At 36.4% G+C, this 115,343-nt stretch carries 109 protein-coding genes, 1 tRNA gene and 1 pseudogene; 40 read left to right on the top strand and 71 right to left on the bottom strand.

The features are described from left to right. Positions 1-58: 58 nt before the first annotated feature. The 5 genes from deoC to ASG31_RS14795 form a co-directional block, all read right to left on the bottom strand. Positions 59-802 carry a deoxyribose-phosphate aldolase gene (gene deoC / locus ASG31_RS14815; protein WP_056034377.1) on the bottom strand — a complete coding sequence of 248 codons (744 nt, stop codon included), beginning with the start codon at positions 800-802 and terminating at the stop codon, positions 59-61. Positions 803-805: 3 nt separating this feature from the next. After that, complete coding sequence (locus ASG31_RS14810) at positions 806-1,276, bottom strand: Lrp/AsnC family transcriptional regulator (RefSeq protein ID WP_056034374.1); 471 nt, start codon at positions 1,274-1,276, stop codon at positions 806-808. 31 nt (positions 1,277-1,307) lie between these two features. Next, the gene (locus ASG31_RS14805) at positions 1,308-2,252 is read right to left on the bottom strand and encodes an endonuclease/exonuclease/phosphatase family protein (RefSeq protein WP_056034371.1); all 945 of its coding nucleotides are present in this window, start codon (positions 2,250-2,252) and stop codon (positions 1,308-1,310) included. Positions 2,253-2,457: 205 nt separating this feature from the next. After that, positions 2,458-3,144 (bottom strand): tRNA (guanosine(37)-N1)-methyltransferase TrmD, encoded by a 687-nt coding sequence (gene trmD, locus ASG31_RS14800; RefSeq protein ID WP_056034369.1) that lies wholly within the window; start codon positions 3,142-3,144, stop codon positions 2,458-2,460. Beyond that, entirely contained in the window at positions 3,141-4,403 is a 1,263-nt protein-coding gene (locus ASG31_RS14795; protein WP_056034367.1) for an NAD(P)/FAD-dependent oxidoreductase, read from the bottom strand. The genes trmD and ASG31_RS14795 overlap by 4 nt, the downstream gene beginning before the upstream one ends. A 60-nt stretch (positions 4,404-4,463) precedes the next feature. On the opposite strand from ASG31_RS14795, the gene ASG31_RS14790 reads away from it, so the two are divergent. Continuing rightward, positions 4,464-5,327 carry a glycoside hydrolase family 25 protein gene (locus ASG31_RS14790; RefSeq protein WP_056034364.1) on the top strand — a complete coding sequence of 288 codons (864 nt, stop codon included), beginning with the start codon at positions 4,464-4,466 and terminating at the stop codon, positions 5,325-5,327. A 127-nt stretch (positions 5,328-5,454) separates the two neighbouring features. Here the strand turns inward: ASG31_RS14790 and ASG31_RS14785 are convergent, their stop codons facing one another. After that, positions 5,455-6,588: a hypothetical protein gene (locus ASG31_RS14785; protein ID WP_056034360.1), complete on the bottom strand. Its 1,134-nt coding sequence runs from the start codon at positions 6,586-6,588 to the stop codon at positions 5,455-5,457. A gap of 41 nt (positions 6,589-6,629) precedes the next feature. Then, positions 6,630-7,148, bottom strand: a complete 519-nt coding sequence (locus ASG31_RS14780; protein WP_056034356.1) for a DUF1761 domain-containing protein — start codon at positions 7,146-7,148, stop codon at positions 6,630-6,632. A 129-nt stretch (positions 7,149-7,277) separates the two neighbouring features. Between ASG31_RS14780 and ASG31_RS14775 the strand changes: the two genes are divergently transcribed. Further along, complete coding sequence (locus ASG31_RS14775; RefSeq protein ID WP_056034352.1) at positions 7,278-9,197, top strand: ABC-F family ATP-binding cassette domain-containing protein; 1,920 nt, start codon at positions 7,278-7,280, stop codon at positions 9,195-9,197. Positions 9,198-9,270: 73 nt separating this feature from the next. Here ASG31_RS14775 and ASG31_RS18610 read toward each other — a convergent pair whose 3' ends face one another. Together ASG31_RS18610 and ASG31_RS14770 are read right to left on the bottom strand one after the other, a co-directional pair. Beyond that, positions 9,271-9,429, bottom strand: coding sequence for a hypothetical protein (locus ASG31_RS18610; protein WP_157844476.1), 159 nt, complete (start codon positions 9,427-9,429; stop codon positions 9,271-9,273). 20 nt (positions 9,430-9,449) lie between these two features. Further along, the gene (locus tag ASG31_RS14770) at positions 9,450-10,508 is read right to left on the bottom strand and encodes a Gfo/Idh/MocA family oxidoreductase (RefSeq protein WP_056034350.1); all 1,059 of its coding nucleotides are present in this window, start codon (positions 10,506-10,508) and stop codon (positions 9,450-9,452) included. 153 nt (positions 10,509-10,661) lie between these two features. Between ASG31_RS14770 and ASG31_RS14765 the strand changes: the two genes are divergently transcribed. From ASG31_RS14765 to ASG31_RS14755, 3 genes are all read left to right on the top strand, one after another. After that, positions 10,662-12,920, top strand: coding sequence for a TonB-dependent siderophore receptor (locus ASG31_RS14765; protein WP_056034347.1), 2,259 nt, complete (start codon positions 10,662-10,664; stop codon positions 12,918-12,920). A gap of 94 nt (positions 12,921-13,014) precedes the next feature. After that, the gene (locus ASG31_RS14760; RefSeq protein WP_056034344.1) at positions 13,015-13,530 is read left to right on the top strand and encodes a hypothetical protein; all 516 of its coding nucleotides are present in this window, start codon (positions 13,015-13,017) and stop codon (positions 13,528-13,530) included. Positions 13,531-13,608: 78 nt separating this feature from the next. Continuing rightward, positions 13,609-14,202, top strand: a complete 594-nt coding sequence (locus ASG31_RS14755; RefSeq protein ID WP_056034342.1) for a hypothetical protein — start codon at positions 13,609-13,611, stop codon at positions 14,200-14,202. Positions 14,203-14,295: 93 nt separating this feature from the next. Here ASG31_RS14755 and ASG31_RS14750 read toward each other — a convergent pair whose 3' ends face one another. Next, the gene (locus ASG31_RS14750) at positions 14,296-14,931 is read right to left on the bottom strand and encodes a peroxiredoxin (RefSeq protein WP_056034338.1); all 636 of its coding nucleotides are present in this window, start codon (positions 14,929-14,931) and stop codon (positions 14,296-14,298) included. 99 nt (positions 14,932-15,030) lie between these two features. On the opposite strand from ASG31_RS14750, the gene ASG31_RS14745 reads away from it, so the two are divergent. Both ASG31_RS14745 and ASG31_RS14740 read left to right on the top strand, forming a co-directional pair. After that, positions 15,031-15,918 (top strand): mechanosensitive ion channel family protein, encoded by an 888-nt coding sequence (locus ASG31_RS14745; RefSeq protein ID WP_056034334.1) that lies wholly within the window; start codon positions 15,031-15,033, stop codon positions 15,916-15,918. Positions 15,919-15,989: 71 nt separating this feature from the next. Next, complete coding sequence (locus ASG31_RS14740; RefSeq protein ID WP_056034331.1) at positions 15,990-16,238, top strand: hypothetical protein; 249 nt, start codon at positions 15,990-15,992, stop codon at positions 16,236-16,238. 238 nt (positions 16,239-16,476) lie between these two features. Here ASG31_RS14740 and dusB read toward each other — a convergent pair whose 3' ends face one another. Then, entirely contained in the window at positions 16,477-17,478 is a 1,002-nt protein-coding gene (gene dusB / locus ASG31_RS14735) for a tRNA dihydrouridine synthase DusB (RefSeq protein ID WP_056034328.1), read from the bottom strand. Positions 17,479-17,615: 137 nt separating this feature from the next. Further along, a complete protein-coding gene (locus tag ASG31_RS14730) occupies positions 17,616-20,837 on the bottom strand; it encodes a hypothetical protein (protein ID WP_056034325.1) in 3,222 nt (1,073 codons plus the stop codon). A gap of 195 nt (positions 20,838-21,032) precedes the next feature. On the opposite strand from ASG31_RS14730, the gene ASG31_RS14725 reads away from it, so the two are divergent. Then, positions 21,033-21,773, top strand: a complete 741-nt coding sequence (locus ASG31_RS14725; RefSeq protein WP_056034322.1) for a T9SS type A sorting domain-containing protein — start codon at positions 21,033-21,035, stop codon at positions 21,771-21,773. Between the two features lie 69 nt (positions 21,774-21,842). Here ASG31_RS14725 and ASG31_RS14720 read toward each other — a convergent pair whose 3' ends face one another. From ASG31_RS14720 to ASG31_RS18645, 3 genes are all read right to left on the bottom strand, one after another. Continuing rightward, entirely contained in the window at positions 21,843-24,659 is a 2,817-nt protein-coding gene (locus ASG31_RS14720; protein ID WP_231433763.1) for an aminopeptidase, read from the bottom strand. Between the two features lie 323 nt (positions 24,660-24,982). Next, positions 24,983-26,341: an orotidine-5'-phosphate decarboxylase gene (gene pyrF, locus ASG31_RS14715; RefSeq protein ID WP_056034316.1), complete on the bottom strand. Its 1,359-nt coding sequence runs from the start codon at positions 26,339-26,341 to the stop codon at positions 24,983-24,985. A 328-nt stretch (positions 26,342-26,669) separates the two neighbouring features. After that, a complete protein-coding gene (locus tag ASG31_RS18645; RefSeq protein ID WP_117585858.1) occupies positions 26,670-26,774 on the bottom strand; it encodes a helix-turn-helix domain-containing protein in 105 nt (34 codons plus the stop codon). 378 nt (positions 26,775-27,152) lie between these two features. On the opposite strand from ASG31_RS18645, the gene ASG31_RS14710 reads away from it, so the two are divergent. Further along, the gene (locus tag ASG31_RS14710; protein ID WP_131725562.1) at positions 27,153-28,586 is read left to right on the top strand and encodes a hypothetical protein; all 1,434 of its coding nucleotides are present in this window, start codon (positions 27,153-27,155) and stop codon (positions 28,584-28,586) included. A 42-nt stretch (positions 28,587-28,628) separates the two neighbouring features. Here ASG31_RS14710 and ASG31_RS14705 read toward each other — a convergent pair whose 3' ends face one another. The 6 genes from ASG31_RS14705 to ASG31_RS14680 form a co-directional block, all read right to left on the bottom strand. After that, the gene (locus ASG31_RS14705; protein WP_056034310.1) at positions 28,629-28,970 is read right to left on the bottom strand and encodes a YkvA family protein; all 342 of its coding nucleotides are present in this window, start codon (positions 28,968-28,970) and stop codon (positions 28,629-28,631) included. Positions 28,971-29,113: 143 nt separating this feature from the next. Continuing rightward, positions 29,114-29,653 carry a TlpA family protein disulfide reductase gene (locus ASG31_RS14700; protein ID WP_056034306.1) on the bottom strand — a complete coding sequence of 180 codons (540 nt, stop codon included), beginning with the start codon at positions 29,651-29,653 and terminating at the stop codon, positions 29,114-29,116. Between the two features lie 18 nt (positions 29,654-29,671). Further along, positions 29,672-30,235: a thioredoxin family protein gene (locus ASG31_RS14695; protein WP_056034303.1), complete on the bottom strand. Its 564-nt coding sequence runs from the start codon at positions 30,233-30,235 to the stop codon at positions 29,672-29,674. Positions 30,236-30,247: 12 nt separating this feature from the next. Continuing rightward, positions 30,248-31,318 carry a chorismate synthase gene (gene aroC / locus ASG31_RS14690; protein ID WP_056034298.1) on the bottom strand — a complete coding sequence of 357 codons (1,071 nt, stop codon included), beginning with the start codon at positions 31,316-31,318 and terminating at the stop codon, positions 30,248-30,250. 43 nt (positions 31,319-31,361) lie between these two features. After that, complete coding sequence (locus ASG31_RS14685) at positions 31,362-33,005, bottom strand: LIC_10190 family membrane protein (RefSeq protein WP_131725561.1); 1,644 nt, start codon at positions 33,003-33,005, stop codon at positions 31,362-31,364. Between the two features lie 67 nt (positions 33,006-33,072). Beyond that, on the bottom strand, positions 33,073-33,618 hold the full coding sequence (locus ASG31_RS14680) for a YMGG-like glycine zipper-containing protein (protein ID WP_056034291.1): 546 nt from the start codon (positions 33,616-33,618) through the stop codon (positions 33,073-33,075). 276 nt (positions 33,619-33,894) lie between these two features. Between ASG31_RS14680 and ASG31_RS14675 the strand changes: the two genes are divergently transcribed. Both ASG31_RS14675 and ribB read left to right on the top strand, forming a co-directional pair. Next, the gene (locus ASG31_RS14675) at positions 33,895-34,896 is read left to right on the top strand and encodes an LLM class flavin-dependent oxidoreductase (RefSeq protein ID WP_056034288.1); all 1,002 of its coding nucleotides are present in this window, start codon (positions 33,895-33,897) and stop codon (positions 34,894-34,896) included. 345 nt (positions 34,897-35,241) lie between these two features. Further along, the gene (gene ribB / locus ASG31_RS14670; RefSeq protein ID WP_056034286.1) at positions 35,242-36,363 is read left to right on the top strand and encodes a 3,4-dihydroxy-2-butanone-4-phosphate synthase; all 1,122 of its coding nucleotides are present in this window, start codon (positions 35,242-35,244) and stop codon (positions 36,361-36,363) included. 48 nt (positions 36,364-36,411) lie between these two features. On the opposite strand, the gene fmt is transcribed toward ribB, so the two are convergent. The 5 genes from fmt to folK form a co-directional block, all read right to left on the bottom strand. After that, complete coding sequence (gene fmt, locus ASG31_RS14665; protein ID WP_056034283.1) at positions 36,412-37,359, bottom strand: methionyl-tRNA formyltransferase; 948 nt, start codon at positions 37,357-37,359, stop codon at positions 36,412-36,414. 90 nt (positions 37,360-37,449) lie between these two features. Then, the gene (locus ASG31_RS14660; protein ID WP_056034280.1) at positions 37,450-39,351 is read right to left on the bottom strand and encodes an ATP-dependent DNA helicase RecQ; all 1,902 of its coding nucleotides are present in this window, start codon (positions 39,349-39,351) and stop codon (positions 37,450-37,452) included. Between the two features lie 77 nt (positions 39,352-39,428). Continuing rightward, positions 39,429-40,889 (bottom strand): OmpA family protein, encoded by a 1,461-nt coding sequence (locus ASG31_RS14655; RefSeq protein WP_056034277.1) that lies wholly within the window; start codon positions 40,887-40,889, stop codon positions 39,429-39,431. Between the two features lie 64 nt (positions 40,890-40,953). After that, on the bottom strand, positions 40,954-42,051 hold the full coding sequence (locus tag ASG31_RS14650) for an outer membrane beta-barrel protein (RefSeq protein ID WP_056034275.1): 1,098 nt from the start codon (positions 42,049-42,051) through the stop codon (positions 40,954-40,956). A 22-nt stretch (positions 42,052-42,073) separates the two neighbouring features. After that, on the bottom strand, positions 42,074-42,490 hold the full coding sequence (folK, locus tag ASG31_RS14645; RefSeq protein ID WP_056034272.1) for a 2-amino-4-hydroxy-6-hydroxymethyldihydropteridine diphosphokinase: 417 nt from the start codon (positions 42,488-42,490) through the stop codon (positions 42,074-42,076). 19 nt (positions 42,491-42,509) lie between these two features. On the opposite strand from folK, the gene sppA reads away from it, so the two are divergent. Further along, positions 42,510-44,264 carry a signal peptide peptidase SppA gene (gene sppA, locus ASG31_RS14640; protein ID WP_056034269.1) on the top strand — a complete coding sequence of 585 codons (1,755 nt, stop codon included), beginning with the start codon at positions 42,510-42,512 and terminating at the stop codon, positions 44,262-44,264. A 79-nt stretch (positions 44,265-44,343) separates the two neighbouring features. Here the strand turns inward: sppA and ASG31_RS14635 are convergent, their stop codons facing one another. The 10 genes from ASG31_RS14635 to lnt all read right to left on the bottom strand — a co-directional run bounded on the left by ASG31_RS14635 (position 44,344) and on the right by lnt (position 51,671). Further along, a complete protein-coding gene (locus ASG31_RS14635) occupies positions 44,344-44,604 on the bottom strand; it encodes a GlsB/YeaQ/YmgE family stress response membrane protein (protein ID WP_056034265.1) in 261 nt (86 codons plus the stop codon). A 50-nt stretch (positions 44,605-44,654) separates the two neighbouring features. Continuing rightward, positions 44,655-45,608, bottom strand: coding sequence for a signal recognition particle-docking protein FtsY (gene ftsY, locus ASG31_RS14630; RefSeq protein ID WP_056034260.1), 954 nt, complete (start codon positions 45,606-45,608; stop codon positions 44,655-44,657). A gap of 169 nt (positions 45,609-45,777) precedes the next feature. Beyond that, positions 45,778-45,930: a DUF4295 domain-containing protein gene (locus ASG31_RS18255; protein WP_065399141.1), complete on the bottom strand. Its 153-nt coding sequence runs from the start codon at positions 45,928-45,930 to the stop codon at positions 45,778-45,780. A gap of 19 nt (positions 45,931-45,949) precedes the next feature. Next, positions 45,950-46,132 (bottom strand): 50S ribosomal protein L33, encoded by a 183-nt coding sequence (gene rpmG / locus ASG31_RS14625; protein WP_027373683.1) that lies wholly within the window; start codon positions 46,130-46,132, stop codon positions 45,950-45,952. Between the two features lie 3 nt (positions 46,133-46,135). After that, entirely contained in the window at positions 46,136-46,378 is a 243-nt protein-coding gene (rpmB, locus tag ASG31_RS14620) for a 50S ribosomal protein L28 (RefSeq protein ID WP_034760742.1), read from the bottom strand. Between the two features lie 78 nt (positions 46,379-46,456). Continuing rightward, positions 46,457-47,185, bottom strand: coding sequence for a T9SS type A sorting domain-containing protein (locus tag ASG31_RS14615; RefSeq protein ID WP_082504597.1), 729 nt, complete (start codon positions 47,183-47,185; stop codon positions 46,457-46,459). Between the two features lie 2 nt (positions 47,186-47,187). Further along, complete coding sequence (locus ASG31_RS14610; protein ID WP_056034255.1) at positions 47,188-48,441, bottom strand: hypothetical protein; 1,254 nt, start codon at positions 48,439-48,441, stop codon at positions 47,188-47,190. A 12-nt stretch (positions 48,442-48,453) separates the two neighbouring features. Then, on the bottom strand, positions 48,454-49,557 hold the full coding sequence (locus tag ASG31_RS14605) for a S8 family peptidase (RefSeq protein WP_056034253.1): 1,104 nt from the start codon (positions 49,555-49,557) through the stop codon (positions 48,454-48,456). Positions 49,558-49,563: 6 nt separating this feature from the next. Then, complete coding sequence (locus tag ASG31_RS14600; RefSeq protein WP_056034248.1) at positions 49,564-49,977, bottom strand: hypothetical protein; 414 nt, start codon at positions 49,975-49,977, stop codon at positions 49,564-49,566. A gap of 68 nt (positions 49,978-50,045) precedes the next feature. Further along, positions 50,046-51,671 carry an apolipoprotein N-acyltransferase gene (lnt, locus tag ASG31_RS14595; protein ID WP_056034246.1) on the bottom strand — a complete coding sequence of 542 codons (1,626 nt, stop codon included), beginning with the start codon at positions 51,669-51,671 and terminating at the stop codon, positions 50,046-50,048. A gap of 55 nt (positions 51,672-51,726) precedes the next feature. Between lnt and ASG31_RS14590 the strand changes: the two genes are divergently transcribed. Next, on the top strand, positions 51,727-52,140 hold the full coding sequence (locus ASG31_RS14590) for a VanZ family protein (RefSeq protein WP_056034244.1): 414 nt from the start codon (positions 51,727-51,729) through the stop codon (positions 52,138-52,140). On the opposite strand, the gene proC is transcribed toward ASG31_RS14590, so the two are convergent. The 5 genes from proC to ASG31_RS14565 all read right to left on the bottom strand — a co-directional run bounded on the left by proC (position 52,129) and on the right by ASG31_RS14565 (position 56,000). Further along, a complete protein-coding gene (gene proC / locus ASG31_RS14585) occupies positions 52,129-52,932 on the bottom strand; it encodes a pyrroline-5-carboxylate reductase (RefSeq protein WP_056034242.1) in 804 nt (267 codons plus the stop codon). The two genes, ASG31_RS14590 and proC, sit on opposite strands and share 12 nt — an antisense overlap. 127 nt (positions 52,933-53,059) lie before the next feature. After that, positions 53,060-54,367 (bottom strand): UDP-N-acetylglucosamine 1-carboxyvinyltransferase, encoded by a 1,308-nt coding sequence (gene murA / locus ASG31_RS14580; protein WP_056034239.1) that lies wholly within the window; start codon positions 54,365-54,367, stop codon positions 53,060-53,062. Beyond that, positions 54,367-55,041 carry a DUF4290 domain-containing protein gene (locus tag ASG31_RS14575; RefSeq protein WP_056034236.1) on the bottom strand — a complete coding sequence of 225 codons (675 nt, stop codon included), beginning with the start codon at positions 55,039-55,041 and terminating at the stop codon, positions 54,367-54,369. Before ASG31_RS14575 ends, murA begins: the two co-directional genes overlap by 1 nt. A gap of 80 nt (positions 55,042-55,121) precedes the next feature. Further along, positions 55,122-55,535 (bottom strand): thiol-disulfide oxidoreductase DCC family protein, encoded by a 414-nt coding sequence (locus tag ASG31_RS14570; protein ID WP_056034232.1) that lies wholly within the window; start codon positions 55,533-55,535, stop codon positions 55,122-55,124. A 3-nt stretch (positions 55,536-55,538) separates the two neighbouring features. After that, a complete protein-coding gene (locus ASG31_RS14565; protein WP_056034229.1) occupies positions 55,539-56,000 on the bottom strand; it encodes a heme-binding domain-containing protein in 462 nt (153 codons plus the stop codon). 293 nt (positions 56,001-56,293) lie between these two features. Between ASG31_RS14565 and katG the strand changes: the two genes are divergently transcribed. Further along, a complete protein-coding gene (gene katG / locus ASG31_RS14560) occupies positions 56,294-58,567 on the top strand; it encodes a catalase/peroxidase HPI (protein ID WP_056034225.1) in 2,274 nt (757 codons plus the stop codon). A gap of 120 nt (positions 58,568-58,687) precedes the next feature. Beyond that, positions 58,688-59,176 carry a hypothetical protein gene (locus tag ASG31_RS14555; protein WP_056034221.1) on the top strand — a complete coding sequence of 163 codons (489 nt, stop codon included), beginning with the start codon at positions 58,688-58,690 and terminating at the stop codon, positions 59,174-59,176. 2 nt (positions 59,177-59,178) lie between these two features. Here the strand turns inward: ASG31_RS14555 and map are convergent, their stop codons facing one another. Further along, the gene (gene map, locus ASG31_RS14550) at positions 59,179-59,943 is read right to left on the bottom strand and encodes a type I methionyl aminopeptidase (RefSeq protein ID WP_056034218.1); all 765 of its coding nucleotides are present in this window, start codon (positions 59,941-59,943) and stop codon (positions 59,179-59,181) included. A gap of 113 nt (positions 59,944-60,056) precedes the next feature. Further along, positions 60,057-60,127 (bottom strand) — tRNA-Gln (locus tag ASG31_RS14545). Positions 60,128-60,409: 282 nt separating this feature from the next. Between ASG31_RS14545 and der the strand changes: the two genes are divergently transcribed. Both der and upp read left to right on the top strand, forming a co-directional pair. Beyond that, on the top strand, positions 60,410-61,720 hold the full coding sequence (gene der, locus ASG31_RS14540) for a ribosome biogenesis GTPase Der (RefSeq protein WP_056034215.1): 1,311 nt from the start codon (positions 60,410-60,412) through the stop codon (positions 61,718-61,720). A gap of 107 nt (positions 61,721-61,827) precedes the next feature. Continuing rightward, positions 61,828-62,478 (top strand): uracil phosphoribosyltransferase, encoded by a 651-nt coding sequence (gene upp / locus ASG31_RS14535; RefSeq protein WP_056034736.1) that lies wholly within the window; start codon positions 61,828-61,830, stop codon positions 62,476-62,478. 34 nt (positions 62,479-62,512) lie between these two features. Here the strand turns inward: upp and ASG31_RS14530 are convergent, their stop codons facing one another. Then, positions 62,513-63,166, bottom strand: a complete 654-nt coding sequence (locus tag ASG31_RS14530) for a ComF family protein (protein WP_056034211.1) — start codon at positions 63,164-63,166, stop codon at positions 62,513-62,515. A gap of 97 nt (positions 63,167-63,263) precedes the next feature. Between ASG31_RS14530 and ASG31_RS14525 the strand changes: the two genes are divergently transcribed. The 5 genes from ASG31_RS14525 to ASG31_RS14505 all read left to right on the top strand — a co-directional run bounded on the left by ASG31_RS14525 (position 63,264) and on the right by ASG31_RS14505 (position 66,851). After that, positions 63,264-63,647, top strand: coding sequence for an acyl-CoA thioesterase (locus tag ASG31_RS14525; RefSeq protein WP_056034209.1), 384 nt, complete (start codon positions 63,264-63,266; stop codon positions 63,645-63,647). Positions 63,648-63,727: 80 nt separating this feature from the next. Beyond that, positions 63,728-64,174: a 6-carboxytetrahydropterin synthase QueD gene (queD, locus tag ASG31_RS14520; protein WP_056034206.1), complete on the top strand. Its 447-nt coding sequence runs from the start codon at positions 63,728-63,730 to the stop codon at positions 64,172-64,174. 27 nt (positions 64,175-64,201) lie between these two features. Beyond that, positions 64,202-64,972 carry a UDP-2,3-diacylglucosamine diphosphatase gene (locus ASG31_RS14515; protein WP_056034203.1) on the top strand — a complete coding sequence of 257 codons (771 nt, stop codon included), beginning with the start codon at positions 64,202-64,204 and terminating at the stop codon, positions 64,970-64,972. 206 nt (positions 64,973-65,178) lie between these two features. Continuing rightward, complete coding sequence (locus tag ASG31_RS14510; RefSeq protein ID WP_056034200.1) at positions 65,179-66,159, top strand: acyltransferase; 981 nt, start codon at positions 65,179-65,181, stop codon at positions 66,157-66,159. A gap of 143 nt (positions 66,160-66,302) precedes the next feature. Beyond that, positions 66,303-66,851 carry a hypothetical protein gene (locus tag ASG31_RS14505; RefSeq protein ID WP_056034197.1) on the top strand — a complete coding sequence of 183 codons (549 nt, stop codon included), beginning with the start codon at positions 66,303-66,305 and terminating at the stop codon, positions 66,849-66,851. A 55-nt stretch (positions 66,852-66,906) separates the two neighbouring features. On the opposite strand, the gene aqpZ is transcribed toward ASG31_RS14505, so the two are convergent. Continuing rightward, positions 66,907-67,620, bottom strand: a complete 714-nt coding sequence (gene aqpZ, locus ASG31_RS14500; protein WP_056034193.1) for an aquaporin Z — start codon at positions 67,618-67,620, stop codon at positions 66,907-66,909. A gap of 356 nt (positions 67,621-67,976) precedes the next feature. On the opposite strand from aqpZ, the gene ASG31_RS14495 reads away from it, so the two are divergent. The 10 genes from ASG31_RS14495 to ASG31_RS14440 all read left to right on the top strand — a co-directional run bounded on the left by ASG31_RS14495 (position 67,977) and on the right by ASG31_RS14440 (position 79,444). Then, the gene (locus ASG31_RS14495; RefSeq protein WP_056034190.1) at positions 67,977-68,597 is read left to right on the top strand and encodes a DUF5715 family protein; all 621 of its coding nucleotides are present in this window, start codon (positions 67,977-67,979) and stop codon (positions 68,595-68,597) included. Positions 68,598-68,682: 85 nt separating this feature from the next. Further along, complete coding sequence (locus ASG31_RS14490) at positions 68,683-69,417, top strand: hypothetical protein (RefSeq protein ID WP_056034187.1); 735 nt, start codon at positions 68,683-68,685, stop codon at positions 69,415-69,417. A 12-nt stretch (positions 69,418-69,429) separates the two neighbouring features. Then, complete coding sequence (locus ASG31_RS14485; protein WP_056034183.1) at positions 69,430-70,053, top strand: hypothetical protein; 624 nt, start codon at positions 69,430-69,432, stop codon at positions 70,051-70,053. 35 nt (positions 70,054-70,088) lie between these two features. Beyond that, a complete protein-coding gene (locus tag ASG31_RS14480; protein ID WP_056034180.1) occupies positions 70,089-70,805 on the top strand; it encodes a sensor histidine kinase in 717 nt (238 codons plus the stop codon). Beyond that, positions 70,798-71,478: a response regulator transcription factor gene (locus ASG31_RS14475; protein ID WP_056034176.1), complete on the top strand. Its 681-nt coding sequence runs from the start codon at positions 70,798-70,800 to the stop codon at positions 71,476-71,478. The genes ASG31_RS14480 and ASG31_RS14475 overlap by 8 nt, the downstream gene beginning before the upstream one ends. 223 nt (positions 71,479-71,701) lie before the next feature. After that, positions 71,702-73,627 (top strand): ABC-F family ATP-binding cassette domain-containing protein, encoded by a 1,926-nt coding sequence (locus tag ASG31_RS14470; protein WP_056034173.1) that lies wholly within the window; start codon positions 71,702-71,704, stop codon positions 73,625-73,627. 306 nt (positions 73,628-73,933) lie between these two features. Further along, positions 73,934-74,242, top strand: a complete 309-nt coding sequence (locus tag ASG31_RS14460; RefSeq protein ID WP_231433762.1) for a hypothetical protein — start codon at positions 73,934-73,936, stop codon at positions 74,240-74,242. Positions 74,243-74,812: 570 nt separating this feature from the next. Further along, positions 74,813-77,194, top strand: a complete 2,382-nt coding sequence (locus tag ASG31_RS14450; RefSeq protein ID WP_056034159.1) for a TonB-dependent receptor — start codon at positions 74,813-74,815, stop codon at positions 77,192-77,194. Positions 77,195-77,411: 217 nt separating this feature from the next. Next, positions 77,412-77,969 carry a hypothetical protein gene (locus ASG31_RS14445; protein WP_131725560.1) on the top strand — a complete coding sequence of 186 codons (558 nt, stop codon included), beginning with the start codon at positions 77,412-77,414 and terminating at the stop codon, positions 77,967-77,969. Between the two features lie 140 nt (positions 77,970-78,109). Continuing rightward, positions 78,110-79,444, top strand: coding sequence for a trigger factor (locus tag ASG31_RS14440; protein ID WP_056034153.1), 1,335 nt, complete (start codon positions 78,110-78,112; stop codon positions 79,442-79,444). Positions 79,445-79,729: 285 nt separating this feature from the next. Here ASG31_RS14440 and ASG31_RS14435 read toward each other — a convergent pair whose 3' ends face one another. Continuing rightward, positions 79,730-80,095 carry an NTF2 fold immunity protein gene (locus tag ASG31_RS14435; RefSeq protein WP_157844475.1) on the bottom strand — a complete coding sequence of 122 codons (366 nt, stop codon included), beginning with the start codon at positions 80,093-80,095 and terminating at the stop codon, positions 79,730-79,732. 316 nt (positions 80,096-80,411) lie between these two features. On the opposite strand from ASG31_RS14435, the gene ASG31_RS14430 reads away from it, so the two are divergent. Continuing rightward, the gene (locus ASG31_RS14430) at positions 80,412-81,374 is read left to right on the top strand and encodes a T9SS type A sorting domain-containing protein (protein WP_082504595.1); all 963 of its coding nucleotides are present in this window, start codon (positions 80,412-80,414) and stop codon (positions 81,372-81,374) included. 295 nt (positions 81,375-81,669) lie between these two features. On the opposite strand, the gene ASG31_RS14425 is transcribed toward ASG31_RS14430, so the two are convergent. Together ASG31_RS14425 and ASG31_RS14420 are read right to left on the bottom strand one after the other, a co-directional pair. Beyond that, entirely contained in the window at positions 81,670-82,317 is a 648-nt protein-coding gene (locus tag ASG31_RS14425; RefSeq protein WP_056034146.1) for a hypothetical protein, read from the bottom strand. 236 nt (positions 82,318-82,553) lie between these two features. Beyond that, positions 82,554-83,060: a hypothetical protein gene (locus ASG31_RS14420; protein ID WP_131725559.1), complete on the bottom strand. Its 507-nt coding sequence runs from the start codon at positions 83,058-83,060 to the stop codon at positions 82,554-82,556. 188 nt (positions 83,061-83,248) lie between these two features. On the opposite strand from ASG31_RS14420, the gene ASG31_RS14415 reads away from it, so the two are divergent. Next, positions 83,249-83,941, top strand: coding sequence for a hypothetical protein (locus ASG31_RS14415; RefSeq protein ID WP_056034142.1), 693 nt, complete (start codon positions 83,249-83,251; stop codon positions 83,939-83,941). A 181-nt stretch (positions 83,942-84,122) separates the two neighbouring features. After that, complete coding sequence (locus ASG31_RS14410) at positions 84,123-86,975, top strand: M16 family metallopeptidase (RefSeq protein ID WP_056034733.1); 2,853 nt, start codon at positions 84,123-84,125, stop codon at positions 86,973-86,975. Between the two features lie 352 nt (positions 86,976-87,327). Here ASG31_RS14410 and ASG31_RS14405 read toward each other — a convergent pair whose 3' ends face one another. Next, entirely contained in the window at positions 87,328-87,912 is a 585-nt protein-coding gene (locus ASG31_RS14405) for a DUF3109 family protein (RefSeq protein WP_056034139.1), read from the bottom strand. Positions 87,913-87,923: 11 nt separating this feature from the next. Then, positions 87,924-88,829, bottom strand: a complete 906-nt coding sequence (locus ASG31_RS14400) for a DUF6427 family protein (RefSeq protein WP_056034136.1) — start codon at positions 88,827-88,829, stop codon at positions 87,924-87,926. A gap of 42 nt (positions 88,830-88,871) precedes the next feature. Here ASG31_RS14400 and ASG31_RS14395 point away from each other — a divergent pair, with 42 nt between their 5' ends. Next, positions 88,872-89,105 carry a DUF6341 family protein gene (locus ASG31_RS14395; protein WP_056034133.1) on the top strand — a complete coding sequence of 78 codons (234 nt, stop codon included), beginning with the start codon at positions 88,872-88,874 and terminating at the stop codon, positions 89,103-89,105. Between the two features lie 65 nt (positions 89,106-89,170). Here the strand turns inward: ASG31_RS14395 and ASG31_RS14390 are convergent, their stop codons facing one another. From ASG31_RS14390 to ASG31_RS14370, 5 genes are all read right to left on the bottom strand, one after another. Then, positions 89,171-89,608 carry a universal stress protein gene (locus ASG31_RS14390; protein WP_056034131.1) on the bottom strand — a complete coding sequence of 146 codons (438 nt, stop codon included), beginning with the start codon at positions 89,606-89,608 and terminating at the stop codon, positions 89,171-89,173. Between the two features lie 63 nt (positions 89,609-89,671). Further along, positions 89,672-90,277 (bottom strand): fumarylacetoacetate hydrolase family protein, encoded by a 606-nt coding sequence (locus tag ASG31_RS14385; protein ID WP_056034127.1) that lies wholly within the window; start codon positions 90,275-90,277, stop codon positions 89,672-89,674. 438 nt (positions 90,278-90,715) lie between these two features. Continuing rightward, positions 90,716-91,114 carry a DUF2007 domain-containing protein gene (locus ASG31_RS14380; RefSeq protein WP_056034123.1) on the bottom strand — a complete coding sequence of 133 codons (399 nt, stop codon included), beginning with the start codon at positions 91,112-91,114 and terminating at the stop codon, positions 90,716-90,718. Positions 91,115-91,525: 411 nt separating this feature from the next. Beyond that, the gene (locus ASG31_RS14375; protein ID WP_056034120.1) at positions 91,526-92,290 is read right to left on the bottom strand and encodes a 3'-5' exonuclease; all 765 of its coding nucleotides are present in this window, start codon (positions 92,288-92,290) and stop codon (positions 91,526-91,528) included. 53 nt (positions 92,291-92,343) lie between these two features. Next, complete coding sequence (locus ASG31_RS14370; protein ID WP_056034118.1) at positions 92,344-93,096, bottom strand: CDP-alcohol phosphatidyltransferase family protein; 753 nt, start codon at positions 93,094-93,096, stop codon at positions 92,344-92,346. A 159-nt stretch (positions 93,097-93,255) separates the two neighbouring features. Here ASG31_RS14370 and ASG31_RS14365 point away from each other — a divergent pair, with 159 nt between their 5' ends. Next, positions 93,256-95,184 carry an LTA synthase family protein gene (locus tag ASG31_RS14365; protein WP_056034115.1) on the top strand — a complete coding sequence of 643 codons (1,929 nt, stop codon included), beginning with the start codon at positions 93,256-93,258 and terminating at the stop codon, positions 95,182-95,184. A 145-nt stretch (positions 95,185-95,329) separates the two neighbouring features. Next, positions 95,330-95,746 carry a DUF2147 domain-containing protein gene (locus ASG31_RS14360; RefSeq protein ID WP_056034112.1) on the top strand — a complete coding sequence of 139 codons (417 nt, stop codon included), beginning with the start codon at positions 95,330-95,332 and terminating at the stop codon, positions 95,744-95,746. Between the two features lie 66 nt (positions 95,747-95,812). On the opposite strand, the gene ASG31_RS14355 is transcribed toward ASG31_RS14360, so the two are convergent. The 16 genes and pseudogenes from ASG31_RS14355 to ASG31_RS14280 all read right to left on the bottom strand — a co-directional run bounded on the left by ASG31_RS14355 (position 95,813) and on the right by ASG31_RS14280 (position 111,678). Next, entirely contained in the window at positions 95,813-96,757 is a 945-nt protein-coding gene (locus ASG31_RS14355; RefSeq protein WP_056034111.1) for a transketolase family protein, read from the bottom strand. Positions 96,758-96,844: 87 nt separating this feature from the next. After that, complete coding sequence (locus ASG31_RS14350; protein WP_056034107.1) at positions 96,845-97,696, bottom strand: transketolase; 852 nt, start codon at positions 97,694-97,696, stop codon at positions 96,845-96,847. Positions 97,697-97,803: 107 nt separating this feature from the next. Next, positions 97,804-98,139, bottom strand: coding sequence for a hypothetical protein (locus ASG31_RS14345; RefSeq protein WP_056034104.1), 336 nt, complete (start codon positions 98,137-98,139; stop codon positions 97,804-97,806). Between the two features lie 2 nt (positions 98,140-98,141). Continuing rightward, complete coding sequence (locus ASG31_RS14340) at positions 98,142-99,716, bottom strand: sodium:solute symporter (protein WP_056034101.1); 1,575 nt, start codon at positions 99,714-99,716, stop codon at positions 98,142-98,144. Positions 99,717-100,076: 360 nt separating this feature from the next. After that, positions 100,077-100,358 (bottom strand): GNAT family N-acetyltransferase, encoded by a 282-nt coding sequence (locus ASG31_RS14335; protein WP_185113220.1) that lies wholly within the window; start codon positions 100,356-100,358, stop codon positions 100,077-100,079. Position 100,359: 1 nt separating this feature from the next. Beyond that, positions 100,360-100,758 (bottom strand): OsmC family protein, encoded by a 399-nt coding sequence (locus ASG31_RS14330; protein ID WP_056034100.1) that lies wholly within the window; start codon positions 100,756-100,758, stop codon positions 100,360-100,362. A gap of 257 nt (positions 100,759-101,015) precedes the next feature. Then, positions 101,016-101,546, bottom strand: a complete 531-nt coding sequence (locus ASG31_RS14325; protein ID WP_056034097.1) for an NADPH-dependent FMN reductase — start codon at positions 101,544-101,546, stop codon at positions 101,016-101,018. Positions 101,547-101,635: 89 nt separating this feature from the next. Next, positions 101,636-102,535 carry a pirin family protein gene (locus tag ASG31_RS14320; RefSeq protein ID WP_056034728.1) on the bottom strand — a complete coding sequence of 300 codons (900 nt, stop codon included), beginning with the start codon at positions 102,533-102,535 and terminating at the stop codon, positions 101,636-101,638. 100 nt (positions 102,536-102,635) lie between these two features. Continuing rightward, complete coding sequence (locus ASG31_RS14315) at positions 102,636-102,953, bottom strand: GNAT family N-acetyltransferase (RefSeq protein ID WP_056034094.1); 318 nt, start codon at positions 102,951-102,953, stop codon at positions 102,636-102,638. 84 nt (positions 102,954-103,037) lie between these two features. Then, complete coding sequence (locus tag ASG31_RS14310; RefSeq protein ID WP_056034091.1) at positions 103,038-104,441, bottom strand: MFS transporter; 1,404 nt, start codon at positions 104,439-104,441, stop codon at positions 103,038-103,040. An 89-nt stretch (positions 104,442-104,530) separates the two neighbouring features. Further along, the gene (locus tag ASG31_RS14305; protein ID WP_056034088.1) at positions 104,531-105,346 is read right to left on the bottom strand and encodes a hypothetical protein; all 816 of its coding nucleotides are present in this window, start codon (positions 105,344-105,346) and stop codon (positions 104,531-104,533) included. Positions 105,347-105,513: 167 nt separating this feature from the next. After that, positions 105,514-106,623, bottom strand: a complete 1,110-nt coding sequence (locus ASG31_RS14300; RefSeq protein ID WP_056034084.1) for an agmatine/peptidylarginine deiminase — start codon at positions 106,621-106,623, stop codon at positions 105,514-105,516. After that, positions 106,616-106,975 (bottom strand): annotated as a pseudogene (locus ASG31_RS14295) (four helix bundle protein). The gene ASG31_RS14300 and the pseudogene ASG31_RS14295 overlap by 8 nt, the downstream one beginning before the upstream one ends. 71 nt (positions 106,976-107,046) lie before the next feature. Beyond that, positions 107,047-107,922 carry a carbon-nitrogen hydrolase gene (locus ASG31_RS14290; protein ID WP_056034081.1) on the bottom strand — a complete coding sequence of 292 codons (876 nt, stop codon included), beginning with the start codon at positions 107,920-107,922 and terminating at the stop codon, positions 107,047-107,049. A 96-nt stretch (positions 107,923-108,018) separates the two neighbouring features. Next, positions 108,019-109,689 (bottom strand): asparagine synthase B, encoded by a 1,671-nt coding sequence (asnB, locus tag ASG31_RS14285; RefSeq protein ID WP_056034076.1) that lies wholly within the window; start codon positions 109,687-109,689, stop codon positions 108,019-108,021. Positions 109,690-110,013: 324 nt separating this feature from the next. Continuing rightward, positions 110,014-111,678 (bottom strand): GLPGLI family protein, encoded by a 1,665-nt coding sequence (locus tag ASG31_RS14280; RefSeq protein ID WP_056034072.1) that lies wholly within the window; start codon positions 111,676-111,678, stop codon positions 110,014-110,016. A gap of 319 nt (positions 111,679-111,997) precedes the next feature. On the opposite strand from ASG31_RS14280, the gene ASG31_RS14270 reads away from it, so the two are divergent. Beyond that, positions 111,998-112,744 carry a hypothetical protein gene (locus ASG31_RS14270; protein WP_056034066.1) on the top strand — a complete coding sequence of 249 codons (747 nt, stop codon included), beginning with the start codon at positions 111,998-112,000 and terminating at the stop codon, positions 112,742-112,744. A gap of 64 nt (positions 112,745-112,808) precedes the next feature. Further along, positions 112,809-115,178 carry an outer membrane beta-barrel family protein gene (locus tag ASG31_RS14265; protein ID WP_056034062.1) on the top strand — a complete coding sequence of 790 codons (2,370 nt, stop codon included), beginning with the start codon at positions 112,809-112,811 and terminating at the stop codon, positions 115,176-115,178. The last annotated feature ends 165 nt before the right edge of the window (positions 115,179-115,343 follow it).

The following is a 115,343-nucleotide window of genomic DNA, read 5'->3' as shown; positions in this document are numbered from 1 at the left end:
TTTCAAAAAAAAGCTCCGAAGAAAGAAAACTCCGGAGCTTTTTTGTTATAGGTAAAGTTTAATAACTCTCTGAGGAAGTCCCATCTGTAAGCAAACTTAAAGCCGATGAAGTCCCGATTCTTTTTACGCCGAGATGAATCATATTTTTGGCGTCTTCAGGATTTCTTACGCCACCAGCGGCTTTTACAGGAAGTTCTCCGGCATTGTCCAGCATGATTTTTATTCCTTCAAAGGTGGCACCGTTGGGTTTTCCGTCCCGGGTTTCATAAAATCCTGTGGATGATTTTACGAAGATATGCTGCAGATCATTTTCGGGGAAATTTTCTTCCGCCCAGGTTGATATTTTATCAGTTAAATCGGCAATCTGATCATCAGTCAACGCAGCAATCTCAATAATCCATTTGCATATCTTCTGATGATCCAGACAAATCTTGGTACATTTTAAAAACTCATCTTTTACAAGAGCATTATTGCCTTTTAAATATTCTGAATAATTAATCACAAAATCAAGTTCATCTGCGCCATCTTCGATTGCTTTATCAGCTTCGGCAATTTTTTCTTCAGTCAGATATGTTCCTTCATGAAAACCAATTACGGTTCCGACCCTTACAGCCGAATCTGTTTCTGAAAGATATTTTTTAATTTCAGAAACGTATTGAGGTCTTATCATTACGGCAAAAATTCCGTTATCTACAGCTTCTTTCGCAAGTTCGAAAACTTTATCAAGTGTCTGCGCATCAGAAAAACCAGACTGTTCCGGTGTTTTCAGATAAGTGGAATCTAAATAATCTGCGATATTCATCGATTATACCTTTAGCTGTCTTGCGATACTTTGCTCAAGAGAAATAAAAGTTTCTGTGCGCGTCACTCCCTTTAATTTCTGAAGTTTACTGAGGATCTGCATCAGATGATCATTGTCTTTGCAGAGAACTTTCAGCAGAAGAGAATAATTACCTGTAGTATAATGTGCCTCTACCACTTCGTTTACTTCTTTCAGAGCTTTTACCACATCTGTATAATGGCTTGGCTGATCAAGGAAAATTCCGATAAAGGAAACTACTTTAAACCCGATTTTTTTAGGATTTAAAAAAGAAATAGTGCTTTCTATCACACCGGCGTGCTCCAGTTTTTTTATTCTCTGATGAACTGCGGTAGTGGAAATTCCCACTTTGGACGAGATGTGGGCAAGTGACGTTTTGGAGTTGTCCATCAGCATGTAGATAATCTGCTTATCGATGGCGTCCAGGTAGTAGTCTGTATTGGTAGTGTTCTTCATTTTTGATTTAGTTTAGTGTTTAAAAATAATGTTAATGTATATGTTTAGTTTTTAGTTTAATGAGAACAGGGAAGTGATCACTGTAACCTCCCAGATATCGTGTTCCGGCAAAGGTTCTGAAGGGTCTTCCGGAAAGAAGTTTAGATTTTACAGTGAGTTGCTGATGATTAAAAACCTCTGCCGCTTCAAACTGTAAAAGGTCTTCCGGTTTGTAAAAATTTTGTGACAGTAAAATTTGATCAAATAATAAACCGCTTTTATAATGATATGTAGAATACTGTCTGTTAAAGAATAAGTCTGAAAAAGGATTTTCCAGCGCTTTGTTGTGGGCAGTCTTGTCTGAAAGAATTTCAAGCACTTCGTCATCAGGGTTTTCATTAAAATCTCCGCACACAATTACCTTTTCATCAGAAATTTCCTGAATTTCTGTAATTCTGTTTCGCAATTCCTGAAGGATGTAAGCTCTTTTGGGTTTGTTGACGTCTTTTTCTCTTTTAGAAGGAAGGTGTAGCACAAAGACATTAATTATTTCGTCTTCATATTTCACTTTTGCAAAAAGCACATCACGTGTTGTATCGTAATATTTTTCGTCAAGACCAGATTCTTCAAAGAAAAAAGTGATAGGCTCAGATTCTAAAACTTTAATTTTAGAATGGTCGTAAAGTAAAGCTACATCTACATTTCTTTCGTCTAAAGATTTGTAATGTAAAATGCCGTACCTGCCCTGCAGAGGTTCGCTCTGTATTAAATCTTTCAGAACGTGTTCCCCGGAAACTTCTGCAAGACCTATCATAAAAGGCAACTGCTGATGTTGCTCTTCGATCAGCCGAAAAGCATGTGAAATTTTATTGAGTTTATACTGATACTTCCTGAAATCCCAGTTGAAAAGACCGCTGTTGGTTTTTTCTGATTTATGATTGGGCTTAGAATCCGGTAAAAACAAATTTTCAACGTTGTAGAATGCAAAAATCTCCATTGATTTGTTTGCAAAAAATTAATATTTTATCTAGCCTTTCAAAAATTTGTGTGGTTAAAAATACAAATAGTTTTTTGATGAATCGGTATTTTAATTGATATTTTAGCGTCAACTTCTTTAATCATAATGATATTTCATTGATTTACAAAAAATTACAGTTTAAAATACAGCATAAATTAACTTCGGGATAAAAATGTCTTAAAATTTAGAATTCTGTATCCCGCAGTAAGTCAGGTCTTTTCTCATGAGTGATGCGCACAGCCTCTTCATAGCGCCAGTCTTCAATCTTTTTAGAATTGCCGCTCAAAAGAATTTTGGGTACTTCAAGGCTCTTATACACTTCGGGTCTTGTGTAGATGGGAGGAGAAAGTAAATTATCCTGAAAGCTGTCTGTTAATGCACTCTGCTCGTCATTCAAAACACCGGGAAGCAGTCTGATTACAGAATCTGCCAAAACACAGGCCGCAAGCTCACCACCCGTTAAAACATAATCACCAATGGAAATTTCTTTGGTAATATGAAGCTCTCTTACACGCTGATCGATGCCTTTGTAATGGCCGCACAGAAAAATTAGATTTTCTTTTATAGAAAGTGTGTTAGCTATTTTCTGATTTAAAGTAACGCCGTCCGGAGTGAGATAAATTACTTCATCGTAATCCCGCTGAGCTTTCAGTTCAGAAATACATTTGTCGATAGGCTCAATCATCATGACCATTCCGGCGCCTCCGCCATAAGGTTCGTCATCAATTTGTCGGTGTTTGTTGACTGACCAGTCTCTTAGTTGATGAAAATAAACTTCAGCAAGACCTTTATCCATCGCTCTTTTCAGGATAGATGTTTGAAATGGACTTTCCATGAGCTCAGGAAGTACGCTTATAATGTCAATTCTCATTGTAATGTTCCGTTTTTCTTGTTGGATAAAATGATCAGTCTTAGAGACGAATCTTTATTAAAATAACTCCACATCCAGTTAAAAAAGACGGCAAGTTTATTCCTAACGCTCAAAATTAACATTAAGTGAAGGAACATCCAAAAATACCATGCAAGAAAACCCTGAAATTTTATAAACGGAAGATCTACAACAGCTCTGTGTTTACCGATGGTGGCGAGAGAACCTTTGTCATCATACTCATATTCAGTCCATTCTGATTCGTTTTTCTTCAAAAGATTTTTACCTAAATTTTTTGCCTGATTAATCGCAACATTTGCCACCTGAGGATGCCCCTGCGGATATTTCGGTGTTTCCATGTAAGCAATGTCACCAATGGCATAGATATTTTCAAAACCTTTTATTTTATTGTATCTGTCTGTGATATATCTGTTTTTCACAATATTTTCCTGCTGAAATCCATCAATGATATTTCCGGTAACTCCAGCGGCCCAGATGACGTTGTTTGAGGCGATTTGCATCCCGCTTTTCATATAAACCCTGTCGCCATCGTAGTCGGTGACATATTCTCCGCTTAAAAAATGTACGCCCAGATCTTTCAGATACTTTTCAGATTGGGTCTGTGCTTCTTCGCTCATTACCGCCAATGGTTTTTCGGTAGAACTTACAAGGATGATTTTAAGATTGTCAAAATTCATATAAGGATAATCTCTTGGCAGAATTTCTTTTTTCATTTCAGAGAAAGCTCCTGCGAGTTCAACTCCTGTGGGGCCGCTTCCGACGATAACGATATTCCAGTTTCCGTCGTCGCTGCGGCTTTTTTCGAGAATCAGTCTTTCGAAAGTCATCAAAACATGATTTCTGATGCTGATGGCTTCCTGCGTATTTTTCATCCCGAAAGCTCTGGATTCCATTTCTTTGTTGCCGAAAAAATTGGTTTTACATCCTGTGGCGATAATCAGTTTATCATAACTGAATTCTGCTCCTTCTGCAATAACTTTGTTTTGAGAAGGAATAATTTCTTTTACTTCAGTGAGCCTGAACTGTGTATTTCTCGACTGCTGAAAAATTTTACGGAACGGGAAAGAGATGTTGGAAGGTTCTATCCTCCCACACGCCACCTGATAGAAAAGCGGCTGAAACATGTGATGGTTTACGCGGTCGAGAACGATGACCTTTTTGTTTTTGTTATTCAGTGTTTTCGCCAGTTGCAACCCAGCAAAACCTCCTCCAATGATGATGATTTTCTCCCTTGTTTCCATACTAACAAATTTACAGATTTATTATGTAAATTAACCTCAAAAACTTAGTTTTGTACTCTGATGAAAAGAAAAAACTACACCAGAAAAGTTGCCGCAAAACGCCATAAAAACACCCGCAAAAGAGCCAATCTCCGCAGGATTATTGTGCTGGCTGTGCTTGCGTTGACGCTTTTGGGAACCGGTTTTTTTCTAAAACAGAAAATCTCTTATTATTATGCTCTGTATTTTAATAAAACCTCACACAAAAAACTAAAAAACTCTGAGCGTGAAGCTGCGAGAATTCAGAAAATCATCAGCGAAAATTTAGATAAAACTTACGGACTTGATATTTCGCACTACCAGAATAAAGAAGATATCACTTGGGACAGTTTAAGCATCGGCAATAAAACCATTCCGCTGGAGTTTGTGGTGATGAGAGCAACGATGGGCAACCGCAATGCTGATAAACATTTCAATGATTTTTGGGAAAAAGCAAAAAAACATGAGATGATTCGTGGGGCTTACCATTTTTACCGTGCTGATGAAGATCCTGTAAGGCAAGCCAATAACTTTCTTGAAAATGTGAAACTTGAATCAGGCGATCTTCCACCAATTCTGGATATTGAAAAAATTCCGAGGAAAAAATCCAAAGAAAAATTGGTTGAAGATTTGAAAGTCTGGTGTAAAATTGTGGAGGAAACGTATGGCAAAAAGCCCATTATTTACACCTATTATCATTATTACAAAGATTTTCTGAAAGGTGAATTTGATGATTATCCTCTTTGGTTAGCAAATTACAATGATGTTCCCACGCCATCTCCCGATGATCACTTTGACTTTTGGCAATTTACCGAAAACGGAATTGTGCACGGCATCAACACCAAAGTTGATCTGGATCTGTACAATGGAAGTCTGTGGTCGTTGAAAAGTTTAACTTTGGATTGAGGCTAAGGCTGAGGTTGAGCGCAAGAAAATTAACTTATTTTTACTATACTTTTTGAACTACGGATATTTGCAATTCACAACTCTCTTTATTTAAATCTTTTGTGACTTTTTGGTTAATTTATATTGTTTAATCCTTAAACGGTTTCCTCTGAACCCAATCTGTTTTTGGGGAAATTGAAGGGAAGATTCTTTCCATGAAGGGATTTATCATGAAATTATTGTGTTTTATCAATCCGAAAATTTCAAAAGGTGCAGCGCCGATGGTGGATTTTATTTCTAAAGCTGTCCTGCCAAAAATAATTCTTGAAAATTTCTCATCGATCCCGAATTTTACCATATCCAAAAGCATATTCAGGTAGATTTGCTTTTCTTTTTGAATCTCTTTATCATAACCTAAAAAATAGGTATCAATGTCATCATTATTTAGAATTAAAGTATAAAAGCCAATCATTTCTTCATTAAGAAAATATCCAAAAATTCTGAAATTGTCCTGCATCGATTCTTTGAGTCTGTAGAAATGATTTTCAGGAAGAAAAAATGTATTGAAAGGTGCATTATCAGCTACATTTTGATATAGGAAATTGATTCTTTCGCTGTGTTTTTTAATCTCAACTAAATCTAATTCTCTCTTTTCTGTTTCTTTTGATTTTTTTCTCGCCGTATTGGCTCTGCTGCGGTATTTTGTTGAAAAATCATTTAAATAATCTTCAAAAGTTCCCCATGAATCTTTAATTTTTAAGATCATATTCGGTTGTACAGAAAACCTGAAATATTTGTCGTGATTTTTACTCTGAAAAAGTTCGATAAACTTACTCTGGAAATCTTTATAAATAATCAAAGACGACTTTCTGTAAGTCTTCTGCATATATTCTGTCGCTTCGCCCAATAAAACAGATGCCTGTTTTGTAGTGATTTTTTCGCTGTCGAAATAAAAACCATTCTGTCCGGTAAGCATATTATTCCCAACAAATAAGACGTCTTTGCTGAATTTTTTAGCTAAATAATTTTTAACATCACAGTAGATTTCGCCTTTCTGAAAAGTCTGGTGATGCGTAAAACTTAAGTATTGGAATAACGCTCCACCAATCAGAATTTCGCCAAAGAAAAATGCAGCAAAAAAACACTCCATATTTTCCGGTTTTGCATCTTCAAGCACTTCAAAATAAGGTCTTGAAAGAAGTGTATTGTGTTGAGCAATAGAGTTTTCCCAATCCAGGGGAAGCTCTTTTGCTGACGGGTAGATTTTAAAAGTGTAATCCATAAAAAAAGGCTACAAAAGTAACCTTTTATTTTAATTGTAAATTATTTTGGAGAGGTAAGGTTAAATCCGTCAACAGCATACCAACCGCAAATAATTCCACCCATGATTGTAATTGTAACCGTCCAGTAACCTGCGTTCAGCAAAACATATTTCCAGGATTTTCTTTCAAATGCAGCATTGATTCCGAAAAGTGGAAAAACAAAGAAAATCCCTGTCATAAAAGAATGCAAAGCACCATGACCAAATGATCTGTACGCCATTCTGTAATCATTCATAAATGTTGTGTAAGACGTTTTAGCAAGAGTTTCATCACCACCAATCATTCCTAAAGCTCCAAACTGATGGATCGTTACAAACTGCAGAAAAAAACCGATAAGAATTGACAGAAATATCGACAGAATAAAGATCAAACCCATATTTGATTTCTTCATTTTATCTTCACTGATACCTGCAATCCTCATCCAGGCCGTCCCGAAAACCTTCGGATGATACCAAATAAAGCCCGTGATAAGAGGAATAAGTGATGCGGCAAGAATTGCGAAAAAATTAGTTTGTAGCATAGTTTTGTGTTTTAAAAAATTGTAGCATAAATCTACATTAAAAAATAATACAAGCCCACAAATGCGGGCAAATACTTTTGAATTTGTATTTTCGCAGTCAATTATCAATATTACATATCATTTATCATAATGAATTACGTTTCAGCAGAAAATCTTACCAAGTCTTACGGTATAAAAACGCTTTTTAAAGACATCAATTTCAACATCAACGAAGGTGACAAAATAGCCATCGTTGCCAAAAACGGAAGCGGGAAATCTACTTTGCTCAAGATTTTAATGGGAAAAGAGATTGCAGACAGCGGAAATGTTGTGATCAACAAAGATATTCAGGTGGTTCTGTTTGATCAGGAAATTGATTTTGAATCTGATCTCTCGATTGAGGAATTCATGATGACTTTAGATTCTGCGCCTATTTTAGCTTTAAAAAAATACCACCACGCCTTGCTTTCAGGAGATCCGGATGAAATGGAAACAGCATTGGCTGAAATGGAAATTCATAAAGCATGGGATCTTGAAAATGAAATGAGCCAGATTCTTTCTCAGCTTAAAATCACAGATCTGACCGCGAAAATGGGAATGCTTTCTGGTGGACAGATCAAACGTGTTGCACTGGCAAAACTGTTGACTGAAACAAGAGCCGAGCACCGCCATACCCTATTAATTATGGATGAGCCTACCAACCACCTTGATGTGGAAATGGTAGAATGGCTTGAAAGTTATTTGAATAAAGCAAAAATTACACTTCTTCTTGTAACTCACGACCGTTATTTCCTTGATGCAGTCTGCGGAATTATCTGGGAAATGGAAGACCAGAATCTTTATTTTCACAATGGTGCGTATGCAACTTATCTGGAGAATAAAATGATTCGTGAGGATAATATGAACTCTACGATCGACAAGGCTCAAAACCTTTACAGAAAGGAGCTGGAGTGGATGAGAAGACAGCCGAAAGCAAGAACTACAAAATCAAAATCCAGACAGGACGATTTCTATGAAACCGAAAAGGTTGCTAAAACCGATACCCGAAAAGAAAAACTGGAGCTTGATTTTGAAATGAAAAGATTAGGCAATAAAATTCTGGAACTTAAAGCTATTTCTAAAAGTTATGGAGATAAATTGTTGCTTAAAGATTTCAGTTATTCATTCCAGCGCGGCGAAAAAGTAGGAATTGTAGGAAAAAACGGAGCAGGAAAATCTACTTTGTTAAATATCATCCAGGGTTTTGAACCGAAAGATTCCGGAGAGATTGAAACCGGCGAAACAATTAAATTTGGATACTTTTCTCAGAAAGGTTTAAAATATAAAGAGGAAGAACGAGTTATCGATTTTATCAAAGATATTTCTGAAAACTTCCCTTTGGCAAATGGACGAACCATCACGGCATCGCAGTTTTTGAGATTATTCTTATTTGATGATCAGACACAGTATTCGCCGATTTCGAAGCTTTCGGGTGGTGAAAAAAGAAGACTGCATTTGATGTATATTTTATATCAAAATCCTAATTTCTTGATTTTTGATGAGCCTACCAATGATCTTGATCTTCCTACACTGACGGTTTTGGAGAATTTTCTTTTAAATTTTCAGGGAAGTTTAATTATCGTTTCTCACGACAGGTATTTTATGGACAGAATTGTAGACCACGTTTTGGCATTTGAAGGAGAAGGGAAAATCAAAGATTTCATTGGAAACTTTTCAGAATACAGAGAAAATAAGAAGCTGGAAGATGGAAGTAAGAAGCAGGAAGACGGAAGAGGGAAGCAGGAAGCCGCTGTTCAGAAACAGGAACCTGCTAAGAAAGTTGAGACAATTCTTCCAGCCCCCAGCTCCCAGCTTCCCGCTAAAAAGAAACTGTCTTTTAAAGAGCAACGTGAACTGGAAACAATCGAAAAAGAAATTCCTGAACTGGAATCTAAGAGAGCGGCCATTTTAGATGAGCTGAGCAACGAATCTGATTACGATAAGATTTCAAAACTTTCAGCCAATCTGGAACATGTTTCTCAAAAACTGGAGAATCATGAAATGAGATGGCTTGAGCTTCAGGAAGAATAATCAGAATTTATTTCAATTTAAACATAAAAAAAAACGAGCTGTTCATCATTTGACAGCTCGTTTTTAGTTTTGATTATTTCTTTTTAACCATTGTAAAAATGCTGTATGAAAGAAATGCAATTCCAAGAACCAGAAATCCATATTTTAAATAAATATTATCCTCCATCAGCGTAATTCCTATAATGACAAACAGCAATCCGAGCACTGTAAAACTTGAACTTCTTTTCTGCATAATTTAGTTTTGTTTTAAATTTAAACCAATTCAATCACTTTTCCCTGTTTGGAACTTTCAATAACTGCGTCGATAATTTTCATGTTGACTACAACTTCTTCTGCTGGTGATGGCAGGTAATATCCGAAAACAATGTGCTCGTAAATGTTCTGATAGTAATTCATGTAATTTCCCGGTTCGCTTAATGTGAGCGATCTTTCAGTTTCAGAATTTTCATTAAAAATATTTAAAATTCCGTCTGCAGAACCGAGTGGTGCAGTCCATTCTTTCCCGTATTCAGGAACTGCTCCTGCAACAAGCTGGTTTTCCTGATCATCTGATCTTTGCTGCAGAAAACAGCCTTGGTCACCGAAAATTTTGTAGGCGTAATGATCTTCTTTGGTGAAAACTGAAGATTTTAAACGAACCCGTAATTCATTTTCGTAATAAAAAAGAATTTCAAAATAATCATTGGCAAAATCATTTCCCTTCATCGAAAATACATCAGCAAAAACTTTTTCAGGCTTGCCAAAAAGCTGAACCGCCTGATCGATGAGGTGTGCACCAAGATCGTGTACCGAGCCTGAACCTGAAAGATTAGGATCTTCCTTGTGAAGTTTTGCACTCGCCTCAGTTCTGAACCTGTCAAAACGAATTTCAACTTCTTTTATATTTCCTAAAACTTTGTCGTTCAAAATCTTCTGTACCTGAAGATAATCTCTGTCGAATCTCCTGTTTTGATAAACACTAACAAAAAGATTTTTTTCTGCAGCCAGTTTTGCAAGGTCTTCTGCTTCTTTTGCATTAATGGTAAAAGGTTTTTCTACAATTACATTTTTTCCGGCTTCTAAAGCAAGTTTTGTATATTCAAAATGAGTCTGAACCGGAGTATTGACTACTACCAGATCAATATCTGCATTCTGCAGCATTTCTTCTACTGAGCGATAGATGACAGCGTCAGAATATTTCTCTTTAGATTCTTCTTTGGATCTTTCAACGATCGCATTTAGAAAAAAACCGGGATGCTCTTTCAGAAATGGGGCATGGAAAACTTTTCCACTCATTCCGAACGCACAGATACCTGTTTTTATAAGTTGCATAGATTTATTTTTAGACAAATATATCTAAATTTTAGGAGAAGCTTTTCAAAACCAAATACCACGCACAATATGACAAAAGTCAGAAAATTGTTTTTAATTATTCTAAACAAGAATCATACATTTGCCATTATTTAAAATAACTCTAAATAACGAATGGAAAGGCAAATCATCACCATAGGACTCATCGTAATTTCTGCAACGGTGCAAGCGCAGCTTAGGAACACGGAAAATGACACATTAAGAATTACAACTATTGAAGATGTGAATCTACATAAGACCGGAAACCCCAATAAGGCGACTTCCATGACTACAAAGTCTAACCTCACAGTGCTGGAAACTCCGCAGCCCATCGCCATTGTTACTCATGAGATTATTGAGCAGCAGCAATCGAGACAGTTGAGTGATGTTTTGCAGAATGTAAACGGAATGTATGTAACATCGTCCAGAGGGAATTCTCAGGACAGTTTCGGGGGTCGTGGTTTTATTCTTGGTAACGATAATATGTTTAAAAACGGATCCCGAATCAGCAGCGGTATCTTCCCTGAAGTAAGCGGTCTGGAGAGAGTGGAAGTGCTGAAAGGTGCCAATGCAATGCTTTATGGGAACACGGCTGCAGGCGGTGTAATTAATATGATTACAAAAAAGCCTAGATTTAATTTTGGAGGAACTGTAGGCTTAAACGCCGGAAGCTGGAATTCTTACAAACCTACAGTTGATATCTATGGGCCGTTGAGTAAAAATATTGCATTCCGTGTAAATGGTGCTTATGAATATGCAGAGAGTTTCAGAGATGTTGTACAGTCTGAAAAGCATTATTTCAATCCTTCTTTTGTATTTAATGTAAGTCCGAAATCCCAGTTAATTGTAGAAGCTGATTATCTTAAAAACAGTTTCACGCCAGATTTCGGAATTGGATCTGTGGAAAACAGAGATAAGAGCTACTCTCTAAATACGGGATTGGGCAGAAACGTCTTCCTGGGAACAGACTGGCAGTTTCAGGATGTTGAGCAGGTTTCTGCCAATGCTACATTCAATCATCAGTTTAATGACAATTGGGCTTTAAATTCTACAGTGTCTTATCAGAATTACACTAAAGATTATTTTTCTACGGAAAGAGTACTGTGGTCTTACGCCTCAAAAACGGCAACAGCACTTACATGGAACAGGCCTCTGAACAGAACATATAACGAACAGAACTATACATCAGCACAGGTAAATCTGAATGGTGAATTGAATACCGGAAGCATTAACCACAAAATTTTGGTAGGTGCAGACGCAGATTATGGCGTGAGCGATGCTTATACTTATTTTAATCCTACCAATAATAAAAACTATGGTACAAGCTATTTTTACGGAACAAACGGAGGTTCAGGTCTTTTGTCTTTAGACAATCCTGCAACCTGGACAGGTGGAGCAATGCCCGAATCTGAGCGATTAGAGAAAACGCGGGTGAATACCAGAAGGATTGGGGTTTATGCTCAGGATTTTGTCAGTCTTACCAAAGAATTTAAAGTAATAGCTGGTATACGGTGGTCTTATATCGAAAATATGCCGACATTAAATACAAAGTTTAAAACCAATCTGAAAAGTGAAGTCAATAATTCTGCAACTTCTGACCAGGCGCTTTCTCCCAAAGTAGGCTTGGTGTACAACCCCAACGAAAATCTCTCTGTATTTGCTACTTACACCAATTCTTTTGTTGCCAATACAGGGCTGGATGTATCTACACTTCAATCTCTCAAGCCTTCACCGGTAGATCAGTATGAAGTGGGAGCAAAGAAAAATTTTTGGAATAATGCTGTAGCTTTTAATCTTTCGCTGTATCAGATTTCTTACCGCGATTTTTATCAGGCATTTGTAGATCCCGCAACCAATTTGGCATCAACAGACCCACGGAATTTAAAAGAATTTGTAGGAAAAATGAGAAGCCGGGGTGTAGAACTGGATATTACAGGAAATCCTTCAAAAAATCTTTCAATTATTGGAGGAGTTTCTTACAACAATTCTGTGTATCTGGATACACCGGATAAAACAGGCTACGTAGAAAATCAAAGACTGGTAAGAACGCCTGCTACAACTGCAAACTTATCATTATTTTACACTTTTACACAGGGAGTCAAAGGTTTGAAAATCGGTGCATCGGCGTATTACATCGGAGACAGACTGGCAGGGTGGAATGATACGAAAACCGGATCAAACAGTTTAGCAGCCAGAAATGGCGTAAGCAGAGTATTCGAACTTACAGACTATACAACGGTTTCACTGTCTGCAGGATATGAGTGGAAAAAGTTTATGATCCAGGCAAAAGTGGGGAATTTATTTGATGCGGAGAACTATACAGTTCATGAAAACTATTCGGTGAATCCCATCACCCCGAGAAATTACTATTTTACATTAACCTACAGGCTTTAAGTCCCCGGGTTTAGATTATAGTTTAGTAAAAAGTGGAAGTTGCAGCCATCAGCTTCTGCTTTTTGAAGTTTACAGCGATAAAAAATAAATAAATATGGATAAGATTAAAGACACCAGAAGTTTTATGCGGATTACGCACCGTTATCTGGGATACTTTATGGCAGGAATTATGGCAGTTTACGCGGTGAGTGGTGTTCTGCTTATTTACAGAGACACAGATTTTCTGAAAAAAGAGGTTAAAATTGATAAAAAAATTGAAGCCGGTTTATCCGAAAAAAGACTAGGTAAAGAACTGAAGATTAAAAATTTTGAGGTTGAAAAAACAGAAGGTGATGTTTTGAAATTCAAACAGGGAACCTACAATTCTGCTACAGGACAGGTAAAATATACAAAAAAAGAGCTTCCTTTTGTACTGGATAAAATGACAAAGCTTCACAAATCGCAGTCTAAGGAAACACTTTCACCGCTCAACGCTTTCTTTGGATTCTCGCTTTTTTTCTTTGTGATTTCCAGCTTCTGGATGTTTAATCCTAAGTCTAAAGCATTTAAAAAAGGGATAAAATTTGCCATAGCAGGCCTCATCATTGCGATTATTCTTACTATGATATAAAACATATCCGGTTATCATGGCATATTTATTGGAATAGTGGAAATATAAATTCAAAAATTAACTATTAAAATAAATATTATGAAAAAACTGATTTTTACAGGATTGGTGGCAGTTGCAGGTTTAACTTCTACAGCAAACGCGCAAATTCAGGAGGGTAACTGGATGGTTGGTAGCAGTTTATTGTCAAGCAGATTCGGTTTGAATACTAACGCAGGTTATGATATTTCAATTCAGCCAAGAGCGGCATACTTCGTAAAAGATAATGTAGCACTTGGAGGTTATGTGACATTGGGAACATCAAAGGTTACAAAAGATTCAGGTACTAAATTTACTTACGGTGTTGGCGGTTTGGGACGTTACTATCTTTCTCCGGGAGAGCAGGGAGTTGATAACTTACTGAATCACGGAAGATGGTTTTTTGAAGGTAACGTAGGTATCGGAGGACAGAATACAAAAGGAGGTACTAATACCACAGGTTTAGACTTCGGTGTAGGCCCTGGTTATTCTTACTTCATTACGCCAAACATTGGTGTTGAAGGATTGGTAAAATATGCCGGAATCACAGGATTTGGTAATGAAGGTCTTACTTCAAACATTACTTTCAACGTAGGTTTCAGTATTTTCCTTCCAACTTCAAAAGGTAAAGAGGTCATCAATGACGTGAGCAAATAATTTGTCATATCAGAAAAAAATAAAAGCGGTCTGAAATTACTTTCAGGCCGCTTTTGCAATTAAACTAAACTATAATAAATAAAAAATCCAGGATTAGATGTTGGGTTGAGGTGTAAAACGCAGATAAGGTTTCACCTCTCTTACCCCTTTGGGATATAATTCTTTGGCATCTTCGGTAGAAATTGTGGGCGGAACGATTACTTCATCACCATTTTTCCAGTTGGCCGGCGTGGTCACTTTGTAATTGTCTACAAGCCGAAGTGAATCCAAAACTCTTAAAACCTCATCAAAATTTCTGCCCGTAGAAGCTGGATAAGTAATAATAAGACGAACTTTTTTTTCAGGATCAATGATGAGTAAAGATCTCACAGTAGCCGTTGCAGAAGCATTGGGATGAATAAAATCATACAGTTCTGAAACTTTTTTATCCTGATCAGCAATAATCGGGAATTGTACATCTGTATTTTGAGTTTCGTTAATATCTGAAATCCATTTTTTGTGATCTTCTACATTGTCAACGCTCAAAGCGATTACTTTTGTATCTCTTTTTTCAAATTCTGATTTCAGTTTTGAGGTAAAACCTAATTCTGTTGTGCAAACCGGAGTAAAATCTGCTGGATGAGAAAATAAAATTCCCCATGAGTCTCCCAGAAAGTCGTAAAATTTAATTTCTCCTGAAGATGAATCTGCGGTAAAATCCGGTGCGGTGTCTCCCAGTTTTATTGACATAATATTTTGTTTTATTAGTCTACAAATTTAATAGACTTTAACCAACTGGCAAAATTTTTGTTGAAAAAAAATGTTTAAATTTAAATTAAAAACATTCTTATGGAATTTAATCCTCACGGGTACATTGATACAATCACCAAAGTGCTTGAAAACTGGTATGTTGCCTTTGCACAGCTTACCCCGAAGTTGATTGTGGGTGCAATCGTGTTTTCATTTTTTCTTCTGACGAGTAAATATTTAAGTAAACTCGCCGTTAAACTTTTTCATAAATTTTTCCCAAAAAGCACAGCGGAAGCATCTATCACCACTACAATAAGTGTTTTCAGATTTGTAATTCTTATTATCGGAACTTTTATCACTCTTGAAATTATAGGTTTCAGCAGTTTTCTGTGGAAGTTCATCGGGAGTTTAGGGGTTGCAGGGGTTATTGCCGGTGTGGCTCTCAAAGATTTGGTATCGAGTATTTTTTCGGGTATGCTCATCGGTGTTGATAAAGCTTTCAAAGTTGGAGATTACATCACTATTGGAAATCACTCCGGAACCGTTATGGATATTGGGCTTTTAACTACCAAAATGATCACTGATGACGGTAAAAAAGTATTTATACCCAACCAGGTTATATTCAATGCCCCGTTTTACAATATCACTGCATCACCGCAGCGCAGAATTATTTTCAACTTTGAAATCCCCGCAGACGAAGACATCAGTAAAGCCAAAAAAGGAATTTTAGAGATCATCAGCAATACAGAGGAGCTGGACCGTCCGGAAAATGTAGATGTGGTCTACACAGATCTCAAACAGGGAGTTTTCAATCTTCAGGTAAGGTTTTGGATGAAGGTGGGATCAAATATGCTTCTGGTAAAAAATGATGTTCTCACAAAAATAAAAGACCGTTTTGATGCAGATGGTGTACATCTCGTAACGCCCACCAGCATTCAGATTTCAGGGGCAAATTCAGAATTACCACAGTTGTCTAACGAGTCCTGATCTGTTTTTTAATAAAAATGGCTTGAAAAATGCATTGCCATTAGTCAGTAAATTTTAAAATTTTTTAAACGATGAAAAAATTAGTTTCAATATTCGCAGTTTGTGCTATTACATTTTCTGCAAGTGCACAGGAAAAAGAGTCTGTAAAACAGGCAGTAAAAAAAGACGCTCAGACGGTTGGAAATGCCGCTAAAAAAGGAGCCAATGCTACCAAAAAAGGTGTGCAGCAAGGCGCAAAATGGACAGAGAAAACAGCAAAGAAAGGAGCTAAAGCTGTAGAAAAAACTTATCAGGACGTAAAAACTGATATCAAAAAGTAATTTTTAAATAATTAAAAAATGAATAAACCCATCAAAATCTGATGGGTTTGCTTTTATCTCTTAAACCTTCAAGACCTCAAGACGCTGGTAGGGTAGTTTTAATATTTAACAGCCAAATAAAAAGATTTCAGTTCAAATAATCTTTTAGCCGAAACTCAGTTTATTTTCAAACTTCTTGATTCACTTTTACTTAAATTTTAACCTTAACCTTAACCTTAACCTTAACCTTAACTTTAACCTAAACCTTAGCCTCAGCCTGAAACTCCTCGTAAAACTCCTGAGTTTCTTTAATCACTTCATCCATTTCAACCAAAGAATACACTTCCAGAAACTTTCTTCTGAAATCTTTAAAGTGAGGAACTCCTCTGAAATAATTGCTGTAATGCTGTCTCATTTCAATCAGTCCCAGTTTTTCACCTTTCCATTCGGCACTCCACTCAGCGTGCTGTCGAACTGCCAAAAGGCGGTCTGCAATTTTCGGTGCATCCAGATTTTCTCCGGTGGCAAAGAAATGTTTGATTTCATTAAAAATCCAGGGATAACCGATGGCGGCACGGCCAATCATGATTCCATCACAAGCGTATTTATTTTTATATTCCAGTGCTTTTTCAGGAGAATCGATGTCACCGTTCCCGAAAATAGGAATTTCAATATTGGGATTCTGTTTGATTCTTGAGATGTGATTCCAGTCGGCTTCACCTTTATACATCTGTCCACGCGTTCTTGCATGAATCGTCAAAGCTTTAATTCCTGTTTCCTGAAGACGTTCAGCCACCTCATCGATGTTGATTGAGTTGCTGTCCCATCCCAAACGGGTTTTCACGGTTACAGGAAGGCTTGTAGAACTTACGACTGCTTTCGTTAGACGAACCATCATGTCAACATCTTTCAAAACTCCGGCGCCGGCGCCTTTGCAAACCACTTTTTTTACTGGGCAACCAAAATTAATGTCTACCAAATCGGGGTTTACAGTCTCTACAATTCTTGCAGACATCGCCATTGCTTCTTCATCACCACCAAAAATCTGGATTCCTACAGGTCTTTCATAATCGAAGATATCCAGCTTTTTACGGCTTTTCATCGCGTCACGGATCAACCCTTCAGAAGAGATAAATTCTGAGTACATCATATCTGCACCGTGCATTTTGCACAGTCTTCTGTACGGCGGGTCGCTCACATCCTCCATAGGTGCAAGCAAAAGCGGAAATTCCGGCAGTTCTATGTTGCCAATTTTTATCATGGTGCAAATTTACAAAATTCTAAACTTTCAGCATTTTGAAATTTTCTATTGCTGTTATCGGTAAGAATAAGCGGAAATCAGCCTAGAAATTTTCAGAATATTGCAGTTCTGCCAAAGTTAAAAAAACAGAATCAAATCTAAAAACTCGCTTTCACCTGCATACTTCCAATGTGAATGGTGCGCTCACCGGAATTTCTGCCCTCGTAGTTGAGATTCAACTGTATAAAAGAATTGAGCGACTGCTGAATGAATACGCTCCAAACCTGGTTTTTCCCAGGTTTTAACCCGTCCAGCATTTGATTTCCTACAATACTGAAGCTGTTTCCAGTAAAATCATTGTTGATGAATGAGAAATTGGCTCTTATCGAAGTTTTCTTGCGTTCCCATTGCACGGTTCCGGTGATGTCAAATGCTTTCAGAAGTTCTTCACCATCCGTACGTTTTTTCTCACGGAAAGCGGAAGAAAATTCTGCCTGTACAGAATCTGTAAACTTATACGTTGCTTTGGGTTTGGTTTCAAAATTATTTAAAATATAATCTCTCGTCGCAAAAAGCTGGGAAGAATTTTTAAGCTCATGCACAGAGTTTTCCCAGTCGATTCTGAATTCTTTATTAAACCAATAGCCAAGATTCACAAAATGAGATTTCTGTTTTCTTTCTTCGTTACTGAAGTTGGCATTGATGAGGTTGTTGTTTGAAATAAAACGGTAATTCCCATTCCAGCCAGATTTTTCTGTAGGATTAAACTGTACCGAGGTTAAAATATTCTGATTCTTTAAAATCTGATCGTCACTTTTCTCAAAAGGATTGAGTACCAAAACTTTTTCTCTCTTCAGATATGAGTTTTGAGAGTTCAGTGAAATATTAAAATTCCAGCGCTTCAAAAATTTGTTTTCAGAATCAAAAACTATGGAAGGGTTAACAAACAGAGCCAGCTGAAGTTTATTTTTGTTGGAAGGCAAATACCTCACAGAATTGGTGTAAATCCTGATGTACTGAGCCAGATCTGAGTATTCGGCAATCTCAAATTCATCGAGCTGCTGCACGCCGTCGCCGTTGTAATCAGTCCATTTATAAACGCCCTGTCCGTCGGTAACTTTAATGTACTGGAATTCCCGCTGAGCTTCCTGTCCGTTTCCTAATTCATAAAAAGCCTGCAATCTCGCACCGTTTCTGAAAAGCTGCTGATTGTATAGAATGTTTCCGACTACAAAATCGTTGTTTCTACTTAAATCTGCAAGCCCAGTCTGATTAAAAAACTTTCTGTAGTGAACCAATGCCGTCAAAGTGGTTTTCTCATTTTTAATCAACTGACTTTCCGCCATAAAACCTAAAATTCTGTTGATGTTCTGAAGGCTGTTGTCCCGCACAGAATCGTTATCTCTTAAATACGCTTTCGTCAAAAGTCTGGTTCTCGCAGAGTCACCAATTTTTTTCTGAACAAAAACCTCTCTCCAGCTGAAACTTGTGACGTCCATCAGCTGCGTGTTGTTGTAGTATTTTTCGTTGTGCTCCATGCTTCCGCCTACCGTCCAGCTGCCTTTTTTCCCGGTGTATTCTGAAGAGGCGCCACCACGGATGAATTTGGTGTCCTGAAGCGTTGCATTGGTATTTAAATAAGATAAACTTCCTTTGGTGAAGAATTTATTTCTAATCCATCCGAAATCAAGATCATTTTTGATTCCTTTGTAAGAATCACGCTCATCGAGGTAATTGAGTCTGTAGTTTAAAACAGATTTATTATTCCACCTGTTTAAAAAGCTGAAGATAAAACGGTTTTGCGTTCTGTTGCTGAACTCCTGCGCAAGGTTGAAATCTCTTGAAAATTCTACATCATTGATTCGGTCTAATATTCTGAACTGCCTGTCGATGTATTGATATTCAAAACTCGGGGTTCCTTTCCAGTTCTTTTTACCAAATGTTTTGTTCCCGAAAACTCTACCCGCATATCCAATATTTTTGTCTGAATCTTTCGATGAAAAAAGATTGATATCATAATTGCTTAGAGAAAAGTCAGCCCCAATTTTTCCGTCTTTTAAAAGGAACTCAGAATTCATGGTATAGACCTGAGATTTTTCCGGAGCAGGCAGTTTTCGTACAGCTCTGTAATCTCCTAAATTCGGGCCTACATATTCAAAAACTCTTCCGTTATTGGTAGTTTGCGCTACTTTGTAATCTCCCAGATTGGCTCCGAAATAGGTAAATGAAAGCGTAAATAAGACCTCATTTACATCGGTAGAAAACTGGTAGAAGTTTCCATTTGGATCCTGCACCAGACGGTAGAGGATTTTATTGACGTCATATTCTGTTTGTACAGCTGAAGGTGCATACATCAGGTTAGGATCATTTCCCGCGTCGGCAAGAATCTTTTCGTCTTCTTTGGATAAATTTAAAGCTAAAGGAGCATTTTTATTATCATTTTCCATGAACCAGTTAAGCCCGATTCTCATTTTTTCCCTTTTGTGTTCCACCTTTCCTGTGAAGAGGTAGCGGGAGTAATTTCGGTTAGTATAGTTATAGGAAATGGTTATGAAATTCTGCTGGAAGATCGGTCTGAAACTGGTAAACGTCACCTCGCCGGTATTATAATTAATGACGTAATCCTGATTTTCTCCTCTTTTCATTAAAATTCCATCGATGAAAACCTGCTCCGAACCGGAAATCAAGGTGATAAACTGTTCACCGTTTTTTCCGGTAAGCCGGTAAGGTCCCTGATTCCCTTCCACACCCTGAAAACGGATACGGTGAAATTCACTTCGGGCAACGCCCATCGAGATGTCTGTGAAGGTTTTATTTTCCTTCCCGAATTCAGTCTGAAACTGAAGTCCCATGCTTCGCCGCTGGTATTTGGCGAAATAATTTTTGTTGTCTACCAAATCCAGATGCCCTGCCCTCAGGATAGATTTATCCTTTATATTTAGCTGCATGTAGATTTTGTCGAACTCTTCAAGCGTTTGCGTGTAACCGTCTGCCTGAATAGGAAGATTGTGATCTGAAATACTCGCCAGAATGGTAACGTCTTTTGAAAGCTTCCCCGAAATCTGGAGATCCATTGAGCTCTGCACAGACTGCCCCTGATTATTTCCAAAAGTAATACCACGGATAATAGAACCTTTGGAATTTAATTCTCCTAAAAATCGTGACTTGTCATTCTTTGCCAAAACAGCTTCATCGATGATAATTCTGTTTTTGGTTTTCACAAAATCCATTGTGTCTTTAGTGAAAAGATCGCGGCTAAGCCTTGTAAAAATTACGCTGTCTGTTTTTGCGGCAAGTGCGCTGTCAGATTTTATTGAATCTTTGGGGAGGTTGGGATTTTTCCATGTGAATATTTGAGCATTACCTGTAAATAACCCCATAATAACCAACACAAAAGTGATATAATAGCTGCGCAACCGCTTTCAGAAATAAGATGTAAAAATAGCTAAAAAAACGGTACAAATGATTTTTAGCACTATTAACAATAATTTAATCTCTTTATTGTGTAATCAGGAATTTTAGCATTAATTTTGCTTCGTAAATTATTAATAATTAAAATTTTAAATAATTAAGTCATGAAAAAAATCTATTCTTTATTTGCTGCTGTTATTATATCTGCAGCTTTCAACGCTCAGACTACAGTAAATTTTGTATGGGCAAATCAGGGTTTTGCTAACGCTGCTCTTGTTACAACTGGAAATATTGATGCTAATTTGAGCTATGTTGCGGCTCAAAATTCATCTGCCACAGCTCCAGCATATTATAATAGTGGTAGTACTTTCAGAATGTATTCTGACGCTACCGGAGGCGATGGTAACAGTCTTACTATTACTCCTTCAACGGGTAATACAATCACATCTTTAACTATAAATGCTGTTGCAACCTACACACCTCCTGTCCAGTACAGTATTAATGGGGGAGCTTATCAAGCTGCCACATTATCAGGCAATACCTATACAATTTCAGGTATAACTGCTGGTACATCAATTGCTATCAGAAACAATGTTGTAGGATCTAATACTCAGTTGCGTATGACATCATTAGATGTAACTTATACTTCGGGTAGTTTAGCTGTTGCAGACTTCAAAAAATTAACTCCAAATTTTATAAAAAACACTTTAGTAAAAAACAACGAAATCGTTTTCGGTTCTGATGTGAGAGATATCAAAGTGTATACTTTATCAGGAGCGATCGTTAAAACGGGTGATGTGAAAAACGGATCTGCATTAAACGTTGCTGAATTGGCTAAAGGAAACTATATCGTAACAGGTATCGTAAACAACGAGCCGATTTCTCAGAAAATTTTGAAAGACTAAGTTTCAGTTTCAGATATAAATACAAAACAGCTGCGGAAATGCAGCTGTTTTTTTATGATTTATATTCTTTTAATACCAGCCTCTCCTCGCTGCATTAATTATCGTTCCCAAATTTAAAATTAATGTATACCTTATTCTTTTGCCGTAATCTTTAAACCCAGGCTCAAATCCTAAACTCGACTGTACGGGAAGATACACTTCAAGAAAATCAGGGATTACACGTACTTTCAGACCCGAATCCCAGATGAATTTTGGATCAAAATTTTTGTTTTTATAAACTCCTGCATCGGCATAGACGTGAATCATTTTCCAAACACTCGTGTCGAGATTGAAGGAAGTAATCCATTGGTTCACAGATCCGGGAATGAATGATTTAAAACCTCCGTCTGCCAAAACATACTGCTGGGAAAGCAATCCTTCCGTGGCGCTTTGACCTAAGAGATTATAAGAAAAAGAATAATCTGACACTCTTGAAATTCCGTAATTAAACGTGTTGTTTCTGGTTTTGTTTCTTGCAAAATATCCTGCAAACAGTCTCAGGCTTAATTTCTGTTTTGGTGCAAATTCCCATCGGTAGAAGGCTTCAGCGGTAATTTTGTTGTAATCTTCCATCCCCTGAGTGCTGATGCTCACACTTTTCTCATGAATCATCTGGTTGTCGGTATATCCGTAGCCCACACTCCACAGATTGTACTTAGAATAATCCAGGTTGGCAATCATCTTTGCACTCAGATCTCGCTGATAATAATTGTATGAAATCGCAACGCCACGGCTCACTGTACTTCTCGGGTTCTTTTGAAAACTGATTCCCGCCGATGCCGAAGCCCGGGAATAAGCCAGCTCATAGTCATAATGAAACTGAGCCGCAGAAACACCTAAGGTTAAAGCTCTGATAAAACTTTCAGCTGGAAGAATAGAGTAGGATACCCCGCCTGTTCCCACCATTTTTCCTGTTCCTGTACTGTAATACGGCGTAAGAGAATAGGCAAATTTCTGGTCAAAAAGCGATTCATTTCTAAAGTTCATTCCCAGCAGAAACTTGTCATAAGCATTGCTGAAGCGGATTCTGGGGTTGAGGTATATTTCATTAAACTCAGGATTCGGAATATCTTTGATGAGTTTAAATTTGATCTTTTTTGAATTGGAGAAAATACCTTTTGTGTAAAGATAATTGTCTCTGTAGTTAGGCTCCGGAAAGATGTATCCGTTGTTCAATGTAATTTTATAAATATCTTCTGCAGGAATTTCAAAGGTTTTGAGCCTTTCATCTTTCTCTGTTTCCACCCAGTAAGAGGTTGTAGAACCTGCACGGTTTTGCGTTTCAAGCTTTACAGGGATGGCCTCCGAAGTATTTTTCACAATCCGTACTTCAATAGAGTCATTTTTAGATTTAAAATTTTTAAGCCTGAAATTATCGCGGTTTTTCTGTTTTAGAAAGTCACTGAAATAGGCTGATGATTTCTCATTTTCCTCAAGAATTTTCAGAAAATCTTCCGGATCAATCTGCGCGTCTGTATTCTCAGAAATATAATTTTTAAGCAAAGAATTAAATTGAGATTCACCCATTTTATCGGCAGTGTAGCTGAAAAGACTCCCTGTTTCAAAATTGGAAATCGCCATATCATTAAAATTGCTCAGCTCAGAAAACTTTTCCCCGATTTTCTGATCGAGATTCTGCGTCATGATGTATTGATACGCCAATCCGTAGCGGTCCAGCAGCTTTACTTTTGACGCGTGAAAAAACTTTACAGGTTTTATTCCTAAAACTTTTGTCTCCGTGATGTTTCCCAGTAATTTGGCATCGCGGTAGAATTTCTTCAGATATTGAATTTCGAGATAAGATTTCAATCCGTTTTTAAACCAGTGGTGATTCTGTTTATCAGCAATAATTTTTTCGTCTAAAACTTTTTTAGAAATAATCCCGAAATAATCCTGATCCACTTTCTCCGCATCCGTAAAAAGTTTGAAATTAAATTTCCAGAAACTGATGTCGTTATTACCAAAAAAGTCTTCTTTAGCTCTGAATTTTTCAGAAATAAAAAGCCTTTCCGGGATATTCCCGATGCGGTCTTCGATAAATTTCATCTGCAGTGGAAGGAAGAATTCAAGATTCTGTTTTTCCTGTTCGCTGATGTTGTAGCCTAATTTTATTTCTGTTTTAAAACTCTCGGCACTGATATTTAAAACAGGAAATTTATCTTTCGATATAATAAATTCGGGATCAGAATCAAGATAGCCTTCAAAAGAATTACCAGCAGTCTGATTAAGGTTTCCCTGAGCGTAAAATTCCGGAGGTAAACTCAGATCAATTTTCCAGAATGTGTTAAAATTCACAGTTTCTTCAATGTCGAGATAATTCCTGCTCAGATTATTTGCACTGTCGAAATGATCGGGGACGATGAAGAAATATTTTAGCGAAGTACTGGTATCTGAAGTTCCGTAACCCGTAAATTTCTTATCGGGAAGCTGAAGTTTATATTTTAAATTTAAAACGACAGATTCTCCTGATTTTAAAGGATTTTGAAGTGGTAAGTAAAGATTTTCGGTGTCTTTTTTTTCCAAAATAAAATTCTGTCCATCTTGGGTGATCGTAATCTCCTTCAATTTGCCCAGTTCCTCCTTTTTTGCAAAATGAAGTTTATTATTTCTATCCTCCAGTTTTCGGTAGACCAGAGCAGTTTTGCGGTTGTTGTAAGCAGAAATCCAGTTAAGAAGTTTCAGGCTTTCCAGATCTTTATGAGAGTGGTTGTGGTAAACAATTCTCTGCTCAATATCCAGAAATTTCCGGTCATCAGAAAATTGAGCACTGATAAAAATACTGTCTTTCTGTGCAGAAATCTGTACAAACCCTAAAAACGAAATAATAACGATGCTGAACTTTTTCAAAATGCCTGATAAAGCATCAAATATAGCGTATTTTAGATTTAAAATTAATCATATTATAAATTTATTTTAAGTCTGAAAAGAACGGTTATAAATTCACAAAATCCTTTCTTCAGGTCGAAAAGTTTCATCTTAATAAATGCAATTTTGATGTCGTCCCTTTAGGGTTTTCTGCAAATGACTGATACGGTAGACACAGGGCTTAACCTTATGCTAATGATGTCACTCCTTCAGGGCTTTTTGAGAATTACTGATAAGAAAAACACAGGGCTTTACCCTGTGCCGTTGATTTCGCTCCTGCGGAGCTTATGATATGTAATGGACTTCTATAAAGAATCCTGATACGCTTTCCAGCCTTCGTTCTTATACGTTAGAGCTGCTTCTTCAGGGTTTTCGGACTTATAAATTCCCCTTCCTACAATGATGAAATCTGTGTGAAGCGTTTTAAATACGTGCTCCGGAGTATTGTACTGCTGTCCTTTTCCGTCACCAGAATCCGCTAAATTAACTCCAGGCGTGAAAAGCAACATCTCGTCCGGCAACTGATTCTGAGAAACTCCACCAATCACGTTGGGATGCGAAGCCGCCACTTTCAAAGCTTCTTCACGGTATGTACTTGTGGTCAAAGTTCCTTTTGAAGACATTCCAACGATCGCAACAACGCCAACATTTTTGAAGCAATCCAAAGATTCATAACCGCCGATGACTTGAGAAGTGACAAAGTCCGCCCAGTCTGTAATTTTGAAAATGCCACTTGTAAACTGAAGTTCCTGCGTGTTTCCGATGTCAGCAAATTTGCGGTCTTCCATCAAAAGAAAACGGTGTTTTTGCGCCAAAGCTTTTAATGGAACGATGGTTTTTTCGTAATCGAAATCTGAAATAATGTCGATGTGTGTTTTTAAAGCGATCACGTGTGGTCCCACTTTTTCAGCCAAAGCCAAAAGTTCGTCAGTAGTTGTCACATCAGCTGATGCGATAAGATTTGATTCTTTTGCCAAAGCTGTTTCCAGCAATTTTTTGGAAACAGAATGCTGTGCGTTTTCAAATTTTTCCTGATAAGAAAGTCTCTTTTTCTCATCAAACTGAATGTGATTTCCTTTCAAAAAGTCCTGAATTCTTTTCACTTCTTCATCAGAGAGTTCGCCTTCTTCCTGAAGAATAGTACAGACTTCCGAGATATTGAAAAGGGTATGAACTTTAAATCCTTTACTTTCCAAAAGCTGTTTTCCGCCCTGTTCACGGTCTAAAACCACAACAATATCAGCCACTTTCAGATCTTCGTTTTCTACTTCGGCAATAGTTTCGATTAAAGATTTTCCGGATGTGATTACGTCTTCCACCAAAAGACAGTTTTGTCCTTTTTGGTAAATTCCTTCGATCAGTTTTTTGGTTCCGTAATTTTTCGCCTCTTTTCTTTTAATAATTAATGGAATATAACTTTCAAGAGACATCGCTGTTGCCATTGGAAGTGCAGCATAAGGAACACCACAAATCAAATCAAAATTATCCAGCGGAAGCATTTCCAAAAGATAATTGGCGAGGTTTTTAAGGATTTTCGGGTCTGATGCCAATGGTCTTAAATCTACATAAAACGGACTTTCGATACCGCTTTTCAAAGTAAATCTTCCAAATTTGATGATTCCCAGCTTGTAGCATTCTAAAAAGAATTCTTTCTTACTTTCCATTAATTTTTTATTAGATTCTGCAAATTTAAGGATTTTGATGTGAATAATAACTTGGCATCACAACAAAGGTTTTTTTAATCTTCAAAATCAATTTATTAATGAATCATTTACCCATTCTCAGAAATGATATTTCCTCTTTTTGAGTTTTTATTATCTCTTTCAGCGTGATGATGTGTTCTTTTAATTCTATAATTAATAATTCTGAAATACTATCTCTTTGGGAAAGGTTCACATTTGTCTCTACATTGTCATCCAGAATGTTCTTAATTTCTGTGTCGAAAAAGTCTGCTATTTTCTGCCATTCTTCTTGGGTGAATTTTGAAAGGTTTCATTCTTTCCTGTAGTACTGAGGTTGTGAGATGTTGAGTAATGATGCCATCGCATCCTGAGAAACATTTCTGCTTTCTCTGAGTTTTCGTAATTTAATATTCATATTTTTTGTGTGGTAGCAAATGTATAAAAATTATTCATTTATTATTCATTAGTGAATGATTTTTTTTCCTGTGTGTGATATATTTTTGTAATCAACAAAAGCATAGTGCTTTTAAAACAATCATTAATAAAAAATTTATGAAAAAAATTCTATTTTGCAGCAGTATTATTTGCCGGAACAACCTTGGGGTTTGCAAAAGACAATGTGAAAAAAACTGAGGTTGAGGTTACAAAGATCGAAGTTGTAAAAGAAGGTCAACAAACTAAGTGACAGATGAAAATGTTGATCTACAGAAAAAATTGAGATTTTGTTTTGATAATTGGATCTGGACAACTACAGAACGAGATTATGATATGGCAGGCAATGTAATAGGCGAGTATGAAGTTACCCATATGGCTACATTTACTTATTTATGCGGAGAGAATGACCCTCGAAATACAACCATTTGCGTCTGATCCTTTTTATTATGATATTGCCGATAAAGTAAGTAAAAGCAATTTTACCAATTCATTATTATGGTATAAGCCTTTTGAAAATTCAGAACTTATTATGGCATTTAATCATCAAAGGAACAATTTTTCAGGAAATCTCAATATACTATCCAACGAAAAATTATTTTTTACAGATAGTGAGATTCTTTTGCAGGATTATATTATTACTTCAGATAAATATACATTTAACTTTTATTATAAAAACAGAAATAAAATTGTTAATTATGATTTTCAGTCGGGTTTCTCATACAAAAATGACGAGTCTGAACTGAAGGAGTTGATATCTCAGGAGAGAGAAGATCTTTTTTTGAAAATGTATCATTATACCAACAGTTTCAGTTTGCATAAACAAATTGGCAAATTCAATCTGTCTGGCGCATTGAGTTCACATTTTTTGTCAGTAAATACAGCAGAAAAACATTTTTTTGAAAAAAATATTAAAATCCGGTTTACTCCCAAAACTGTTGTTAGCATGGAATATGGTCTGGAGTATTCCAACAGATATAATCTCCCAAGTTTATATCTTCTTCAGGAGAATCCTGTTTATGCCAAAGATTTATCTTTTTCGAGAAACAATAACCTCAATTTTGATACCCTCAACAATACAGAAAGTTATAAGGTTAATTGGAATAGATTTAATATTGAAAAAGGAAATCTAATGTTTGTAATTTTTACTTATGAAAAAAGCAAAAATTATTTTACTACAAATGTTACCAATTATGGTTTGTTTTCAGAGTTGGGGAACATCGTAGGAAATTTTAGAGAGAGAAGTCTTTTTCTGCTTTCAAATGATAGAAGAATTCTCAAAAACTTAACTTTGAAATCAAAGTTTACCTGGTTGAATAACAAGTCGGATAATTTCATTAATAGTCAACCAAATGTTTCAACTATACAAAACATAGAAATTTCACAAAGACTATCTTCAAACTTTAAAAAATCATGGTTACAATTTGATGCGGGTTATACAATTACCAAATCTAAATTTCGACAGAGCTTATACAGCACTTCATCCGATCAGGAAAATATTAAACTTTCTTTAGGATTTCGAGCTATTATCAGAAAAGAATGGCAGGCTAATGTTCTTGGCGATTATTTTATCCAAAAAACAGATTTTGCAAAACTAGAAAATATTTTAATCGGAGGACAAGTATCGTATAGAAAAGAGAAATCTAATTTTGAGTATAATCTCTATTTCAATAACATTTTAAACTTAAATTCTTTTCAGTACATCAACAGTTTCTCCAGTCAGTTAGGTATTGATGAACAATCTGTATCTGCCCTAAGAGGATATGTTCTTGCCGGACTTAGATTTAATTTTTAATAACAAAATAAATCCATCACATGTTTGTGATGGATTTGCTAGTTATTTTACGATCTCAGCGTCGATAATTTTAGTTTCGCCCAATCTCCTTTCGGTTTCCCAGAGAAGAAATTTATCTACTTCCCGAATGAGTTTAGGAATTGCGAGCGACAAAATCGCCAAATCATCCATTACGCCCACCACTGGAAAGATAAAATCAGGAATTAAATCTATCGGAGAAATCACGTAAAGTAAACCCAGCATGGGTAAAATTATATCAATTGATCTCATGGGATACATTCCCTTTTTCCAGAATTTTACCATTCGGAAGATGTCCGGAATCTTTTTGATAAAGCCTTTGTGGCGAATTGCTTCTTTAGCAAGATGAAGTTTTGAATATTTCATATTGTGTTTGTTTTCTTTTTAAACCTATTTATAATTCGCAAATTCTGTACCAGCAAATAATAAAATATGTTAAGATAAATTTGGTGTCTAAAATACACATTATTAGAGACTAAAAAAGTTTTTTAATGAAAAATTCATCAGAATCATTTTATGATGTTGTCTATAAACTGATGTATGCTCTCTGCATCCCAGTCTGTGGCGGCATCTTCTTTAATAATGATTCTTCCGGTTTTATCCAGAAGGAAAGTAGTGGGAAACACCTTTGGCAGTAACTTTTCAGAAATCGGACTTTGGGCAATGTAAACAGGAACGGTATAGTTGTTTTCTTTCAGAAATTTTCTCACAGCATCTTCCTGATCATTCATTGCAATCAAAACAAAATCCACATGACCTTTTCTGCCATCATACAGTTTCTGGATTGAAGGCCATTCTTTACGGCACGGCGGGCACCATGTTCCCCAAAAATTCAGAAACATCGGTTTGTCTTTGAAATTTTTCAGATTGGTACTTGCTACGTTTATTCCTTTCAGTTCAATATCATAATCTTCCGGAGCAATATGTACAGCCTTTTCTATCGCAGCCACCGGAAAAAATGCTTCTTTCAGTTTCAGCTGAAGACCGGGAATAAAAAATATACAACCTAAAACCGCTAAAATAATAAGGTAACCAAGATTTTTTTTCATGCTGAAAATTTCAATAATTTAAAGTAATTCAAGGATTTCTGCAACGGCATCTTTGCCTCTGTTTTTGGCGTAATAAAGTTGCAGATCATTGTAAAAAGTCTCCCTTGGATATGCTTCAGGATCAGCTTTAAATTTAAGTAAAAGCTCATGTCCGAATTTTGGACGCGGTCCCCAGGAATTTTTCACACTAAAGTCTTCATTTAAAATTAAAACTTTAGGAATCGATTCTGTGCCATTGGTCAGAAACTGATTGATAAGGCTTTTATCGATGTCTCTCAGGAATATTTTTACCTCATTTTTTCCTTCAAAAAACTTCACCAAAGCTGGGACAGTTGCGCTTGCGTCGCCACACCAGGTTTCCGAAATAATTAAAATTTTTCCTTCGAAATTTTTTGACTGAAGGATTTGAAGCTGTACTTCATCGGGTGAGTATTTCTTCAATGTTCTTTCCATTCTTTGAAGTCCCAGTTCGTAGTATTGTTTATATTCTTTTTCCTGTTCTGTGGCAGGGTTTTCCAGTCTATCTATTGCAGTCTGCACATATTCTTCAAAAGAAATGGCTTTGTCCCAGTAATCTTTCATTACTAAATATATTTAAAAATTATTGATGTTTCTTGTTTTATGAATGAGGTAAAGATCGGCAAGTACGAAGGCTGCAAGGGCTTCCACCACAGGAACTGCTCTTGGAAGAACGCAGGCATCATGTCTCCCTTTTCCTTCTACGGTTACTTTTTCACCATTTTTATTTACGCTTTCCTGAGGCTGTAAAATTGTGGCAACAGGTTTAAAAGCAACTCTGAAATAAATATCCATTCCGTTGGAAATTCCTCCTTGAATTCCACCTGAAAGATTGGATTTAGTTGAAAAATCTTCGTTAAAAAGATCGTTGTGCTCTTTACCCGTCATTTTCGCACCACAAAAACCGCTTCCATATTCAAAACCTTTGCAGGCATTGATGTTGAGCATTGCTTTTGCCAGTTCAGCCTGTAATTTTGAGAAAACGGGCTCACCAATTCCGACGGGAACATTTTTGATAACGCAGGTGATGGTTCCGCCAATCGTGTTGCCTTCTTTTTTGATCTCTTTAATTCTGGCGATCATTTTTTCGGCAGTACCAGCATCCGGACAACGGACCTCATTGCTTTCGGTTTTAGAAAAATCCAATGCCTGATACGGTTTTTCGCAGAAAATTTCTCCTACAGAAGAAACGTAGGCATTGATTTCAAATTCCGGTAAAAACTGTTTTGCCAAAGCTCCTGCTACCACCCAGTTGATGGTTTCGCGGGCTGAAGATTTTCCACCACCACGGTAATCTCTGATCCCAAATTTTTGGTCGTACGTGAAATCTGCATGGCTTGGGCGGTAAGAATCTGCGATATGATCGTAATCTTTCGACTTCTGATTTTCGTTTTCGATGATGAATCCAATAGGAGTTCCTGTAGATTTTCCCTTAAAAATTCCTGATAAAAATTTTACAGTATCGCTTTCTTTTCGCTGTGTTACAATTGCAGACTGGCCAGGTTTTCTGCGGTCAAGTTCTTCCTGAATTTTTTCAAAATTAATCTCTATACCTGCCGGAAAATTATTGATAATTCCACCGTATGCTGCGCCATGACTTTCCCCGAAGGATGTGAGGCTGAGAAGATTTCCTAAGCTGTTAAACATAGTACAAATTTACCGAAATAAATTCGGATAAGAAAAAAGTGTATCAGGGTTGTTGATAGTTGTTTTTAATCACTTTTATAGCATTATCCAATTCAGTCTTTCGCTTACTGTCCAGCTTTTTCCAGACAAATCCACTTTTAATCCGGTCAGGATTTTTTAACTGCGGAAATATCCCAAGACGTTGATAATCAAACATAAAACCTTCAGAGATTGCCGGTGTAGGTGTTTCGTAATTAAAAGGATATTTTTTTGAAACATGAAATTTCAAATTACCTACTTTAAAGCTGTTGAATTCTGTGGGAAAGTACTCTTTAGGCTGGTACAGCTGCGATATTTCAAATTTTCCCATCGTGCCTCCAGGCCTGAAACTTGGGATGAGATATTTTAAAATCTCAGGGTTTATAAAGAAACTCACGGCAGCAAAACTTCCGGCAGAAAAAATTGTGACATATATTTTTTTCAGATTATAAGTGTAGAAAACAGCAATGAAAATAACGGGAAATATTTCTAAAAAAAATCTGTACTGTGCTGAAAAAGAAAGGATAAGAACCGTTTTTAGAAACAGTGAACCCAATAAAATATAATGCGTTTTCTGTTTTACTGCAAAGGTAAAAATGATGTAAAAAAATAAGAACAGAATCAAACCTGTATTGAAAAATGATTTAATTCCCGAAATGAAAAGCCAGTTTACTACTTTTTCTTTTGTAGTGAAACTTTTAATCTGTTCTAAAGAATACTGTGCATCGTAGGTTTTCAAAACGGCGTACTGAGAGCTTTCATTCATCAGTTCCGGATTGGGTTTCCACGGCAAATTAAGATCAAATAAGGTAAGCGGAAAAACTGGATAGCCGAAAACCCAAAAATTTTTGAAAACGAAAATGCTTAATACAATTAAGCCTGGAATAAGAACTTTAAAGGATATTTCTTTTCTCAGAATCATATTTAAAACAACAAAGACAGGAAGCCAGATCATAGTCGGTTTTATGCTGAAAATAAAAATACTGAATGCCAGCAAACCGGAATCAATCTTTGTTTTAATAAAAACTTCGTGAACGATTATGAGCGAAAAGATGTAAACGGGTAAATCCGGGCTTGGCGATTGAAGGAAAAAGAAAAGTGCAGGAAAAAACGCCAGATGAATCCAGCTTTTATTCTCGAAAATGTATACGAGATAAGCTATGGCAATAAGTACATTAATCCTTAAAAAGGGATCTGCCAGATGAGAAAATCCTGCCTGAAAAAGGTGCCACACAGACATTTGCCCTAAGGTAAGATCCAGATTTGAAATCCCCCTGATTAATCCAAATTCAGAAATCCATTTGATAGTGGGAACATAATACCCGAAATGATCCAGTATAAATGGGTAAAAGCTGGCGCAGATAATGCAGACCATCGCTGTTGAAAGAAATCCAAATCCGGAATTTTTTAAAAAACTGTAAAGATTGAGATAAAACTTTTCTCTGAAGAAAAATAGTATTCCGATACCTAAAATTATTCCTTCGGCATAAACCGTTATTCCGGAGAAGAAAGCAATAATGGTTAGGAAAACACTTACTGAAAATGTTCCACAAAAAATTTTCCCGGAAATCCCGTGAAAGATTTTGAAACGGAAAACCTGTTCAGCTAAAAAACCCCAACCAATAAGTGCAGGGAGGAGTATAATAAGCATCAAAATAGTGATAATCATAACAAAAGATTGCATAAAAATAAGCAATCTTTTGTTAAATGATATATAAAAGTGTTTGGTAGGCTAATTATCTTGGCTGTACACGTCCATCTTTTCTGTCTCCCGATCTACCGATAGTATAACCTGTAGCACCACCTACTACACCTCCGATCACGGCACCAAGACCTCTGTTTTTCTTACTGATAATTGCACCTGCCGCAGCACCACCAACGGTACCGATAATCGTTCCTTTAGCCGCCTTACTCATCCCTTTTTTCTGCGTGGTTCCCTGTGAAGAAGTACCCGAGCCGTTGCTGGCTACTGCTCCTGAAGAAGAACCTGATGATGGGCTGTTTCTGTAAATGGTACGCGTTTCTCTAATAACCTGTGGTTTTGCTGCTGCCGCTGCAACCGCTGCCGCTTTTTCAACGTCTGCGATGCTGTCGCTACGCTTTTGTGCATCATAGGCCATACGTTCTTTTTCTATGGCAAGTTTTTGCTTCTCTATCTCTAATTGGCGAGCCTGGAACTCAAGTTTTTGCTGTTCGAGAGTCTGCTCGGCAATTTTATCGTCTTTTTTACAGGCTGTGAACAAAAATACTGACAACAAACCTGAAATTATAATCTTTTTCATAACTCAAAATTTAATTATTATAAATTCAAATGTTTTACAATGACGTAGTTTCAATTATGAAGCCAAAATAAAGTTAAAAAATGTTAAATAAGATTTTAAAATGCTGAATGTACTGTTAATAAAGGATTTTGCGGCCTGATTATTTTTGGGTGAGTTTTGAATAGTAGTTTCAAATCTCAATAGTTTTTCCCACAACACGACCATCAATTTCATCAATTACAAAAAGTAACTAATGAATTTTATTAGATTTAAATTTGCTGATTCAAATTAATAGATATGAAAAATTTTGATATATCTGTGCTTGATCTGGCTCCCGTGAAACAGGGGAAAACAATCAACAACACATTTCACGACAGTTTATCGCTGGCAAACCATGCTGAGAATTTAGATTATAAAAGATTCTGGCTGGCCGAGCATCACAATATGGAAAGCATCGCCAGTTCGGCAACTTCAGTTTTAATAGGTTTTATTGCCAATGGGACAAAAAAAATAAGAGTAGGATCAGGCGGAATCATGCTTCCTAATCACAGCTCACTGGTTATAGCCGAGCAATTTGGTACATTAGAATCCCTTTTTCCGGGGAGAATTGATCTTGGATTGGGTAGAGCTCCGGGAACGGATGGACTGACGGCTCAGGCGCTGGGCAGAAATCCCGCAGCCATCAACGAACAGTTTCCGAGACAGATTTTAGAATTGCAGAGATATTTCTCCAGCGAAAATTCAAATGCTTTGGTCCGGGCAATTCCCGGAGAAGGTTTAGATATTCCGATGTATATTCTCGGTTCGAGTACAGACAGCGCGTGGTTGGCCGCAGAATTGGGTCTCCCGTACGCCTTCGCAGGACATTTTGCTCCCGAACAGATGGATATGGCTTTTAAAATTTACAGAGAACATTTTGAACCTTCGAAATATTTGGATAAACCTTATATTCTGGCTTGTGTAAATGGGGTTGCCGCTGAAACTTCTGAGGAAGCGCATTTCCTTTCCACTACATTATTTCAGGCATTTATCAATATTATCAGAAATGACAGAAAACCTTTCCCGGCGCCGGTGGAAGATATGGATGCAATCTGGTCTGCTATGGAAAAATCGATGGTTTTGCAAAAATTAAAATTCAGTTTCATTGGAAATCTGGATGAGATTGCGGAACAGGTTAAAAATTTCCAGGAAAAATATCAGGTGGATGAACTGATGATTAATTCTCATATTTATGACCATCAGAAAAGACTAGAATCTTACGAGATCATAAGTAAAGCGAAAGATTCTTTGGTTGGATAACACATGAGTCACCAGGAGTTTGTCTCAGCTTTGAAAATATTTTAGAGCACTTTAGAAAAAAAAACAAAGATTTTTGGGTGGGAGTGTTTAAAGTCGGTTTGTTGGATTACAAAATTAAAATAATTCCTCCTTTAAAAAAAAAGGGACCAGCCTGTTTCATTTGTCATTACTGAAATTCTTCGATTTTCCAATCTTATGTGCTCTAAAATGTTTTCAATATTTACGACTAAAACTGATGTGGCTCATTTGTTCAAGCCTTACTGTAAATTAAAGAAATTATAAAGCGCAGTTAATAATTGTTGATGCTTATTTTATTGAGTATCTTTGCGAAAATTCAAAGTAAAAATGTCAGATATTAAACTAAATACTATTCCAGAGGCGATTGAAGACCTTAAAAATGGTAAAATAATCATAGTCGTAGATGATGAAGACAGAGAGAATGAAGGCGATTTTCTATGTGCCGCAGAACTTGCAACACCCGAGCTGATCAACTTTATGGCGGTGCACGGCAGAGGTTTGATCTGTATGCCGCTACCGGAAAAAAGATGTGACGAGCTTGGCCTTGAGGTGATGGTGAGCCGAAGCAGCGATCCTAAAGAAACGGCTTTCACAGTTTCTGTGGACCTTTTGGGAGACGGAACTTCTACGGGAATTTCTGCATCAGACAGAGCGAAAACAATTTTAGCTCTTATGGATGAGAAATCTAAACCGACAGATTTCATGCGTCCTGGTCACATTTTCCCACTCCGTGCGAGAAAAGGTGGCGTTTTAAAGAGAGCCGGTCACACAGAGGCTGCGATCGATTTGACCTGTTTGGCAGGTTTAAAAGAGGGTGGGGTCATTTGCGAAATTATGAATGAAGACGGTTCTATGTCCCGTTTGCCGGATTTACAGATTTTTGCTCAGAAACACGAGATGAAAATTGTTTCCATTGAAGATTTGATTCATTATCAGCTTAAGAAAGGAAATTTAATTGAAAGAATTGAAGAAAGAGATGTGAAAACAGCTTATGGAGATTTCCATTTCTGCGCTTTCAGAGAAACATCTAACGACCAAATTCACTTTGCTTTAACAAAAGGAACTTGGACGGTTGATGAGCCTGTTTTGGTGAGGGTGCAGTCTTCAGATTCTTATTTTGATGTTTTGACAAGACTGAATAACGGTGAAAAACCTCAGTTGGAAAAAGTAACTTCGATGATTAATGAAGCCGGAAAAGGAGCGATTATTTTCATTAATAATGTTTCGAATTCTGAAAATACATTGAGAAAACTTCAGCAGTTCTTAAATTATCAGGATGGTCAGCAAAAACATCCTACTGCTGCATTCAATTACAGAGATTACGGTATCGGAACTCAGATTTTAAAGAACTTAGGAATCAATAAATTCAGAGTAATCACTCAAAATCCTGACGTAAAGCCACAAGTGGGAGGTTATGACGTTGAGGTGACGGAGATGGTTCAGCTTTAATAATATACTAAACCTTCAAGGTTTCAAAAACCTTGAAGGTTTTAATTTTCAGGACAATTTTATTTCGTCGAAATTCCTAAATCCGTTGAGGAAATCTTTGATATTCATTCTTTTTTTGCCTTCTAACTGAAGTTCTGACGGATAATAAATTCCGTCTTTTGTAAAGATTTTAAATTCATTTTTAGAAATTTTTAAACTTCCTACAGGTTTTTCTCCATTGGAAATTTCAAATTTTCCTGCATAAATTTTCAGTCCTTTTTCATCTTCTCCAATTTTCAAAGTGGTAAAAGCAGCTGGATAAGGAGACATTCCCAAAATAAACTGATGAACTTCTTTTGAAGATTTCGTCCAGTCGATTTTAGTATCATCTTTATAGATTTTGTATGCGTTTTTTGGATGTCCAACTTCTGGTTGAGGCTTTTCTGTTATTGAGTTTTCTGCTAATCCGTTCAGGGTTTTTACGACTAATTTTGAGCCCATTTCCATCAATCTGTCATGCAATTGTCCTGCATTTTCATCTTCCAATACAGGGATTTCTTCCTGCATTAAAATATTTCCCTCATCAATTTTTTCATTAATGAAAAATGTGGTTGCGCCCGTTTTTTCTTCACCATTAATCACTGCGTAATTAATTGGAGCGGCACCTCTGTAATCTGGGAGCAGGGAAGCATGTAGGTTGAAAGTTCCCATTTTAGGCATTTCAAAAAGAACTTTAGGCATCATTCTGAAAGCTACGACTACAAAAATATCGGCATCTAGTTTTTTTAAATCTTCTAAAAATTCAGGATTTCTTAATTTTTCGGGCTGAAAAACGGGTATATTATTTTCAACTGCATAAACTTTTACAGGAGACTGATTGATTTTCTGACCGCGGCCAATTGCTTTATCGGCAACAGTTACTACGCCCACCACTTTGTGATGCGATTGATGAATAGCTTCCAGACAAGTCTTAGCAAACTCGGGAGTTCCTAAAAAAACAACTTTCAATGATTTCATGATGCAAAGATAAAACTCTTAGATTATAAGTTGAAAATAAGAATTATGAATTATCCTATTACACATTACTTATTACCCATTTCTCATTACTCATGTCAAAGCGTATGTTCTGAAATTCAGCATTTTTACTTTCCCGGAATCCAGTAAAAATATCAGATTTTCCAAAATATTTTCTTTGCTCTGAAACTGTAACTGAATTGAAATTTCTTCGATTGTAGCAGCCTTTTTATTTAAAATCTTCACAATTTCGTCAGAAACATTTTTACCGAAAACCGATTGTTTGTTTTTTTCACAGACTGTGCACTGTCCGCAGTTTTTAGGATTTTTCTCACCGAAATAGGAGAGTATGAGTTTCATTTTACAATAAGAATCGTCTTCAATGAAAAATTTCATTTCTTCCCATTTCAGGATTTTATTTTTTTGGATATGCTCGAAGAGTTTCCAGTATACGCTTGTCATTACGCGCTCATCTCTTGGTTTGAGAAACTTAATACTTGCTAAAGATCCGTCAATATATTCAACATAGTTTTTTTGCTGAAGTTCTTTTATTCTTTCTTTTATTAAATGAACACTCACGCCAATTTTGTCGCTCACTTTCATTTCACTGAACATCACTTTGTGAGAGGTAATTCCTGAAATTGATCTTAAAAGAAGTTCTATAAAATAGGCATCTTTGGCTGGAAGCTGGTCTAATTCATCAGGCTTTATTAAAAGCTGCAGCGTTGACAGACTTTTATTGGGATTGTAATACACGATTTCCTGATTGTGCAGAAACTGCAGGACGTTTTTAATTTTAGCAGCAGAAGATTTTGTGAAATTCTGAATTCCGTTGATATTAATCTGAAACTGATTTTCCGGTATTTCAAATTCTGCAACCTGAAATTTTGAGTAGATAAAACTCGTAATTTTAAGAAATTCTGTTTTATTTGGAATCTGATTTTTCAGTATATCATCAAAATTTGAAAGTTCCTGTTTATTCCAAAGCATAAAAGCATAACTTTTTCTGCCGTCACGTCCGGCACGCCCGATTTCCTGATAATAATTTTCAATCGATTGTGAAGGGGAGAAGTGAATAACAAAACGCACGTTGTCTTTGTCTATTCCCATCCCAAAGGCATTGGTTGAAATCAGTACATTTTCGTTACTGTTGTTCCAGAAGTTCTGTCGGTCATTTTTTTCTTTAGGTGACAGTCCTGCGTGGAAATAATCAACATTGGTGATGTTTTTTCTGTGAAGAAATTCCGTGAGAAGCTCTGCATCCTTTCTGGTTCGTACATAGATTATTCCTGATTCTTTAGCATATTTTAGAATGTTGAAAACTTTTTGATATTTATCTGAAATTTCTTCAGTGAAAATCTTAATATTTTCTCTTTTAAAACTCTTCTGAAATATTTGAGGATTTTTAAGTTCCAGTTTAATTTTTATCTCATCTAAAACTTTTGAAGTTGCCGTAGCAGTTAAAGCGAGACACGGTATTTCAGGATTATTTTTTCTGAATTCTTTAATATTCTGATAACTCGGTCTGAAATCCTGACCCCATTCTGAAATACAGTGAGCCTCATCCACCGCAATGAAAGAAAGCTGAATCTCTTCTATCTGCTGTACAAAATTTTTGTTTGTAAGGCGTTCGGGAGAAACATATAATAATTTAGTTAAACCGTCTTTACAACGGTTATAAATTACCTCTGCATCAAATTCGTCTAATTCAGAGCTCAGATATTCTGCTTCAATTCCTCTGAATTTTAACTGATTAACCTGATCTTTCATCAATGCCAACAATGGAGAAATCACAAGACAGGTGCCTTCCTGCAACAGAGACGGAAGCTGATAACACAAAGATTTTCCCGCGCCGGTGGGAAGCAAAACTAAGGTGTCTTTCCGGTTCATTACAGAATCTATAATCTGCTCTTGCCCTTCTCTAAAATGATCGTGACCCCAGAAATGTTTTAGGGTTTTACTTTTCAGTTCTGTAAAATCTTGTGGAGACATCATAAAGTAAATGTAAGAAAAGTATTGAAACAAAAAAAGTCACGCATTGCGTGACTTTTAATTTATAATAAGAAAAATTATTATTTAGCTTCGAAGTAAACTCTTCTGTTTGCTCTGTTTTTCCATTCAGGGCATTTTTCAGCAGGGTCACACTCAGGATATTTAAGATCTTTTTCTCCTCTACCAACAGAGTTAAGCTTAGAAGCTTCAACACCGTTTTTGATTAGGTAGCTCTTTACACTGTTTGCTCTTCTTTCAGAAAGTTTCTGGTTATAAGCATCAGAAGCTCTTGTATCAGTAGCTCCAATTACAGTATATGTACCGTTTGAAGAATTGATGTAGCTTACAGCGTTGTTAAGAATTGGAGTAGTAGATGGTAAAATTCTGTCAGAATTCAAATCAAACTCGATTCCTTCTAAAATTTTCTCATTTTCAATAACAGGACCAACTGGAGTTGTAGGCGTTGTAGGGCAACCGTTGTTTTCTACAGGACCAGGAACAGTAACACACTGATCGTAAAGATCAATTACGCCATCTAAGTCTGTATCTAAAGCTACACCAGCTCCGTCTACTCTTGCACCAGCAGGAGTGTTTAATTCTCTGTCCCAGTCGTCACAAACACCATCGTTGTCTAAATCTCCTTTTTTACAAACTTCAACTTCCTGGTTTTTCTCAGCCAAAACGTCAAGTTTCCAATAGATTTCCTGCAATGGGTCATGCCACATTAGGTGAGACTCGTGTTTTCCTAATTTCAAAGATAGACCAAGAGTTGCGTTGATGAAGTTATCAGAAATCTGATCTTCTCTTTTGTTGATATAGCTGTATTGTTCACCACCTCCATCGAATTCATCATCGCCAGTGTAAACATACATTAATCTACCTTCGATATCTAATCTTCTGTTGATTTTATATTTCAGACCAGCACCAGCCTGTCCGAAGAAAGATTGATTTTTGAACAATTCCTGCTCAGTCATTAATCTTTGATTTATCTCGTCTTTCTGGTAAGCTCTATAACCCAGAATTCCAACACCAGCGTAACCATGTAAAGCCCATTTGTAAGGAGATTTATTATCAACTCTTCTCAAAAGATTTGAGAAATTGATGTCTCCTATTAAAGAGATTGCGTCATATTGAGTTCTTGCGCCAACTCTCTGGTAAACAGAAGCGTCAGATGGTGCAGCATCTTTTGTATTGAACCAACCTTGTCTTGTTTCTCCTCTGTCATACTGTAGCTTAAGTCCGAAAGCGTGTGTAATCGCTTTGTCAACACTGACATACATCGAGTAACCGAAAAGGTTTTTACCGTTACCATTTTTTATTGAGGTAAGATCTCCTGCTTGAACCAAAGGAACTCCAGCTCCAGCTGATATTGACCAGTCGTTGAATCTTTTAGATTCCTGTGTGAATTTTGAAACATTTGCAGATCCGGAAGAAAATGTATTCGGATACTGCTGTTCATTAGAAACTGCCGTAGAATCCTGTGCAAAGCTCAGGGCCGGGACCGCTAAAGCAAATGCAACAATTGCTAAACTTAATTTCATAGTGTATTTTTTATTTTGTTATTACTTGATTTAATCATTTTAAAATTACTTTTAAATGATACTATTATTTAGGACAACCGTTGTTTTCCTGAGGTCCTGCTACAGTCACACATTTGTCATAAAGATCAATAACACCGTCAAGATCCATATCTAATGCTACACCTGCGCCATCAACTCTTGCTCCGGCAGGAGTGTCAAGCTGTCTGTCCCAGTCATCACAAACGCCGTCATTGTCATTATCTCCTTTCTCGCACACCACAAGTTCTGTAGATGTGTTTTCAAGATCATACATTCTTCCGTACACTTCCTGTAATGGGTCATGCCAAGCTAAATGTGTGTTGTGTTTACCTAATTTAAATGAAAGACCTAAAGTAAAGCTCATCGCTCCGTCTGAGTAGCTATCATTAATCAGGTTGTAATTAATTCTGTCACCGGCAGGAGTATCAAGAGATCTTCCTTCACCACCACCATCAAATTCCTCATCCATACTGTTGATGTAGATTACTCTTGCTTCCACATCGATAAGTTTCGAAACATTATATTTCATACCAACAGCAGCCTGCCAGAAGAAAGATGAAATTTCGAATTTCTGATCATTTTTAATAGGAATTCTAGGAGGATTGGTGCTCCATCTTGAAGCGTCATTGTCAATAAGCTCTGTTTGAAAAGCCATGATCCCTGCTCCCAGATAACCATGAAGTGCCCATCTATATGGTGATTTGTTATCAACTCTTCTCAATAAATTTGAAAAGTTAATGTCTCCCAATAGTGAAACCTGCTTGTATTTTGTCCATGCGTTACCAATTCCGGCAGCCGGATTGTTTGGCAATTTAGCCTGCTGTTCTGTTTCGCCCATTTGGTATTGCAAATCCAAACCAAAAGTGTGACTGATCTGTTTGTCGATACTTGCATACGCATTCCAGCCCCACTTTACTTTATCTCCATAAAATGAAGTTACATCTGCAAATGTCATAAATGCAGGTCCTCCACCAATTGAAACCGACCAATCGTTAAATTTGCGGCTCGCATTGTTAAAAGTCTGCACATTAGCAGATCCCGAAGAAAAAGTGTTAGGATATTCGTGTGAATGACTAATCGCAATACTGTCCTGTGCGTAAGTAGCTATAGGAAGTGCAGCCAACAATAATAAACCTAATTTCATACAATATGTTTTATGTTCTGTTTTAATTTAAATCTTCTAATAATAGTCTGGAAAATTCTCTTTCGTAAAGATGTCTGTAGTGAGGGATCTCTAAGCTTCTACAAAAGAAAACTATATTATTATAACTTACGATATCAATATCAATCACCCGGTCTGAATAGTTTCTGCTATTGCCTGAATCTACCAGCCTTCCCATGCTTTTCTCGATTTCTTTTAAAGCATTAAGAAGCTGAATTGGTGATAAATCTGTCTCAATTCGTAGTGCAATATTACAAAAATTATTGGAACTGACAAATTCCACGGGCTCTGAATACAAAAATTTACTTTCAGATAATATTACAATGTTTTGGTTTCTTATCCTTTTAAAAGCAGTTTCGAGGTTTTTTTTTTGATCTCCAATGTTACTTCCCAGTAACAAAACGGCAGTATGATGCGACATATTGAAAAAGTTATTATTTATGAAGAGTTTTTTTAAAAATGTCCTGGCAAATATAGTTGCAATTGCTATTCTTTGCTGCCTGTTTTTTGTTTTTTTTATTATTATGATTGCAGTAGGATCGGCAAGCGAGAGCTCGTCTGTGGAAGTAAAGAAAAACTCTGTACTTACTATTAATCTCAAGACGCAAATCATAGACAGCCCCACAGAAGTTCAGAAAGATGTTTTTGCTTTCAACAGTAAAACCAAAGAAATTCTGATTTATGATGCAGTGGAAGCGATTAGAAGAGCAAAAGATGACAGCAATATTAAAGGAATCAGCATTGAAGCTGACGATGTAAGTGCTGGTATCACTCAGATTGATGATCTCAGAGCAGCGATTGCAGATTTTAAAAAGAGCGGAAAATTTGTGTACGCTTACGGAAATACGGTTTCGCAGTCTTCATATTATTTAGGTTCTGTAGCAGATCAGTATTATCTTAATCCATCAGGTGGTATTGAATTGAAAGGTTTGTCTACCGAAGTTACTTTCTTTAAAGAATTTGCCGAAAAATACGGAATCGGAATTGAAGTGATCCGTCACGGTAAATTTAAATCTGCCGTTGAACCATTTATCGCAAATGAAATTTCTCCTGAAAATAGAGAACAGCTCAGTACTTTATTAAATGACATTTGGGACAGCACTTCTTCAAAAATTGCAGCTTCAAGAAAAATTGAATTACCGCAGTTCAAAACTGTTGTAGACAGCTTGTACGGGATGATTCCTGAAGAAAGTGTAAAGTTTAAACTGGCGGACAAACTTATTCAGAAGACAGAATATGATCAGATCTTAAAGTCTAAATTAAATCTGAAAGAAAAAGATAAACTTTCAAAAATTTCTTTAAACAAATATGTAAGTTCATTTAAAAATGAAGAAAAATCCGGCGACAGAGTAGCGGTGCTGTATGCTTCAGGATCTATCAACAGTGGTGATGAATATAATGACATTCACTCAGAGAAATATTTGGAATATATTAAGGATCTCCAGAATGATAAAAAGGTAAAAGCGGTTGTGCTGAGAATAAATTCCCCTGGCGGAAGTGCTAATGCGTCTGATGAGATTTTATTTGAACTTCAGCAGCTGAAAAAGAAGAAACCGCTGATTGTTTCTTTTGGGGACTATGCTGCATCAGGCGGTTATTACATTGCGATGGCTGCAGATAAAATTTATTCCCAACCGAATACTTTAACAGGGTCTATCGGTGTTTTCGGAGTACTTCCTTATTTTAAAGAGATTGCCAATAAAAACGGAGTACGTTCTGATATTGTTGCTACCAATGCCAATTCGGCCTACTATTCTTCACTGAACGGATTGAGTCCGCACGGTGTGGCGATGATTACCAAAAGTGTAGAAGGTACTTATAAAAGATTTGTGCATTTCGTTACTCAAAACAGAAAAAAATCTTTCGAACAGATTGATGCAGTAGGAGGAGGAAGAGTCTGGAGTGGCGCAAGAGCGAAAGAAATAGGTTTGGTAGATGAATTGGGAACTCTGAATGATGCCGTGAAATTTGCTGCAGGTAGAGCAAATCTGAAAGAGTATAAGGTGAAAACCTATCCTGAGGAAAAAACAGCTTTCGAACAGTTTTTTGAAGGGATGAATGAAGATGATATTTCAGCCAAAGTTCTGAAGAATAAAATAGGAAAATCAAACTATGAAATCCTGATGCAGCTTACAGACAAAAAACTGAAATCTGAGGTTAAAATGGAAATGCCTTACCTGATAAAAATTGATTAACTGAATTATATTGTTTCATAAAAAATCCGGCAGCTGAATTTCAGTTGCCGGATTTTATTTTAAGTTACAGAAGCTGTAATTATCTTTTTCTCGTAAGCATTTCGTAAAGCCAGATTACAATTACTGCACCTCCAATAGCTAGGAACCAACTGCGGAAGTTCCAGAAAGAATCTACATCTCCCCAATGCAAAACATAAACTCCGATTAAACCACCAATAAAGGCACCCACGATACCTAAAATAATTGTGATTAACCATCCACCGCCCTGTTTACCAGGCATGATCATTTTAGCGATTGCTCCGGCCAATAGTCCGAAAATAATCCAAGTAATAAATCCCATAGAAAAATTTTTTAATTAGTTAATAATAGTTTATTAATAAAAAAGGTCAATTACCTCTTCTTAAAAAATGAATCTACAAACTCTGTACCATTAAAAAGCTGCAGATCCTGCATCTTTTCTCCTACGCCAATATATTTCACGGGAATCTGAAACTGATCAGAAATTCCTATTACCACACCTCCTTTTGCCGTTCCGTCTAATTTAGTGACCGCCAAAGCATTTACCTCTGTGGCTGCCGTAAACTGTTTTGCCTGCTCAAAAGCATTCTGCCCTGTAGAGCCATCCAAAATCAATAAAATCTCGTGTGGCGCATCCGGAATCACCTTCTGCATCACTCTTTTGATTTTAGAAAGTTCATTCATTAAATTAATTTTATTATGAAGCCTACCTGCCGTATCAATAATCACCACATCAGCTTCCTGAGCAACGGCACTCTGAACTGTATCAAAAGCCACTGAAGCGGGATCTGATCCCATTTCCTGTTTCACAATCGGTACGCCCACTCTCTCGCTCCAGATCACCAACTGATCAACTGCTGCGGCGCGAAAGGTATCAGCAGCTCCAAGAACTACTTTTTTGCCTTCAGATTTAAACTGATGAGCCAGTTTTCCAATAGTAGTGGTTTTACCAACGCCGTTTACGCCAACTACCATAATGACGTAAGGTTTTTTTGAGGTATCAATATTTCCTGTTCTTCTGTGTGGGTTTTCCAGTAAAAGATTAGAGATTTCCTCGCGGAGAATGTTGTCCAGCTCACTTACACTTACATATTTGTCTCTTGCTGCACGTTCTTCAATTCTTCCGATGATTTTAATGGTGGTAGAGGCGCCAACATCTGATGCGATAAGAATTTCCTCAAGATTATCGAGAACTTCATCATCAACTTTACTTTTACCAACGACGGCTTTCGTCATTTTTTCGAAAAAGCCCTGACTGGATTTTTCCAAACCCTTGTCCAGAGTTTCTTTCTCTTCTTTCTTAAAAATATTTTTAAACCAACTCATTTTTATGAATTTTTAATGCGGGATGTTGGGTGCAGGATGTTGGATGTTTAAAGAAGGCAAATATCCGGTATCCCGCATCTTACATCCCGCACCCATCTTAGAAAAGCAAATATAACAAAAAAACTACCCGAAAACCGGATAGTTTTTGTATTTCGATAGACCGAAGCGATTATTTTTTTAAAAAACCGTCTACTTCGTCTGCGTTCATTACTTTTTCTTCGAAAACGTAAGCTCCTGATTTAGAAGACTTCACCATTTTCACCACTTTAGTCATTTTTTTAGACTGTCCGCTTTGTAGGGTTGCTACTACTTTCTTTGCCATGGTAAATTATATTTATAAATTACTTGATTTCTTTGTGAAGGGTAGATCTCTTAAGAACAGGATTGTATTTTTTCAATTCCAATCTTTCTGTAGTGTTCTTTTTATTTTTTGTAGAAATGTATCTGGACATTCCTGGCATACCACTTTCTTTGTGCTCTGTGCATTCAAGAATTACTTGAACTCTGTTTCCTTTTTTTGCCATGATTTAATTCTTTTTAATCAATCCTTCTCTGATGCCTCTTTCGATAGCCTCCTCGATTCCAATCTTGTTAATGATTCTCAATCCATGAGCTGAAACTTTCAGCGTAACGTGCTTGTCTTGCTCTGGAAGGTAAAATTTCTTTTCCAATAAGTTAATTTCAAAACGACGCTTCGTTTTGTTATTAGCGTGGGAAACGTTGTTACCAACCATTGCACGCTTTCCTGTTATCTGGCAAATTCTTGACATATCTCGATGTTCTTATTTGTATAATATTTGAGGTTGCAAAATAACGAATAAATTTTTTAATAGACAAATTGTTTTGCTTTATTTTTTAATAAATTTAAAAGAGGTTTTATTACCAATTGCTTTTTGATTTTTAATTACAACAATATAATTACCGATAGGAAGTGCCTGAACATCAACGTCGATATAGTTTTGTTTTCTATTGTTTAGATTTTCTATTAAAACTACTTTACCTGTATAATCAATAATCTGTAATTCAGAATTGTTTTGTAAATTTCTAATATGAAGAATATCTGTCACGGGATTTGGAGAAATCGCTATTGTCTTTGGATTTAATTTATTTTCATCCACCGATAAATAGGAATTGTTGTAAACAGCCTGATGACCGTTGTTGCTGCTTATGGTTAATTTTTGAATGCCTCCGCTGGTTGTGATGCTGTAATTTTTTGGAGCAGCGTTATTGTATGGGCCAAAAAACCAAAAATAATCATTTTGAAAGGTGCTGTTGCTGGGGATTTGGCAACCTTGAGCGTTTGGATTGTAATAAAAATCTGTTAAATTTAACGTCGTGTTATCAATAATTGCCTGTCCTAAATTATATCCTTGAAAAGTTGTAAGCGCTGTTGATAGAAAAGAAGTAGCAGTAAAATTGGCGGTGATGATGCTTAATTCGCTGTTGCTTGGAGCGTTTGTTGTTACACCATTAATAGTTATGCTTTCTAAATACCAAGAATTACTTGTCAAAACTGATTGTTGTGCTCTAGTTAGAAAACTTGACATTATTATTAACAAAAATGCTATATTTTTCATAATTAGTTTTTAATAAGATTCTTACTGTTAATTAATTGTCCATTCACAAAAAGTGATACAATATATTGCCCACTAGGATAGTTTTGCAACGAAATTGTTTTTTGACTTGTATTTATATCTAAAATATAATTATGTGGTGTATTATTGAATAAACTCTTTACAGAAATATAAGCTGATGTAGCATTTTCAATATCATATTTTACAAGAACTTCATTGATAGCAGGGTTAGGAGCAAGACTTTTAAAAGTATATGGATTAACAATTACTTCTACCTCAGAGTAATCTTTAAAACCATCATTGGCAACAATTTCTAATTTGTATTTTTTCGTTATATCGTTCGACACCGTCATGTTTTTTCCTGAATAAATCAAATCTCCTGTTTCGTCATACCAATTATAGGTTACAGATTCAGAAATATTATTTGCACTTAAGGTTGTAGCTTCATATTTTTCTACAGTTATATTATTTCCGGCATTTGCTTCAAAAAAAGGTCTTTGGTCTTTTCTAATTTCATAAAGTTCTCCACCTAGCAATTCGTTTGTAGCTGATGTTTTTTGAGTTACGAAGTAATTGTATTTTTCTTTGCCGGTCATTTCTTCGGTTAAAAAATTATAAGTCAACGTTAGAGTTCCTGTACTCTCAGGATCCATTCTCAAGTTTTGCAAAGATGCATTGTTTCCAGTAACAACTTTAATATGATCATCACGTGTATCTTCCACATTTGTTGCTAAACTGCCACCATCTTTCCATGCTTTAAGTAAAATATCATCAAGAACTATTCTTACTTCTGCTTCTTCAAAGATTGGTTTTCCGATTTCCGTATTCTCAACGAAAAAGTCAAGGTTATAATTTTCTGCATTTGGTTTTGGATTATGAACTGCAATCGCTCCACCAACTTTGACAGTCCCTCCGCCTGTAGAAACGTCAACAACAGTTAGATTTTTCCAAGCCAAATTATTATTATTTCTAACCATCTCATTAGGATTTACTGTAATTGGATATGACAGCAAATCATCATTTGAATTAACTTTTGCAAGCAAACAAAAATGCCATGGATCACTGTTTATTGTAGTGAAATTTTGTGGATTAGGAACACTCCAAGGGATTTCAACTAAAGCTTCCTGACCAGGGTGTAGCACAGGAATGTTTCCTGAACCAACCAACCCACCAAAAGCGATACCGTTTTGAATTATTGATCCATCCCAATAATCTGGGTAATTTAACGAGGTTGCAGCTTTTGCCCAATTAACGCTCACGGTATCATTTCCTTAACTTGTTTGACAACCAGTATTAGTTACTCTAACATAAATATAGTTAGGATTTATTCCATCATATGTTGGATTTTGGTGGACAGGGATAAGTTTTCCATCGTTCTGATTTCTAACAAAAATATCTGTGCTTGTCCACATATATTGCGTGATGTTATTTGGTTCTGCGCCTGTGTCTTCTTTAGAATCCTTTATCATAAAATTTACGACATGATTAGCTTCGCTGACACACTTCGTTTCCCGTACTGCTCGATATAGGTTTAAGCGGCCAGTCCCCAATTTTCCAAGATACGGCTGATTGTATGGAATCCAATAAATATCATCAGCGGTAGTTTTTAAAATGCTTTTTACTTGATTGGGTGTTAAAGAGGGGTCTATTGATAGTATCAACGCGGCAGCAGCGGCAACCTGAGGAGAGGCACAAGAGGTTCCCCAACATTTATCATATTGGTTGTTTCCAACAATTGCACCAGGTATTGCATATCCGGGGGCAACTATATCAACTTTATCATTGTGCTGGTGAGTATTACTTTCTGGGTTTGCTAAATCAATGCCATTTTGATGAACATCATTCCATTCAATTTGATATTGATTCCCATTAGCATCTGTATAAATTGTACCAATAGGAAAAGAGGTGCCAACTGAAGAAACTGCTATGGTGTGATTGCTATATGCTGCAGGATATACATAATTATTAGGACCGCCACAAGTGCCACCATTTCCTGCTGCTGAGACGGTTATTACACCAAAGTCTTCCCATATCTCTCTATATACTTCCTGCTCTACGATTCCTGGAGTACATCCGCTTAACCATGAGGTATTAATAACTCTAACACCAGGTATTTGTGCAATTTGGTGAGCCATTGTTGTAAAACCTTCCCCGGTTATTAACTTTGTATTGTAGCCAATTGATGCGACTCCTATATTATTATTGGTTGTTGCTCCAGCAAATCCTGATACTAATGTTCCATGTGCGCCATTTGGTGAAGACGTGCCGAAATGTTGAACAATTTTACCAAATAAATCTTGATGATTTGGATTAAATCCTGTGTCTGGAATTCCGATGTAAATATTAGGATTTCCAGTTGTTATATTCCATGCCATAGGAGCTCATACTAATTCTAATGCTCGGTCATTTCCAATATTTGGTATATCAATGTCGTTAGGGTATGACAATGGTATAGCTTCTGGAATAATTTCAACAAAATCAATTTCGGTAAAGTTTGAAAATTGGTTTAAGTCTATAATTTCGTTTTCTATTGTCAGAATGAAAGTTCGTATAAGTAATTCTGACTGTGTGCCATTAAATGCTTTTTCAAATTTGTAAATTTTTTTATTAGCAAAAAATGTTTGTAAATCGCTACTTGTAAATGATAAATTTACGCTTCCATCATTATTAGTAGAGATTAATGTTGGTGTTATATCGCTGCCTGTGTTTTGTACCACATAGAAGCTTTTAGTGGTAGTTTGTGAATAATTTAAAATATAGCAAAATAATGCTATAATTAATAATTTTGTTTTCATATTATTTTTTTATGTTCTAATCAAATATAAATAAAAAAATTCAAAATTATAGATATGTTGTTAATTTATTATAATTTGGTTTTAATCCCATTAAAAATCAAATAAAACAGTAAAAACCCAAAAGCAAACATGCAGATTCTTGATATAAAATCCCCGGTTCTGGTGTAAAATGTTTCTCCGTCATACAGCTTAATTTTTGCAAACAGCGCTGTTTTGTCTCCATACAAAGTATCTTCTTCAATTTCTCCTAATGCATTGATGTGCGCAGAGATCCCACTGTTGGCGGCGCGTGCAATTTCTCTCCGGGTTTCAATAGAGCGAAGTCTTGCGTAGGAAAGAAGCTGTCTATGACCTTCAGTTACGCCCCACCAGGAATCATTGGTCATGATGGCGAAAAAGTTGGCGCCTTTTTTTACATAATCTGTTACAAATTCTCCGTAGATACTTTCATAACAAATGATCGGAGCCATTTTTCCTTTGTTGAAAGGGTTGGAGAAAGCCTTACGTTCTTTGTCGATACCCAGAGAAGCAACTGTTCCTCCAAGATTAATCATCGCATCGCCCAAAATCGGCTTTAAATAAGACATATAAGGGAAAATTTCAACGCCGGGAACCAGTTTCCCTTTGTGATAAACCTCTACTTTCTGATTGGGGATAATCTGTACTGCTGAATTATAACTTTCAGCCCACATTCCGGAGTTGGTCTGATAGGCTTCTTTCGGCAGATTTTCTGAATTTAAATAATATCTGTGCGAAGAAATTCCTGAAGCGAAAACAGATTTTGGGTGTGTGGTTAAAAAAGATTTCACATTATTCAAAAGCTCGCTCTTCTCAAAAGCAGTTTCAGAAATAGAGCCTCTTCCTGGAATAGCCGTTTCCGGTGCGATGTAGTAATCAATTTTAGTAGTGGAAAATTCTTCGGCAAGGCCTAAAAGATCGTTCTGAATGGTCATGCTGTCCTTCTGATACTTTTCGTTGTAGGGATCCAGCTCGGGCTGCAGCATCAGAACATTTACTTCACCTATTGGTTTTTCATTAAAATTATTGTATTTCGCAATGGAAATGATCATCGGAACACCGATCAGCAAAACAATTACAGAAGAATTAATGATTAAACTCTTTCTTTTTCTGCCTGCCTGCCAGATTCTGATGGTGTAGAAAATAAAAATATTAATGATTAAAATCCAGAAACTTCCGCCTGTTGCTCCCAAAGTATCGTACCACTGAATTAACTTCGGGTATTCCGAGAATGAATTTCCAAGATTCAGCCATGGCCATGTGAGTTCCCAATTGAGGTGAAATTTCTCAAAACACATCCAGATGCTGACAAAAAATGCTAATCCCCAATAAGTTCCCTGAGAGTTTTTGTACCAGTGATAGCACTGAAAAATGAATGAATATAACAGGGAATTTATTAAAACCGGAAAAAGAACCGCCATCATCGAGTGGCTTCCGTCGGGGTTTTTTGAGCCGTACAGCCAGCCTGTGGTCACAACATTCCATATCACAAAACAAAGATAGGAAAGCCCGAAAACCACCCAGCTTTTTCTGCTGTATTTTGAAAATTTAGAAATATCATGTTCCATAACCAAAAGCGGAACCAGTGCAGTAAAAATGAAAAAAGGAACGCCGTAAGTAGGCCATGAAACCGAGAGCAGCATCGCCGCAATAAGCGTGAGAAGGATATGTTTCATTAAAAATCTTTAATACGCAAATTTAGTGTTTTTGAAATGAATATCTTTGCCGTTGATGTTAAAGAAGTTTTATCAAATTACTATTTTTCCTTATACTTTATTTCTGCTTTATCTGATGTTTCTGGGCATGGGGAGATTTCAGTTTGAGGTAAACGTCATCAGAATAGAACCTGTATTTTCCACAGTGAAATTTATTGAAAATACAATCCGCTGGTGGGATATTGTGAGAATTGTTTTGGGGAATGTTCTGATGTTTATTCCTTTCGGTTTTTTAGGCTGGGTTTTCCCGAAACTGCAGGATCTTAAATGTCTGATGTACACTTTTATTTCATCCATCGTTATCATCGAAGGGATGCAGTATTTTACCCGCCTCGGAATTTTCGAGATTGATGATATACTTTTAAACAGTTTTGGGGTTTTTATAGGATATCAGATTCATAAAGTGATAGAAAATAAACTATCCGTTTAGTTCTTTAGCCCGTTTTTCCGCATTGAGAATTCCTTGTTTCAGACTTCCTTTTAAATCTTTTTCATCGAATGTTTTTAAAGCTGCTTCAGTTGTTCCACCTTTTGAGGCGACGTCTCTGATGAGCTCTTCAAGATTTTTATCTGAATTATTAATCAGATGATAAGCGCCTAGCATCGTCTGTTTCACGAAAAGTTTAGACAGATTTTCATCAATTCCCATTTCTGTTCCAGCTTTGATCATGGCATCAACGATGTAGTAAAAATACGCCGGACCGCTTCCTGAAAGGGCTGTGACGCCATCCAAAAGCTCCTCGTTTTCCAGATAAACAGATCTTCCGGTGGAATTGAGTAACCTTTCAATATTAATCAATTGGCTGAAAGAAATCCCGTCTGCAGCGGTGTAACCTGTAATTCCCATTCCCAAAAGAGTGGGAGAGTTGGGCATTGCTCTTACTACCATTTTATGATTAAGCAGATTTTGAATTTTCTCAATTTTAATTCCTGCCATAATCGACAGCACCATTTGGGTTTCTTTTAATTTGAATTTAAAATTTCCTGCAACGTGTGAAAAATCCTGAGGTTTTACGGCAATGATAATTAAATCTGCATCCAGATTTTCCACATTTTCAAAGATTGAGATTTGAGATTTTGGAAATTCTTCAGCAATCTTTTTTATTTTGTTTTCGTTTCTGGTAATCAGGTGCAGATCCTGATGTTTAATCAGTTCATATTTTAGGAATGATTTAGAAAAAGACAAGCCCATATTTCCGGCTCCGATAATGGCGATTTTCATATTTTTTTGTGTTTTTAAAGTTAAAAATCAAAACGCTCAGATTGTCCGAGCGTTTTTTTATAAGTAATGAGTAATGGTTAGTGTGGAATTAGGTTTTTAAACTTCCGACCTCCATCTTCCCATTTCATTAAATTCTTTCAATGTCAGCACCAATGGCCTTCAGTCTGCCGTCGATGTTTTCATAGCCTCTGTCGATTTGCTCGATGTTGTGAATGATCGATTTTCCTTCCGCAGATAATGCTGCGATCAAAAGTGCGTTTCCGGCTCTGATGTCGGGAGAAACCATCGTGGTTCCACGAAGCGGAGATTCCTGATTTAAACCGATAACTGTTGCTCTGTGTGGATCACATAAGATGATCTGAGCTCCCATATCGATCAGTTTATCCACGAAAAATAATCTTGATTCAAACATCTTCTGATGAACCAGAAGACTTCCTTTTGCCTGAGTGGCCACCACTAAAATAATAGAAAGTAAATCCGGCGTAAAGCCTGGCCACGGCGCATCTGAAACGGTAAGAATAGATCCGTCGATAAATTTCTGAATTTTATAATTTTCCTGAGAAGGAATGTAAATATCGTCACCGCTCTGCTCCAATTGAATTCCCAGTTTTCTGAACGTATTTGGGATCACGCCCAGCTGATTCCAGTTGACGTTTTTGATGGTGATTTCAGATTTTGTCATGGCTGCAAGGCCAATCCAAGAGCCGATTTCTACCATATCCGGAAGCATCGTGTGCTCGGTTCCGTGAAGATGTGTCACGCCTTCAATCGTCAGTAGATTGGAACCGATTCCTGAAATATTGGCCCCCATTCTGTTCAGCATTTTACAGAGTTGCTGAAGATAAGGCTCGCAGGCTGCGTTATAAATTCTTGTTTTCCCTTTGGCTAAAGTTGCCGCCATCACAATGTTGGCAGTTCCTGTAACAGAAGCTTCCTCCAGAAGGATAAATTTTCCGTTCAGTTCTTTAGCTTTCAGTGAATAGAAATATTCTTCTTCATCATAATGAAATTCTGCACCCAGTTCCACCAGCCCCTGAAAGTGGGTATCTAATCTTCTTCTTCCGATTTTATCGCCGCCCGGAGTGGGCATATACGCTTCTCCGTAACGGGCAAGCATTGGTCCCATCAGCATGATAGAGCCTCTCAGTTTGGCGCCGTCTTTTTTAAATTCGTTGGATTTTATATAATCAAAATTAACTTTATCTGCTTTGAAAGTGAAATCTCCATGAGCGTTTTTGGTTACTTTTACTCCAAAATCACCTAGGATCTCGATCAGTCTGTTGACGTCATGAATGTCGGGAATATTATTAATTCTTACTTCTTCATCTGTTAATAAAACTGCACATAAAATTTGGAGCGCTTCATTTTTTGCACCCTGTGGGGTAATTTCCCCCTGTAGTCTTTTTCCTCCACGTATTTGAAACGTCCCGCTCATTACCTTCTGTTCTTGTTGTTATTATTGTTAGTAAATCTTCTTTTATTGATGTTATTGTTAGAATTCCCCTGATTTCTGTTGTTATTGCTGTTATTCTTATTGGTATTGTTTCTGTTGGCCGTAGCGTAATAGATTTTGCTTTTGTCCAGTGCTTCAATATTAGTTAAGTCAAGTCTGTTGGCAGACAGTTCTTTCAGGTGACGGAAAATTACATCATCTGTAACGTGTTCTTTATTATAAACATTGTAAGACTTCTTCATATTGTTCGCAATCACCTCGATCAGAGCTTCTTTTTCGTCGCCGGGCTCCAGTTCAATCGCTTTTTCAATCAGCTGAAGAATGCTCTTTCCGTAGAATTTAAAATCTCCCTGAAGTTTCGGGTATTCCATTCTTTTGGGCTTCTCTGCAAGCTCTTCTTTGGTAGGAAAAGGGTAGGGAGAATCTACATCAAGGTCATATTCTGCCAGGATAAAAAGATGATCCCAAAGTTTATGTTTATAATTTTCTTCGTCTCTTAAATGCGGATTTCTCTGCCCCATAAAATCAATGATTGCCATCGCCATCTCGCTTCTTTCTTCTCTAGTAGGAAGCTCTTTGCAACGCTCAACCAGCTGTTGTATGATTCTGCCATATTCCGGCAAATGAAGCTGAGTTTTTTGGGTATTGTATTCCATAGTTTGCAAATATATGGATTAATAAAAAAAATGTTCAGAAAATCTTTAAAGTTTAAAAATATTTAATAAATTCTGACCCTTCAGACCTCAATAAATTTCTTACGTTCTTCAGGAGTAGGCAAAAAACATTTTTGATTGCTGATCTTCATTCTGTTTCGGGAAATCACATTATAGAGCTGATCGCTGAAACCGGTAGGGAAAATCTGTGCTGCAAAACCCGCAGCTTTGTATAATCCTCCAAGCAAGTGTAAGACTTTTAAAATCGCTTTAGATTTAATTAAGTAATAAGAACCTGCCTTCCAGAGATACAGCGTATTAAACTGTTTTCGGTCTAATTGTCTTTCTCCTAAAAATTTCTGCCCAAAATCTGACTGGAGTGAAGCAAACATAAACTCATTTTTTCTGTCACGCTGCAGTATCCATTGTACCCAAAAGTTGCAGACACCGCAATCGCCGTCAAAAAAGATAATATGTTTGTCTTCCCAATTTTCCACAGTTTAGTAGTTTTTAATTTTTGTTTCTTTAATCTGGAATCTAAAATAATCTGCCATTTTTTTTCTGTCTTCATCCGAAAGTTTGGCTTCCTGATGCCCGATAAAATAAGAATCTAAAGGCATCTTTTTCTTTTCAACCATTTCTGCAGCCTCCTCCATTTTATGAATTTGTCTTGAGGGCTCGTAGGTGGCGAATGTGGAAAAATTCAGCTCTTTTCTGCCCTCGTCAATATGATTTTTTACAAACCATGAGGATGGTGCAATGCTGGAATACCAGGGGTATTTTGTTTCGTTAGAGTGGCAGTCGTAGCATGCAGTTCTGATTAATGATGCTATGTCAGGCGAGGTATCTTTTATTTTTATAAAATCCATCCCTGAATCAACCGGTGGATTTGTTTTGTCAATAGGAAAAAACTGAATAATAATAAAGCCTACCAAAAGCACGACGAGTATTTTTTTAAACATAATTTTCTTGGTTTTTAAGTTAAATAATACTGCAATGTTCTTACCGTTTTAATTGAAAGGTTTAAATTAATCATTTCTTCACTTAGAATGAGTATAAATTAATCTGAAAAGAAGAATTTTTAATTTTATTTTTCATTTTAGCAGATACCATATTAATTTAATTTGATAATTTTAAGGAAAGTAATATAATCTCACTATTATAGTTTTTGTAAATCATAAAAATATTATCAATAGATTAAATGTATCACTTAAACTTTCTAAATTTACATAATATAAACGTTAAAACAAAAAATATGGAAAATCAAAACGGAGACATCAGCCAGTGTCCTTATCTAAACAGTAAACTCAATGAACCTGTCGCAGGGGGAGGAACAGATAACCGAGACTGGTGGCCTAAGCAATTAAGAGTGGATATTTTAAGACAGCACTCAAAACTGTCTGATCCTATGGACGAAAATTTTAGTTATGCCGAAGCTTTTAATGCTCTGGATTATAAAGGTCTCAAAAAAGATCTTCACGCTTTAATGACCGATTCTCAGGATTGGTGGCCGGCCGATTTTGGTCATTACGGGCCGCTTTTCGTGAGAATGGCGTGGCATAGTGCAGGAACGTACAGAGTTTTTGACGGCCGTGGTGGCGGAGCGAGAGGTCAGCAGAGATTTGCGCCGCTCAACAGCTGGCCGGATAATGTGAGTTTAGACAAAGCAAGAAGGCTTCTGTGGCCGATTAAACAGAAATATGGAAATAAAATTTCTTGGGCAGATCTGATGATTCTTACCGGAAACGTGGCTTTGGAATCTATGGGTTTCAAAACCTTTGGTTTTGCTGGGGGAAGAGAAGATGTCTGGGAAGCAGATCAGGACGTTTACTGGGGTTCTGAGCACACCTGGCTGGGGAATGAAGAGCGTTATTCTGACGGAAAAACCGGTGTAGCGGCTCATGGTACCGTATCATCAGACGAAAATGCAGGAGGAGGAACCCACAGCAGAGATCTGGAAAAGCCTTTGGCAGCAGCTCACATGGGTTTGATCTATGTGAATCCGGAAGGTCCGGACGGAAACCCGGATCCTATTGCAGCAGCAAAAGATATTCGTGACACTTTCGGTAGAATGGCGATGAATGATGAAGAAACTGTGGCTTTGATTGCAGGTGGTCATACTTTCGGGAAAACACATGGTGCCGCTTCTTCTGATCATGTGGGAAAAGAACCTGAAGCTTCAGATTTGTCTTCACAGGGTTTCGGATGGGAAAATTCTTTCAGTACAGGAAAAGGAAAAGACACCATCACCAGCGGATTGGAAGTAACATGGACGGAAACGCCAACACAATGGAGCAATCACTTCTTCAAAAATTTATTTGAAAACGAATGGGAGTTAACCAAAAGCCCAGCCGGAGCACATCAATGGGTGGCGAAAAATGGGGACCACATCATCCCTGACGCATTTGATCCTAATAAAAAACACAGACCAACGATGCTGACCACGGATTTATCTCTTAGATTAGATCCGGTCTACGAGAAAATTTCAAGACGTTTCTATGAAAATCCTGATGAGTTTGCAGATGCTTTTGCAAGAGCATGGTTTAAACTCACTCACAGAGATATGGGTCCGAAGGCAAGATATTTGGGTTCGGAAGTTCCGGCAGAAGAGTTGATCTGGCAGGATCCTCTTCCGGAAGTTGATCATGAATTAATTGATGAAAATGATATTCAAAACCTGAAATCTGATGTTTTAAATTCAGGTTTAAGCATTTCTGAGCTTGTTTCTACAGCGTGGGCCTCTGCGTCAACCTTCAGGGGAAGCGATAAAAGGGGAGGTGCGAATGGTGCGAGAATCCGTCTGGCTCCGCAGAAATACTGGGCAGTTAATAATCCTTCACAACTTCAAAAAGTTTTGGATATTTTAGAAAATATTCAGAAAAAATTCAATGAATCTCAATCTGGAAATAAAAAAGTTTCTCTGGCAGATTTGATTGTTCTCGCAGGAAATACAGCAGTTGAGAAAGCGGCTTCAAAAGGCGGTTTTGAGGTTTCTGTTAAATTCAATGCAGGGCGTACAGATGCTTCACAGGAGCAGACGGATGTAGAGTCTGCAGGATACCTCGAGCCTTTAGCAGATGGTTTCAGAAATTACAGAAAAGGAAACCGTAATGTTTCTACAGAATCTCTTTTAATAGATAAAGCACAGCTTTTAACCCTTACTGCACCTGAAATGACTGTCCTTATGGGAGGAATGCGGGTTTTAAATACCAATTTTGACGGGTCAAAAAATGGAGTTTTCACTCAAAATTCAGAAACGTTAAATAATGACTTCTTTGTTAATCTTTTGGATATGAATACACAATGGAAAGCAGCTTCGCAGGACAGAGAGCTGTATGAAGGAACAGACAGAAAATCTGGCGAAAAAAGATGGACGGCAACCCGTGCTGATCTTGTTTTCGGTTCTAATGCTGAGCTCAGGGCTGTGGCTGAAATTTACGCAGCTTCAGATTCAAAGGAGAAATTTATTAAAGATTTCGTGAAAGCCTGGGAAAAAGTAATGGAACTGGACAGGTTTGACTTAAAATAAAAACTTTTAAACTGTATATCAAAGCCACTGAAATTCTATTTTGGTGGCTTTGCTTTTCAGAAAATCAAAAACTTTCAAAACAAAACTCAAAATAATCCGTTTAATTCTTAAATTTGGCTAATGCAAAAGAATATTTTTCTCACCGTTTTGTTGTTTTTTCTTGTAAGTTGCTACACTTATCAGGTCAAGAAGCCTGCTGAAGTACTCGCAGACCAAAATCAGCCTGCGAAAAAAAGTGCAGACAATTCTAAGGCAGCTGCTTATCAAATTTCACCTGAAGAAGCGGAAATGCAGGCACAGAAAACAGCAGCCGCAGTTGCTGCAATAGCCGCTCCAGTTGATATTAAGGAAAAATTAGCCCCCACAAAAAATTACAGAATAAAGGCAGACGGCAAAACATATAAAATCGTTGTTGATAAATGGGAAAAAGACAGCTTGGTTGCGCATCCTGTGAGCAGACCAAATGATATTCTGAAATTCCATAAAAATCAGATTGACAGTGAGAATATTGCTGAAAAACGTTTTTCACAGCCCATCGCAGATATTATTACCGTTTTAGCGTATGTGGGAATAGGTGTTGGAATTTATGCTTTGATAAAGGGGATGTAGATTTAGTTCCAAATCCCATTCATTTCCGTTAAAATCACAGGTTTTCCATCGGTAATTAAAATGGTGTGTTCGTGCTGAGCCATGTAGCCACCACGGTTTCCCACCATTGTCCATCCATCTTTTAATTCAACAGCAATACTTGAATCGGTTGAAATAAAAGTTTCAATCGCTACGACAGAATTTTTTTTAAATCTTCTGTTGTCGAATCGGTTTTTGTAGTTCAATAATTCGTCCGGTTCCTCGTGAAGGCTTCTTCCAACACCATGACCGCCAAGATTTTTAATGACTTTAAATCCTCTTTTCTTAGCTTCAGTTTCCATCAAATGGCCGATGTCTGCAATCTTTTTTCCTCCGCTGATGTTGCTGATGGTTTTTTCTAAAATAACTTTTGAAGCATCAACAAGTTTTTGTTGTTGATTAATATCTTTTCCAATAATAAACGAACTTCCGTTATCGGCCCAAAATCCAGCGAGCTCGGCTGAAACATCAATATTGATGAGGTCGCCTTCTTTCAGTATTCTGTTTTCTGAAGGAATTCCGTGGCAAAATTCATTGTCAACACTAATGCAGGTCCATCCAGGAAAACCGTAAGTGAGATAGGGAGCTGATTTTGCGCCGTACTCAGCGAGGATTTTTCCACCGTACTCGTCCAGTTCTTTTGTGGTCATGCCTGGCGCTGCGTAGTCAACCATTTTTTTTAAAGTTAAGGCAACTGTTTTGCTGATGTTTTGCATTCCCTGAAGTTCCTGCTCGTTTGTTATAGACATTCTGATTTTATTTTGGAATTATAAAGATAAGAATTAAATAGAAAAGATGATGAAATCTGCCTGACTAAGAAGACTAATGAAAAAAACCATCCTAAAAAAAGGATGGTTTTCTGTAGACCCACAGGGACTCGAACCCCGAATGACGGTACCAAAAACCGGAGTGTTACCATTACACCATAGGTCTTTAACTGAGCGCGAAATTATATAATTTATTTTAAAAATGAAAATTTAGAAACAAAATTTTCACCTGAAATATCTTTAAATATTGAAAAACAGAGAATTAATTTTCATCTCAACGGTAATGCTTCTCTGTGAATTTCTTTTATGCGATTGGTCACAAAGTTTTAAAAATCTAAGTTTTACATAAAATAAACTATCTTTGCAAAAAAATTGGGCTTCAAAAGTTGAAGTAACCCATTGATAATCTTGTCCTATCGCGTTGCCGAAGGATTATTAAACATTTTTTATGTCAAATATTGTTGCTATTGTTGGGCGTCCCAACGTAGGAAAATCCACGTTATTTAATCGTTTTTTAGAAAGGAGAGAAGCTATTGTAGATTCTACTGCCGGAGTAACCAGAGACCGCCATTACGGGAAATCTGACTGGAATGGTGTAGATTTCACCGTCATCGATACTGGTGGTTATGATGTGAATAACGATGATGTATTTCAGGGAGAAATTTCTAAGCAGGTGCAGCTGGCGATTGATGAAGCTACATCAATTATTTTTATGCTGAATGTGGAAGAAGGTCTTACAGATACAGATTACGAAATCCACGAAATGCTGAGAAGATCAAACAAACCTACTTATATTGTTATTAATAAGGTAGATTCTGCAAAAGAGGAAATTGCCGCTACAGAATTTTATCAGCTGGGGATAGACAAATATTACACTTTATCTTCTGCAACAGGTTCAGGAACGGGCGAGATTTTAGATGATATCGTAAGAGATTTCCCAACTACTGAATACAAAGATCCTTTCGAAGGATTGCCGAAAATCACCATCGCAGGCCGTCCGAATGTAGGTAAATCTACCATGACAAATGCTTTGCTTGATGCAGAAAGAAACATCGTGACTGATGTTGCAGGTACTACCAGAGACAGTATTCAGACGCTTTATAATAAGTTTGGGCACGAGTTTGTGTTGGTGGATACTGCAGGAATGAGAAGAAAATCTAAAGTGAATGAAGATTTGGAGTTCTATTCTGTGATGCGTTCTATCCGTTCTATAGAATATTCTGATGTGGTGATTATCATGGTAGATGCCACTTTAGGGTGGGAATCTCAGGATATGAATATTTTCGGTCTGGCTCAGAAAAACAGAAAAGGGATCGTAATCGTTGTTAATAAATGGGATTTGGTTGAAGATAAAACAACAAATACTGTTAGAGATTTTGAAAATTCCATTAAAGAGAAAATAGGTCAGTTCAGCGATATTCCAATTTTGTTTGTTTCAGCATTAACGAAGCAGAGAATATTGAAAACAGTGGAAATGGCAATGACTGTTTATGAAGAACGTAAAAAGAAGATCAAAACTTCTAAACTGAACGAAATCATGCTTCCCATTTTCGAAAGAACACCGCCACCTGCAAATAAAGGGAAGTTTATTAAAATCAAATACTGTGTACAGCTTCCAACGCCGTCACCGCAATTCGTATTCTTCTGCAACCTGCCCCAGTACGTAAAAGAACCCTACAAAAGATTTGCTGAAAACCAGCTGAGAAAAGAATTCGGTTTTACCGGAGTTCCAATTGAGGTGTATTTCAGACAGAAATAAATTAATTTGAAAATTTGGAAATGAGTTAATTGAAAATAATTCATTATTTTGCATCAAGTGATATTCATTATCTCATTTTCAAATTTTTTAATTTTCAAATTGAAACTATGACAATAATCCTTTCACAACAGTTTTCTTTAGTCAATTCATGGATCAACGAACTTCGGAATGTGGAAACTCAAAATGACAGAATGAGATTCCGCAGAAATATGGAGAGAATCGGGGAGATTGCTGCTTTTGAAATTTCTAAAGATTTAGAAATAAAAGAAGTTGAAATTCAGACTCCTTTAGATAAGCTTAAAGTGAAAGAAATTGCCATACAGCCTGTAATCACTACGATCTTAAGAGCTGGAGTTCCTTTATTTGAAGGTGTTCTGAACTATCTTGATAAAGCAGACTGCGGTTTTGTAGCCGCATACCGAAAACACGATGCCAACGATTATTTTTCAATCAAACAGGATTATTTAACCTGCCCGAATATTGACGGAAGACCACTCATCGTCGCAGATCCAATGCTTGCAACAGGAGCATCACTTATCGAAGCCATCAAAGATTTATTAACAAACGGAACGCCCACGCAGCTTCATATTGTTACCGCAATTGCTTCAAGACAAGGTGTTGAAACCATCGAGAAAGCCTATCCAAATGCAAAATTGTGGGTGGGAGCTATTGATGAAAATCTGACTTCAAAAGGGTACATCACACCAGGCTTAGGCGACGCAGGAGATTTAAGCTACGGAGAAAAACTGCAGCGATAGAAATTACTCATTACCGATTACTTATTACGCATATTTATTCATCCATCGCCATTACCAAAACGCTCACTTTATTGTTTCCTGCTTTCAAAATTTCCCATGCAACGGTTGCTAAAGTGTTTCCGGTGGTAAAAACATCATCAATCAGCAAAATATGTTGATTTGAAATTTCTCCTGTAATCGAAAAAGTATTTACAGTTTCCAGACGGTGCTGCTTGTCTTTCAAAGCTTGGGCCTTTGAATAATGATTTCTTTTAATCAAATCATGACTGAATGGAATTCCATAAAATTCAGACAACGTCTCGGTGTATAAATGAAGCTGATTGTATCCTCTCTCTTTCAGTTTTTTCGGATGTAAAGGAACTGTAATCAATACATCAGGTTTTTGATTTTTGAAATCCAGCCGTTCGGATGTCCATTCTGCCAAAACTTTTCCGGCATTTTCCCTGCTTTTATATTTCAGTTCGTGGATGATTTTCCGGCTTAAATTGTCCTCCTCAAACTGCATCAGGGCGAAAGCATTTTCTACCGGAAACAACAGTTTGCACCGTTCTTTAAGATTATTGGCAGAAAAATAATGGTAATGGGTGAAGTGGATATGCTCAAAACAAAGCTCGCAAACAAGCTCGTTATTATCAATTATACGGTTGCAGTGAATGCAGCGGTTCGGGAAGAGTACGTTCAGTATCATTTGTGTGTTTTATAAAACTAAAATAACAAATTTCTCCGAAAGATGAAAAAATGATTTATGATTTTTAATTAAAAAAATAAACTTTATATCTTTGAATATGAGTTTGATTTTTGAGAAGCAAATAAAAGTAAGCGAAGAATATATTGATGCCAATAATCACGTCAACAACGTTCAGTACGTAAAGTGGGTTGAGGAAATCGCCAGCGAACACTGGGATACGGTGAAAGAAAAATTAGGTTTTCCCCACGATATCTGGATGCTGCTTGATCATCACATTCAGTACAGAAAACAGGTTTATCTTGGAAATTATCTTACCATTAAAACTTATCCAAAACCACCTGAAGGAATCCGTCAGCCCAGGAAAGTGGAATTCTACTGCAATGATGTGCTGGTGGCTGAATCTTTAACGCTATGGGTTTTTATAGATCATGAAACTCAGAAAATTAAAAAACTGGATGAAAATTGGCTCAGTCATCTTTAGTTGTCAGTTTAAATATTTACTGAAACTAAATCCGCAGCGAGGTCATTCATTTACCTCTTGAATTTACTTATCTTTGTAGCATGATAAGGATTACAAAAATTTTCACCTTCGAAACAGCTCATGTGCTGTACAATTACGACGGGAAATGTAAAAATATGCACGGGCATTCTTACAAACTTTTCGTTACTGTGAAAGGGAAGCCAATCAATGATTTAGAAAATCCAAAAAATGGAATGGTGGTAGATTTTGGCGATATTAAAACAATCGTAAAGGAAGAAATTGTGGATGTCTGGGATCATTCTGTGCTGATAAATGGTGTTTCGCCGCACAGGGAAATGGGGGAGGAGCTTGAAAATAAAGGTCAGAAAGTCATTTACTGCAACTTTCAGCCCACCTGTGAAAATATGTTATACGCCATTGCCGCAAAAATAAAAACCAAACTTCCTGAGGGAATTTCTCTGGCTTACCTTAAACTTCATGAGACCGAAAATTCTTATGGAGAATGGTTTGCAGAAGACAATCAATAATATTTTGCTGAATTAAAATTCTGAAAAGTGCTTAAAACAACCATCAGTTTAGAACCGGGAAAAAAGGTTTATTTTGCGTCAGATCAGCATTTCGGGGCGCCGAATCCTAAGGAAAGTAAAGGTCGCGAGCAGAAATTTATCCGCTGGATGAATGAAATTAAGGAAGATGCGCAGGTTTTGTTTCTGATGGGTGATCTCTTCGATTTTTGGCATGAATGGAATCACGTAATCCCAAAAGGTTACGTTCGGGTTTTGGGTAAAATTGCAGAATTAAAAGACCACGGTGTTCAGGTTTACTTTTTTGTGGGAAACCACGATCTGTGGATGAAAGATTATCTGGAAGAGGAAATAGGCTGTACCGTTTTCTACAAAAAACAGTATTTTGAAATGGGCGGAAAGCAGTTTCTGCTCGCTCACGGGGACGGTCTGGGGCCGGGTGATAAGGGATATAAAAGAATGAAAAAAGTTTTTACCAATCCTCTCGCTCAATGGTTTTTCAAATGGCTCCATCCGGATATCGCGATGAAAATTGCTTTGTACATGTCTCAGAAAAACAAAATGATTTCGGGTGATGAAGACAAAGAGTTTTTGGGTGAAGACAAAGAGTTTTTAATCATCTATTCCAAAAAGAAGCTTGAAAGCGAAAAAATCGACTATTTTATTTACGGTCACAGACATTTACCCATGGTTTTAAATTTGAATGAAAATTCAAAATATGTAAATCTTGGCGACTGGATTTCCTACTTCACATACGGAGTTTTTGAGCATGATTTTGAATTGAAATCTTTCGAAAAATAAGAACAAAAAAAAATTACCCCGTAAAGAGGTAATTTCCGGATAATGAGTTGTTAAACCCATATTCCTAATCCATATTCCGGACTTTGCTTTGCAAATTCCTGACCAAAAAAAGACTTTTTAGATAAATAAATTGTGAATTATACAGCTTAAAATCAAAAATGATTTGTGGTGAATCATTAAGCTTTAAAAACTGATTTGAAAATACATTGAAAAATATTTTTGACATAAAGACCGAAGAAGATTTTTTGACAGCCTGTCTCGAAACTTTCAGATTTCAGTATGAAAATATTGAGATTTACAGAAAGTTTGTAGACTATCTGAAAATCAATCCAGAAAATGTAGATGAGGTTGCGAAAATCCCCTTTTTGCCGATTGAAATGTTTAAAAATCATCAGATTTTAGATAAAAATGTTTCCACAGATCTCTTTTTTCAAAGTTCGGGAACAACGCAGATGAATTTGTCTAAACATTTTATCGCTGACGAAAATCTATATCAGGAAAGCATTTACAAAAGCTTCGGACAGTTCATCGGAAAGCCTGAAGATTTTATTTTTTTAGGTCTGTTGCCAAGTTATTTAGAGAAACAAAATTCGTCGCTGATTTACATGGTTGATTTTTTAATGAAGAAATCAAACAAGCCTGAAAACGGATATTTTCTGTACAACCACGAAGATTTGTTTCAGTTATTAAACAATTTAAATGATAGAAAAGTTATTCTTTTCGGCGTCTCATTCGCCCTTTTAGACTTTTTGGATTACTGTAATTCTAACACTAAACAACTAAACCATTCTTCCACTTTAATTCTTATAGAAACCGGCGGTATGAAGGGCAGAAAAGAAGAAATGACCAAAGATGAACTCCTGAAAATTCTGCAGGAAGGTTTTAAAACTGATAAAATTTATTCAGAATATTCTATGACAGAACTGCTTTCGCAGGCATATTCTTTAGGAGAAAATATCTATCAATGTCCAAACTGGATGCGGGTTTTGGTTCGGAATGTGGAAGATCCTCTGAATTATGAAAGGGAGGGCAGAACCGGAGCGATTAATATTGTTGACTTAGCAAATGTTCATTCCTGTGCATTTATAGCCACTCAGGATTTAGGTAAAATTGTTGAAGATAAATTTCAGGTTTTGGGAAGAATCGATCATTCTGATATTCGCGGATGCAGTCTGCTTGTTTCTTGATTCAAGATTCAAGATTTAAAATTTAAGATTCAAGATTCAAAATATTTCAGTACCATAAATTTTATCATCATTAGAATAGCTATTTGTCAAAAAAACTTAGTGAACTTTGTGTTCGAAAAGTCTGTTTAATAATTGAAATTCCCATGAAATTAAAGATAGAAGAACTCGTTCATGCCTACATTCATTCTCAATGCGATTTTGAGAAAGAAATTGTGCTGACCAACCATTTTCAGGCAGATTGGGAAGCTGATATTTTGATTATAAATGCTGAAGGTTTCAGTCACGAAATCGAAATAAAACTTTCTAAAAGTGATTTTAAGAATGATTTTAAAAAATCTTACGTCAACAGTTCGACAGGCGAAAAATTTCTGAAACATGATAAAATCTGCTGTGGCGATTACATTTGCAATGAATTCAGTTTTTTACTGCCAATGGGAATGATCGAGCATTCAACGATTCCTGAGCATTGCGGAATTATCGAATTTTATCACAATGTAGATTCCTGGGAAACTGAATTTTATCTCATTCGCCAACCAAAAAAAGTACACGACGATAATTACTGGAAACTGGCAGATAAAGATCTGTTCATCAGAAAGATGGCTTTAAATCTGTTGTACAGAAAAATGGAGATCAAAGGAAAACATGAAGAATTAATTTTTAAAAATCCTTTCGACATCAAAAAAATAAAATAAAAAATCCTGCTTTAAAAATTTGTAGCAGGATTTGATTTTTTAAAACTGAAGAATCTTAAGCTCTTTCAGGTCTTTCAATAAGTAAATTATAAGTAAACGCTGCGGCAATACCTCCTAAAACCGGAGCTGCAACGAACAGCCATAACTGAGAAAGTGCCGCCCCCTGAGCGAAAATTGCAGGCCCTATACTTCTTGCAGGATTCACTGAAACTCCGGTAATTTTTATTCCAACAATGTGAATTAAAACCAAAGCCAATCCTATTGCCAATCCGGCAAAGCCGCCGTTGATGTTTTTTGTGGAAGTTGATCCTAAAATCACCATCAAAAAGATGAAGGTGAAAATAAATTCAGCTACAAAAGCCGCAGTCATATTGTAAGCGTCAAGATATCCTTCTCCCCAACCGTTAGACCCTAAAGCCCATTCTTTCATCTCTGCTCCGGGATGATTGGTGAAAATAAGGTAAAGAATTCCGGCTCCTAGAATGGCTCCGACAATTTGCGCAACAATGTAAATTGCCGCTTCGTTCATTTTCATTCTACCTGCTGCCACCATCGCAACAGAAATTGCGGGATTAATGTGACATCCGGAGATGTGGCCAATTGCGTAGGCCATCGCCACGACGCTGAGACCGAATGCAAAAGAAATTCCTAAAAGTCCCACGCCTGTGGTGCCGTCTGCACCGGCTATTACTGCGCTTCCGCAACCCATTAGAACAAGAACCATGGTGCCGAACATTTCGGCAACAAATTTTGAAGTGTTTGAAATCATCGAGTGTTGTATTTTTAAGTTATGGCAGCGAATGTACAAAAATTAATTATTCGTTAAATGATTGATAATGTTATTGTTTAATGGGTATTTATTGCTTATTTAATACAAATAATCAGATTGATAGGGTATATTTGATATAGATAATTAATTATCTTTAAGGTAAATTCATATTTTTTAGTTTTATAATGATTTTAAGATTTTTTTAATGGTAGTATCAAATCTTATTTTGATTAAATTTTTAGTTCTTAAATTAAAAAAATGAGATTCTGCTTCTGAGTTTTCTGAAAAAACCTGTTTTACGGCAATGATAAAGAAAAACATTATTTTTGCGGTACACCGAGATAAAACCCAAAGAAATGGCGAAATTGCTTTTTATATTTTTTTTGAGCTTTACTGTAATGTATTTCAGCCAGGCAAAGAAAAAAGACAATGTACCCTGTTATGACCTTAACGAAATTCTGAAAGTAGAGCCTACCACACTCTACAAACCACATTTAGATGCTTCGAAAGGTTTTAATATTAAAATTTTAAAAAATGCTTCTACAGTTCAGAAGTATGTGAGCAATGGGAAATTTCATAAAGTAAAAAAAACGGGAAAAGGTTTCAGGGTTCAAAAATTAGATTACAGCAGAGCCTGGCTGGTATCGAAGGCATATAAAAGTTTGGAAAAAATAGCTTCCAGATTCAGCAAAAATACGGGTGGTTCCTATTTTACGGTAACTTCTGTTACAAGAACACTGGAAGATCAGTGCAAATTGAGAAAAGTAAATACCAATGCCAGTTTAGGAATCAGCTCGCACAATTACGGCAATTCTTTTGATATTTCATACGTGCGGTTTAATGGTGTTCAGAGGAGTAATGCGAAACTTGAGGAAGCCCTGGAAAAAGTTTTGAAATACTATTACAATGCCGGCCAGATTTATTATATCAAAGAAAGGCAGCAAAGCTGTTTCCATGTGACAGTAAAAAATTATTAAATTCTTCTTTTTTACATCTGCTGGTTGTATACCTTGATGAGATTAGGTATTTTTACTGAATAATACCAAAACAAAAACTTTTATCATGGGAATACTCTCACCGCAGCAATTCTCGGATGCTGCCCAAAGATGGTCCGCATGTCGCAGTGACATGGTGATCATCAAAAAACTCTTCCAGCAGAATTCCGTTTTTAATCTTTACAAAACACAGATTGACAGCATTAAAAATCATAACAATAATGATGATTTCTGTGTGCAGATTGGCGTTACAGTAAATGATGAATTAATTATGGTACCCGTCCCGCTTAACGACAGAGGTTATCCTGTCAGTCTGAATGAGTATCAATTTTCTCCCTTTCAGACCTTAAGCAACGATCTTTGCCTTACTGAGAAGTTAACGTATACCGTAATTAAAAAATCTGTGCTGTCTGCTGATATGAAAAAAAAAGACAGTGATTCAGATGTGTTTCTGCCACTTTTTAATAAGCCGGTGCTGCAGCAAGAAAAGGCTTTGGACGCGATAGAATCTTGGCAGAACAATGCTTTTGACTGGTTTTATTCAGAGCAGAAAAACCAGGGAGCGGAGATTTTTACAAAATTTTATGTTCCCAAAGAAAAAATATTTCAGGTGGAGGAAGGGGTCATGTTTTTTTCCGTATTTGGTTTGAAATTTTCAGAAATTTACCAGAAAGCTCTGCCAGCATTGATTTTTATTTCGGCGCCAGAAAATCTCAGCAATCACAGTACGGCAGTAGAGTCAAACACAGTTGATTTTGCAAAACCCTGTCCTCCCAACGGTCAAATATTCGATTTAGGATAAACTGAAGATAAAATGTATTCCCTTTACGAAGTTCTTTTATATCTCAACTATTTTTTACTTTTTATTAATTCAGTTTTAGGATTTGTAAAATACAGCTATTTCATAAAAAGCGAAAAGTTCTATGTTTTTTATATTTTTTTCCTTTTCTGCATAGAAATGACCGTATGGTGGCTGAGTTCGGGTCTAGGCTTTACCGATACCTTATTCATGTACCCAATTTATATTGCCGGAGATTTTTTTCTGCTCACCAGTTTATTTTACAGTAAATTAAAACTGAATAAAATTTTTGTTGCTGCATCAGCTTTTTTATCTTTCGCTTTTTTGATTGCCGTTTTTGGTTTCAAAATCGAGTTTAATCATGATATCGCAAAAGTGATTTCAAATATCATCATCATCTGTCTGGCGGGAATATTTTTGATTATGCAGATCAGAAATGGGAAGAAAGCGGAAAGATTTTTCTTTGCAGATTTGGGGGTATTTTTTTATTATTCTGTTTCTGTATTCAATTTTGTAATACAGCAGCAGCTTCAGAATCTGTCTAAGGAAGATTATGCTTTGATCGGTATTTTCAATACTTTTTTTGCGGCGGTTTTATATGGTTTAATTACTTATACATTTTTAAAATTAAAGAAATAACATTAAATATAAAGCTCTTCTTTTTAATAATTGTGATGATCGCAGTTATTCTCATCTTTATTTTGGTAGCCTATAAAACCTTTGTAGACCGCATCATTAAAGAAAAAGACGCTCAGAATCTTGCAGATATTCAGCATCAGAAAGACCTGGCTCTCGAAAATGTAAAAGCTCAGGAAGAAGAACGGAAAAGAATTGCAGTTGCTGTTCACGACGATCTTGGCAACCGCTTAAACATTCTTTCTCTTTGGTTGCAGAATATTGAAATTGAAGATGAAAAAGCTTCTGAAGTGATTAATGGTCAGATTAAAGAACTGGTAGATTCGGCAAGAAAGATTTCGCACAATTTGTATCCTGTAAATCTGGAAAAACTTGGGTTTATTCTTTATGTAGAAGAATTAATTGCCAACCTTTCCAAAAAAATAGAAATTTCACTTTTTGAACTGAAACCTTATCAGCCTAAAAATATTTTTACAGAAGTTCAGATCTACCGGATTATACAGGAGTTTACAACGAATGTGATCAAACATTCGGAAGCTGAAAACGTGAAAATTTTATTGAGAGATTCAGAAAAAATTCTTTTTGTCATCATTTCAGATAACGGAAAAGGTTTTGATTATGATTTGGTGAAAAAAGGAATGGGAATTAAAAATATCGAATCAAGATTACAGTCACTCAACGCCGTTTTCAAATGGAAAAGCGTACTTGGAAAAGGAATCAGACTGATTATTAAAACACCTGTGAAAAATGAATGACATCATCAAAATTGTAATGGTAGATGACGAGCAGCTGATCTTGGAAGGGGTACAAATGCTCCTTTCAAGTGATAAGCAGATCAAAGTGAACTTTACAGCAAACGACGGCGAAAGTTTTCTAAAAATGCTCGAAGAATCTTCACCTGAAGATTTTCCGGATATTGTTTTGTCTGATATTCAGATGTTGCCGATGGACGGTTTTCAACTGGTGGAAATCCTCAAAAATAAATATCCTGACTTAAAGATTATTATTCTTTCATCACATTATAAAACTTCAGTTTTCGGGCACATGATCAAGCTCGGTGTTTCTGCTTTTCTTCCCAAAAATTCAGACAGGAAAACATTTCTGGAAGCCATCAAAAATGTTCATACCAAAGGAGTTTACCTTTCTGAAGAAGATTTGAAAATGCTTGCAACATTTAAAAACAATGTGGTAAAGCAGAAATCACTCTTCGCCATCGAAGACGAACTTTCAGATCGTGAGAAAGACGTTGTACAGCTGATTTGTCAGGAATTTACCAATAAAGAAATTGCTGAGAAACTGTTTATCAGTCCGAGAACCGTTGAAAGTCACCGTCAACGGATTATAGAAAAACTGGGTGTGAAAAACTCAATCGGAATTGTGATTTATGCTATTATTCATGATATTTTTACCGTAGATATCAGATTGTAATTCCGTAGAAAATGCGGAACTTTTTGTTGAAAAAAAACATCATTTTCTGGTGGATTTTTTTCTTGTTTAAAAAATGAAATGCTTTTGATTTTTACTGAATCTTTCAAAAACATCCTTCAATTTCTCCGTGCAGACTTCTTTTATTTTAAATCTTAAATTTTTCCGTACTTTTGCACCCGAAAAAGATTCATCTTTCATATTCACTTTATAATACTCATTTCAAATGCTTTCGGTTCAGGGTTTAGGCTTACATCATTCAGGAAATTATTTATTTCAAAACGTCAATTTTACCATCAAAAAAGATGATAAAATAGGTTTGGTCGGTAAGAACGGAGCCGGAAAATCCACACTTCTGAAAATGCTTTCCGGAGAAATTACGTTTTACGAAGGAAATGTTGTTCCTGAAGGAAATATTACCATCGGATTTCTGAAGCAGGATCTTGATTTTGTGAAAGGAAGAACAGTTTGGGCTGAAACTATGCAGGCTTTTGAGCAAATCAATGCCTGGAAGGAAGAATTAGAAGAAATCAATCATCAATTAACGGTAAGAACTGATTACGAAAGCGATGGTTACACAGATCTGATCAACCGAATGACTGATCTGAATGACCTTTTGATGCACCACGACGCCTACAATCTTGAAGGTGATATCGAAAAAGTATTATTTGGTCTTGGTTTTAAAGCAGATGATTTTCAAAAAATTACAGACGAATTTTCCGGAGGATGGAGAATGAGAATCGAACTGGCAAAATTGCTTCTTCAAAAGAACGATTTGATGCTTCTTGATGAGCCCACCAATCACCTCGATATGGAATCCATCATCTGGCTCGAAAACTTTTTGAAAGATTATCCCGGAGGAATTCTTTTGGTAAGTCACGATAAGCAGTTTATGACAGCAGTTTGTAACAGAACTTTTGATGTCAACAACAGAAAAGTAGACGATTATAAAGCCAATTATTCCAAATATTTGGTGATGCGTGAAGACCGTCGTGAAAAACTGGTTCAGGCCAAGAAAAATCAGGATGCGGAGATCAAGCAGATGGAAGATAACATCAATAAATTCCGTGCGAGTGCTACCAAAGCTTCTTTTGCCCAGTCTTTGATTAAAAAATTAGATAAAATCGAGCGTATTGAAATTGATAACGAAGACGTTTCAAAATTCAATATCCGTTTCGTGCAGTCGCAGGTTCCCGGAAAAGTTATTTTCGAAGCTGAAAATCTTGGGAAAGCTTACGGACAGAAACAGATTTTCGATGATGTGGATTTCATCGTACAGCGTGGCGACAGAATTGCCCTTCTCGGACAAAACGGTCAGGGGAAAACGACTTTAGCTAAAATTCTTGCCGGTGATATTAAAGATTATTCCGGAGACTGGAACTTAGGTCACAATGTGAATATCGGCTATTTCGCTCAGAATCAGGAAGAAGTTTTAACGCCGAACAAAACCGTTCAGGAAGAAGCTGAAGATTCTGCGACCGAAGAAACCAGACCAAGAGTTAGAGATTTGCTTGGATCTTTCCTTTTTCAGGGAGAAGCGGTGAATAAAAAAACAAAAGTACTTTCCGGAGGAGAAAGAAACCGTCTGGCTCTTTGTAAATTGTTGTTACGCCCTTTCAACACGTTGATTATGGATGAGCCTACCAATCACCTGGATATTCAGTCTAAGGAGATTATCAAACTGGCTTTACAGAAGTTTGAAGGTACATTAATCGTAATTTCTCACGACAGAGAATTCTTACAGGGACTTTGCGATAAAATCTATGAGTTCCGTGACGGTAAAATGAAAGAATTCTTAGGCGACATTAACGAATATCTTGAATTCAGACAGAAAGAATCAATCAGGGAAATTTCCGCGGAGAAAGCAAAACTTCATGGTGATGAGGCTAAGGCTGAGGTTAAGGTTAAGTCTGAGCCAAAGATTGAAGTTCAGTCTAACGTAATTGTAACTAAAGAACAGAAAAGCATTCAGAATAAACTGAAAAAAGTAGAAGAGAAAATTTCTGAGCTGGAAACAGCAATCGAAAACTACGAAGTTTCTTTTACAAAAGACAATCCATCAGAAGAAACTTTAGAAAAATACAACAAAACCAAAGAAGAACTTGATCTTGCACTGCAGGAATGGGAGCATTTGGGAACGCAGTTGGATTAAATTCAATAAAAAAATATAAAAGATGAGCTTCGGTTCATCTTTTTTTGTGAATAAAAGTTTGCTCCAGAGGAGCAAAACCTTTGTAGTAAGGAAGAGTGATGAAATTACAGCTCCATAGGAGCGACAACTTTGAGATTATATATCTTGAACTTACAATAACGTGAAATTTGCTCAAATTTAATTTTCCCGCAACATCCCAAACCTCATTTAACATAATATTGTAATTTAATTCTAAAATATTATCCTTATTTTTGTACGATGATTTTTAAGGAAAGCAGACAACTCAAGAGCTTTATCTCCAAACTGATGTTTGGGATATACTTTTTTGCACTGTTTTCTTCTAGCTTTCACAGTCATGACTCTTCAGATGTTTTTGCAGGTTTCCACTTCAAAAAGTCAGAAAATTCTATTTCCAAAACTGAAGCCAAAGAAAAAGCTGGCGACTGTTTGGCCTGTCACTTTTTAGCCACTGGAAATACCGTTTTACCGCAGGAATTTAGTTTCAATTTGATCAAACATACGCATGAAGCGGAGCAGATTTTAGCTGTACAGGAAAAAATCTGGTCACAAACTAAATTTACATTCCAACTTCGGGGACCTCCCGCAATTTCATAATTCTATTTTTCTCACTATTCATAAGAGTTTTGAGGAATCTTTCCTGAATTAATTAAATTCATTTTTTGTAACACAAAAGTTTCGAAATCGTAGAATTGTAATGTCAAAATTGCAGATCAGATTTAGAAATTCTGATGTCAGCATTTAGCGAAATCAACATCAGAAAAGAAGCGAAGATTTGAAATCTTGTTAGGAATTAGTGCCCATAATCGACTCTCCGATGAGGTGCGAAGCACTAAGATATTGTTAGAAAAAGAGTTCGGGTTCCTTTTCAAAGAGGTGCGAAAGCTCCGAAATATCTGTATGATAATGATTATTTGGGCAGCTTTTGACTTCGTTGAATAGCAAATTCAGATTTTTTATGGCAGCTATTTCCGCCTTCCACTCCCGCTTTTTTGTTATTGCGAACAACGTGGTAAAATTGTTTAGCTGTTGCAGCATCGCAATAACAAAAAGAGCTCCGTTCAAGTCGGGCTGCGTGCAATTCGCTGTTACAAAACATGCTTTAATTTAATTCAAATTTCAACAAAGTACACTGTACTTTTTACATTATACATTTTACAAAAAGTAATGAAAAACATTATAAATCTGATGTTGGTCTTTTTTGGACTGACGTTGGTATCTGCGCAGAAATATACAGTGCAGGGAACGGTTCAGGATTTTCATGACAAAACTATGCTCGAAAATGCTGAGGTCAAGATTGGAGACTTTACCACTAAAACCGATAAAAAGGGAAAATTTTCTTTCCCAAATGTTCCTGCCGGAAATTATCAGCTCGTAGCCAGACATCCGCTCTGCGATGATTATACTGAAAATGTGGGAGTCGACAGAGATTTGCATCTGGCAATAACATTAGAGCATCACGTGGGAGAAATCCAGACCGTGACCATTCACGGAAGTCACAAAACGAAAGGTTCCGTAATTATGACAACTTTGGATAAGTCTGAAATTGAAAGAAATTCCACAGAAAATCTGGGAAATCTTTTGTCCAGAATTTCCGGAGTTTCCTCTTTGAAAACGGGAAATAATATCACAAAACCCGTTATCCGCGGACTTTACGGAAGCCGTATTTCCATCATCAACAACGGTGTAAAAATGGCCGAGCAGGAATGGGGAGTAGAGCACGCTCCAAACATTGATGTGAACGATTTCGAGCACATCGATGTTATCAAAGGTGCATCAGCACTGAAGTATGGAAATGAAGGAGTAGGTGGCGTAGTCGTTCTGGAACCTGCAGTTTTGCCAAAAAAAGATACCATAATGGGAAGCCTGAGACTTTCAGGAATTTCCAATGGTAGAGGAGGCGAGATTGGTGCCAATGTCGCAAAAGCATGGAAGAACCAATGGTTTGTAAAAACGGGCGGTTCGTACAGAAAAACGGGCGATCTGTACATGCCGCATTACACTTTGCAGAATACCGGACAGGAATTTAATTCTTTTAATTTCTCATTCGGGAAACACAGTTTTCTGCAGGGATTTGATGTGTCGTACAGCGGTATCAATCAGGAGTTCGGGATTTACACGGGTGCGCATTTGGCAAGCCCTGAAGATTTCTACAATGCCGTAAATTTCGGACAGTCTTATTATTTAGACAACTTCACTTATGATATCGACAATCCGAAGCAGGAAGTGGCGCATCATATTGCAAAACTTTCAGCATACAGAAGATTTGCGGATTTCGGGAAGCTGACTTTCCAGTACAGTTTTCAGCTGAATAGAAGAAAAGAATATGACATCAGAAGAGGCGAACTGAGCAATCTTCCATCGATGGATTTAAGATTAATTACGCATTCTGCAAGTCTTGTTCATCTTTTGGAAAGAGGAAACTGGAGTCTGGAAAGTGGGATTTCAGGAGCTTTTCAGGATAATTATCCGAATCCTGCAACTAAAGCGAGACGTTTGATTCCTGATTATTACCGTTATGATGCAGGTGCTTTTTCGGTTTTTAAATACAGATTTAATTCAAAATTAAATGCCGAAGCAGCTGTGAGATACGATTTCAGCAGATACGATGCCTACAAATATTATGATTCAGATAAATGGGAAGATAATTATGAGAACACTTTCCCGCAGTTTGTCGTAAGCGAGTCTGGAAGCAGAACTTTAACGAGACCGATTCTTGATTATCATAATTTCTCGGCAAATCTGGGTTTAAATTATAAGCCTCTTGAAAATTTAGAACTAAAACTGAATCTTTCAAGAGCAGAAAGAACGCCCAATCCGGCAGAGCTTTTCTCAGATGGACTGCATCATTCGGCGGCGATTATGGAAGAAGGAAATTTAAACATTCAGAAAGAGACTGTTTACAATGTTAATCTTTCATTAGCTGGGCAGTTTAATGTTTTAAAAGGACTTCATATTGAAGCCAGCCCATATCTGATGGTGTCTGATAATTTTGTCAATCAAATCCCGACAGGCATTTTGAATACCAACCGAGGTGTCTTTCCTGTCTGGTCTTATCAGCAGATCAAAGCGAGAATTTTCGGTTTGGATGCCGATGCGGAATTGGCAATTACGGATCAGTTAAAATGGAAATCAGGATTCAGTATTCTGAAAGGTGACGATCTTTCAAATAACGAACCTCTGATTTTGATGACGCCTGCGAAACTGAGAAATTCAATTCAGATCAATTTAAACCAACCTAAAAATTTCTATGTCAGTCTGGAAAACGAAAACACTTTTAAGCAAAACCGTTATCCAATCAGAAATCTTCCGGTGACGTTTATAAAAGATGGTGTGGAAAGAAATGAAATCGTGGATTTCAGCTCTACGCCGGCAGCTTTCAGTCTTTTTCATGCTTCGGTAGGAGCGGACGTTGTTAAAAATCTGAATCTAAACTTCAGAATCAACAATATTTTCAACACAGATTACCGCGAGTATCTCAACCGCCTCAGATATTATATGTTTGAATCGGGAAGGAATTTTGTGGTTACTCTTAAATACAGTTTCTAATTATCTGAGATTATTAAAAAGAATTCGTATCAAATTTTCAAATCATTTTTCTTGACCCCGAGCCCTAAAGGGAGGAAAAATGCCTTGAAAATTTCATCAAAATTACACCCTTTAGGGACGGGGTAAATAATTTTGATGAAATTCGGGCAAGCTCGTCGAAGCGTTGTCCGTAATTAAAATTAAAAACAAATTATTAAAACTTAAAATTAAATTTAAAATGAAAAAAATATTCAACATTACATTAGTACTTTTCGCAGCATTATTCATCTTCTCTTGTAGAAACGACGACGCAGTTCCTGAAGATGTTCACGAGCACGACGAGATTGGTAAAGTGGTTTTGAAACTGACCGATAAAGCTAATCCATCAGATGTGCAGACGGTGAATGTGATTTCTGGGGTGGCAGATGCTCATTTGCATTTAGAACAGGGTAAAACCTACATCACAGAGCTCGATTTTCAAATCAAACATGAAGATCATTATGATTCTTCAGAGGAAATTGAAGAAGAAAAAGACCAGCATTTCATTACATACAGTCCTGCCAATGCAGATATTACGGTAATCAGGGGTTCCAATGATATTGTGAGAACTGATAATCAGAAGCTTGGTTTGAGAACAGAATGGACAGTCAATTCTACACAGGCAACTGGGAAAATGAACATCAAATTAATTCACCTTCCGGTTTCAGTTAATCAGAATTATCCTTCCGTAACCAATCAGCTCGGGCAGACCCAGGGAGGCGAAACCGACGTTGATATTACGGTTGACGCTCACTAAAATCTGATTCACATCTATTTTATTATCATAAAAAGACATTATTTTGATAGTGTCTTTTTTATTTTAACGTATTATAACAAAAGGAATCGCTTGTTTTAATAAAAAATTCATATTTTTGCAACCTAAAATTTTAATCGATAATGAACGTTACAGCTCAAAATCATGATGATGTAAGTGCATTGCTTACTGTTACATTAGAAAAATCTGACTACAAAGATAAAGTAGAAAAGCAGTTGATGAACTATGCTAAAAATGCGCAGGTTCCTGGATTCAGAAAAGGAAAAGTGCCTTTGAGCATGGTGAAAAGACAATATGAAGCAGGAATTGCTTTTGAAGAAATCAACAAGCAGGTTTCTGATGCTCTTAATAACTACGTAAACGAAAACAAACTGAGATTGGTAGGTCAGCCAGTTCCTCAGCCGGTAAACGAATTCAACCACAATGCAGAGAAAATCGAGGTGGCTTTTGAAGTTGGTTTCGAGCCTGAATTTTCTATCGATCTTGCTAAATATGAAGCGCCTCACTACAAAGTAGAAGCTTCAGAAAAAGAAATCAGCAAAAGCATCGAAAATATGCAGAAGCGTTTCGCAGAGCAGGAGCCTCAGGAAAAAATCACCAAAGATTCTTATGTAGCTCTTGAGATCTCTCAGGTAGTGGAAGAGGGTGCTGAAGGTGAGCATAACCACGCTCCAAAAAGTGCTTTGATCAGTGCAGAAAACAAAGAAGCTTTCAAACTGGTGAAGTCTTTGAAAATGGACGAATCTGTGAAAGTATCTAAAGAAACTTTAACTTCAAATGAAGATCTTGCGAAAGAATTAGGTTTCTCAAAAGAGGAAGCTGAGCACTTACACCACGCAGAAGTAGAGGTAAAAGTTAAGGATTTCTACAGTTTAAAATTAGCTGAACTGAACCAGGATCTTTTTGATAAAGTTTACGGTGCAGACGCAATTAAATCTGAAGAAGAGCTTAAAGAAAAAGTAAAAACAGAATTAGACGAATATTTCCAGCAGAATGCAGACGTACACTTCGTAAACAAAGTGTTGGAGCAGGTTACAGAAAAAGAAGAAGTAAAACTTCCTGAAGCTTTCCTTACGAAATGGTTGGTATTCTCTAATCAGAATGTACAAACTGAAGAGCAGGCAAAAGAAATCCTTGAAGCAGAAAAAAGTCAGTTAAAATATCAGATCATCGAAGGCAAATTAATGTCTGAAAATGATGTGAAAATTGATTACACAGATGTTTTGGGTCAGGCTGAGCAGTTGGTAAGAAATCAGTTGGCAATCTACGGAATCCACCACTTAGGTGACGAGGAAATCCAGAAATATGCTGCTGAAATGTTGAAAGACCAGGAGCAGGTAAGACAGCTATCTTCTGAAGTTGCTATGGCTAAGTTGAAAGACGTAATCCTTGAAAAAGCGACTAAAAAAGAAACTGCGATCTCTCACGACGAGTTTTTGGAAGAATTGAAAAAGTAATTTTTCTATTTTTAAATATATCAAAACCCACCGATTTGGTGGGTTTTGTTGTTTGTTTGTATCCGTTATTGCGAGATGTTGTTTTAAGGCGTCATTGCGAGGCTCAGCCTGTCCCGATTCTTCTGGGAAGTAATCTCTTTCGATAGCGCGGATTTGCGATCCGTGCTTATTTCTAACTTACACTGGTGACTATAATATTTTAATAACGTTCATTGTGTAAAGTCACGGATTGCAAATCCGCGACATCGGGTTAGCACCAGTAGTTTTCGTTTAGCTTGATAGTTTTTATTTTCCGTGAGTTATTTTAATAATTTTATTATCAAACGCATTTATAATTATTAAGAATGTACCGCCTAAATATCCTTTTGGAAGTGTTCCACTTATTACCCAATGATTGTCTATTAAATAAGTTTCGTAAGGTCGTTGTTTAGTTATGTTATCTTTTCCATAAATGCTGAAAAGAATTGCTTCGGCTGTATTAATTGCGGTTAAACTGTCTTTAATAATTACAGATTTATTGTCAATAACATTATGTTGCTCTTTGTCAGTTAGTGCAGATTTTAATTCTTGTTGAGCGTATGATTTTCCAAGAATAAGGCGTTCACTTTTATTTTGCCCACAAGCAGTTGAGGAAATTGTCAGTAGTGCCAAAAAGAATACAGATTTTAAGTTTATCATTCGTATGATTGTTTGTATCGTTTTACTATTGTTGCTAACATTTAGCTTCACGTATTCCGTTAATCCAAACTATATTTTCAATAAAAATACTCAAATATACAATTACAGCAAATTTAATTCATATTGAGGGTCTTCATAATTGTTTTTTATGATTTTGCCCACAGTCATGAGACTTTGCAGCGGCGAAACATCATTTACATCGAGATTTGAAGCTATAGTGTTTTTAATAAAATACACGCTTAGTTTTCAAAATAAAATTGTATCTTTCTGATAATTAAAAAATTAAAGTATGAAAATAAGTTTACTCTTTATTCAAAACCTATCTGTAATTTCAGGTTTTTTGCATTTACAAGGCAGGTTCAAAACTTTGGTAACTGTAGTGTTGATAGCAATGATGGGGTTGATTTCCAATGTTTATGCGCAGACCTCACAAACTGTCCCAGACAGTAATGTTAGCGGTACATTTTTAGGGCCGTTGGCAAATGCAGCAAGAACATATCAGATGCTGATTGATGATTCTCAAGTTGCGAGTCTATCCGGCAAATATCTTACTTCTATTTCTTTCAGATTAAGCGCTTCTGCCAGTGCATCATGGCCTCCGGTGGATGCAACTTACGGGAGCTATGAAATTTATTTAAGTAACGGTGTAGATCCCGCTAACAGGCAGCTTAATTTTTCTGCGAATATCGTGGGAACGCAAACGATGGTAAAATCAGGAAGTCTGGTGATACCGGCAGGATCTTTAACGGCTGGTTCTGATCCCAACGCTTTCAGCTATGCATTAATGTTTGATACCCCTTATCTTTATAATGGAGGAAATCTGATCATTGAAATCCGCCATTTGGGCAGTAATACCACTTCCACATCCACACATTCTGTAACAAGTACAAATACTGGAGCTGGTTATGGAACTCTGTTCTCCGCCTGTTGGCAGGGAACGGGTAACGTAACCAATGGTAATTTTTCCTATGTAAAAATTAATTCTGCTGATACGCTTGGAGTGAAATCTGTAACGTTAGATGATGGTTTATCTGTTTACCCAAACCCGGTAACAGATAATCTGTATGTAAAATCTGCCACAGAGATCACGGAATTAAATATTTATAATTTTGCGGGCCAGAAGTTGATGACGCAAAAAAACAGCGTACCCACACCTCAGCTAAATGTTACCTCTTTGCCCAAAGGGGTTTATATTTTGCAGATGCTGGATAAAAAAGGAAATATCACTTCTACGAGATTTGTAAAACAATAAAAAAGTAATCTCTCAAGGAGATTTTTGGAAGAATTGAAGAAGTAATTTTCTCTTTTTTAATATATCAAAACCCACCGCCTTGGTGGGTTTTGTTGTTTGTATTCGTTATTGCGAGATGTTGTTTTACGGCGTCATTGCGAGGAACAACCTGTCCCGATTCTTCTGGGAAGCAATCTCTTTCGATAGCGCGGATTTGCAATCCGTGCTTATTTCTAACTTACACTGGTGACTCTTATATTTTAATAACATTCATTGTGTAAAGTCACGGATTGTAAATCTACATCATCGCTTTTTTTTAGGATTCAAAAAAGATAGTATAGATTAAGTAAATGTGTATTAATACTGCGATAATTACAGGTAATGTAAGAGATTTTGCTCGATACTCAGTTGAATCCTTAAATAAATTCTCTTTAATAGCTATTAATCCAAGCGCTCCAACTCCAGAAAGAAATATTCTAAGTGAATATCTACCGTATTTTACGTCACCAATATAGTTCATTATAATTACTTGAGAGGTTGAATATACAATTCCAAATACTAAAGTTACGATAGCGGCTTTAGTTCTCTTTAATTTGATGAAGTTATAAACTTGTAAAAATGAACCTAAAATTACCCCTACAAGTAAACAATAAATCCAAATTACTCTATTCGTATATAGTTCTACTGCATTTTCATCTTCCGAGTAATTTTTATCCCAACCATTATTTTTAATTTCTTCATATTTTGATTCACTATCTTTTTTGTTTTCAATTAAATTTTGAATTTGTTCATTTTCTATTTCAGTAAATGTTCTTCCTCTAGATTTTAATATTTCATAGGCAATTTCAATTGCATCAGCAACAAATCTACTTTCGGTTTTTATATACTTTTCAAGTTCAATATTACTTAATTTTTCTAGTACTTTTCTTTTAACCATATTCTTGGAAAAACTTTCTGCTAACATTCAGCTTCACGCATTGCGTCAACTATAATTTCAATAAAAATATTCAAATAAACAATTACAGCAAATTTAAATTTACATCAGGAACAGAAAACCTATCCCGCCAAGTATCCCAAAACCAATCTACAAATCCAAAACTTCGATAGTGCAAATTTAATATCTTTGCTTAGTACATACAGTCGCAGTTCAAATCCGCGTTGTAGGGTTTTGCTGTTTTTTAGTAAACCACAATGTTACGCTTAATTTTCATCCACTTTTACCAGCTCACTGAGTACAGGAATCTCGTTCTGTAGATAATCTGATTCTTTTGCTACAATGGTATACACAATTTTTTCCTTTATATATTTGTAATCAACTGTAAGAGCCGAAAACTGACGGGTAAATTTGATTTCTTTATCGATATCCCCAATCTTATCTTTTGCAATTTTCAGATAAAAGAAATTCAACGTTTCAATCTTTTTTTCAGGCTCGTAATAATCATTCTTTCTTTCTCTAAAGCTAAATACAATTAAGGGAAACTGAGCCCCAACGATATAATGATTTCTTCCGGAAAGTTCAATTTCATTGGTGGTGATGTTTCGTTTAAGGTTTATTTTTTCAAAATAATTGCCACCGTTCCTGAAATGTAAAACTTCAATTTTGTCTGCAGGGATGTCTTTATCAAACTTTACTTTGAATTTAAAATCTGTACTTCCGGAAGCCTGAGCATGAATGAAGACAGATACTAAAAGTGTTATGAGTATCAAAAAGTTTTTAGATTTCAGCATTTTATTTCAGTTTAATGATGATCAAATATAGAGATAAGATGATTTAAAAGAAATGAACAATGGGTGTAGCGAGGATTTGACTTGCTGAATAATTGTATTTAGAGTTATAAAGCGCGTCTTTTCGGAAATTCAAATTCCCTATCTTTACCCACAAAATTTAATTTAAAATGAAAAAAATCATTCTTCCATTTATATTGATTCTCACGCTTTCCGAACCATTTTCAGCACAGAAGATAAATTCCACATCAGGAGCATCATCTGCAAGCTCTCAAATGACCGCTAAAAAAGTTATAGATAATTATCTTACAGCATTGGGTGGCAGAGCTAAACTTGAATCTTTGAAGACGATCATTATTGAGAATACCATGTCTGCACCAAATGCGGAGGTAAAGATGACAACAAAAAAAATGGGAAATAAATTCAACTCAGTTCAGGATATCATGGGAACTAAAGTGAGCCAGGTTTTTGATGGTAAAAGGGGGATTTTGGAACAGAAAGGAATGAAAACGGAAATTCCAGCCATGACGATATCCGATCTTAAAACTAAAAGAATGCTGGATGCTCTCAATTATGAAGCGTCTACCTTTACAGGAGTTACATCAGAACAGATAGATGGTAAAAACTACCATGTTCTTACTTCAGCCAAAGGCAGGTATTTTTTTGATGCCGCCACCGGTCTTCTTTATAAATCCGAAATCAACGGAGGCAGTAATTCTACAGTTAAAAGTTACATGACTGTTGAGGGAATCAAATTTCCGGAATTAGTGGAAGCAGACAGGAAAGGACAAACAATTTCTATCAAAACCACAAAAATTATTCTGAATTCCGGTGTTTCTGATGCGGATTTTAAAACAGACTAAGTTTACTTATGATGTTTAAACCTTCATATTAATATCGTAAAGAACTCACTATGATCCGGAAACTCTTCCGGTTTTTTATTTAACTATATTTTAACTCACCGCCGTGTTTAATTTTCTTTTTGACGTGAATAATTTTTTTAATTTTATCACGTTAACTAAAACGTATCAAAAAAAATCAAACATGAAAAAAATTTTATCGTCCGTAGCGGCAGTAGTTTTAATGTCGTCTATGGCTTTTGCTCAGGATATCCCAATGGATCCTTCTGTAAAAACAGGTACTCTTCCGAACGGGATGAAGTATTACATCAAAAAAAACACTTTACCGGAGAAAAAAGTAGACTTCAGACTGGCAATCAACGCCGGATCTATTCTTGAAGACGAAAACCAGAGAGGTCTTGCTCACTTTATGGAGCACATGAACTTCAACGGAACCAAAAACTTCCCTGATAATAAGCTGGTGGATTTTCTACAGTCTATCGGTGTGAAATTCGGACAGCACTTAAATGCTTACACAAGTTTTGACGAAACGGTCTACATGCTTCCTGTACCATTAGACAAGCCGGGAAATCTGGATTCCGGTCTGAAAGTAATGGAAGACTGGGCTTTCAATGCAACCCTTACTGATGAGCAGATCAACAAAGAAAGAGGTGTGGTTTTGGAAGAATTGAGGTTGGGCTTGGGTGCAGACAAAAGAATGTCTGACAAGTATCTTCCTAAGATGCTCTACAAATCACAGTACGCCAACAGACTTCCTATCGGGACAAAAGAGGTTCTTCAAAACTTTAAGCCGGATGTCATCAGACAGTTTCACAAAGACTGGTACAGACCGGATCTGATGGCGATTGTTGTAGTGGGAGACATTAACGTTGATGAGGTTGAAAAGAAGATTAAAGATAATTTCGGTAAATACAAAAACCCTTCTAAACCGAGAGAAAGAAAAGTATTTGATCTTCCAAGTCACAAAGAAACTTTGGTAGCGATAGAAACTGATCCTGATGCAACCAATTCTATGGTTCAGTTTATTATGAAAGATTCAGATGCTTATCAGCCGGATGTAACGGTTCAGCAGTACAATGAAAGTTTAGTGAAAAATCTGGCTTCAACGATGCTGAATAACAGATTACGTGAATTAATTAATTCTAATAATCCTCCATTTACTTTCGGATCTGTTTATCACGGAGGAACTTACGCAAGAACCAAAGAAGCTTTCCAGGGGTTTGCAATGGTAAAAGAAGGAACTCAGATTAATGCTTTGAAAGTGCTTTTGGAAGAAAGTGAAAGAGCCAGAAAGTTCGGGTTTACTCAGGGTGAATTAGACAGAGCAAAAGCTCAGATCATGTCTAACGTGGAAAGAACGTACAACAACCGCGACAAAACTGAAAGCGATGTTTTGGTTGACGAATACGTAAGAAATTTCTTAGAAAAAGAGCCAATGCCGGGAATCGCATGGGAATATGAAGATACAGAAACATTTTTACCCTCTGTAACATTGGCCCAGACTAACGATATCATCAAAAAAATGGTTACGGACGACAGCAGAGTAATTGTAATCACAGGTCCCAAAAAAGACAATGTTACAATGCCTACGGAAGCTGCTGTTCTGAAGGCTTTTGACGATGTGAAACTGGCTGATCTGAAACCTTACGAAGAAAAAGCTGCAGTTAAAAATTTGGTAAAACCATTCAAATCTGACGCTAAAATTGCCAAAACTGAAACCGATGCAAAACTGGGAACTACAACCTGGACTCTAAGCAACGGAGCGAAAGTTACTTTCAAAAAAACTGATTTTAAAGATGATGAAATTGTTTTCACAGCAAGAAGTCTGGGTGGAAGTTCTTTGATTAATGATGCAGATTTTAATAAGACACAGTTTGCATATTCTGCTTTGGCTGAAGCTGGTGTAAATGGTCTGTCTAAAGGAGATCTTACCAATTATCTTGCAGGAAAGCAAGTGAGTGTAAATCCATTTATTGGTAATTTAACAGAAGGAATCAACGGAAGAACGACACAGAAAGACCTTCCTGCTGCCATGGAAATGGTGTATGCTTATTTCACAGGTTTAAATTACAGTCCGGAAGCTTTTGGTGCTTTCAAAACCAAGCAGTCTGCTATGCTGGATAACATGTTGTCTAATCCGCAATTCTATTTTTCAAGCGAGCATGCTAAATTTATGAATCAGAAGAACCCAAGATTCGTGGGAATTATTCCTATGGAAAAAGAATGGGCAGCGACAGATTATAAGAAAGCTTATGATATTTACAAAGAAAAATTCGGCAACGCAGGAAATTTCCATTTCTATTTCGTAGGAAATGTGGATGAGGCTAAATTGAAAACTGAAGTTCTTCAGTATATTGGAAGTCTGCCTTCTACAGGTAAATCAACCACTTTTAAAGATACCGGCTACAGACAGACCACCGGAGACTTCACGAAAACCTACAAAAAAGGTAAAGATCCTAAAAGTATGGTAACGATTTCGTACGCTGGAGAAACTCCTTACAATGAAAAAGAAGCTATTGCATTAGAAGCATTAGGCGAAGTGGCTACCATTAAAGTAATAGAAAAATTAAGAGAAGACGAGAGTGGAATCTACGGCGGCGGTGCAAGAGGAAGTATGAGCAAAGTGCCTTACAATATGTACAGTTTCAGTTTGAGTTTCCCGTGCGGTCCTGAAAATGCAGAGAAACTTACGAAAAGTGCAATCACAGAACTTCAGAAATTGATTGATAAAGGCCCGGAACAGAAAGATCTTGATAAATACAAAGAAGGCGAGTATAACGACGACAAAACCAATATGAAAGACAATGGATATTGGATGAACAATCTGGCTAAAAACCAACTTGACGGCAGCGACAGATATGAAATCCTGAATTATCAGGAAAAAGTAAAAGCACTTACGGTGAAAGACCTTCAGGATGTAGCAAAAAAATATCTTACTAAAAACAGAATTGTTGCAATGCTAATGCCTGAAGACGGCTGGCAGAATGCTCCAAAAGCAGAATCCCCAGCAGCTGTAAAAGCCACTGTAGCGAAATAGTTTTTGTACGGTTACAAATGAAAAACCCCCGCAGATAATTCTGTGGTGGTTTTGTTTTTTATTAAATTTTCTATTGATTATTATTGGTAATTGTATCGGTAGTTGTATTGGTAATGGTATCGATAAATGATAATAGGATTGCATCCTATTCTTTATTAAATCGTCCCTTTGGGACTTTCATGTGCTGAGATTTTTGAATCTTTCTTCTCCACCACAAAAATTTCTATAAGGTCGTTAATACTGTAATTTACCACTAAACCACTAAACCACTAAACCACTAAACCACTAAACTATTAAAACACTCAAACTCTTTAACCCTAAGACTCTCCAACCCTCAAACTCTCCCACACAATCACGCTCCATACTCCTTCTTCCACTCCTCGGCAACGTCGCTCAAGGTCGTGTAAAAATCTTCGCCATACTTTCTCGTCAGTGGAGTTTTAAGGAATTTATATACGGGAACCTGCAGTTCTTTTCCCAAAGCACAGGCATCGCTGCAGACCTTCCACTCGTGGTAATTAAGAGCAGAAAATGTAGAATATTCTGTAATTCTGATAGGGTAGAGGTGGCACGAAATAGGTTTCTGCCAATCCACGGCGCCGTCTTCATAGGCTTTTTCGATTCCGCATTTTGTGATGCCTCTTTCGTCAAAAGTTACATAGGCGCATTCGCGGTTTTCCACCATAGGAGTTACGTACATTCCGTCTGATGGATCGGTAGTCCAGGTTCCCTGCTCGTCTAAAGCTTTGATGCCTTCAGCGGTGAGATAAGGTTTTACTTTATCGTAAATTCGGTCTAAAATCTCAAGCTCATTTTGATCTAAAGGTGCTCCCACGTCTCCTTCCACGCAACATGCACCTTTGCATTTTGAAAGGTTACAGACAAACTCTTCAGAAAAAATATCTTCAGAAATTAATTTATCATCTATTTGAATCATACTTTTTTAAATTAAATTAATTGAAGTTCCAGCACCGCTCTGTAGCTAATAAGACTTATTATAATAAGCCAGAAACTTACCTCTTTCATCCAGTATTTGGGCATAAATCTCAGCATTCTGCTTACTATTATGGTAGACGGAAAGGCAAGCAGCATCAGGTACTCATAATTTTTATTCATGTATAAAATTATAGTTACAAGCTGAGCCAATGAAAAAACAAGCAGAAAGGTATATTTGTAACGGCTTACAGGGCTTTTTTGATTGTAATATTTAAAATGGTCATACAGCGCATAAATCAGCATCAGCGCAATAGGTGTGAGGGGGAGAAGGGTCTGGTAATCTTCATTGAGCCACATTTTGCCGAAGGGAAAGTAGATGGCATTCCACTCTCTCATATCCAAAAAATATGCGACTGAAAAGTAACTGAGCATAATTAAAATTACTCCCAGCAGAAATCTGAAAATATTCAGCCCCACACGCTCTGAAGTTGCAATAACGTGGATGAGTACAAAAACTGCCATAGGCCACGTTGTAGGAAGGAAAATAAAATTCAGCGATATGATAGCTCCCACCAAAACATAAGATTTTTTTCTCAGATCCTCATTGGTGCTTGTAAGTAGAAGCAGAAGGAAAGAATTGGTAAGCAAAGCTACTGCAACACCCAGGTCAACATGACCGGGATAAAGACCGAAAATGAAAAACGTATAGAGTAGAAGTGGCAGATGTGTATGGTAATTCAGCGCAATGCTGTTGAAACAGAAATAAGCAAGGGCAACACCTAAAAAAGTAATTGCCGTTGTGACAGCACCTAAAGTACTGAAATCAAGAATATTGAATATGATTACGATTAAAAGAAGAAAGCCAATGTAAACAGGAATTGAAAAAATATTGCTTTCTTTTGAAAGTAATCTAAACATTTTTTATAAATTTGTGCAAAGTTAATTTAAAAAAGGAAAATAATGACGTCTTTCTTTCTATTCTTAAGTAAAGTTTTCAGAGCATCTTTCGGTTTTTACGACACCTTCGGAAATGTTTTAAACTGGGTTCTATTCTTCGTTTGCTGTGTGCTTTTTACATATTGGTGCTACGTTTTAGTAGTAACATTGGGTGGCGATAAAGACAAAGAATATTATTCTCCTACAGAAGGAAAGCATCCTTACTACGATCCTACGATCTACAAAAAAGAAGGTTAATTAATTGGTTATATAGAAAAAGACCGGTCAAATTTTATTTGATCGGTCTTTTTACGTTTATACTTTTATTCATGTATCGGCAATACCAGCACAGGAATTTTAGAATCTCTCGTAATCCCTTTGGTTAAACTGCCTACGAAAACATCATAGATTCCACTTCTGCCATGGGAGCCCATTACAATATAATCTGCTTTTTTATCGTCAGCGTATTCCAGAATGATGTCCTTCGCAACACCCTGTTTCAATAAATGTTCACATTCCACCCCTTGTGAAAGAATTCTCTGATTTATTTTGTTCAGCAGTACCAGCTCTTCTCTTATTTCGTTTTCTTCAATCTCAGGAAAATACTGGTAACCCATGTCGCCGATTGCAAAACCAATTTCCATAGGTGCAACGTGTATAAGATTGATTTTTGCTCCCATCTGTTTGGCAAATTTTATGGCTCCTTCTACCAGATGTTCTGTTTTATCTCCGAAATCTACGGGCAATACAATGTTAATCATAACTTTAAATTTTGAGGTTTTGGTTATTCTAAAGATACAAAAAATAATGCCGAAAAAGAAATTTTAAAGGATTCTCAAATCCAAAACTTTCTCATCTTCCAGAAAAGCTTCCAAAATATCGTTCTCAGAAACTTTCCCAACGCCAGCCGGAGTTCCTGTAAAAATCAAGTCTCCGACTCTCAGTGTAAAATATTGAGAGACGAAAGCAATAATGTCGTCAACCGTAAAAATCATATCTTTTGAATTTCCATCCTGAACTTTCTCTCTGTTCTTTAAAAGTGAAAAATTCAAAGATTCAAGATTGTAGTTTTCCTTTTTAAAGAAACTTCCCACAACTGCAGAACCGTCAAACCCTTTCGCCAGTTCCCAAGGAAGACCTTTGGATTTCAGGTCGCTTTGCAAATCCCTCGCAGTAAAATCAATTCCTAAACCGATTTCATCATAATGTTTATGAGCCGCTTCTTTCTGAATGTATTTTCCGCCTTTTGAGATTTTTACTACTACTTCAAGCTCGTAATGCACATCATTCGAAAACTCAGGAATATAAAAATCATTTCCTTTCAAAACCGCTGTATCGGGTTTCATAAAAATCACCGGTTTATCGGGAATTGCATTTCCCAGTTCTTTAGCGTGCTCGCTGTAATTTCTTCCTATGCAGATTATTTTCATAAAATTTATATGTCATTTCGAGGAACAGTCTGTCCCGAACCATTCGGGATAGCAATATCACTTCATCCTCAATTTATTACTCATTAATGATTACTCATTACTTATTTTTTCGGGAGCTTTTTCCCGCTTTCCGCTGTATCTTTTGTGTTCTTGCGAACAAAGTGAAGAAATCCGTTGAATTTTACGCCATCGCAATAACAAAAAAGGATGCCGCTGCAATCGGGGCTAGTTAAGATGGTATATTCTTTTCAATTTTTTGTTTTAAATTGAAATTTCTAGCCATATTAGCAAAAAACGTGGTAAACCACCCCGTCAAAAAATCAAAGATTTTTCGCCACCCCTCCAAAGTAGGGGAATTTTTATCGGTTGTGAATAATCCGATATTTTCATTATTTTAATCTTCCTATTCCCATCTTCCAACTTCCCGCTTCCATCTTCTCAATGCTTAAACTTATTCCCACAATAATAGCAGATATAATTTTCACTCGACAGAACTGATATTCCGAAGAAACTCGTCGAGCTGTCATCTTTGTAGAGATGATTTGAGCCGCATTTTGGACAGACAAAATCAAAATCCGGATTCTCGATGGTATGATCTACTTCAAGTGCAAATTCGTCGTTTTCCTTGTAGTCTTTCAAAACCTGTCCGGCTTTTTCAATATCTTCTTCAAAAACCTGTAACTGAATTCCGCCAACAGCCTGCGAAAGCAACCAATCCGACTGTATCAGCTGTTCGTTGGCAATAAAACTGTTGATGCCGCTTTCAGCCAAAATCTGCTTATCGCGGTTGGCTTCCAAAGCAGTTTCGTAGAATTTGAATTTAACTAAATCACTCATACTTTTTTTAATTTTTTGTTTCCCAAAGAATATACAGATTTCTGTGCCACGAATGTTTTGTGTCACACAGATTTCACGGATTCCACAGGTTTTCCCACGAACACACGAATAAATTTACATAGCGCATTACAATAAAAATTCGTGCATTCGTGGCTATTAACTTTTAAAGCAGGTGTCCAAAGTGTTCACCCCAAAAGAAAATCTTCGATTTTCAATCTTAAGTATTCTAATTCTTCACAAAGATTTTAAAAAAAAACTAATGTGACTTATGTGTCAAAATGTTTTCAAACCTTATTTGAACTTTAACAAATCAGAACCATAAATCTAAACCTAAAAAACTTTTGTGATTTTTGACTCCATCGAAATAACATTGATCGACTGTAAGGAGATAATCTTCGATTTGTGGTTAAATCAAGCCTTGCCCGTCAGCTGAATTTTAGTAAAAACTTTCTTTGTGTACAACGGGAAATCGGCATTCTGCAGCCATCCGTAATATCCTAAATCTTTATTAAACACATCTTTTACTGCCTGACCTTTGTATTTTCCAAAGTTGAAAACAGGAATATCTTTATCATTAATTCCGATAAAACCGGCAAGGTCAGCGTTTTTGTTGTGGAAAGTAAATTCACTTAAAGCATTGATTTCATTTGGAATGTCTTCATATTTTCCAACCTGGGCGTCCAGAACTTCAAACGTTGCCATCACATCCGCTTCAGCCGAGTGGGCGTTTTCCAAAACTTTACCACAGTAAAACTGATAGGCTGCACCAAGATTTCGGGGCTCTTTTTTGTGGTAAATGGTTTGTGCATCCACTAATTTGAATTTGCTTAAATCAAAATCAAAATCTGCACGAAGCAATTCTTCCGCCAATAAAGGAACATCAAAACGGTTAGAATTAAATCCTCCCAAATCAGCACCGGTAATCATCTCAACCACTTTTGAGGCAATTTCTCTGAAAGTTGGTGCATCTTTCACATCTTCATCGTAAATTCCGTGTACAGCACTCGATTCTGCGGGAATCGGCATTTCAGGATTAACTTTCCATGTTTTGCTTTCTCTTGATGAATCTGGGTTTACTTTCAGGATGCAGATTTCAACTATGCGGTCTTTTCCGACGTTGGTTCCTGTTGTTTCAAGGTCGAAAACGCAAAGGGGTTTATATAGTTTTAAGTTCATGATGTTTAATTTGAAAATTTGAGAACGGGTTAATTTGAAAATTTAATTTAATGCTATTTCAATTGCTTTTGAAATACTAAAGAAATGAAAATATAATAAAGAATTACCAATGGAATTCCGACAAATTGAAAGATAACTAAAATTAAAATTGCACCGATTAATAATGCGAGTTTTGAATAATTATCCTGCAGTTTCATCGACTTAAATTTCATTGCAATCATTTTGATAGGTGAAATTAAAAGCCATGAGCTTATAATTGTTATTATGAGCAAAACTTCAACAGAAAAATGAATTGTATCCATTTCCCCCGTGGTTATAATCTGTGGAATGAATGTGTTTTTAGAAAATAAAATTTGTGTGAGAAGATAAATTCCAAAAATCAAAATCGTATTACTCGGCGTATTCAAACCTTTAAAATAATATTTCTGGTCTTCATCCAAATTGAAAATTGCGAGCCTTAGACATGAGAAAAGCGTTATCAGAAATCCAAAATATTTAATGGCGAAAGGCAACTGCATTCCAAAAACTTCATTGCCGAAAGGCTCCAGCATTTTAAACATCGCCAGTCCTGGAATCAAGCCGAAGCTTACCATATCCGCCAAAGAATCGAGTTGAGTTCCGAGATTAGAATTAGCCTTCAAAGCTCTTGCCACAAAACCGTCGAAAAAGTCTAAAACCAGCGACAAAATAATGCAGATTGCCGTTGTCTGGTAATCGCCCAAAATCAAATGCACAGCACCCACACAGCCCGAAAAAAGGTTTCCCAGCGTTATGGCGTTGGCAAGATTGTTTTTAATGAAATTCATGTCAGCAAAATTACATTTTTTAAAATTTTCAGCGTGGGTTAATATGAATTAAAAATTAAATTAATATGAATTTGACGTAAATTTGAAGCGTAAAAATGAAGGTCGACCATCATAAAGAATTGTACATCAGGCTGAAGATTTTTTAAACGATATTATTGCATGAAATTTTTCAAAGAATTCAGAAGGGATGAGATTCTTGTGCTGTGCTACAGAATTTTTTTGGCCTTTGTTTTTTATCAGATCGCAAGACTTTTGTTTTGGTTTTTCAATAAAGATTTAATAAAAGTAGACAGCGTTTCAGACTATCTGAGTCTTGCTTTTCACGGGATTGCGTTTGATCTTACAGCGATTCTGTATGTGAATATGCTTTTTATTTTTTTAAGCCTCATTCCGATTGTTATTAATACTAAAAGCGGTTATCAGAAGTTTCTTTTCTGGCTTTATTTTATCACCAACGGCATTGCTTATGTGATGAATTTCGGTGATTTTATTTACTATAAATTTTCGCAGACAAGGCTTACGGTTGCGGCTTTTCAGGTGGCTCAGCATGAAACCAATATTCTCAAGGTTTTCACAGCTTCCGGCAAAGAACATCCTTTTGTGATTGTCTGGTTTGTGATTTTGATGATTCTGTGGGTTTTTCTTTACAAAAGATTTAAAATTAAATACCAAAAACCAGTAAAATTAGTTCCTTATTTTTTGTGGTCAGTCCTGATTTTGTGTTTCTCTGCAGTCTTAATCGTTGGCGGAATCAGAGGCGATTTTAAACACAGTACACGCCCGATTAATCTGGTTGATGCCAATAAATTTGTCAAAACTCCAGTTCAGGGAAATCTGGTTCTGAATTCTACTTTTTCATTTTTCAGAACTTTGGGAAGCAATAATTTTAAGGAAGTTCATTTTGTGGAAGAGAAATTTATTGACGACAATATTTTTCCCTACAAAACCTATGGAAGGCAGGTGCAGGATAAACCCAATATCATTATTTTCATAGTAGAATCTTTTGGAAGGGAATATTCCGGAGCGTTTAATAGATATAAAAATATTAAAGATTACGTTTCGTATACGCCGTTTATCGACAGTCTGGCAAATGAAAGTCTGATTTTTCCGAATACTTTTGCCAACGGACGGCAGTCGATTCACGGTATGAGCAGTATTCTGGCGGGAATTCCGAGTCTGACGGATGCTTTTACAAGTTCGCCTTATTCTAACCAGAAAATTCAGTCGATTGTTTCGGTCTGCAATGATTTGGGTTATGAAACTTCCTTCTATCACGGTGCACCGAACGGTTCGATGGGATTTTTAGGTTTTGGAAATATTTTAGGATTTAAAAATTATTACGGACTGAACGAATACAATAATTCAAAAGATTTTGATGGTATGTGGGCGATTTGGGACGAACCGTTTTTACAGTATTTCGCAAAAAATTCAGGCAAAAAACAACCTTTTTTGGCGACCGTTTTTACCGCTTCCTCACATCATCCTTTTAAAATTCCGGAAAAGTATCAGGGCAAATTTAAAAAAGGAAAAATTGAAATGCATGAGCCAATGCAGTACACCGATTATGCCATTAAAAAGTATTTTGAAACTGCCCGAAAGCAGCCTTGGTTTAACAATACCATCTTTGTGTTTACGGGCGATCACACCAATCAGATTGCTTATCCGGAATATGAAAAAGCGATGAACCGTTTTGCTGTTCCGCTGCTGTTTTATTCTCCGAATCCTGCTTATCAGCTGAAAGGTGTTAATCCTGAATTAGCGCAGCAGATTGATATCTATCCAACTTTGGCAGATTTGATGGGTTACAATAAAAAAATCAGAAGTTGGGGCAGAAGTCTTTTGAGTGAAAAACAATACCAGCCGTTGATTGTGAATTCAGACGGAAGTTCTGAGCAGTTTATTTACGGAAATTATATGTACAGATTCGACGGTAAAGATATTACGGGCGTTTATTTTAAAAATGATTTAGGTTTTGAAAACAACCAAATCGATAAACTGAAAACTGCCGAGGTAGAAAAAGGAAAACTCACTGCGAAAGCATGGTATCAGGATTACATGAACAGAATAATGAACAGAAAACTCAACTGATTTAAACGGTGTTTAAAAATAAAATTTCTGTAAAGTATTACTATTTATGCTTTGAATAACAAAAATGTTTGCTTGTTTAAAATTAATTTATACATTTAACTAATCAAGAATTGAGTAATCTATAAATAAAATTAAACTTTATAAAATGAAAAAATTATTATTTACATTGGCGTTTTCACTCGTAGGAGTATTTTCTTTTGCACAGATAGAAGGGAAGTGGAAAACCATTGATGATGAAACGGGAAAACCGAAATCTATTGTAGAAATTTTCAAGAAAAGTGACGGCAAGTATTACGGGAAAGTGGTGCAGCTTCTTATAAAACCTGAAAACAACAACTGTGTAAAATGTAAAGACGACCGTAAAAATAAACCTTTGCTGGGCTTAGAAATTATCAGAGGATTGGTGAAAGAAGATGGCGAATTTGTAGGCGGAACGATTACCAATCCCAAAGATGGTAAAAGTTACAAAACTGAAATAGAAAAAGATGGAAACACCTTGAAAGTGAAAGCTTTAATTATGGGTATTGCTGTGAAAACGCAGACCTGGCATAAAGTGAACTAAGAAGTTTTAATAACATAAAAAGGAGGTCAAAAAATGACCTCCTTTTTTAGTGCTCAAAAAATGTTTTTAAGCTAAAATTCTTTTCACAGCTTCCTTCACGGCCGCCGCGTCGATTTTATATTTTTTCATTAATTCAGCAGGTGTAGCAGATTCTCCGAAGGTGTCATTCACAGCAACAAATTCCTGTCTTGTAGGTCTTTTTCTTGCCAGCATTCCGGCAATAGATTCTCCCATTCCGCCAATATAATTGTGCTCCTCAGCGGTAACAATTTTGCCGGTTTTCTCCACAGATTTTAAGATAATTTCTTCATCTAAAGGTTTGATGGTGTGTATATTGATGACTTCGCAGGAAATTCCTTCTTTCTCAAGCTCATCTGCGGCAACCAAAGATTCCCAAACCAAATGACCTGTTGCAACGATAGTTACATCAGTTCCTTCCTGCAAAAGAATACCTTTTCCGATTTCGAAAGGCATATCTTCAGGAATGAAAACCGGTACAGTAGGTCTCCCGAATCTTAAATAAACCGGACCGTGGTGATCTGCAATGGCAAGTGTCGCTGCTTTGGTCTGGTTGTAGTCGCAAGGATTGATTACCGTCATTCCGGGAAGCATTTTCATCATTCCGATGTCTTCCAAAACCTGATGCGTAGCTCCGTCTTCCCCTAAAGTAAGACCTGCGTGAGAAGCACAGATTTTCACATTTTTATCTGAATAGGCAATCGACTGACGAATCTGGTCGTATACTCTTGATGTAGAAAAGTTGGCAAAAGTTCCGGTAAAAGGAATTTTACCTGTGATGCTCAAACCTGCAGCAATACCCATCATATTTGCTTCAGCAATACCCACCTGATAGAATCTTTCAGGTGCTTTTTCGATGAATTTTTCCATTTTCAAAGAGCCGATAAGGTCTGCACAGAGGGCTACAACATTCGGGTTTTTATCTGCCAATTCAGCCAATCCTGCCCCGAATCCTGAACGTGTATCTTTTTTTTCTGTATATGTATATTTCATGTGAAGTTTAAATTTATGATTGATAAATGATGTCTGATAATTGATACAAGTGAAAAATCATTTATCAATTATCACTGATCATTCATGTTAGTAATCAGCCGGAGCTTCTAAATATAATTGTTTGAAAGCCGTATCCAGCTGCTCATCATTTGGAGCTTTACCGTGCCATGCGTGAGTTCCCATCATGTAATCTACACCGTTACCCATAATTGTATGAAGTATGATTACCACTGGTTTTCCTTTTCCGGTTTCTGTTTTTGCTTTTTCTAAAATAGCAATTACCGCTTCCAGATCATTGCCGTTTTTCTCTTCCAGAACTGTCCATCCAAATGCTTCTAATTTTGCGTGAAGATTTCCTAATGAAAGAACGTTCTCTGTACTTCCGTCAATCTGCTGACCGTTGTAATCTATGGTAGAAATGATATTGTCTACTTTTTTCCCGGCAGCATACATAAATGCTTCCCAAACCTGACCTTCCTGCAATTCTCCGTCACCGTGAAGCGTGTAAACCAAAGAATCTTCACCGTCCAGTTTTTTACCCTGTGCAACGCCTAAAGCTACAGAAAGTCCCTGTCCAAGAGATCCTGAAGCAATTCTGATTCCCGGCAGACCTTCGTGAGTAGTTGGGTGACCCTGCAATCTTGAATCTAATTTTCTGAAAGTTTTCAGTTCTTCTACAGGAAAGAATCCAAATCTGGCTAAAGTAGAATAGAAGACAGGCGAAATATGTCCGTTTGAAAGATAGAAATGATCTTCATTTTTACCTTCCATTGTGAAAGGAAGTTTGTAATTCAAAACTTTCCCGTAAAGTGCTGTGAAGTATTCTGTACAGCCTAAACTTCCACCGGGATGTCCTGAATTTACAGCGTGAACCATTCTCAAAATGTCTCTTCTGATTTGTGTTGTAAGAGATTTCAGCTCTTCAATACTTTTACTCATATATTAGGATTTATTATTAGAATTGATTGTATGCGAATTTACAATTTTTTACCGGCTTACGGAAATTGAAAAATCCGGAGTTTGAGTTCCGGATTTTGGTGTATTTATCAATAAGCCTTTCCTTTACAAAACCAATCATGATTTATAATTGTATCTTTTTTATGTATGCTTAAAACTAATTGCCCCTTTTCTTTTTTTATTGTATCTCCCGCTTCGATTTCTTCTGAGCCAACAATCCAATTATTATGCACCATAATATTGTCTGAAGTATTCTTTGTGTGAGAGTATCCACTAGCTTTTATCCATGTTGGATCAATATTCGTCGATACAACGATCAAATTATACTCTTCTGGATAAAAGGCTTTTTTTACGTCATTACAATCTGGATTTGTACAAGATAATGTTATCACTAGAGCAATTGTGCCCTTTATTATTTTTAGCATAATTAAACCACTTTCAAATAATTCTTATTCTTCACCAACCACAACCCCATAAACGTTAGTAATCCATTCAAAATAATCAGCTCTACACCAATTCTGTAATCTATGTAGGTCGTGACTAAATAATTAATTATGTATGTTAAAACCGGTGCTAAAAGCGTAACCGCAAGAATAGAATATTTTCTTGAAATTTTAAATTTAGTAAAAATTCCGAAGGCGAAAAGTCCTAAAAGTGGTCCGTAAGTGTATCCTGCAACTTCCATGATGAGATATACAATTGATTTTTCATTGATTGCCTTGAAAACCATAATTAAAATAAAGAAAATTACCGTAAACGTTAGGTGAATCTTCATACGGAGATGTTTTTTTTGCTTTTCTGTTCTGGTTTTGTCTTCATTCAAATTCAGCAAATCTACACAGTATGAACTGGTTACTGCAGTTAAAGCGCCATCCGCGGACGGAAATAAAGCTGAAATCAAACCGATGATGAAAATCACTGCAATTGTCATCGGGAAATATCCGTTGAGTGACAGAGCGGGAAACAGGTCGTCGCCCATAATATTTTTCACATTTCCTGCGGCATCTTTAAAACCGAATACGTTGGAAACGACTTCTTTTCCGTCTACAATGCTTGTGACTTCAGAATATCCCGCGCCATTTTGTAAAGCAAAAAGATAGAGCAGTCCGCCCAAAAACAGGAACGCCAAATTCACAAAAAGCAAAGTTCCTGCGAACGTCAGCATGTTTTTTTTGGAATTTTTCAGATTGTCTACGGAGATATTTTTCTGCATCATTTCCTGATCCAAACCTGTCATTGCTATGGTAATGAACATTCCTCCGAGAATAGTTTTCAGAAAGAAAGTCTTTGAATTGGGATCAAAATTAATGAAATGAGTATAATTTTTCTGTTCTAAAATGGTGTAAGCTTCACCAAATGAAAGGTTTAAATTAGATAAAATATAAACGATACAGGCAATCAAACTGATAATCATAAAAGATGTCTGCAAAGTATCTGTAATCACAATGGTTTTTACTCCGCCTTCAAAAGTGTATAAAAGCACCATTAATAAAAGCACCAAAGCGGTTACCCAAAACGGAACTCCTAAGCCTTCAAGCAGGAAAATCTGTAAGACATTTACCACTAAATACAATCTTGCAGTTGCCCCAATTGCTCTTGAAACAATGAAGAATACGGAACCGATTTTATGTGCTTCAACATTGAATCTTTTGCCTAAATAAGTATATATTGAGGTAAGATTCATTTTGTAGTAGAGTGGGAGAAGGATGGCGGCGACGATAAAATAGCCGATGAAAAAGCCAATCACCATCATGTAATATTCAAAACCACCGAAAACGTATTCGCTTCCTGTCATTTTTCCGACCGTTCCCGGTACAGAGATGAAAGTAACTCCGCTTAAGCTGGTTCCGATCATCCCGAAGGCAACGAGCCACCATTTGCTTTTTTTGTTACCGATGAAAAAAGACTGGTTATCAGAGTTACGGCTGGTGAAGTAGGAAATCACCAAAAGCCCTACAAAATAGACAAATACAAAGAGTAAAAGTACAGTTCCCGGATTCATGCTTACAATTAAATTTCAGCAAATATAGTTTTTTTTGTGATGTTGCGGGATGTGCGATGATGGATGCGGGATGTTGTTTGTGATTCCTGGCAGATTTAGTAAATTTACAGATGTTTTAAATGTCGCACGATGTTGAATATCGTGCGTAGTTTCGCACAGATTTCACAGATTTACACAGATTTTTTACGTTAAGATTTAAAAAAAGCCACGAATACACGAATAATTACTGAAATTAAGAAAGTAAATTCGTGCATTCGTGGCCTCAACTTTATTTTCTCAGATTTTTATTCTTAATCATCTGTGAAAATAATTTTGATCTATGGGCAAAAACATCTATCACCCAACATCCATCACCCCACTTTACAAGACATCCTGCAAATCCTCATTCTTCTGGAACGTGGCTTTTGCAAACGGGCAGAGGGGAATGATTTTTTTATTGTTTTCTCTTGCGAATTCTACTGCTTTAAGGAGCATTTCCTTTCCTACGCCTTTTCCGTTGTAGGCATCTTCCACCTCCGTGTGATCGATGATGAAGCGGTCTTCTCCTGCCCATGTGTAAGTCATTAATCCGGCTTTTTGTCCGTCAATTTGAGCTTCAAAGCTTCCGTGTTTTTTGTCGTCGTTTTGTTTTACGTCTATCATATTATGAAAATTTGGTTTGAATTTCTATTTCGTTTAATAAAATTTTATGGACGGGGCATGCATCTGCAATTGCATGAAGTCTTTTCAGCTGGTCTTCATTTAAGTCGCTTCCTTCAAAACTAACATTTCTTTTAAAAACAGCCAATTTTGTTAAGGGAAAATTTTCCAGTTCTACTTCTACGTCTATGTTTTCAACATTCCATTCTTTTCTGTCGATGTACATTCTCAAAGTTGCTGCGGTACAGCTTGCTAGGGATGTTGCAAGAATTTCAAAAGGATTGAAACCTTTGTTTTGTCCGCCTTTATCAATAGGTTCGTCGGTGATCAGGGTATTTTCTCCTGCTACAACTTCTGTGTAATATTTTGTTTTGCCTAAGCTTGCTTTTACGGTTACAGCCATGTTTATTAGTAATGAGTTATGGGTAATTATTATTGATGATTGATTGATTGATTGATTGATTGATTGATTGATTGATTGATTGATTGATTGATTGATGATGATAATTTTCCGCTGATTACAAGAATTTCGCAAGGTTTATTCTCTACAGGAAAATCTTCGATTTTCAATCTTATGTGTTCTAAAATATACGCGAAATTTTAATAAAAAAACTTTGTGACTTATGTGTCAAGAAGCTTTTGTGGTTAAATTTTAACTTTTTAAGCAATCTGCGTTTTAAAACTTTCAATTTTTTCATTCAAATCTTTGAGAATTTCAGGATTGATGACACCGCTTTCTAAATCAAAGTTTTCATAAAATTTAGGTAGTGAAAACGTTTCTTTGATTTCTGCTCCAAAGTTTGGAAAGAAAGTTTTTGCAGTGTTCATCACATTTCCGCCGCCGTAACCGCCGGGAGATGTAGACATTAAAAGCATCGGTTTATTCTGGAAAACTTTTACATTAATTCTCGATGCCCAATCAAAAATATTTTTAAATGCTGCTGAGTAAGATCGGTTGTGCTCTGCCAGCGAGCAGATTATCACATCACAGTCTTCGATTTGCTTTAAAAAATTGTGGGCTTCTTCCGGAAACCCCTTTTTCTCAAGGTCAACGGAGAAAACAGGCATGTTAAAATCATTGAGGTCAATCAGATTAATTTCATGATCAGGAAAACTTTTCAATACAAATTTCACCAATTCTCTGTTGATGGATGTGGAAGATGTACTTCCGGCAAATGCTAATATCTTCATTATACAGTTGAAGGTTTAGAGTTTAATATTAAATCACGATGTAAAAGTTGGATATCCAGTTATAAAGTATTGAAACTTGCAATTACAATTTACTTTCTATTCAAAACAGCCTTAGGCAGCGGCACAAATTCCTTGTCTTCTCCCGGAACTAAAGGGAAAGCCTCGTGATTCTGGTCATTCCAGTTTACTTTTGCCTCTTCAATTTTTTCGCGGTCTGAATGCACAAAGTTCCAGAAAATATGCCTTTCTTCAGCAAATGGTTCGCCTCCGAAAAGATAAATCGTGGTGTTTTCATTGATTTCAAATTCACAGAGCGAAGCATTTTTGGAAATTAGCAGCTGTTTCGTTCCATATTCCTGACCCTCGATATTTACAGTGCCTTCCATCACATACATTCCAACTTCACCGAAAAGATGATGGCCGATATTGAGTTTCTGTTTAGTTTTACTTTTAATTTCAACAAAATACAAAGGACTGTGAACGGGAACTGCTGATTTTTTTCCGAAAGCTTCGCCGGCAATCAGCTTGTAATCTGTATCGCCTTCTGTCCAGGATGGTATTTCATCTGCTTCGATGTGGAAAAATGAAGGTTCCGTGTCTTCCATTTCTTTGGGCAATCCAATCCAGATCTGGAAACCGTGCAGAAATTGCGGGGAATTTCTGAGATATTCGGGAGTTCTTTCAGAATGAACAACACCTTTTCCTGCGGTCATCCAGTTGACGGCTCCGGGCTTGATTTCAGTTGCAGAACCAAGGCTGTCACGGTGAAAAATGGATCCTTCAAAAAGATAAGTCAATGTGGAAAGTCCGATATGCGGATGTGGCGGAACATCAAGGTTTTGGTAATCTTTAAGCTCGGCAGGTCCCATGTGATCGATAAAAACAAAAGGTCCTACGGCTCTTTTTTCACGGAAAGGCAAAAGTCTGCCCACTAAAAAGTTGCCTATATCTGCAGCTCTTTCTTCTACAATCAGGCCAATATTTGACATCATATTTTTTGAGTTTAGTTTTAGTTTAATTGAGATTTCAAAAATAAATATAGTGATTTTTAAAAATAAATGACAAACGGTATCTCTTCCTATTCAGAATTTAAAGCTTGTCGTAACTTTCAAAACGCTCATCCACTATACGTTTCCAGCTGTTATTTTTTTTGATAAATGCAAAAACGTAAGGGCAGAAGGGAAGTAATTTTTTACCGCTTTCCTCAATATACATCAAAGTTTTTTCAACCACTGCCGCAGCAGCTCCCGTTCCCGCGAGTTCCGGCTCGGCTTCCGTGTGGATTAATGCAATCTGCTGCCGGGTTTCTTTGTATTCTATAAAAGCGAAGTGACTGTTATATTCTATTTCAAATCTCTTTTTGTCTTCGTTTTTATTTAAAGGAATGTTTTCAAATTCTGCTTTCATAATCTTATTTTTTGATTAAAACAAATCTAAGAATAGAACAGAAATCTTACGTTGATGTGTGATAAGTTTTAAATTAATTTTATTTTATTCTTTCGAATTCATATTTCTGCCATCGGAAACGTGAAGTCTTCTGAAAACCAAACTTGAGAGAATTGTTAAAGCCCCTACAGTAAGGAAAGTGTAGCGGAAAGCGTTGTGCGTTTCATGACGGATGAGCTCTGGGCTGTTTTCGTAAATTTTTAAAACAATTAATCCAAATGCAATTCCGAACCCGATGGCGAGCTGCTGATTCACCGAAATTAAAGAATTCCCGCTGCTGGTCTGGAAATTCCGTAAATCTGCGATGGAAATTGTATTCATCGATGTAAACTGTATCGAGTTGAAAAATCCTAAAATAGCAATCACGGGAACAAACCAGAATATAGAATCGTGAATATCCGGAATAGCAAGTAAGCAGATTAACACTCCTATAATAAACGTATTGACCATCAACGTTCTTTTATAACCGAATTTATTTAAAACCCGGATGACAGAAGATTTACCAAACATCGCTGTGAGAGCCATCGGAGCAATGATCCAGCCGGAAATAACCGCCGACTGTCCGTATGCAATCTGAATCATTAAAGGAAGCAGAAGCGGAACGGATGAGATTCCCAGTCTTGTGGCAAGATTTCCAATAATTCCAACTCGGAAAGTCCGGACCTGAAACAGGCTTAAAGGAAAAATAGGATTGTTTCCGCGTTTTGCATGGCGGTAGTAATAGTATAAAAATAAAAATCCGAGAATGAAAACCAGTAAAACAGGAGTAATATTTTGAATATCCCCAAACAGTTCCAGAGAAATGGAAAGCAGGAGAGAGGCTGCGGCAAAAATCATGAAACCTTTTAAATCAAAATCGGTATCTCTTGAATTGTAATTCGGCATATATTTTAATCCTAAAACAATTCCTAAAACTCCTATCGGAATGTTGATGAGAAAGATCCAGTGCCAGGAAAGGTAATCTACCATATAACCTCCTACCAACGGGCCTAAAACCGGACCGATTAATGCAGGAACAATCGCAAAATTCATGGCTTTAAGCAATTCATTTCTATTGAAAGTTTTTATTAAAGCCAGTTTTCCTACGGGTGTCATCAAGCTTCCTCCAACACCCTGAATCACTCTTGAAATCACCAAATGCGTCAGATTCTGCGACAAAGCACAAAAAACTGAACCCAAACTGAAAAGAACCAAAGCAAAAATAAAAACTCTTCTTGTCCCAAAACGGTCTGCCAAAAATCCGCTTGCAGGCATGAAAACTGCCAGTGTGAGAACATAACTGATAATCGCATTCTGCATATTCAGCGGAGATTCTCCCAGGTCTCTTGCAATGGAGGGTAATGACGTGTTGAGAATTGTAGAATCCAGCATCTGCATAAAAATCGCAGTTGCTAAAATTAAAGGAAGAACTTTTTTTACGGTTTGGCGGGTTGAGGTTGTTGTCGGCATATTTTAAAAATAATGAGAGATGCAATTTTAAAACCATCCACTTTTTCAGATGCAAAAAGTCCTGTGATTTCTCACAGGACTTTCAAATTTTATTTTCTGACCTTTTCAACGCCTATCCAGTCTTCGCCTTCTCTTTTTACCTGGCTCAGTGTGTAGTTTTCGAAGTCATCGGTTTTGTACTCGATATTATCTTTATTCTGCTCAAACGGCATAATATAATAGAAATCTTTATCTGTTTTATCAGATTTTGTTCCTTTTTTCATCGTCGGCATATATTTGGTTTCAAATTTATACTTCGGAAGATATTGTTTTACAGATGCGTAAAACTGTTTGTTGCTTTTCTCAGCAGGAATAATATCTACAATTTTGAAGTCGTCTTTTTTCTTGTCAATCCACAGATAATAGTTTTTTTCTTCACCAGTCATTCTGTTAAGAGAAGCAAATCCGAAGAATTCTTTAGGAACAAGTTCTTTGATTTTTTCGGGATCAACTTTTGTCCAGTATGCGCCTTTTGAAGGGTCTACATAGGTTTCAAGGTTGAGAAGTAAAACCTGATTGTTTGTAAAGTTTTTGTTTTTGAAATACTGATCCAAAGAAAGTTCTGCTTTATCTCTGATTTCTTTCCCCTGCTCATCAATTTTTTTGGTAGGATTCTGAGGGTTAACCTTTTTTACGAATTCGTATAAAACCACTGGTTTAACGTCTTTAAGGTGAGGATAAGTTTTAAGCTGCTCTGCCTTTACCAGCCAGTAATATTGCTGATAATAGTCTTCTTTTTCCTTATCTTTTACAGTTTTATACTGGAGAGCGAGTTTCTTTGAGTTCAGGAATTTTCCAAATTTACCCTGTCCGAAAGCCATACCCACAGCCAACAAAGCAAACAAAACACTTACTTTTCTTTTCATTACAAACACAGATTATAGATATAAATATTTTTTAACTTTTCAAATATAATTATTTATTAGATAATAAGTTTAATATTTAGTTAAATTATCAAAATATTCTTCATTTCATTCAAAAAAACTTTATAAAGAATATAAACTGAAATATTTTAAGCAAAATTTAAAACAAATTACACTGCAGGCTCCTGCTGGCTCAAACAATGAAAGCTTCCCAGACCCCAAATAATCTCTGTAGAATCAATTCCCACAACTTTTCTTTCCGGAAAACATTTTTGAATAATCTCCAAAGCCACAGGATCTTTATCGCAACGGTACGTAGGAACAATCACATGATGATTTGAAATATAAAAATTGGCGTAAGAAGCGGGCAGTCTCTGATCTTCCCAAATTACGGGATCCGGCATTGGAAGTTCAATGATATTTAAAGGAGTTCCGTCCAGAAGCTTCATTTCTTTAAGCTGACGGAGGTTGGTTTGAAGAATTTCATAATTATCATCTTCAGTATTGTCTTCTACAACGGTAAGAACAGTGTTTTCGTTCACAAATCTGATGGTGTCATCGATGTGACCGTCGGTGTCGTCGCCTACAATTCCGTCTTCTACCCAAAGAATCTGTTCCTGTCCGTAATAGTTTTTCAGATATTCTTCAATCTCTTCCTGAGAAAGATGAGGGTTTCGGTTTTTATTTAAAAGACATGATTTTGAAGTCAGAATAGTTCCTTTTCCATTAAATTCCACACTTCCGCCTTCCATCACAATTCCCGGATGAAAAACCGGAATGTCAAATTCTGCTCCGATTTTGGTCGGAATCACATCATCAAGATCAAAGGGTGGATATTTGTTTCCCCAGGCATTGTAGCCCCAGTCAACAATCACTTTTTGCTCTTCTGAATTTGGATTGACCAGAAAGGCAGGACCGTGATCTCTGCACCACGCATCGTTGGTTTCGTTCTGATAAAACTCAATGTTTTCGATATTTGCACCGGCCTGCATGACGCAATCCATCGCAAATTTCTGCATTTCATCATCTTTCACATTAATTCTCACAAACTCGTCCTGAGAAAGAATCTTGATAAATTCAGAATATTTAGGATAAATTTCTTCCAGTTTTCCGGGCCACGATTCTTCCTTGTGAGGCCAGCTCAGCCAGGTTGCTTCATGCGGCTCCCATTCTGCAGGGAATCTGTAGCCGAGTTGTTTTGGAGTATTTGTCTTAAAGTCCGAAGACCGAGGTCCGAAGTCTGAGCATTTAGGGCTGTTGTTACTATTTTCGTTATTCATTTTCTAATCTTTTAATGAGTGCTGAGATCATGGCTAAAATTTCTTCACTCAAATTATATATTTTACTGAAATTTTCATCAGAAATCATATTTCTCTTGCGAGCTATAAATATGCAGCCTACAACTTCAATATTTGAACGTACCGCATATCTTAGAAATTTTACAAATTCTTTATTTGATTAACCTGTGGAGCCTTCAGCAATATTTAATGAAACAGAGTCGGCTGCTCTTTTAATCTGAGAAGTTAAAATAAAAAGCTCATCTTTAGGAAAAAGTTTAGTGGTAAAGTCTACCAGATAAGTTAATTCCAAGGATTTTTGCCAAACTCTTAACTGTTTGAATTTAAATGCCATTATTTATAATTAAATAAAATTAATTTATAAAAATCGTCAGGCTTCCGACCTCAGACCTCTGTCATCAGACTTTAAGCTTCGTCAATAAATCTTTTGGTAATTGGCTGATAACTGTCGATTCTTCTGTCTCTTAAAAAAGGCCAGTGCTTGCGGATGTAATCGGTTTGCGAAAGATCAACTTCTGTTACTTCCACTTCTTCGTTATCGTGCGAACCTAAATACAAAAGTTTACCCTGCGCGTTGGTGACGAAACTTCCGCCCCAGAATTTCATTGCGCCATCCTGCTCGAAACCAACTCTATTCACAGAAACAACAGGAACGCCATTGGCAACTGAATGCGAGCGCTGAATCGTCTGCCATGAATTGTATTGGTCTGCATTGGTTTCTTCATCCTGATCTGTTGCCCAGCCGATTGCGGTAGGGTAGAACATGATTTCAGCTCCCATCAAAGCAGTAATTCTTGACGCTTCCGGATACCACTGATCCCAGCAAATCAAAACACCAATTTTGGCAAATTTAGTCTGGAAAACTTTGTATCCTAAATCTCCCGGCGTGAAATAAAACTTTTCGTAAAAAGCAGGATCATCAGGAATATGCATTTTCCGGTATTTACCAAGATAAGTTCCGTCTGCATCAATGATAGCAGTAGTGTTGTGGTATAAACCGTGCGTTCTCTTTTCGAATAATGATGCGATGATGACAACACCCAATTCTTTTGCAAGTGGTGAAAGTGCTTCGGTTGAAGGCCCGGGAATGGCTTCTGCCAAATCAAAATTATCGTAATCTTCTACATCGCAGAAATATAATGAAGTAAATAATTCTTGCAGACAAACGATCTGAGCACCTTTTGCTGCTGCTTCACGTACTTTTTCTATGGCTTTATTGAGGTTGGTCTGCTTGTCTGCAACGCAAGACATTTGTACAGTTCCTACTTTTACTTTAGACATTGGGTTCTTTTTTTTACAAAATTAAGGTTTAAAAAACAGAATAAAAAAATCCCGCAAAGAAAATTCACGGGAAATCAATTATTTAATTGTTAAATTTTAGTAAGAATCATCGTGCACCGAAATGACTGCTCTTCCGCTCGGATCATTCATCTTTTTGAATGCTTCATCCCATTCCAAAGCGATAGGAGTGGAGCAAGCCACTGAAGGAACGGACGGAACAGTTGCTGCTGCTGTTTCGCTCGGGAAATGTTCTTCAAAAATGGTTCTGTAACGGTATTCTTCTTTGTTTTGAGGAGTATTTAAAGGAAATCTGAATTTCGCATTGGTCATCATCTCATCTGAAACATATTTCTCAGCGATTTCTTTTAAATTATCAATCCACGAATAACCTACACCATCTGAGAACTGTTCTTTCTGTCTCCATGCGATAGATTCTGGTAGAAGATCTTCGAAGGCTTTTCTTAAAACCCATTTTTCAATCTTTCCTTCAGATTTTTTAATCATTTTATCTGCCGGATTTACATTCATGGCAACATCCATAAATTCCTTGTCCAAAAACGGAACTCTTCCTTCAATTCCCCAGCTCATCAAAGCTTTATTGGCTCTCAAACAATCATACAAATGAAGTTTATTAAGTTTTCTTACAGTTTCATCATGAAATTCTTTTGCATTCGGAGCTTTATGAAAGTATAAATATCCACCGAATAATTCATCAGATCCTTCACCAGATAAAACCATTTTTATTCCCATTGATTTAATCACTCTTGCAAGCAAGTACATTGGGGTAGAAGCTCGGATGGTTGTTACGTCGTACGTTTCCAGATGATAAATAACGTCTCTCACAGCATCAATTCCTTCCTGAACAGTAAAATGAACTTCGTGATGCACACTTCCGATGTGGTCTGCAGCTTTTCTGGCAGCTTCAAGATCTGGAGAACCAACTAGCCCAACCGCAAAACTGTGAAGTCTCGGGTACCACGCTTCCTGAGTGTCTCCGCTTTCGACTCTCTGTCTTGCATATTTTGCCGTAACAGCTGAAATGATGGATGAATCCAAACCTCCTGAAAGCAAAACACCGTACGGAACATCACTCATCAATTGTCTGTGCACCGCCTCTTCAAGGCTTTTTCTGATGGCGGCAATATCTGTCTCATTATCTTTTACTGCATCAAAATCTACCCAGTCTCTTGTGTACCATTGTTGAAGTTCTGAACCTTCAAGACTAAAAACATAATGACCCGGCAAAAAAGTTTCGATGGTTTTGCAGACACCTTCCAAAGCTTTGAGTTCGGAAGCTACGTAATAGTTTCCGTTTTTATCCCAGCCCTGATATAGTGGGCAAATTCCCATGTGATCTCTGGCGATGAGGTAAACGTCGTTTTTGATGTCATATAAAGAGAAGGCGAAAATTCCATTCAGTTTTTCGATGAAATCTTTGCCGTATTTTTCGTATAAAGCGATTATGACTTCGCAATCTGATTCAGTTTGAAACTCGTAATCTGGAAATTCGGTTTTCAGTTCTCTGTGATTATAAATTTCTCCGTTTACTGCCAAAACAATATTTCTGTCTTTTGAAAATAAAGGTTGTTTTCCTGAGGTAGGATCTACGATTGCCAATCTTTCATGAGAGAAAACTACTTTTTCGCTTTGAAAAACACCGCTCCAGTCCGGACCACGGTGACGAATTTTTTTTGACATCTCCAAAACCTGTGGTCTCAGGATTTCTGTGTTCTGTTTTGCGTCAAACAGGCATACGATTCCGCACATATTTTATTATTTTGAAACAAAATTATGATTATAATTAATTTTTATCAAGTTATTTTTTAAATTGATTAATATTTTAAACCAAATAAAATATTTCAATTAATTAAATTAATTTTATAAGGTAAAATTTTTGGATTTGGTTAAAATTTTTCATTTTGAAACATTGGAAATAAAAAATTGCGGAAAATTTTATAATTTTTAAAAAATAATGGTAATTGGGTATTGGTGATATGAAAAAAAATCCCGTACTTTGAACCGAAATAATTTTTTTTCATCATTTGTGTTTTTACCTTCTTGCAAGTCAATTGCAAGGAGGTTTTGTTTTTTTTAGCCCTTACCCAAAAGAACAGCTGAAACATTCCATGCGCTGAAACTGCTTCCTTCTGAAGCACCCTGAGGAATCTTCACGTGAATGCGGTGTTTCCCGGCTTTTAAATTTCCTATTTCTATAAACTGAGGATTGGTAACAGTTCCAGGGCACCAGTTTGAGCGACTCAAATCTGAAGAAGAAAGTCCATCAGCAAAATTACCTGAAGCGGGATTGAAAAGTCTGTAAGAACCACATTCTGACCTCCAGGGAGTGAATGAGAAAATCTGTTTTCCATCTACCAAAATTGTGTTTGTTTTAGGTAGAAATTCGTCGCCGTTTTCCCAGCCGCCGTGTCCGGTTGCTATGTATCGCATGGTAATATTTTTAATTTCTCTATCAAGGGTGAATTCCATTTCAAGACCTTTTTCGCTGCTGAACATTGTCGCATAATCCTGACCTGCCATTTCCATAATGTTGATTGTGCTGAAAACAGGAATCACAACATTGTTTTTGTGAACCTGCTGCGAACTTTTGTGAATCGTAACGTCTAAACTCACTTTATGACCACCTTTGTCGTAATTTCCGATGAAAGTTCCTACCCAGATTTCTTTTTCGGAAAGTGCAGGTTTTAACTCAGTGATATCCTGACGAAATGGGCTTACTGTTTGCCAAACCTTATCTTTCAATTGAATGTGGTTAAATTTATTAATCCCGAAAGAAGTGAAAAAGCGCATCATTTCAACTGCCGGAAGATAATTTTCTGTCGCTGTTACACCGTAATACTGTTTCCCGTTACCATTTTCGAAAAGCGGAAGCGTTTTTACACCATTTTGAAGCCCGTCGAAAAAACTTTGCTTTTTATCTTCAGGAATGTAGAAGACCGTTCCGGTTCTGTCATAAGCATCGCCGTTGGACTGTTGTTTTACTTCCACAAAGATGTTTTCTCCTTCGGAAATTTTAGGGAACTTTACTTTCTTTAAAATAATCGTTCCATTGGCAAATCTTTTTATACTATCGTTGGATTTTGATTCTTCGGAAAAATTGATTATTTCATTTTCAAAAACTTTGATTGTGGTAAATCGGCTTCTCCACAGTAAATCTCTGTAACTCAAAAGGTCGGTTTTTGAAGGGTCTTTACTGATGATTTTTTCGATGCCTGTTTTCTTTATTTTTTTCACGGAAACAGCGGTTGTTGCTGAATTCCCGTTTCTTTCAATTTGAAGAACCAATCCTAAATTTTGTCCCAAACTTGATGGCCCGCCTTTCAGTTTTAAATCGTTCGTATACCAGACTTCGATGGTGTTTGAATTGATTTTTGTGACAGCTTTTCTGCAGTTGTAACCAAGAATTTTTTTACTTTCTGAAGTCATTTCAAATTCCTGTTTGGAAACAGATTCAGAATCTGAAGTTGAAACGATTTTATTTGAGTTTAAAAATCCGTAAGAAACAATCGTGTTGTTGGGTTTTTCGATTTTACTTATTTCAAAAGGAAATTCCGTCTTTTGATTTTTAATATTGGTGTTTAAAATATAATTTTCGGTTTCACTTACCCACGCTATCGTTTTGGGCTGATCAGACTGTACTTTTCCGTTGTAGGAACTTTCGTACTCAATCTCATAAATCTGAGCCTGATTGAAAATGGATAAAACTAAAAAACAGAATAAGAAAATTGATTTTTGCATGATGTACTGATGGTTTTTACAAAGATAATTTTTAAGTCTTAAAATTTCAATTTGCTTCAGTAGATTTACTTTTTAAAATATAAAATCTAAAGTTTCGTTTTAAAATTAAACTAAATACATGAAGTCAATTTATTGCTTGATTATTTTACTGATTTTCTCAAACTCTTTTTCAGCACATAAGGATAAAGTTATAATTAAAAATTATGGAAATGTAAAAACACTGTACATCTCTGAGTTTAATTTTGGTGAGAGAATTGTTTCGGCTGAAGAACTTAAAATGAAGATTTTGGGTGAACTAACAAGAAAATTGTAAGAAAAAATGGGTTTTCAAGATACGATCATGCTTGAAAGAAAGACATTTTTATATCCTAACAAAAATGATATTTATATAATTGAAAAGAATGATGTTAATTGTAAATTCTTAAAGCTAAATAATAATTACACAAAATTGACGGGTGGAAATGGAATTGCAGTAAGAATATTGAGTTCAAAAGTTGATGTTGAAAATGTACTTAAACTTATTGAATTTGCTATTAAAAATAAAAATCGGCTAAAAAGATATTTAATTAAAACAGATTACTATTTTGATGATGAAGTTAAAATTTCAATATCAGCGAACCCTCCAAAGCTTATTACAGAAATAATATCAAAAGAATCTTCTTTAGTAAAAGAATTAATACAACATGACCTTTTGCTTTTTAAAGATGATGATCAATTAATTTCGTGGGTAAATAACGAATTTACTTTTAAAATGAATTTAGAAAGGTTCAAACCTGAAAATGTTTACAAAGATCTATGGAAAGATGAATTGAGAGTGAGAGACTTTAAATATTATATTCAATCTGATTCTTATAATTTTTTCGTTGTCTTCATAAATGAAAATTTTTTTAGTTTTTTTGATGGAAATGAAAATAATAAAGCGAATAGCATTGAGATTGATGGTAATAGTAATTTTTATCCGTTTGTCATTTCACTCGAAAAAATAAATAGCAAAATAATTATTTACAACCGAGATAATCTTTTTATCTACGATATCTACAAAAAGACACTGCAAAGAATAGATTAAAAGATTTTAAAATCAATGTAATAAAACTCAGTATACTGTTGTCTTACTTTCAAACTCAAATTTAATGCAGCGATTTTTTGTACTGTTGATGATGCTTTGCGCATCGTTTATTTTTTCACAAACTGTTGAGGGGACAATTGTTTTAAAAGACAAAAAACCAGGTGCTTATGCCGAAATTCTTCTCAAAAAAAATCAGCAGAGATTTACTGCGATTACAGATGAAAAGGGATATTTTAAAATAGAGGTAAAAGAAAAAGGCGATTATAATTTCGAAATTTTTAATGATGGCGAGCTTGTTCTTTTCGAAATTTTAAAAATTGAAGATGATATTTTTAAGAATTTTGAAATTGATAACAATCAGAACAAATCTGCAATTCAGGAGAAGAAGATTGAAGGTGTAGTGGTGACCGCAAAAAAGAAAGTCATTGAAAGAAGAGTAGACAGACTGGTCTTCAATGTAGAAAATTCAATCGCCTCACAAGGTTTGGATGCGGTGGAAGCTTTAGCAAAAACGCCAATGCTTCGCGCCACCGACAAAAGCATCAGTATCGCAGGAAAAAGTGGAGTAGCAGTGATGGTGAATGACCGTTTGCTCAATATTTCCGGGGAAGAACTCATTAATTATCTTAAAAATCTAAGGTCTGATGATATTCAGAAAATTGAAGTCATCACAACGCCGCCAGCAAAATATGAAGCTCAGGGAAAAAGCGGTCTGATTAATATTGTTCTTAAAAAAAATACGGGTTTAGGATGGAATGTTTCGCTACAGTCAAGTCTGAAAAATCTGTACTGGAATGTACCTTCGGTTTCTACAAGATATGGGGCGACCGTGAATTATCAGGGCAAAAAACTCTCTGCATCTGCAGGTTTCACCGACGGAAATTTCTACTGGCGAATGAAAGGATATGAATACAGCTCCGGAAATGACAGCTATTGGAACACAGACAGCTATTTTTTTAATAATCTCCGCAACAAAAGCACCAACCTGAAACTGGAATATAAATTATCAGACAAAAGCACGATTGGCGGGAGCTACAATTATTTTTTTGCCAATCCCGTTGAGACTGTGAAGAATACTTCCGCTATAAAAGATAAAGAGGGTGAAAGGGCTTTTACTTCAGATGCGCTGGCTTTTAATCACAGAAATAATCATTATGCGACCCTGTTTTATGATGTTATAATAGACAGTTTGGGCAGTAAGCTTAGTGTTTCCGGGAATTTAATTTCAAATAATGCCAATGCAGACGATTATTACAATACGCAAACCGATCAGTTGATTTCTACTTACATCAATCCAATCAATCAGTACCGGATATATTCCGGACAGGCAGATTTAGAGAAAAACTTCACGAAATTTAAAACAGAATCCGGCTTAAAATTTACCAAAATTAAAAATGATTCTTACTTTAATTATTACGATTTGAATAACGGAATTCCGACCATGAATTTCAATCAAAGCAATAATTTTTTCTATGCCGAAAATAATTACGCAGTCTATATTTCAGGGAACTATGAAATTTCGGATAAATGGAGTGCCAAAGCAGGTTTGAGATATGAATTTACAGAGCTTACAGGGATTTCGCCCAATGAAAATTTAACCACCAAAAATAATTACGGAAAATTTTTCCCGACGGCTTACATCAGCTATAAACCGAATGAAAATAATGCTTTCTCGATCAATTATTCCAAGAGAATTAACAGACCTTCGTTCAGAGATTTAAATCCTTTCCGATACATCAGTTCAGCTTTTGAATATTCAAGTGGAAACCCTCTTTTAAGACCGTCATTTACAGATAACGTGGAATTCAGCTATGTTTTAAAGAATAATTTTACCCTCACAGCTTTCCATAACTACAGCAAAAATGACTGGGACAGACTGCAAAGAATTGATAACGGTATGAAGTACACCATCATCTTCAATTTCTATAATCAAAACCAAACCGGAATAAGTTTAAGTTATAATTACACCAAGAAAAGCTGGCTTGAGTCTAATATTTTTGTAAATGCCTATTACGTAACTTCAAAAACATTTGTGGAAGATGCGGTTCAGATGCCTGGTAGCTATGGATCTGATTTTAACTTTGACAATACTTTTTTTCTGAATAAATCCAAAACTGTTTCGTTCATGCTTGGTGCGTGGGGAAATATCCCTTACAAAGAAGGAAATACGTCTTTCAAAGGTGTTGCATCGGTGTATTCAGGTTTAAAATTAAATTTAATGGATAAAAAACTCACCATGAATCTCTTGATGAATGATGTTTTAAATACAGAAAGAGAAAAAGGAACAGAATTTTATCAGGATTTCAGTACACAATATTATTTTAAAGGAATCAGCCGGAATTTAAGCTTGTCTGTAACGTATAAATTCGGAAATAACGATGTGAAAGGTGCTACGAAAGAATTGAAATTTGAGGATCAGAACAGAGCCAAATAAGAATTTGGTTTATGTTTAAAACAAGAAGAGAATCCGTCTCACAACTGAGGCGGTTTTTTTTGGTAATTATTGCAGGATTTCGTATATTTATATCTGATAATCAGACAGTTGTTTATGAATTTTAAGCATTATAATCAAAATCAGTTAGTGCTGTTTCCTTATAGT

Source organism: Chryseobacterium sp. Leaf404 (assembly GCF_001424145.1).
Taxonomy (GTDB): Bacteria; Bacteroidota; Bacteroidia; order Flavobacteriales; family Weeksellaceae; genus Chryseobacterium.
The sequence above is the reverse complement of the archived record's forward strand: the minus strand, read 5'-3'. Positions and strand labels throughout refer to the sequence as shown.

What these genes read in the sequence shown, in the direction of transcription:
- deoC (WP_056034377.1), bottom strand. Translation starts at nt 802, where the DNA reads ATGAATATCGCAGATTATTTAGATTCCACTTATCTGAAAACACCGGAA.
- ASG31_RS14810 (WP_056034374.1), bottom strand. Translation starts at nt 1,276, where the DNA reads ATGAAGAACACTACCAATACAGACTACTACCTGGACGCCATCGATAAG.
- ASG31_RS14805 (WP_056034371.1), bottom strand. Translation starts at nt 2,252, where the DNA reads ATGGAGATTTTTGCATTCTACAACGTTGAAAATTTGTTTTTACCGGAT.
- trmD (WP_056034369.1), bottom strand. Translation starts at nt 3,144, where the DNA reads ATGAGAATTGACATTATAAGCGTACTTCCTGAGCTCATGGAAAGTCCA.
- ASG31_RS14795 (WP_056034367.1), bottom strand. Translation starts at nt 4,403, where the DNA reads ATGGAAACAAGGGAGAAAATCATCATCATTGGAGGAGGTTTTGCTGGG.
- ASG31_RS14790 (WP_056034364.1), top strand. Translation starts at nt 4,464, where the DNA reads ATGAAAAGAAAAAACTACACCAGAAAAGTTGCCGCAAAACGCCATAAA.
- ASG31_RS14785 (WP_056034360.1), bottom strand. Translation starts at nt 6,588, where the DNA reads ATGGATTACACTTTTAAAATCTACCCGTCAGCAAAAGAGCTTCCCCTG.
- ASG31_RS14780 (WP_056034356.1), bottom strand. Translation starts at nt 7,148, where the DNA reads ATGCTACAAACTAATTTTTTCGCAATTCTTGCCGCATCACTTATTCCT.
- ASG31_RS14775 (WP_056034352.1), top strand. Translation starts at nt 7,278, where the DNA reads ATGAATTACGTTTCAGCAGAAAATCTTACCAAGTCTTACGGTATAAAA.
- ASG31_RS18610 (WP_157844476.1), bottom strand. Translation starts at nt 9,429, where the DNA reads ATGCAGAAAAGAAGTTCAAGTTTTACAGTGCTCGGATTGCTGTTTGTC.
- ASG31_RS14770 (WP_056034350.1), bottom strand. Translation starts at nt 10,508, where the DNA reads ATGCAACTTATAAAAACAGGTATCTGTGCGTTCGGAATGAGTGGAAAA.
- ASG31_RS14765 (WP_056034347.1), top strand. Translation starts at nt 10,662, where the DNA reads ATGGAAAGGCAAATCATCACCATAGGACTCATCGTAATTTCTGCAACG.
- ASG31_RS14760 (WP_056034344.1), top strand. Translation starts at nt 13,015, where the DNA reads ATGGATAAGATTAAAGACACCAGAAGTTTTATGCGGATTACGCACCGT.
- ASG31_RS14755 (WP_056034342.1), top strand. Translation starts at nt 13,609, where the DNA reads ATGAAAAAACTGATTTTTACAGGATTGGTGGCAGTTGCAGGTTTAACT.
- ASG31_RS14750 (WP_056034338.1), bottom strand. Translation starts at nt 14,931, where the DNA reads ATGTCAATAAAACTGGGAGACACCGCACCGGATTTTACCGCAGATTCA.
- ASG31_RS14745 (WP_056034334.1), top strand. Translation starts at nt 15,031, where the DNA reads ATGGAATTTAATCCTCACGGGTACATTGATACAATCACCAAAGTGCTT.
- ASG31_RS14740 (WP_056034331.1), top strand. Translation starts at nt 15,990, where the DNA reads ATGAAAAAATTAGTTTCAATATTCGCAGTTTGTGCTATTACATTTTCT.
- dusB (WP_056034328.1), bottom strand. Translation starts at nt 17,478, where the DNA reads ATGATAAAAATTGGCAACATAGAACTGCCGGAATTTCCGCTTTTGCTT.
- ASG31_RS14730 (WP_056034325.1), bottom strand. Translation starts at nt 20,837, where the DNA reads ATGGGGTTATTTACAGGTAATGCTCAAATATTCACATGGAAAAATCCC.
- ASG31_RS14725 (WP_056034322.1), top strand. Translation starts at nt 21,033, where the DNA reads ATGAAAAAAATCTATTCTTTATTTGCTGCTGTTATTATATCTGCAGCT.
- pyrF (WP_056034316.1), bottom strand. Translation starts at nt 26,341, where the DNA reads ATGGAAAGTAAGAAAGAATTCTTTTTAGAATGCTACAAGCTGGGAATC.
- ASG31_RS18645 (WP_117585858.1), bottom strand. Translation starts at nt 26,774, where the DNA reads ATGAATATTAAATTACGAAAACTCAGAGAAAGCAGAAATGTTTCTCAG.
- ASG31_RS14710 (WP_131725562.1), top strand. Translation starts at nt 27,153, where the DNA reads ATGAAGTTACCCATATGGCTACATTTACTTATTTATGCGGAGAGAATG.
- ASG31_RS14705 (WP_056034310.1), bottom strand. Translation starts at nt 28,970, where the DNA reads ATGAAATATTCAAAACTTCATCTTGCTAAAGAAGCAATTCGCCACAAA.
- ASG31_RS14700 (WP_056034306.1), bottom strand. Translation starts at nt 29,653, where the DNA reads ATGAAAAAAAATCTTGGTTACCTTATTATTTTAGCGGTTTTAGGTTGT.
- ASG31_RS14695 (WP_056034303.1), bottom strand. Translation starts at nt 30,235, where the DNA reads ATGAAAGATTACTGGGACAAAGCCATTTCTTTTGAAGAATATGTGCAG.
- aroC (WP_056034298.1), bottom strand. Translation starts at nt 31,318, where the DNA reads ATGTTTAACAGCTTAGGAAATCTTCTCAGCCTCACATCCTTCGGGGAA.
- ASG31_RS14685 (WP_131725561.1), bottom strand. Translation starts at nt 33,005, where the DNA reads ATGATTATCACTATTTTGATGCTTATTATACTCCTCCCTGCACTTATT.
- ASG31_RS14680 (WP_056034291.1), bottom strand. Translation starts at nt 33,618, where the DNA reads ATGAAAAAGATTATAATTTCAGGTTTGTTGTCAGTATTTTTGTTCACA.
- ASG31_RS14675 (WP_056034288.1), top strand. Translation starts at nt 33,895, where the DNA reads ATGAAAAATTTTGATATATCTGTGCTTGATCTGGCTCCCGTGAAACAG.
- ribB (WP_056034286.1), top strand. Translation starts at nt 35,242, where the DNA reads ATGTCAGATATTAAACTAAATACTATTCCAGAGGCGATTGAAGACCTT.
- fmt (WP_056034283.1), bottom strand. Translation starts at nt 37,359, where the DNA reads ATGAAATCATTGAAAGTTGTTTTTTTAGGAACTCCCGAGTTTGCTAAG.
- ASG31_RS14660 (WP_056034280.1), bottom strand. Translation starts at nt 39,351, where the DNA reads ATGATGTCTCCACAAGATTTTACAGAACTGAAAAGTAAAACCCTAAAA.
- ASG31_RS14655 (WP_056034277.1), bottom strand. Translation starts at nt 40,889, where the DNA reads ATGAAATTAAGTTTAGCAATTGTTGCATTTGCTTTAGCGGTCCCGGCC.
- ASG31_RS14650 (WP_056034275.1), bottom strand. Translation starts at nt 42,051, where the DNA reads ATGAAATTAGGTTTATTATTGTTGGCTGCACTTCCTATAGCTACTTAC.
- folK (WP_056034272.1), bottom strand. Translation starts at nt 42,490, where the DNA reads ATGTCGCATCATACTGCCGTTTTGTTACTGGGAAGTAACATTGGAGAT.
- sppA (WP_056034269.1), top strand. Translation starts at nt 42,510, where the DNA reads ATGAAGAGTTTTTTTAAAAATGTCCTGGCAAATATAGTTGCAATTGCT.
- ASG31_RS14635 (WP_056034265.1), bottom strand. Translation starts at nt 44,604, where the DNA reads ATGGGATTTATTACTTGGATTATTTTCGGACTATTGGCCGGAGCAATC.
- ftsY (WP_056034260.1), bottom strand. Translation starts at nt 45,608, where the DNA reads ATGAGTTGGTTTAAAAATATTTTTAAGAAAGAAGAGAAAGAAACTCTG.
- ASG31_RS18255 (WP_065399141.1), bottom strand. Translation starts at nt 45,930, where the DNA reads ATGGCAAAGAAAGTAGTAGCAACCCTACAAAGCGGACAGTCTAAAAAA.
- rpmG (WP_027373683.1), bottom strand. Translation starts at nt 46,132, where the DNA reads ATGGCAAAAAAAGGAAACAGAGTTCAAGTAATTCTTGAATGCACAGAG.
- rpmB (WP_034760742.1), bottom strand. Translation starts at nt 46,378, where the DNA reads ATGTCAAGAATTTGCCAGATAACAGGAAAGCGTGCAATGGTTGGTAAC.
- ASG31_RS14615 (WP_082504597.1), bottom strand. Translation starts at nt 47,185, where the DNA reads ATGAAAAATATAGCATTTTTGTTAATAATAATGTCAAGTTTTCTAACT.
- ASG31_RS14605 (WP_056034253.1), bottom strand. Translation starts at nt 49,557, where the DNA reads ATGGCATGGAATATAACAACTGGAAATCCTAATATTTACATCGGAATT.
- ASG31_RS14600 (WP_056034248.1), bottom strand. Translation starts at nt 49,977, where the DNA reads ATGAAAACAAAATTATTAATTATAGCATTATTTTGCTATATTTTAAAT.
- lnt (WP_056034246.1), bottom strand. Translation starts at nt 51,671, where the DNA reads ATGAAACATATCCTTCTCACGCTTATTGCGGCGATGCTGCTCTCGGTT.
- ASG31_RS14590 (WP_056034244.1), top strand. Translation starts at nt 51,727, where the DNA reads ATGTTAAAGAAGTTTTATCAAATTACTATTTTTCCTTATACTTTATTT.
- proC (WP_056034242.1), bottom strand. Translation starts at nt 52,932, where the DNA reads ATGAAAATCGCCATTATCGGAGCCGGAAATATGGGCTTGTCTTTTTCT.
- murA (WP_056034239.1), bottom strand. Translation starts at nt 54,367, where the DNA reads ATGAGCGGGACGTTTCAAATACGTGGAGGAAAAAGACTACAGGGGGAA.
- ASG31_RS14575 (WP_056034236.1), bottom strand. Translation starts at nt 55,041, where the DNA reads ATGGAATACAATACCCAAAAAACTCAGCTTCATTTGCCGGAATATGGC.
- ASG31_RS14565 (WP_056034229.1), bottom strand. Translation starts at nt 56,000, where the DNA reads ATGTTTAAAAAAATACTCGTCGTGCTTTTGGTAGGCTTTATTATTATT.
- katG (WP_056034225.1), top strand. Translation starts at nt 56,294, where the DNA reads ATGGAAAATCAAAACGGAGACATCAGCCAGTGTCCTTATCTAAACAGT.
- ASG31_RS14555 (WP_056034221.1), top strand. Translation starts at nt 58,688, where the DNA reads ATGCAAAAGAATATTTTTCTCACCGTTTTGTTGTTTTTTCTTGTAAGT.
- map (WP_056034218.1), bottom strand. Translation starts at nt 59,943, where the DNA reads ATGTCTATAACAAACGAGCAGGAACTTCAGGGAATGCAAAACATCAGC.
- der (WP_056034215.1), top strand. Translation starts at nt 60,410, where the DNA reads ATGTCAAATATTGTTGCTATTGTTGGGCGTCCCAACGTAGGAAAATCC.
- upp (WP_056034736.1), top strand. Translation starts at nt 61,828, where the DNA reads ATGACAATAATCCTTTCACAACAGTTTTCTTTAGTCAATTCATGGATC.
- ASG31_RS14530 (WP_056034211.1), bottom strand. Translation starts at nt 63,166, where the DNA reads ATGATACTGAACGTACTCTTCCCGAACCGCTGCATTCACTGCAACCGT.
- ASG31_RS14525 (WP_056034209.1), top strand. Translation starts at nt 63,264, where the DNA reads ATGAGTTTGATTTTTGAGAAGCAAATAAAAGTAAGCGAAGAATATATT.
- queD (WP_056034206.1), top strand. Translation starts at nt 63,728, where the DNA reads ATGATAAGGATTACAAAAATTTTCACCTTCGAAACAGCTCATGTGCTG.
- ASG31_RS14505 (WP_056034197.1), top strand. Translation starts at nt 66,303, where the DNA reads ATGAAATTAAAGATAGAAGAACTCGTTCATGCCTACATTCATTCTCAA.
- aqpZ (WP_056034193.1), bottom strand. Translation starts at nt 67,620, where the DNA reads ATGATTTCAAACACTTCAAAATTTGTTGCCGAAATGTTCGGCACCATG.
- ASG31_RS14495 (WP_056034190.1), top strand. Translation starts at nt 67,977, where the DNA reads ATGGCGAAATTGCTTTTTATATTTTTTTTGAGCTTTACTGTAATGTAT.
- ASG31_RS14490 (WP_056034187.1), top strand. Translation starts at nt 68,683, where the DNA reads ATGGGAATACTCTCACCGCAGCAATTCTCGGATGCTGCCCAAAGATGG.
- ASG31_RS14485 (WP_056034183.1), top strand. Translation starts at nt 69,430, where the DNA reads ATGTATTCCCTTTACGAAGTTCTTTTATATCTCAACTATTTTTTACTT.
- ASG31_RS14480 (WP_056034180.1), top strand. Translation starts at nt 70,089, where the DNA reads ATGATCGCAGTTATTCTCATCTTTATTTTGGTAGCCTATAAAACCTTT.
- ASG31_RS14475 (WP_056034176.1), top strand. Translation starts at nt 70,798, where the DNA reads ATGAATGACATCATCAAAATTGTAATGGTAGATGACGAGCAGCTGATC.
- ASG31_RS14470 (WP_056034173.1), top strand. Translation starts at nt 71,702, where the DNA reads ATGCTTTCGGTTCAGGGTTTAGGCTTACATCATTCAGGAAATTATTTA.
- ASG31_RS14460 (WP_231433762.1), top strand. Translation starts at nt 73,934, where the DNA reads ATGTTTGGGATATACTTTTTTGCACTGTTTTCTTCTAGCTTTCACAGT.
- ASG31_RS14450 (WP_056034159.1), top strand. Translation starts at nt 74,813, where the DNA reads ATGAAAAACATTATAAATCTGATGTTGGTCTTTTTTGGACTGACGTTG.
- ASG31_RS14445 (WP_131725560.1), top strand. Translation starts at nt 77,412, where the DNA reads ATGAAAAAAATATTCAACATTACATTAGTACTTTTCGCAGCATTATTC.
- ASG31_RS14440 (WP_056034153.1), top strand. Translation starts at nt 78,110, where the DNA reads ATGAACGTTACAGCTCAAAATCATGATGATGTAAGTGCATTGCTTACT.
- ASG31_RS14430 (WP_082504595.1), top strand. Translation starts at nt 80,412, where the DNA reads ATGAAAATAAGTTTACTCTTTATTCAAAACCTATCTGTAATTTCAGGT.
- ASG31_RS14425 (WP_056034146.1), bottom strand. Translation starts at nt 82,317, where the DNA reads ATGTTAGCAGAAAGTTTTTCCAAGAATATGGTTAAAAGAAAAGTACTA.
- ASG31_RS14415 (WP_056034142.1), top strand. Translation starts at nt 83,249, where the DNA reads ATGAAAAAAATCATTCTTCCATTTATATTGATTCTCACGCTTTCCGAA.
- ASG31_RS14410 (WP_056034733.1), top strand. Translation starts at nt 84,123, where the DNA reads ATGAAAAAAATTTTATCGTCCGTAGCGGCAGTAGTTTTAATGTCGTCT.
- ASG31_RS14405 (WP_056034139.1), bottom strand. Translation starts at nt 87,912, where the DNA reads ATGATTCAAATAGATGATAAATTAATTTCTGAAGATATTTTTTCTGAA.
- ASG31_RS14400 (WP_056034136.1), bottom strand. Translation starts at nt 88,829, where the DNA reads ATGTTTAGATTACTTTCAAAAGAAAGCAATATTTTTTCAATTCCTGTT.
- ASG31_RS14395 (WP_056034133.1), top strand. Translation starts at nt 88,872, where the DNA reads ATGACGTCTTTCTTTCTATTCTTAAGTAAAGTTTTCAGAGCATCTTTC.
- ASG31_RS14390 (WP_056034131.1), bottom strand. Translation starts at nt 89,608, where the DNA reads ATGATTAACATTGTATTGCCCGTAGATTTCGGAGATAAAACAGAACAT.
- ASG31_RS14385 (WP_056034127.1), bottom strand. Translation starts at nt 90,277, where the DNA reads ATGAAAATAATCTGCATAGGAAGAAATTACAGCGAGCACGCTAAAGAA.
- ASG31_RS14380 (WP_056034123.1), bottom strand. Translation starts at nt 91,114, where the DNA reads ATGAGTGATTTAGTTAAATTCAAATTCTACGAAACTGCTTTGGAAGCC.
- ASG31_RS14375 (WP_056034120.1), bottom strand. Translation starts at nt 92,290, where the DNA reads ATGAACTTAAAACTATATAAACCCCTTTGCGTTTTCGACCTTGAAACA.
- ASG31_RS14370 (WP_056034118.1), bottom strand. Translation starts at nt 93,096, where the DNA reads ATGAATTTCATTAAAAACAATCTTGCCAACGCCATAACGCTGGGAAAC.
- ASG31_RS14365 (WP_056034115.1), top strand. Translation starts at nt 93,256, where the DNA reads ATGAAATTTTTCAAAGAATTCAGAAGGGATGAGATTCTTGTGCTGTGC.
- ASG31_RS14360 (WP_056034112.1), top strand. Translation starts at nt 95,330, where the DNA reads ATGAAAAAATTATTATTTACATTGGCGTTTTCACTCGTAGGAGTATTT.
- ASG31_RS14355 (WP_056034111.1), bottom strand. Translation starts at nt 96,757, where the DNA reads ATGAAATATACATATACAGAAAAAAAAGATACACGTTCAGGATTCGGG.
- ASG31_RS14350 (WP_056034107.1), bottom strand. Translation starts at nt 97,696, where the DNA reads ATGAGTAAAAGTATTGAAGAGCTGAAATCTCTTACAACACAAATCAGA.
- ASG31_RS14345 (WP_056034104.1), bottom strand. Translation starts at nt 98,139, where the DNA reads ATGCTAAAAATAATAAAGGGCACAATTGCTCTAGTGATAACATTATCT.
- ASG31_RS14340 (WP_056034101.1), bottom strand. Translation starts at nt 99,716, where the DNA reads ATGAATCCGGGAACTGTACTTTTACTCTTTGTATTTGTCTATTTTGTA.
- ASG31_RS14335 (WP_185113220.1), bottom strand. Translation starts at nt 100,358, where the DNA reads ATGATAGACGTAAAACAAAACGACGACAAAAAACACGGAAGCTTTGAA.
- ASG31_RS14330 (WP_056034100.1), bottom strand. Translation starts at nt 100,758, where the DNA reads ATGGCTGTAACCGTAAAAGCAAGCTTAGGCAAAACAAAATATTACACA.
- ASG31_RS14325 (WP_056034097.1), bottom strand. Translation starts at nt 101,546, where the DNA reads ATGAAGATATTAGCATTTGCCGGAAGTACATCTTCCACATCCATCAAC.
- ASG31_RS14320 (WP_056034728.1), bottom strand. Translation starts at nt 102,535, where the DNA reads ATGTCAAATATTGGCCTGATTGTAGAAGAAAGAGCTGCAGATATAGGC.
- ASG31_RS14315 (WP_056034094.1), bottom strand. Translation starts at nt 102,953, where the DNA reads ATGAAAGCAGAATTTGAAAACATTCCTTTAAATAAAAACGAAGACAAA.
- ASG31_RS14310 (WP_056034091.1), bottom strand. Translation starts at nt 104,441, where the DNA reads ATGCCGACAACAACCTCAACCCGCCAAACCGTAAAAAAAGTTCTTCCT.
- ASG31_RS14305 (WP_056034088.1), bottom strand. Translation starts at nt 105,346, where the DNA reads ATGAAAAGAAAAGTAAGTGTTTTGTTTGCTTTGTTGGCTGTGGGTATG.
- ASG31_RS14300 (WP_056034084.1), bottom strand. Translation starts at nt 106,623, where the DNA reads ATGAATAACGAAAATAGTAACAACAGCCCTAAATGCTCAGACTTCGGA.
- ASG31_RS14290 (WP_056034081.1), bottom strand. Translation starts at nt 107,922, where the DNA reads ATGTCTAAAGTAAAAGTAGGAACTGTACAAATGTCTTGCGTTGCAGAC.
- asnB (WP_056034076.1), bottom strand. Translation starts at nt 109,689, where the DNA reads ATGTGCGGAATCGTATGCCTGTTTGACGCAAAACAGAACACAGAAATC.
- ASG31_RS14280 (WP_056034072.1), bottom strand. Translation starts at nt 111,678, where the DNA reads ATGCAAAAATCAATTTTCTTATTCTGTTTTTTAGTTTTATCCATTTTC.
- ASG31_RS14270 (WP_056034066.1), top strand. Translation starts at nt 111,998, where the DNA reads ATGGGTTTTCAAGATACGATCATGCTTGAAAGAAAGACATTTTTATAT.
- ASG31_RS14265 (WP_056034062.1), top strand. Translation starts at nt 112,809, where the DNA reads ATGCAGCGATTTTTTGTACTGTTGATGATGCTTTGCGCATCGTTTATT.